108 protein-coding genes and 6 pseudogenes (1 of these 114 running past the window's edge) are annotated in these 110274 nt (G+C 71.2%); 60 read left to right on the plus strand and 54 right to left on the minus strand.

What is annotated here, in order from left to right:
* A pseudogene (locus tag ACIBW9_RS25855) lies at positions 1-319 on the plus strand (hypothetical protein); the annotation flags it as partial.
* A gap of 283 nt (positions 320-602) precedes the next feature.
* Here the strand turns inward: ACIBW9_RS25855 and ACIBW9_RS25860 are convergent.
* Positions 603-1207: pseudogene (locus ACIBW9_RS25860) on the minus strand (cadmium resistance transporter).
* 9 nt (positions 1208-1216) lie between these two features.
* Positions 1217-1807 (minus strand): TetR/AcrR family transcriptional regulator, encoded by a 591-nt coding sequence (locus ACIBW9_RS25865; RefSeq protein WP_398958845.1) that lies wholly within the window; start codon positions 1805-1807, stop codon positions 1217-1219.
* Between the two features lie 164 nt (positions 1808-1971).
* Here ACIBW9_RS25865 and ACIBW9_RS25870 point away from each other — a divergent pair, with 164 nt between their 5' ends.
* The 3 genes from ACIBW9_RS25870 to ACIBW9_RS25880 all read left to right on the plus strand — a co-directional run bounded on the left by ACIBW9_RS25870 (position 1972) and on the right by ACIBW9_RS25880 (position 4702).
* A complete protein-coding gene (locus tag ACIBW9_RS25870; RefSeq protein WP_398958847.1) occupies positions 1972-2991 on the plus strand; it encodes an aldo/keto reductase in 1020 nt (339 codons plus the stop codon).
* 25 nt (positions 2992-3016) lie between these two features.
* Positions 3017-3901, plus strand: coding sequence for an LLM class flavin-dependent oxidoreductase (locus ACIBW9_RS25875; protein ID WP_398958849.1), 885 nt, complete (start codon positions 3017-3019; stop codon positions 3899-3901).
* 144 nt (positions 3902-4045) lie between these two features.
* Positions 4046-4702, plus strand: a complete 657-nt coding sequence (locus ACIBW9_RS25880) for a DUF1326 domain-containing protein (protein ID WP_398958851.1) — start codon at positions 4046-4048, stop codon at positions 4700-4702.
* Between the two features lie 42 nt (positions 4703-4744).
* Here ACIBW9_RS25880 and ACIBW9_RS25885 read toward each other — a convergent pair whose 3' ends face one another.
* Both ACIBW9_RS25885 and ACIBW9_RS25890 read right to left on the minus strand, forming a co-directional pair.
* The gene (locus tag ACIBW9_RS25885) at positions 4745-5413 is read right to left on the minus strand and encodes a hypothetical protein (protein WP_398958853.1); all 669 of its coding nucleotides are present in this window, start codon (positions 5411-5413) and stop codon (positions 4745-4747) included.
* A 21-nt stretch (positions 5414-5434) separates the two neighbouring features.
* Entirely contained in the window at positions 5435-7741 is a 2307-nt protein-coding gene (locus ACIBW9_RS25890; RefSeq protein ID WP_398958855.1) for an FdhF/YdeP family oxidoreductase, read from the minus strand.
* A 155-nt stretch (positions 7742-7896) separates the two neighbouring features.
* Between ACIBW9_RS25890 and ACIBW9_RS25895 the strand changes: the two genes are divergently transcribed.
* The 4 genes from ACIBW9_RS25895 to ACIBW9_RS25910 all read left to right on the plus strand — a co-directional run bounded on the left by ACIBW9_RS25895 (position 7897) and on the right by ACIBW9_RS25910 (position 11634).
* Positions 7897-8811, plus strand: coding sequence for a LysR family transcriptional regulator (locus ACIBW9_RS25895; RefSeq protein WP_398958857.1), 915 nt, complete (start codon positions 7897-7899; stop codon positions 8809-8811).
* A gap of 84 nt (positions 8812-8895) precedes the next feature.
* A complete protein-coding gene (locus tag ACIBW9_RS25900; protein WP_398958859.1) occupies positions 8896-9489 on the plus strand; it encodes a dihydrofolate reductase family protein in 594 nt (197 codons plus the stop codon).
* A gap of 208 nt (positions 9490-9697) precedes the next feature.
* Entirely contained in the window at positions 9698-10804 is a 1107-nt protein-coding gene (locus ACIBW9_RS25905; RefSeq protein WP_398958861.1) for an NAD(P)/FAD-dependent oxidoreductase, read from the plus strand.
* A gap of 50 nt (positions 10805-10854) precedes the next feature.
* On the plus strand, positions 10855-11634 hold the full coding sequence (locus ACIBW9_RS25910) for an SDR family NAD(P)-dependent oxidoreductase (RefSeq protein WP_398958863.1): 780 nt from the start codon (positions 10855-10857) through the stop codon (positions 11632-11634).
* 12 nt (positions 11635-11646) lie between these two features.
* Here ACIBW9_RS25910 and ACIBW9_RS25915 read toward each other — a convergent pair whose 3' ends face one another.
* Entirely contained in the window at positions 11647-12609 is a 963-nt protein-coding gene (locus ACIBW9_RS25915; RefSeq protein ID WP_398958865.1) for an alpha/beta fold hydrolase, read from the minus strand.
* Between the two features lie 120 nt (positions 12610-12729).
* Here ACIBW9_RS25915 and ACIBW9_RS25920 point away from each other — a divergent pair, with 120 nt between their 5' ends.
* Positions 12730-13527, plus strand: coding sequence for an SGNH/GDSL hydrolase family protein (locus ACIBW9_RS25920; RefSeq protein WP_398958867.1), 798 nt, complete (start codon positions 12730-12732; stop codon positions 13525-13527).
* Between the two features lie 92 nt (positions 13528-13619).
* Entirely contained in the window at positions 13620-14210 is a 591-nt protein-coding gene (locus ACIBW9_RS25925) for a PadR family transcriptional regulator (protein ID WP_398958869.1), read from the plus strand.
* Between the two features lie 13 nt (positions 14211-14223).
* On the opposite strand, the gene ACIBW9_RS25930 is transcribed toward ACIBW9_RS25925, so the two are convergent.
* Complete coding sequence (locus ACIBW9_RS25930; protein ID WP_398958871.1) at positions 14224-14664, minus strand: ATP-binding protein; 441 nt, start codon at positions 14662-14664, stop codon at positions 14224-14226.
* A 218-nt stretch (positions 14665-14882) separates the two neighbouring features.
* On the opposite strand from ACIBW9_RS25930, the pseudogene ACIBW9_RS25935 reads away from it, so the two are divergent.
* The 5 genes and pseudogenes from ACIBW9_RS25935 to ACIBW9_RS25955 all read left to right on the plus strand — a co-directional run bounded on the left by ACIBW9_RS25935 (position 14883) and on the right by ACIBW9_RS25955 (position 20383).
* Positions 14883-15523: pseudogene (locus ACIBW9_RS25935) on the plus strand (TetR family transcriptional regulator).
* Between the two features lie 95 nt (positions 15524-15618).
* Positions 15619-16944 (plus strand): acyltransferase, encoded by a 1326-nt coding sequence (locus ACIBW9_RS25940; protein WP_398958873.1) that lies wholly within the window; start codon positions 15619-15621, stop codon positions 16942-16944.
* A gap of 652 nt (positions 16945-17596) precedes the next feature.
* Complete coding sequence (locus tag ACIBW9_RS25945) at positions 17597-18103, plus strand: MarR family winged helix-turn-helix transcriptional regulator (protein ID WP_398958875.1); 507 nt, start codon at positions 17597-17599, stop codon at positions 18101-18103.
* Positions 18104-18166: 63 nt separating this feature from the next.
* Positions 18167-19861: a murein biosynthesis integral membrane protein MurJ gene (gene murJ, locus ACIBW9_RS25950; protein ID WP_398958878.1), complete on the plus strand. Its 1695-nt coding sequence runs from the start codon at positions 18167-18169 to the stop codon at positions 19859-19861.
* Between the two features lie 96 nt (positions 19862-19957).
* On the plus strand, positions 19958-20383 hold the full coding sequence (locus ACIBW9_RS25955; RefSeq protein WP_398958880.1) for a CBS domain-containing protein: 426 nt from the start codon (positions 19958-19960) through the stop codon (positions 20381-20383).
* A 335-nt stretch (positions 20384-20718) separates the two neighbouring features.
* Here ACIBW9_RS25955 and ACIBW9_RS25960 read toward each other — a convergent pair whose 3' ends face one another.
* A complete protein-coding gene (locus ACIBW9_RS25960; protein WP_398958882.1) occupies positions 20719-21027 on the minus strand; it encodes a hypothetical protein in 309 nt (102 codons plus the stop codon).
* Positions 21028-21132: 105 nt separating this feature from the next.
* On the opposite strand from ACIBW9_RS25960, the gene ACIBW9_RS25965 reads away from it, so the two are divergent.
* Together ACIBW9_RS25965 and ACIBW9_RS25970 are read left to right on the plus strand one after the other, a co-directional pair.
* Positions 21133-21804, plus strand: a complete 672-nt coding sequence (locus ACIBW9_RS25965) for a dienelactone hydrolase family protein (RefSeq protein WP_398959669.1) — start codon at positions 21133-21135, stop codon at positions 21802-21804.
* Between the two features lie 260 nt (positions 21805-22064).
* A complete protein-coding gene (locus ACIBW9_RS25970; RefSeq protein WP_398958884.1) occupies positions 22065-22712 on the plus strand; it encodes a phosphoribosyltransferase in 648 nt (215 codons plus the stop codon).
* 99 nt (positions 22713-22811) lie between these two features.
* Here ACIBW9_RS25970 and argG read toward each other — a convergent pair whose 3' ends face one another.
* The gene (gene argG / locus ACIBW9_RS25975) at positions 22812-24266 is read right to left on the minus strand and encodes an argininosuccinate synthase (RefSeq protein WP_398959671.1); all 1455 of its coding nucleotides are present in this window, start codon (positions 24264-24266) and stop codon (positions 22812-22814) included.
* A gap of 104 nt (positions 24267-24370) precedes the next feature.
* Between argG and ACIBW9_RS25980 the strand changes: the two genes are divergently transcribed.
* The 4 genes from ACIBW9_RS25980 to ACIBW9_RS25995 all read left to right on the plus strand — a co-directional run bounded on the left by ACIBW9_RS25980 (position 24371) and on the right by ACIBW9_RS25995 (position 29614).
* Positions 24371-25459 (plus strand): hypothetical protein, encoded by a 1089-nt coding sequence (locus ACIBW9_RS25980; RefSeq protein WP_398958886.1) that lies wholly within the window; start codon positions 24371-24373, stop codon positions 25457-25459.
* Positions 25460-25533: 74 nt separating this feature from the next.
* A complete protein-coding gene (locus ACIBW9_RS25985) occupies positions 25534-26439 on the plus strand; it encodes a fructosamine kinase family protein (RefSeq protein WP_398959673.1) in 906 nt (301 codons plus the stop codon).
* A gap of 343 nt (positions 26440-26782) precedes the next feature.
* Entirely contained in the window at positions 26783-29119 is a 2337-nt protein-coding gene (locus tag ACIBW9_RS25990; RefSeq protein ID WP_398958888.1) for a molybdopterin cofactor-binding domain-containing protein, read from the plus strand.
* 18 nt (positions 29120-29137) lie between these two features.
* Positions 29138-29614, plus strand: a complete 477-nt coding sequence (locus ACIBW9_RS25995) for a (2Fe-2S)-binding protein (protein ID WP_398958890.1) — start codon at positions 29138-29140, stop codon at positions 29612-29614.
* Between the two features lie 408 nt (positions 29615-30022).
* On the opposite strand, the gene ACIBW9_RS26000 is transcribed toward ACIBW9_RS25995, so the two are convergent.
* A complete protein-coding gene (locus ACIBW9_RS26000) occupies positions 30023-30979 on the minus strand; it encodes a LysR family transcriptional regulator (protein ID WP_398958892.1) in 957 nt (318 codons plus the stop codon).
* Positions 30980-31062: 83 nt separating this feature from the next.
* Between ACIBW9_RS26000 and ACIBW9_RS26005 the strand changes: the two genes are divergently transcribed.
* Complete coding sequence (locus ACIBW9_RS26005) at positions 31063-31755, plus strand: type 1 glutamine amidotransferase domain-containing protein (RefSeq protein ID WP_398958894.1); 693 nt, start codon at positions 31063-31065, stop codon at positions 31753-31755.
* 119 nt (positions 31756-31874) lie between these two features.
* The gene (locus ACIBW9_RS26010; protein ID WP_398958896.1) at positions 31875-32276 is read left to right on the plus strand and encodes an SseB family protein; all 402 of its coding nucleotides are present in this window, start codon (positions 31875-31877) and stop codon (positions 32274-32276) included.
* 75 nt (positions 32277-32351) lie between these two features.
* Here the strand turns inward: ACIBW9_RS26010 and ACIBW9_RS26015 are convergent, their stop codons facing one another.
* The 5 genes from ACIBW9_RS26015 to ACIBW9_RS26035 all read right to left on the minus strand — a co-directional run bounded on the left by ACIBW9_RS26015 (position 32352) and on the right by ACIBW9_RS26035 (position 39259).
* Positions 32352-34103: an RICIN domain-containing protein gene (locus ACIBW9_RS26015; RefSeq protein WP_398958898.1), complete on the minus strand. Its 1752-nt coding sequence runs from the start codon at positions 34101-34103 to the stop codon at positions 32352-32354.
* A 144-nt stretch (positions 34104-34247) separates the two neighbouring features.
* On the minus strand, positions 34248-35069 hold the full coding sequence (locus tag ACIBW9_RS26020) for a carbohydrate ABC transporter permease (RefSeq protein ID WP_398958900.1): 822 nt from the start codon (positions 35067-35069) through the stop codon (positions 34248-34250).
* Entirely contained in the window at positions 35066-36037 is a 972-nt protein-coding gene (locus tag ACIBW9_RS26025; RefSeq protein ID WP_398958903.1) for a carbohydrate ABC transporter permease, read from the minus strand. Before ACIBW9_RS26025 ends, ACIBW9_RS26020 begins: the two co-directional genes overlap by 4 nt.
* A 7-nt stretch (positions 36038-36044) precedes the next feature.
* Entirely contained in the window at positions 36045-37292 is a 1248-nt protein-coding gene (locus ACIBW9_RS26030; RefSeq protein ID WP_398958905.1) for an extracellular solute-binding protein, read from the minus strand.
* 38 nt (positions 37293-37330) lie between these two features.
* Positions 37331-39259 carry a glycoside hydrolase family 127 protein gene (locus ACIBW9_RS26035; RefSeq protein WP_398958907.1) on the minus strand — a complete coding sequence of 643 codons (1929 nt, stop codon included), beginning with the start codon at positions 39257-39259 and terminating at the stop codon, positions 37331-37333.
* Positions 39260-39500: 241 nt separating this feature from the next.
* On the opposite strand from ACIBW9_RS26035, the gene ACIBW9_RS26040 reads away from it, so the two are divergent.
* The 3 genes from ACIBW9_RS26040 (at position 39501) to ACIBW9_RS26050 (ending at position 42814) form a co-directional block, all read left to right on the plus strand.
* A complete protein-coding gene (locus ACIBW9_RS26040) occupies positions 39501-40523 on the plus strand; it encodes a LacI family DNA-binding transcriptional regulator (protein ID WP_398958909.1) in 1023 nt (340 codons plus the stop codon).
* 53 nt (positions 40524-40576) lie between these two features.
* Positions 40577-41368 carry a hypothetical protein gene (locus ACIBW9_RS26045; RefSeq protein WP_398958911.1) on the plus strand — a complete coding sequence of 264 codons (792 nt, stop codon included), beginning with the start codon at positions 40577-40579 and terminating at the stop codon, positions 41366-41368.
* A 483-nt stretch (positions 41369-41851) separates the two neighbouring features.
* Positions 41852-42814: a class I SAM-dependent methyltransferase gene (locus ACIBW9_RS26050; RefSeq protein WP_398958913.1), complete on the plus strand. Its 963-nt coding sequence runs from the start codon at positions 41852-41854 to the stop codon at positions 42812-42814.
* A 44-nt stretch (positions 42815-42858) separates the two neighbouring features.
* On the opposite strand, the gene ACIBW9_RS26055 is transcribed toward ACIBW9_RS26050, so the two are convergent.
* Complete coding sequence (locus ACIBW9_RS26055) at positions 42859-43704, minus strand: helix-turn-helix transcriptional regulator (protein ID WP_398958915.1); 846 nt, start codon at positions 43702-43704, stop codon at positions 42859-42861.
* Positions 43705-43805: 101 nt separating this feature from the next.
* Between ACIBW9_RS26055 and ACIBW9_RS26060 the strand changes: the two genes are divergently transcribed.
* Entirely contained in the window at positions 43806-44513 is a 708-nt protein-coding gene (locus tag ACIBW9_RS26060) for an SDR family oxidoreductase (RefSeq protein WP_398958917.1), read from the plus strand.
* A 175-nt stretch (positions 44514-44688) separates the two neighbouring features.
* Here the strand turns inward: ACIBW9_RS26060 and ACIBW9_RS26065 are convergent, their stop codons facing one another.
* Positions 44689-45282 carry a dihydrofolate reductase family protein gene (locus ACIBW9_RS26065; RefSeq protein WP_398958918.1) on the minus strand — a complete coding sequence of 198 codons (594 nt, stop codon included), beginning with the start codon at positions 45280-45282 and terminating at the stop codon, positions 44689-44691.
* Positions 45283-45351: 69 nt separating this feature from the next.
* Here ACIBW9_RS26065 and ACIBW9_RS26070 point away from each other — a divergent pair, with 69 nt between their 5' ends.
* The 3 genes from ACIBW9_RS26070 (at position 45352) to ACIBW9_RS26080 (ending at position 47674) form a co-directional block, all read left to right on the plus strand.
* Positions 45352-45930 (plus strand): TetR/AcrR family transcriptional regulator, encoded by a 579-nt coding sequence (locus tag ACIBW9_RS26070; protein WP_398958920.1) that lies wholly within the window; start codon positions 45352-45354, stop codon positions 45928-45930.
* A 309-nt stretch (positions 45931-46239) separates the two neighbouring features.
* Positions 46240-46890: a hypothetical protein gene (locus tag ACIBW9_RS26075; protein ID WP_398958922.1), complete on the plus strand. Its 651-nt coding sequence runs from the start codon at positions 46240-46242 to the stop codon at positions 46888-46890.
* A gap of 166 nt (positions 46891-47056) precedes the next feature.
* Entirely contained in the window at positions 47057-47674 is a 618-nt protein-coding gene (locus tag ACIBW9_RS26080) for a sigma-70 family RNA polymerase sigma factor (RefSeq protein ID WP_398958924.1), read from the plus strand.
* Between the two features lie 234 nt (positions 47675-47908).
* Here ACIBW9_RS26080 and ACIBW9_RS26085 read toward each other — a convergent pair whose 3' ends face one another.
* The 4 genes from ACIBW9_RS26085 to ACIBW9_RS26100 are packed head-to-tail and all read right to left on the minus strand — an operon-like array spanning position 47909 to position 51234.
* Positions 47909-48655, minus strand: coding sequence for a GntR family transcriptional regulator (locus ACIBW9_RS26085; protein ID WP_398958926.1), 747 nt, complete (start codon positions 48653-48655; stop codon positions 47909-47911).
* Positions 48648-49814, minus strand: coding sequence for an acyl-CoA dehydrogenase family protein (locus tag ACIBW9_RS26090; protein ID WP_398958928.1), 1167 nt, complete (start codon positions 49812-49814; stop codon positions 48648-48650). The genes ACIBW9_RS26085 and ACIBW9_RS26090 overlap by 8 nt, the downstream gene beginning before the upstream one ends.
* Before the next feature lie 26 nt (positions 49815-49840).
* A complete protein-coding gene (locus ACIBW9_RS26095; RefSeq protein WP_398958931.1) occupies positions 49841-51031 on the minus strand; it encodes a CaiB/BaiF CoA transferase family protein in 1191 nt (396 codons plus the stop codon).
* On the minus strand, positions 51028-51234 hold the full coding sequence (locus ACIBW9_RS26100; protein ID WP_398958933.1) for a hypothetical protein: 207 nt from the start codon (positions 51232-51234) through the stop codon (positions 51028-51030). Before ACIBW9_RS26100 ends, ACIBW9_RS26095 begins: the two co-directional genes overlap by 4 nt.
* Before the next feature lie 270 nt (positions 51235-51504).
* Between ACIBW9_RS26100 and ACIBW9_RS26105 the strand changes: the two are divergent.
* A pseudogene (locus ACIBW9_RS26105) lies at positions 51505-52085 on the plus strand (diaminopimelate decarboxylase family protein); the annotation flags it as partial.
* Between the two features lie 63 nt (positions 52086-52148).
* Here the strand turns inward: ACIBW9_RS26105 and ACIBW9_RS26110 are convergent.
* Together ACIBW9_RS26110 and ACIBW9_RS26115 are read right to left on the minus strand one after the other, a co-directional pair.
* A complete protein-coding gene (locus ACIBW9_RS26110; RefSeq protein WP_398958935.1) occupies positions 52149-52412 on the minus strand; it encodes a hypothetical protein in 264 nt (87 codons plus the stop codon).
* A gap of 137 nt (positions 52413-52549) precedes the next feature.
* Positions 52550-53803: an MFS transporter gene (locus ACIBW9_RS26115; protein ID WP_398958937.1), complete on the minus strand. Its 1254-nt coding sequence runs from the start codon at positions 53801-53803 to the stop codon at positions 52550-52552.
* A 169-nt stretch (positions 53804-53972) separates the two neighbouring features.
* Here ACIBW9_RS26115 and ACIBW9_RS26120 point away from each other — a divergent pair, with 169 nt between their 5' ends.
* Positions 53973-54893, plus strand: a complete 921-nt coding sequence (locus ACIBW9_RS26120) for a LysR family transcriptional regulator (protein WP_398959675.1) — start codon at positions 53973-53975, stop codon at positions 54891-54893.
* A 3-nt stretch (positions 54894-54896) separates the two neighbouring features.
* Here the strand turns inward: ACIBW9_RS26120 and ACIBW9_RS26125 are convergent.
* The 3 genes and pseudogenes from ACIBW9_RS26125 to ACIBW9_RS26135 all read right to left on the minus strand — a co-directional run bounded on the left by ACIBW9_RS26125 (position 54897) and on the right by ACIBW9_RS26135 (position 57401).
* Positions 54897-55532: pseudogene (locus ACIBW9_RS26125) on the minus strand (aldo/keto reductase).
* 29 nt (positions 55533-55561) lie between these two features.
* On the minus strand, positions 55562-56773 hold the full coding sequence (locus tag ACIBW9_RS26130) for an MFS transporter (protein ID WP_398958939.1): 1212 nt from the start codon (positions 56771-56773) through the stop codon (positions 55562-55564).
* Positions 56774-56942: 169 nt separating this feature from the next.
* The gene (locus ACIBW9_RS26135) at positions 56943-57401 is read right to left on the minus strand and encodes a MarR family winged helix-turn-helix transcriptional regulator (protein ID WP_398958941.1); all 459 of its coding nucleotides are present in this window, start codon (positions 57399-57401) and stop codon (positions 56943-56945) included.
* Between the two features lie 134 nt (positions 57402-57535).
* Here ACIBW9_RS26135 and ACIBW9_RS26140 point away from each other — a divergent pair, with 134 nt between their 5' ends.
* Both ACIBW9_RS26140 and ACIBW9_RS26145 read left to right on the plus strand, forming a co-directional pair.
* Positions 57536-58069: a 2'-5' RNA ligase family protein gene (locus ACIBW9_RS26140; protein WP_398958943.1), complete on the plus strand. Its 534-nt coding sequence runs from the start codon at positions 57536-57538 to the stop codon at positions 58067-58069.
* Positions 58070-58189: 120 nt separating this feature from the next.
* Complete coding sequence (locus tag ACIBW9_RS26145; protein WP_398958945.1) at positions 58190-58543, plus strand: hypothetical protein; 354 nt, start codon at positions 58190-58192, stop codon at positions 58541-58543.
* Positions 58544-58561: 18 nt separating this feature from the next.
* Here the strand turns inward: ACIBW9_RS26145 and ACIBW9_RS26150 are convergent, their stop codons facing one another.
* The 3 genes from ACIBW9_RS26150 to ACIBW9_RS26160 form a co-directional block, all read right to left on the minus strand.
* Positions 58562-59584, minus strand: coding sequence for a helix-turn-helix domain-containing protein (locus tag ACIBW9_RS26150; RefSeq protein WP_398958947.1), 1023 nt, complete (start codon positions 59582-59584; stop codon positions 58562-58564).
* A gap of 61 nt (positions 59585-59645) precedes the next feature.
* On the minus strand, positions 59646-59903 hold the full coding sequence (locus tag ACIBW9_RS26155; protein WP_398958948.1) for a peptidase inhibitor family I36 protein: 258 nt from the start codon (positions 59901-59903) through the stop codon (positions 59646-59648).
* A gap of 300 nt (positions 59904-60203) precedes the next feature.
* Positions 60204-61178 carry an alpha/beta hydrolase gene (locus tag ACIBW9_RS26160; protein ID WP_398958949.1) on the minus strand — a complete coding sequence of 325 codons (975 nt, stop codon included), beginning with the start codon at positions 61176-61178 and terminating at the stop codon, positions 60204-60206.
* A 215-nt stretch (positions 61179-61393) separates the two neighbouring features.
* Here ACIBW9_RS26160 and ACIBW9_RS26165 point away from each other — a divergent pair, with 215 nt between their 5' ends.
* Both ACIBW9_RS26165 and ACIBW9_RS26170 read left to right on the plus strand, forming a co-directional pair.
* Positions 61394-62401 (plus strand): TerC family protein, encoded by a 1008-nt coding sequence (locus tag ACIBW9_RS26165; protein WP_398958950.1) that lies wholly within the window; start codon positions 61394-61396, stop codon positions 62399-62401.
* A 66-nt stretch (positions 62402-62467) separates the two neighbouring features.
* Positions 62468-63349 carry an LLM class F420-dependent oxidoreductase gene (locus ACIBW9_RS26170; RefSeq protein ID WP_398958952.1) on the plus strand — a complete coding sequence of 294 codons (882 nt, stop codon included), beginning with the start codon at positions 62468-62470 and terminating at the stop codon, positions 63347-63349.
* On the opposite strand, the gene ACIBW9_RS26175 is transcribed toward ACIBW9_RS26170, so the two are convergent.
* Positions 63325-63543, minus strand: a complete 219-nt coding sequence (locus ACIBW9_RS26175; RefSeq protein ID WP_398958954.1) for a hypothetical protein — start codon at positions 63541-63543, stop codon at positions 63325-63327. The two genes, ACIBW9_RS26170 and ACIBW9_RS26175, sit on opposite strands and share 25 nt — an antisense overlap.
* Before the next feature lie 115 nt (positions 63544-63658).
* On the opposite strand from ACIBW9_RS26175, the gene ACIBW9_RS26180 reads away from it, so the two are divergent.
* On the plus strand, positions 63659-64561 hold the full coding sequence (locus ACIBW9_RS26180) for a LysR family transcriptional regulator (protein WP_398958956.1): 903 nt from the start codon (positions 63659-63661) through the stop codon (positions 64559-64561).
* A 73-nt stretch (positions 64562-64634) separates the two neighbouring features.
* Here the strand turns inward: ACIBW9_RS26180 and ACIBW9_RS26185 are convergent, their stop codons facing one another.
* Positions 64635-65198 carry an NAD(P)H-dependent oxidoreductase gene (locus ACIBW9_RS26185; RefSeq protein ID WP_398958958.1) on the minus strand — a complete coding sequence of 188 codons (564 nt, stop codon included), beginning with the start codon at positions 65196-65198 and terminating at the stop codon, positions 64635-64637.
* Between the two features lie 102 nt (positions 65199-65300).
* On the opposite strand from ACIBW9_RS26185, the gene ACIBW9_RS26190 reads away from it, so the two are divergent.
* Genes ACIBW9_RS26190 through ACIBW9_RS26205 form a run of 4 tightly spaced genes read left to right on the plus strand, consistent with a single transcriptional unit; the run spans position 65301 to position 69743 of the window.
* The gene (locus tag ACIBW9_RS26190) at positions 65301-65981 is read left to right on the plus strand and encodes a TetR/AcrR family transcriptional regulator (protein ID WP_398958960.1); all 681 of its coding nucleotides are present in this window, start codon (positions 65301-65303) and stop codon (positions 65979-65981) included.
* A 50-nt stretch (positions 65982-66031) separates the two neighbouring features.
* Entirely contained in the window at positions 66032-67081 is a 1050-nt protein-coding gene (locus ACIBW9_RS26195; RefSeq protein ID WP_398958962.1) for a LacI family DNA-binding transcriptional regulator, read from the plus strand.
* 17 nt (positions 67082-67098) lie between these two features.
* Complete coding sequence (locus ACIBW9_RS26200; RefSeq protein ID WP_398958964.1) at positions 67099-68277, plus strand: 4-hydroxybenzoate 3-monooxygenase; 1179 nt, start codon at positions 67099-67101, stop codon at positions 68275-68277.
* Between the two features lie 29 nt (positions 68278-68306).
* Positions 68307-69743: a benzaldehyde dehydrogenase gene (locus ACIBW9_RS26205; protein ID WP_398958966.1), complete on the plus strand. Its 1437-nt coding sequence runs from the start codon at positions 68307-68309 to the stop codon at positions 69741-69743.
* Between the two features lie 25 nt (positions 69744-69768).
* Here ACIBW9_RS26205 and trxA read toward each other — a convergent pair whose 3' ends face one another.
* Complete coding sequence (gene trxA, locus ACIBW9_RS26210; RefSeq protein WP_099933232.1) at positions 69769-70155, minus strand: thioredoxin; 387 nt, start codon at positions 70153-70155, stop codon at positions 69769-69771.
* Positions 70156-70275: 120 nt separating this feature from the next.
* Here trxA and ACIBW9_RS26215 point away from each other — a divergent pair, with 120 nt between their 5' ends.
* A complete protein-coding gene (locus tag ACIBW9_RS26215; RefSeq protein ID WP_398958969.1) occupies positions 70276-71709 on the plus strand; it encodes a dihydrolipoyl dehydrogenase family protein in 1434 nt (477 codons plus the stop codon).
* 116 nt (positions 71710-71825) lie between these two features.
* Positions 71826-72509 carry a DUF6082 family protein gene (locus ACIBW9_RS26220; RefSeq protein ID WP_398958971.1) on the plus strand — a complete coding sequence of 228 codons (684 nt, stop codon included), beginning with the start codon at positions 71826-71828 and terminating at the stop codon, positions 72507-72509.
* 5 nt (positions 72510-72514) lie between these two features.
* Here the strand turns inward: ACIBW9_RS26220 and ACIBW9_RS26225 are convergent, their stop codons facing one another.
* Both ACIBW9_RS26225 and ACIBW9_RS26230 read right to left on the minus strand, forming a co-directional pair.
* Positions 72515-72742, minus strand: coding sequence for a hypothetical protein (locus ACIBW9_RS26225; RefSeq protein WP_398958973.1), 228 nt, complete (start codon positions 72740-72742; stop codon positions 72515-72517).
* Positions 72743-72792: 50 nt separating this feature from the next.
* Positions 72793-73437: a peptide deformylase gene (locus tag ACIBW9_RS26230; protein ID WP_398958975.1), complete on the minus strand. Its 645-nt coding sequence runs from the start codon at positions 73435-73437 to the stop codon at positions 72793-72795.
* A 146-nt stretch (positions 73438-73583) separates the two neighbouring features.
* Here ACIBW9_RS26230 and ACIBW9_RS26235 point away from each other — a divergent pair, with 146 nt between their 5' ends.
* Positions 73584-74993, plus strand: a complete 1410-nt coding sequence (locus ACIBW9_RS26235; RefSeq protein WP_398958977.1) for a PepSY-associated TM helix domain-containing protein — start codon at positions 73584-73586, stop codon at positions 74991-74993.
* A 372-nt stretch (positions 74994-75365) separates the two neighbouring features.
* Here ACIBW9_RS26235 and ACIBW9_RS26240 read toward each other — a convergent pair whose 3' ends face one another.
* The 3 genes from ACIBW9_RS26240 to ACIBW9_RS26250 form a co-directional block, all read right to left on the minus strand.
* Positions 75366-75713, minus strand: coding sequence for a tetratricopeptide repeat protein (locus ACIBW9_RS26240; protein ID WP_398958979.1), 348 nt, complete (start codon positions 75711-75713; stop codon positions 75366-75368).
* An 80-nt stretch (positions 75714-75793) separates the two neighbouring features.
* A complete protein-coding gene (locus ACIBW9_RS26245; protein WP_398958981.1) occupies positions 75794-76258 on the minus strand; it encodes a MarR family winged helix-turn-helix transcriptional regulator in 465 nt (154 codons plus the stop codon).
* A 2-nt stretch (positions 76259-76260) separates the two neighbouring features.
* A complete protein-coding gene (locus ACIBW9_RS26250; protein WP_398958983.1) occupies positions 76261-76746 on the minus strand; it encodes a MarR family winged helix-turn-helix transcriptional regulator in 486 nt (161 codons plus the stop codon).
* A 128-nt stretch (positions 76747-76874) separates the two neighbouring features.
* Between ACIBW9_RS26250 and ACIBW9_RS26255 the strand changes: the two genes are divergently transcribed.
* The 3 genes and pseudogenes from ACIBW9_RS26255 to ACIBW9_RS26265 all read left to right on the plus strand — a co-directional run bounded on the left by ACIBW9_RS26255 (position 76875) and on the right by ACIBW9_RS26265 (position 78418).
* Positions 76875-77840 carry a pirin family protein gene (locus tag ACIBW9_RS26255; RefSeq protein WP_398958985.1) on the plus strand — a complete coding sequence of 322 codons (966 nt, stop codon included), beginning with the start codon at positions 76875-76877 and terminating at the stop codon, positions 77838-77840.
* A 47-nt stretch (positions 77841-77887) separates the two neighbouring features.
* A pseudogene (locus ACIBW9_RS26260) lies at positions 77888-78056 on the plus strand (GNAT family N-acetyltransferase); the annotation flags it as partial.
* 239 nt (positions 78057-78295) lie between these two features.
* On the plus strand, positions 78296-78418 hold the full coding sequence (locus ACIBW9_RS26265; RefSeq protein ID WP_398959715.1) for a hypothetical protein: 123 nt from the start codon (positions 78296-78298) through the stop codon (positions 78416-78418).
* A 628-nt stretch (positions 78419-79046) separates the two neighbouring features.
* On the opposite strand, the gene ACIBW9_RS26270 is transcribed toward ACIBW9_RS26265, so the two are convergent.
* From ACIBW9_RS26270 to ACIBW9_RS26290, 5 genes are read right to left on the minus strand one after another with little or no spacing between them, the layout of a single operon-like run.
* On the minus strand, positions 79047-79907 hold the full coding sequence (locus ACIBW9_RS26270) for a 3-hydroxybutyryl-CoA dehydrogenase (protein WP_398958987.1): 861 nt from the start codon (positions 79905-79907) through the stop codon (positions 79047-79049).
* A 47-nt stretch (positions 79908-79954) separates the two neighbouring features.
* Positions 79955-80926, minus strand: a complete 972-nt coding sequence (locus ACIBW9_RS26275; protein ID WP_398958989.1) for a PDR/VanB family oxidoreductase — start codon at positions 80924-80926, stop codon at positions 79955-79957.
* A gap of 18 nt (positions 80927-80944) precedes the next feature.
* Complete coding sequence (locus ACIBW9_RS26280; RefSeq protein WP_398958991.1) at positions 80945-82135, minus strand: acetyl-CoA C-acyltransferase; 1191 nt, start codon at positions 82133-82135, stop codon at positions 80945-80947.
* A gap of 30 nt (positions 82136-82165) precedes the next feature.
* Complete coding sequence (locus ACIBW9_RS26285) at positions 82166-82777, minus strand: histidine phosphatase family protein (protein WP_398958993.1); 612 nt, start codon at positions 82775-82777, stop codon at positions 82166-82168.
* Positions 82778-82836: 59 nt separating this feature from the next.
* Positions 82837-84372: an AMP-binding protein gene (locus ACIBW9_RS26290; RefSeq protein WP_398958995.1), complete on the minus strand. Its 1536-nt coding sequence runs from the start codon at positions 84370-84372 to the stop codon at positions 82837-82839.
* Between the two features lie 193 nt (positions 84373-84565).
* Between ACIBW9_RS26290 and ACIBW9_RS26295 the strand changes: the two genes are divergently transcribed.
* The 3 genes from ACIBW9_RS26295 to ACIBW9_RS26305 are packed head-to-tail and all read left to right on the plus strand — an operon-like array spanning position 84566 to position 87412.
* Complete coding sequence (locus ACIBW9_RS26295; RefSeq protein WP_398958998.1) at positions 84566-85804, plus strand: acyl-CoA dehydrogenase family protein; 1239 nt, start codon at positions 84566-84568, stop codon at positions 85802-85804.
* 42 nt (positions 85805-85846) lie between these two features.
* A complete protein-coding gene (locus ACIBW9_RS26300; RefSeq protein WP_398959000.1) occupies positions 85847-86611 on the plus strand; it encodes an SDR family NAD(P)-dependent oxidoreductase in 765 nt (254 codons plus the stop codon).
* Positions 86612-86614: 3 nt separating this feature from the next.
* Complete coding sequence (locus ACIBW9_RS26305) at positions 86615-87412, plus strand: ThuA domain-containing protein (protein ID WP_398959002.1); 798 nt, start codon at positions 86615-86617, stop codon at positions 87410-87412.
* Between the two features lie 35 nt (positions 87413-87447).
* Here the strand turns inward: ACIBW9_RS26305 and ACIBW9_RS26310 are convergent, their stop codons facing one another.
* Positions 87448-88491, minus strand: coding sequence for an NAD(P)-dependent alcohol dehydrogenase (locus ACIBW9_RS26310; protein ID WP_398959004.1), 1044 nt, complete (start codon positions 88489-88491; stop codon positions 87448-87450).
* Between the two features lie 308 nt (positions 88492-88799).
* Between ACIBW9_RS26310 and ACIBW9_RS26315 the strand changes: the two genes are divergently transcribed.
* Genes ACIBW9_RS26315 through ACIBW9_RS26330 form a run of 4 tightly spaced genes read left to right on the plus strand, consistent with a single transcriptional unit; the run spans position 88800 to position 91770 of the window.
* On the plus strand, positions 88800-90206 hold the full coding sequence (locus ACIBW9_RS26315; RefSeq protein ID WP_398959006.1) for an SRPBCC family protein: 1407 nt from the start codon (positions 88800-88802) through the stop codon (positions 90204-90206).
* Positions 90191-90517, plus strand: coding sequence for a 2Fe-2S iron-sulfur cluster-binding protein (locus ACIBW9_RS26320; RefSeq protein WP_398959008.1), 327 nt, complete (start codon positions 90191-90193; stop codon positions 90515-90517). The genes ACIBW9_RS26315 and ACIBW9_RS26320 overlap by 16 nt, the downstream gene beginning before the upstream one ends.
* 7 nt (positions 90518-90524) lie before the next feature.
* Positions 90525-90740, plus strand: a complete 216-nt coding sequence (locus tag ACIBW9_RS26325) for a transposase (RefSeq protein ID WP_398959010.1) — start codon at positions 90525-90527, stop codon at positions 90738-90740.
* 4 nt (positions 90741-90744) lie between these two features.
* Positions 90745-91770 carry an NADP-dependent oxidoreductase gene (locus ACIBW9_RS26330; protein WP_398959012.1) on the plus strand — a complete coding sequence of 342 codons (1026 nt, stop codon included), beginning with the start codon at positions 90745-90747 and terminating at the stop codon, positions 91768-91770.
* Between the two features lie 51 nt (positions 91771-91821).
* Here ACIBW9_RS26330 and ACIBW9_RS26335 read toward each other — a convergent pair whose 3' ends face one another.
* The 4 genes from ACIBW9_RS26335 to ACIBW9_RS26350 all read right to left on the minus strand — a co-directional run bounded on the left by ACIBW9_RS26335 (position 91822) and on the right by ACIBW9_RS26350 (position 96082).
* Positions 91822-92136 (minus strand): putative quinol monooxygenase, encoded by a 315-nt coding sequence (locus ACIBW9_RS26335; protein ID WP_398959014.1) that lies wholly within the window; start codon positions 92134-92136, stop codon positions 91822-91824.
* A 73-nt stretch (positions 92137-92209) separates the two neighbouring features.
* Positions 92210-93946 carry a PEP-utilizing enzyme gene (locus tag ACIBW9_RS26340; RefSeq protein WP_398959016.1) on the minus strand — a complete coding sequence of 579 codons (1737 nt, stop codon included), beginning with the start codon at positions 93944-93946 and terminating at the stop codon, positions 92210-92212.
* 31 nt (positions 93947-93977) lie between these two features.
* The gene (locus ACIBW9_RS26345) at positions 93978-94769 is read right to left on the minus strand and encodes an SDR family NAD(P)-dependent oxidoreductase (protein ID WP_398959018.1); all 792 of its coding nucleotides are present in this window, start codon (positions 94767-94769) and stop codon (positions 93978-93980) included.
* A 29-nt stretch (positions 94770-94798) separates the two neighbouring features.
* Positions 94799-96082, minus strand: a complete 1284-nt coding sequence (locus ACIBW9_RS26350; RefSeq protein ID WP_398959020.1) for an aromatic ring-hydroxylating dioxygenase subunit alpha — start codon at positions 96080-96082, stop codon at positions 94799-94801.
* A gap of 155 nt (positions 96083-96237) precedes the next feature.
* On the opposite strand from ACIBW9_RS26350, the gene ACIBW9_RS26355 reads away from it, so the two are divergent.
* The 4 genes from ACIBW9_RS26355 (at position 96238) to ACIBW9_RS26370 (ending at position 100175) form a co-directional block, all read left to right on the plus strand.
* Positions 96238-96693 (plus strand): VOC family protein, encoded by a 456-nt coding sequence (locus ACIBW9_RS26355; RefSeq protein ID WP_398959022.1) that lies wholly within the window; start codon positions 96238-96240, stop codon positions 96691-96693.
* A gap of 97 nt (positions 96694-96790) precedes the next feature.
* The gene (locus tag ACIBW9_RS26360; RefSeq protein ID WP_398959024.1) at positions 96791-97795 is read left to right on the plus strand and encodes a thiamine pyrophosphate-dependent dehydrogenase E1 component subunit alpha; all 1005 of its coding nucleotides are present in this window, start codon (positions 96791-96793) and stop codon (positions 97793-97795) included.
* A 5-nt stretch (positions 97796-97800) separates the two neighbouring features.
* Positions 97801-98814, plus strand: a complete 1014-nt coding sequence (locus ACIBW9_RS26365; protein ID WP_398959026.1) for an alpha-ketoacid dehydrogenase subunit beta — start codon at positions 97801-97803, stop codon at positions 98812-98814.
* 5 nt (positions 98815-98819) lie between these two features.
* A complete protein-coding gene (locus ACIBW9_RS26370; RefSeq protein WP_398959028.1) occupies positions 98820-100175 on the plus strand; it encodes a dihydrolipoamide acetyltransferase family protein in 1356 nt (451 codons plus the stop codon).
* An 8-nt stretch (positions 100176-100183) separates the two neighbouring features.
* Here the strand turns inward: ACIBW9_RS26370 and ACIBW9_RS26375 are convergent, their stop codons facing one another.
* Positions 100184-100789: a TetR/AcrR family transcriptional regulator gene (locus tag ACIBW9_RS26375; RefSeq protein ID WP_398959030.1), complete on the minus strand. Its 606-nt coding sequence runs from the start codon at positions 100787-100789 to the stop codon at positions 100184-100186.
* 142 nt (positions 100790-100931) lie between these two features.
* Here ACIBW9_RS26375 and ACIBW9_RS26380 point away from each other — a divergent pair, with 142 nt between their 5' ends.
* Positions 100932-101612 (plus strand): TetR/AcrR family transcriptional regulator, encoded by a 681-nt coding sequence (locus ACIBW9_RS26380; RefSeq protein WP_398959032.1) that lies wholly within the window; start codon positions 100932-100934, stop codon positions 101610-101612.
* A gap of 55 nt (positions 101613-101667) precedes the next feature.
* Here the strand turns inward: ACIBW9_RS26380 and ACIBW9_RS26385 are convergent, their stop codons facing one another.
* The 6 genes from ACIBW9_RS26385 to ACIBW9_RS26410 form a co-directional block, all read right to left on the minus strand.
* Entirely contained in the window at positions 101668-102822 is a 1155-nt protein-coding gene (locus ACIBW9_RS26385) for a thiolase family protein (protein ID WP_398959677.1), read from the minus strand.
* 11 nt (positions 102823-102833) lie between these two features.
* Entirely contained in the window at positions 102834-103277 is a 444-nt protein-coding gene (locus ACIBW9_RS26390; RefSeq protein ID WP_398959034.1) for a Zn-ribbon domain-containing OB-fold protein, read from the minus strand.
* A gap of 20 nt (positions 103278-103297) precedes the next feature.
* A complete protein-coding gene (locus ACIBW9_RS26395) occupies positions 103298-104422 on the minus strand; it encodes an acyl-CoA dehydrogenase family protein (RefSeq protein WP_398959036.1) in 1125 nt (374 codons plus the stop codon).
* Positions 104419-107022: a putative PEP-binding protein gene (locus ACIBW9_RS26400; protein ID WP_398959038.1), complete on the minus strand. Its 2604-nt coding sequence runs from the start codon at positions 107020-107022 to the stop codon at positions 104419-104421. The genes ACIBW9_RS26395 and ACIBW9_RS26400 overlap by 4 nt, the downstream gene beginning before the upstream one ends.
* Positions 107019-107651 carry a hypothetical protein gene (locus ACIBW9_RS26405; protein WP_398959040.1) on the minus strand — a complete coding sequence of 211 codons (633 nt, stop codon included), beginning with the start codon at positions 107649-107651 and terminating at the stop codon, positions 107019-107021. The genes ACIBW9_RS26400 and ACIBW9_RS26405 overlap by 4 nt, the downstream gene beginning before the upstream one ends.
* Positions 107652-107722: 71 nt before the next feature.
* A complete protein-coding gene (locus tag ACIBW9_RS26410) occupies positions 107723-108511 on the minus strand; it encodes an enoyl-CoA hydratase/isomerase family protein (protein ID WP_398959042.1) in 789 nt (262 codons plus the stop codon).
* Between the two features lie 120 nt (positions 108512-108631).
* On the opposite strand from ACIBW9_RS26410, the gene ACIBW9_RS26415 reads away from it, so the two are divergent.
* On the plus strand, positions 108632-109867 hold the full coding sequence (locus ACIBW9_RS26415; RefSeq protein WP_398959044.1) for an acyl-CoA dehydrogenase family protein: 1236 nt from the start codon (positions 108632-108634) through the stop codon (positions 109865-109867).
* A gap of 31 nt (positions 109868-109898) precedes the next feature.
* Here the strand turns inward: ACIBW9_RS26415 and ACIBW9_RS26420 are convergent, their stop codons facing one another.
* Positions 109899-110274, minus strand: partial view of a metallophosphoesterase gene (locus ACIBW9_RS26420; protein WP_398959046.1) — the 3' portion only. The gene runs 851 nt beyond the window's last position; the window shows 376 of its 1227 coding nt (coding positions 852-1227); the start codon falls outside the window, past its right edge — the gene reads right to left on this strand; it ends in the stop codon at positions 109899-109901.

The following is a 110274-nucleotide window of genomic DNA, read 5'->3' on the forward strand; positions in this document are numbered from 1 at the left end:
GTACCCGGTGAAGCCTGCGTTCCCGGAGAAGCCTGCGCATCCGGAGCAGCCGGTGAAGCCCGCGTATCCGGAGCATCCGGTGAAGCCTGCGTTCCCGGAGAAGCCTGCGCATCCGGAGCAGCCGGTGAAGCCCGCGTATCCGGAGCATCCGGTGAAGCCTGCGTTCCCGGAGAAGCCTGCGCATCCGGAGCAGCCGGTGAAGCCCGCGTTCCCGGAGAAGCCTGCGCATCCGGAGCAGCCGGTCAAGCCCGCCTTCCCGGAGCACCCGGCGAAGCCCTCGTATCCGGATCAGCCGTCGAAGCCGGAGCACTCGAAGTAGCCGACGGCACGGCATCGTTCGGCCCCACCGGACGCGGAGCGCGGGCGGCTCGCCCCGCTCGCGAACCGCTTTGAACACGACGGGGGGAGGCTGATCCTGGGTGGTGCGGTGGCCAGGCCCGGGGGCTGTGCGGCACGGCCGCCGGTGTGACGGCGGTGGGTGTCCTCGCCCTCGATCCGGCGGCCCGGGAAGGAACGCAGGGGCGGCGGGTGGACACTGGTTGCCCCTCAGGGGCTGTCGTGCCGGGCCCGGACGATCGGGCCCGGCCATCGGCCCGCCGGGGTTACCGGCCGAATGCGCCGCCCTCGATGAGGATCAGCAGCCCGAGGGTGATCAGGACCAGCGGGAGCAGGACGTGCCCCCACCGGCTGAGTGCCTTGGCGATGACCGGCCGGGTGGCGAAGAAGCGGCCCGCGAGGCACCACGCGGCGACCAGGGCGAGGAAGACCACGGCATACACGCTCATCCCGCCCAGCCCGGCGGTGGCGAACACGGGGACGTAGACACCGATGTTGTCGCCGCCGTTGGCGAAGGTGACCGCGGCGACCTCCAGCGTTCTCGGACCGCCGCCCTCGGTCGTCTCCTGTGTGTCGTTCTCGTCCTCGTCGGCGCGGTGCTTCCACGCCTGCCAGGACGACTTCAGGCCGAGTGCGAGGGGGAGCAGTCCGAGATACGGGATGGCCGACTCGGGCAGGTAGGTGGCGCGAACGCCGCAGCGACAGCGACGGCGAGGACGGCGGTGAAACCGGCGTACTGGCCGAGCGTGATCCGGCGGGCGGAGCCGCGGTGGCCCGCGCCCCGCGCGAAGAACAGCGACAGCAGCAGGATGTCGTCGATGTTGGTGACGGCGAACAGCCCTGCCGCCTGCGCGACCATGCCCAGGTTCATGGATGGACGTCAGTTCGGCCGGTGCAGGCCCGCGACGAGGAGCTCGACCAGTCGGCGCGCGTCGTAGCGGGGGTCGTTCTCCGCGCCGATGCAGAGGTTGCCCACGCCGCGCATGAGCTCGTAGGCCTTGAGGTCGGACCGGATTTCGCCGGAGGCGGCTGCCGCGTCGAGCAGTTGGGTGCACACGGGCACGAGGCGGTCCAGGAAGTAGGCGTGCAGTGTGTCGAAGCCTGCGTCGTCGGACTGCAGTACGGCGGCGAGTCCGTGCTTGGTGACCAGGAACTCGACGAAGAGGCCGATCCACTGGCCCAGCGCCGCGTAGGGGGTCGGGCTGCTCGCCAGCAGGGCCGGGCCGGCCTCGGCGCAGGCCTCGACCTGGTGCCGGTAGACGGCGACGATGAGGTCCGCCCGGGTCGGGAAGTGCCGGTAGATCGTGCCCATCCCGACACCGGCCCTCGCCGCGATGTCCCGCACCGGCGCTTCCACGCCCGAGGTGACGAAGACCGCGGCGGCCGCGTCCAGCAGAGTCTGCTCGTTGCGGCGGGCGTCCGTCCGCTTGGGCCGGGCTGTGCGTCCCGTGCCCTTGTCCCCGTCGTTCACCGTGCTGTTCCCTCCGCGATCGGGCTTGCTGAAGCGGAGCGTTGTTCCGTATCGTAATCGGAGCGACGTTCCGCTTTGCTCATGATGCCAGAGCCGGAGCCCCGCGACCAAGCCATGCCTGGTCGCAACGCATCACCACCCATCCGCAATGGAGGAGCACGGTCATGCAGTACCGCACCTTGGGCCGCACCGGAGTGCAGGTCAGCTCGCTCGCGCTCGGCGCGATGAACTTCGGCAGTATCGGGCGCACCACCCAGGACGAGGCCACGGCCATCGTCGACGCCGCGCTCGAAAGCGGGATCAACCTCATCGACACCGCCGACGTGTACGGCGACGGCCAATCGGAGGAGATGGTCGGCAAGGCCATCGCCGGCCGCCGCGACGACATCGTGCTGGCCACGAAGGCGGGTCTGCCCATGGGGGACGAGCGCAACCACCGGGGCAGTTCGCGCCGTTGGCTGGTCACCGCGCTGGACGACAGCCTGCGCCGACTCGGCGTCGACCACGTCGATCTCTACCAGATCCACCGGTGGGACCCGAGCACCGGGGACGAGGAGACGCTGTCGGCCCTGACCGATCTGCAACGCGCGGGAAAAATACGCTACTTCGGGTCCTCCACCTTCCCCGCCCACCGCATCGTGCAGGCGCAGTGGGCCGCGCGTGAGCATCACCTGGGCCGTTATGTCACCGAACAGCCCAGCTACTCGATCCTGCAGCGCGGGATCGAGACGCACGTCCTGCCGGTGACCGAGGAGTACGGACTCGGAGTGCTGGTGTGGAGCCCGCTGGCCTCCGGCTGGCTGTCGGGCGCCGTGCGCGCCGGCCGCTCCATCACCACCAGCCGCTCGACGTTGATGCCGCAGCGCTTCGACACCGGCCTTCCCGAGAACAGGGCCAGGCTCGACGCCGTCGAGCGGCTGGCCGAGCTCGCCGACCAGTCCGGGCTGACGATGATCCAGCTCGCCCTCGGATTCGTGACGGCCCACCCGGCCGTGACCAGCGCGCTCATCGGTCCCCGCACGATCGAGCACCTGCACTCCCAGCTCGCCGCCGCCGACACCGTGCTCCCGGCCGACGTACTCGACGCGATCGACACGATCGTGGCCCCCGGCACCGACCTGGCCCCGCACGAGAAGCACGACACCCCGCCCGCCCTGCTCGACCCGTCACTGCGCCGCCGCTGACCGTCCGAGGAGGAACGGCAACCCCATGACGACGACCGCACCGCGAGTCCGTTTCGGCATCATGACCGCCCCCATGCAGGTCGGCTATCGCGACATCCTGCGGGTGTGGCGCGAGGCCGACACCATCCCGGAGATCGAGCACGCCTGGCTGTTCGACCACCTCATGCCCATCGCAGGCGACCCGGAAGGACCGATCTACGAGGGCTGGACGCTGCTCGCGGCCCTGGCCGCACAGACCCGCCGCCTGCGCCTCGGCCTCCTGGTCACCAGCAACCGCTTCCGGCCGCCCGCCATGCTGGCCAAGATCGCCACAACCGTCGACGTCGTCTCCGACGGCCGGCTCGACCTCGGTCTCGGCGTCGGATCCCGGCCCGACCCGCCCGAGGCGCGGCGCGAGTACCCGGCGCACGGCCTGCCCTTCCAGGACACCGCCCACGCCGTGGAAAGCCTGGCCGAGGCGTGCGCGGTGATCCGGCGCCTGTGGACCGAGGAGCAGCCCTTCGACTTCCACGGCACTCACCACCACCTCACCGGAGCCTTCGGCAATCCCAAACCCGTCCAACGCCCCCATCCGCCGATCCTCATCGGCGGACGCTCATCAACGACGCTGCGTGTGGCCGCCGAGCATGCCGACCTGTGGAACATGCCGGGCGGCTCCATCGACGACGCCGTCCGCCGCAGCGCCCTGCTGGACCGGCACTGCGCCGAGATCGGCCGCGACCCCGCCTCGATCACCCGCTCGATCGTCCTGCACGTCTCCTACGAGCGTCCGGACGCCACGAGGGCCGCGATCGCCGAGGCCGCCGACGCCGGCTTCCGGCACATCGTCCTGGGGCTGCCGTCGCCCTACCCCGACGGTGTCGTCCGCCGGCTGACCGACGAGATCATCGGCGCGTCGGCCCTCGTATGAACCGCTGAGCAGGGCAGGGTTTCCCTCCCGGCCGGTGAGGTGCAAGCTGGAACGGAGGCCGTTTCGCGATCCCGCGAGCGGGCTCGGGAAACCCGGTCTCGCCACTCCGAGTGAGCCCCTCGGGCTCGGCAGGAGGAATGCGGGATGAGTGAGCAGGTCACCACCGGTACGTCCTGGCACCTGACCGGCGACTGGTTCGATGTGTGCAAGTGCGCCATACCGTGCCCCTGCACATTTGCACAGCCCCCCACGTACGGCGACTGCGAAGGCATCATGGCCTGGCACATCCGGGAGGGCAACTACGGCGACGTGCGGCTGGACGACCTCAACGTCGTGATCGTCGCCTCCTTCACCGGCGACGTCTGGTCCGGTGCACACACCGACCCGTACGCCGCGGTCTTCCTCGACGAACGTGCCGATGACAAGCAACGCGGCGCGCTCCAGGCCGTTTTCGGCGGTGAGGCGGGCGGATGGCCGGCGCAGTTCGTGGGGATGTTCCACCCCGAGATGCGCGGCATGGACGTCGTCCCCATCCACGTGGAGATCGACGAGGACCTCGCCGGCTGGCGGGCCGAGATCCCCGACCGGGTGACGGCCACCGCCGAGGCACTCACCGGCCCGACGACGCCGGACGGTGCACGCGTCCAGGTCCACAACGCGCCGGGCGCCGAGGTCGGCCCGGGCCAGGTCGCCACCTGGGGGCGGGCCACGACCGACCGCGCCAACGCATTCGGCTTCTCCTGGGACCGCTCGGGCAAGTCGAGCAAGTACTTCCCGTTCGACTGGAGCGGGCCTGACTGAGCGGGAACGCGCTCCTCGCGCAACGGGGGCGGCGGTTGCCGCTCACCCGTGCCCTGCGTCGACCCCTCCTCGCAGCCCCCACTCATCAAGCCCCGAGTAGATCAACGCGGTGCGGTCTCCGGGGATGCCGAGCGCCTCGGCCTCCCCGGAATGAAGCGCCACCAGAGAGTCGGGGCCTCGCCACCAGGTGTCGGCAAGGCCCATCACCTCGCGCACCGGCTCGTAGCCGTCCAGATCGATGTCATCGACGTCGTCGCCGACGAGCCTGGTGATCTGCTTCGCCCACAGGGAGGCGTGGTGAGCCAGTGCGAGCGACTCCACCCAGCCCTCGGTGCTCGCGTGGAGAGGCGCCCACCTGTCCGCATGGATTCCGAACTCACCCGACGGACTGATCATGAATGAGTAGGGGACAGCGGTCCGTTGCTTCCCGGCTTCGAACCACCACCCCGCGGAGTCCGATTCGGGGGAGTCCGGATCGAAGTACTTGGGGCCTCCGTCGTACTGGGTCGCGGGTGGCAGGAGCAGACCGCCCCAATTCTCCTGGTAGGACGCCATCCGGTCGATCACTGCTGCGGGGACGCCCTGCTCGAGCCACCACTGCCTGTGCCCCTCCACCTGCCGGACGTCCACCTTGACGCCGTGCGCGCGGACGAACGACCGGGCGCGTCGAGTCAGGCCGTCAGGCACATCGTTGAAGAGGTCGAGGTTCACCAGGGCGACGCCACCCGCTGCTTAAGCCGGTGCCCGCTCGGCCGCCCGCTCCAGACGGACGATCACGCTCTTCGACGTCGGGGTGTTGCTGATGTCCGCGACGCTGTCGAGGGGCACCAGGACGTTGGTCTCCGGGTAGTACGCGGCCGCCGAACCCGGGGGAGTGGAGTATCCGACGACGCGGAAGGCCTCCGCGCGGCGCTCCGAGCCGTCCGACCAGATGCTGACCAGGTCGACGAGGCTGCCGTCGGCCAGGCCGAGGTCGGCGAGGTCGGCGGGGTTGACCAGGACGACGCGGCGGCCGCCCTTGATGCCCCGGTAGCGGTCGTCCATCGCGTAGGGGACGGTGTTCCACTGGTCGTGCGAGCGCAGGGTCTGCAGGACCAGGTGGCCCTTGGGCGCCTGGAGCATCGTGAAGTCGTTGACGGTGAAGACGGCCTTGCCGCTGGGGGTGCGGAAGACGCGGGAGTTGACCGGGTTGGGCAGGCGGAAGCCGCCGGGACGCCGTACCCGCTCGTTGAAGTCGTGGAATCCTTCGACGACTTGGGCGATGCGGTCGCGGACGAGGTCGTAGTCGGCCTCGAAGTCCTCCCAGGGGATGGTCGGTTCGCCGCCCAGCACCCGGCGGGCGAGGCGGCTGATGATGGACACCTCGCTCAGCAGGTACGGGGAGGCGGGGGCGAGCCGGCCGCGGGTGGCGTGGACCTCGCTCATGGAGTCCTCGACCGTCATGAACTGCTCGCCGCCCGCCTGGACGTCACGGTCGCTGCGGCCGAGCGTCGGCAGGATGAGCGCGGTGCGTCCGCACACCGCGTGGGAACGGTTGAGCTTGGTCGAAATGTGCGCCGTCAGACGGCAGTTGCGCATGGCACGCTCGGTGGTGTCGCTGTCGGGCGTGGCCCGCACGAAGTTGCCCGCGACACCGAGGAAGAGCTTGGCCCGGCCGTCTCGCATGGCCCGGATGGAATCCACGGAGTCCAAGCCGTGCGCGGTCGGCGCGGTGAAGCCGAACTCCTGCCCCAGCCGGTCCAGGAACGCCTGCGGCATCCGCTCCCAGATCCCCATCGTGCGGTCGCCCTGGACGTTGCTGTGCCCGCGCACCGGACACACCCCCGCGCCCGGACGGCCGATGTTGCCGCGCAGCAGCAGGAAGTTGACGACCTCCCGGATGGTGGGCACGCCGTGCTTGTGCTGGGTCAGGCCCATCGCCCAGCAGACGATGACACTGCGGCTGTTCAGCACGCGCGCGTGGACCCGCTCGATCTCGTCGCGGGTCAGCCCGGTGGCGTCCACGACGGCATCCCAGGACGTGGCGCGGATCCGTTCGGCGAAGGCGTCGTAGCCGGTGGTGTGCTCGTCGATGAACGCGCGGTCCAGGACGGTGCCCGGCTCCTTGTCCTCCGCCTCAAGGAGCAGCAGGTTCAGCGCCTGGAACAGAGCCAGGTCGCCGCCGGGGCGGATCTGCAGGAACTGGTCGGCGATGTCCGTGCCGCGGCCGATGACGCCGCGGGCCTTCTGGGGATGCTTGAAACGCAGCAGCCCCGCCTCGGGCAGCGGGTTGACCGCGACCACGCTGCCGCCGCGCCGCTTGGTCTCCTCCAGCGCGGACAGCATCCGCGGGTGGTTGGTGCCGGGGTTCTGGCCCACGACGAAGACCAGGTCGGCGTTGTGGAGGTCGTCGAGGCTGACGCTGCCCTTGCCAATGCCCAGGGTCTCGTTCAGGGCCGAACCGCTGGACTCGTGGCACATGTTGGAGCAGTCCGGCAGGTTGTTGGTGCCGAAGGCCCGCGCGAACAGCTGCAGCAGAAAGGCAGGCTCGTTGGCCAGCCGCCCCGAGGTGTAGAACAGCGCCTCGTCCGGGTGGTCCAGGGCGCACAGTTCCCTGGCCAGCAGGTCCAGCGCCTCGTCCCAGCCGACCGGTTCGTAGTGGGTCGCGCCCTCGCGCAGCACCATCGGCTCGGTCAGTCGGCCCTGCTGGTTGAGCCAGTAGTCCGACTTCCGGCTCAGCTCGTCCACCGAGTACCGCCGGAAGAAGTCCGCGGTCACCCGCCGGGAGGTGGCCTCGTCGCTGATGTGCTTGGCGCCGTTCTCGCAGTACTCGTTGCGGTGCCGCTCGCCGGGTGCGGGCTCCGGCCAGGCGCAGCCCGGGCAGTCGAAGCCCTTCGCCTGGTTGATGCTGAGCAGCGTCAGCGCGGTGCGCTTCGGTGAGGTCTGGCCCAGCGCGTACTTGAGCGCGTGCGCGACGGCGGGAGCGCCGGTGGCCCAGGTCTTGGGCGCCGAGACCGACAGCCCGCCCTCGTCCGCTCCGTCTTCTTCGAAGTCCCGCATCGCACACCACGCCCTCTCGTCCGCACGACACTCTTCGTCAGCGCCTCGGACCTGGTCAAAGCGGTAGTTCCTATCGCGTGACAGGCGGCACCGATCAGTGCAGCGTGACCGGGGGCCACCGGCGCGGGACGGCCGCCGCGAGGGATCATGGGAGGGTGCTCCTGCGTCAGCTCGAATACCTCGTCGCCCTCGCGCGCGCCCGCCACTTCGCGAAGGCGGCGCAGGCCTGCTACGTCTCCCAGCCGACCCTGTCCGAGGGCATCAGGAAACTGGAGGACGAACTCGGCATCCCCCTGGTCCAGCGGGGCCGCAGGTTCGACGGCCTGACTCCGGAGGGCGAGCGTGTCGTCCTGTGGGCGCAGCGCATCCTCGCCGACCGGGACGCGATGCAGGGCGAGATCCAGGCACTGCGGGCCGGTCTGACCGGACGGCTGCGCATCGGCACCGTCCCGACCGCCGCCACGGCGGTCGCGCTTCTGACCCAGCCGTTCTGCGCCGCCAACCCGCTGGCGACCGTGCAGGTCTTCGCGGACCTGCAGTCCGTGGACATCGTCAGCAGGCTCCAGACGTACGAACTCGATGCCGCCGTGACCTACCACAGCACCGTCGTCGAACACGGCTTCAAGTTCGTCCCGCTGTACCTGGAGCGCTATGTCCTGCTGATCCAGCGCTCCGGTCGCGCCTCGGGCCCGGCCGAGATCTCCTGGGAGGAGGCATCCCAGTACCCGCTGTGCCTGCTGCACCCGGGGATGCAGGGGCGCCAGGTCCTGGAGGCTGCCTTCGAGGCGGCAGGCGTCTCCGTGACCCCGCGCGTGGAGACCGACTCCATCGCCTCGCTGTTCGCGCAGGTCAGAGCCGGGCACTGGGCGAGTGTCGTACCGCATGCCTGGCTGCATGTCTTCGGCGTGCCCGCGGGGATGCAGGCCGTTCCTCTGGTCCGCCCGGTCCGCACGGAGCGCATCGGCCTGGTCCTCCCGGCGCGGGAGCCGGTCTCGGTGATCGGGCAGGCGCTGATCGACGCCGTCGGCCGGGCGGGCGTGGCGGCCGCGCTGGAGCGGCTGCCCGACTAGCGCGGACCGATGAGTTTCCCGGCGACCGAGGGTCTCCCCACCAAGTGCAGGCGGGCTGCAGAGAGACAGAACGGAGAGATCCTCATGGGGAAGGTCACCACCTCGGCGTCGATGTCCCTCGACGGGTTCATCGCCGGACCGGCCGAGACGGGCTTCGAGCATCTCTTCGCCTGGCACCGCAACGGGGACATCGAGGTGCCGTCCGCCGATCCGCGCTGGTCCTTCCGGCTGTCGCCGCCGAGCGCGGAGCACCTGCGGCACCAGATGGCGGCCTTCGGGGCGCTCGTGGTCGGCCGCCGGCTGTTCGACGTCACCCAGGGCTGGGGCGGCAGGCACCCCTTCGGCGTGCCGGTCTACGTCGTCACCCACCGGGCGCCCGCCGACTGGGCCCACCCGGAGGCCCCCTTCACGTTCGTCACCGACGGCCTGCACAGCGCGATCCAGCAGGCGAAGGCCGCCGCCGGCGCGCGCGACGTGGGGGTGGCCGCGGGCGACCTGGCCCGCCAGGCCCTGGACGCCGGGCTGGTGGACGAGATCCACGTGGACCTCGTCCCCGTACTCCTGGGCGCCGGCACCCGCCTCGTCGGAGACCTCACCAACGCTCCGATCACGCTTGGCACCCCGCGAGTCGTCGAGAGTGCCGGGGTCACTCATCTCCATTACGCCGTGAACAAGTAGTCGGGTCACCGGCCAGGCGCTCCTCGCCGCGCGGGACGTGAGCACCAGGCCTGCGGTCCATCCGCGCCGTCGCGTTCGCTTCACAGAATTCCCACAAAGCCCCATGAAAGCTTTAAGTTTCAAGCGGTACGCTCTTTCGCACTTCGAGTGGCCGAGGAAGCCCCACATCGCGGCGCTCGCATCCCCCCACAGGCACAGGAGACGCGTTGTGCGCGACGGCGACGTAGTAGTGATCGGCGGCGGCTACGCGGGCGTACGGCTGGCGAAACGGCTGGACTCGGTGGCGCGGGTCACCCTGGTGGACCGCAAGGAGGTCTTCTTCCACCGTATCGCCTCGCTGCGCGCCGGAGTTCGCCCGGAGTGGTCGGTGACCCCCTTCATCCCGTACGACCGACTGATGGGCAACGGCCGGGTGGTCGTGGGCAAGGCGGTCCGTATCGACACCACCGAGCGCCAGGTCGTCCTGGCGACGGGGGAGAGGCTGCCGTACGACGTGGTGGTGATCGCCACCGGCGCCGACTACCCCGAACCGGCCCGCTTCACCGGCACCACCACCGAGGAGGCGGTCAAGTCCTTCGCCGGGCACCAGCAGAAGATAGCGACGGCCGAGCATGTCCTCGTCGTCGGCGGAGGCCCATCCGGCGTCGAACTCGCCGCCGAGATACGCCTGGCCCGGCCGGACGCCCGGGTCACCCTGGCTCACTCCGGGCCGGCACTGTTGCACTCCACCGGCGTCGAGCGGGTCGGGCGCAGGGCGCGGGCCTGGCTGGAGTCCCACGACGTGGAGGTACGCCTCGACTCGTTCATGTCGCCCGGCAACGACTTCGGCACCTATCGCGACGCGCACGGCACCGTCATCGAGGCCGACCTCTCCTTCTGGGCGACCGGCACCACGCCCAACACGCTCTGGCTGCGCCTGGGCGGACACGGCGACTGGCTGAACCCGGCCGGGCACGTCAGGGTCGACCGCACTTTGCGGGTCGAGGGACGGCTGGACGTGTTCGCCGTCGGCGACGTGAACGACGCCACCGAACTCAAGATCACCCCCGCCGCGCTGGCCCAGGCCGACCTCGCCGCCTGGAACATCCGTACCTATCTGAACAGTTCCGGCAAGCACCGCAAGGAACCGCGCCTGTACCGGGCGATCCACCGCACCCCGCTCGTCGTGCCCTTCGGCCCGGCCGACGGGCTGACCCTGCTGCCCGTGCCGGGCGGCGAGAGCGCGGTCCTCGGCGGCCGCACCTCGGTGCTGGCCAAGGCGAAGACCCTCATGACGCCCTACATGAGGCGCCAACTCGGCTACACCGCTGCCTGAGACACAGGCTCGGCCCTTCCGCGTCCAGGGGGTGTGTCTAGGGTGCGGACATGACCTCGCGGACGTACCTCTCCGAACTGTTCTCGCTCAGCGACCGTGTCGCCGTGGTGACCGGCGGCAGTTCCGGCATCGGCCGGGCTGTCGCCGGCGCCCTCGCGCGGGCCGGGGCGAGCGTGGTGATCGTGGCGCGCAGACAGGCGGAGCTGGCCGCGACGGTCGACGAGCTGACGGCCGAGGGCTGCCGGGCGGCCTGGGTCAGCGCCGACCTGGGCAGTCGCGAAGGCGTGCGCGCGGCCGCCGAGCAGGCGGCCGGGGTGTTCGGGGAGCCCGACATCCTCGTCAACAGTGCCGGGATCAATCTGCGGCCGCCGATGGGGGAGTTGGGCGAGGACGTCTGGGACACCACGATGGCGGTGAACCTGGAGGCGCCCTTCCTGCTGGGGCAGCGCTTCGGCCCCGGCATGGCCGAACGCGGCTTCGGACGGATCATCCACGTCACCTCCCAGCAGGCGCACCGGGCGTTCGTGCAGAGCGGGGCCTACGGGGTGTCCAAGGGGGCGCTGGAGTCCCTGGCCCGTTCCCAGGCCGAGGCGTGGTCGCCGTACGGCGTCACCTGCAACACGCTCGTTCCGGGCTTTGTGATGACCCCGCTCAACGAGCGGCTGTCGTCCGATCCCGAGAAGGTGGCGGCGCTGGCCGCGCGCACCATGGTCGGGCGCAACGGTCTGGCCGACGACTTCGCGGGTGCGGCGGTGTTCCTGGCGAGCCGCGCCTCCGCCTACGTCACCGGGCAGGCCCTCTTCGTCGACGGCGGACTGTCCGTCCACTGATCACGTCGCCGTTCACGCGAGTTCGGCGAGGAAGTCGATGAGCGCCTCGTTCACCTCGCGGGAACGCTCCTGCTGCGTCCAGTGGCCGCAGCCCGCCAACTTGAGGGGTTCGCGGCGCAGGTCGGGCATCAGCTCCGGCAGGGCGGCGATGAGCTCGGGCGTGCCGGGGAAGGCCGGCACCAGATCGCGGTCGCCGTACACGTACAGGGCGGGCGAGCTGACGACGGCGCCGTGCCAGGGGGCGGTCAGTTCCCAGTTGCGATCGAGGTTGCGGTACCAGTTGAGCGCCCCGGTGAAGCCCTGGGAGAAGCTCTCGGTCAGGGCGTCGAGGTCCTCCTCGGTGAACCACTCCGGGAGGGTCTCGGGATCCGTCATGGTCGTCAGCCAGCCCTGGCCGGGTTCGATCAGGGGCTGGGCGCCCGAGCCGGCGCCCGGTGCGTCGCCGGAGGCCATGTAGAAGATCTTGCGCAGGGCCGCGCGGGGGTCCTGCGCCAACTCGGCGTCCGCGACGCCTGGTTGGCTGAAGTAGTTCCAGTAGAAGCGGCCGTCGAACCGCTCGTCCATGACGGCCAGCGGCGGCCGGGAGCTGCGGAACGGCGGCGGAACGCTCAGGCCGGCGACGCCTCGCACGACGTCCGGCCGCAGCAGCGCGGTGTGCCAGGCGACCGGGGCGCCCCAGTCGTGCCCGACGACGAACGCCTGCTCCTCGCCGAGCGCATGGATCAGCCCGACGACGTCGCCGACCAGGTGCAGGATGCTGTAGGCGTCCACCTCCGCGGGGCGGTCGCTGCGCCCGTATCCACGCTGGTCGGGGGCGACCACGCGGAAGCCCGCGTCGGTCAGCGGGCCGAACTGGTGGCGCCAGGAGTGCCAGGACTCGGGGAAGCCGTGCAGCAGCACGACCAGGGGGCCTTCGCCCTGCTCCGCCACGTGCAGCCGAATGCCGTTCACGCCAACCATCCGATGCTCAACCATGGGCACGAGCCTACGTTCTTCGTGATCTTCGGTTGACTGATATAGTCAACAATGCGAGTAAGAAATTAATCACCCATATCGGTCGGCAGTCGTGCGGTGCCAACGGAAGGCGGTGGGTCGGTGGCCGGCAGCGGATATCTGCGGTACGTGGCAGTCGGTGACAGCCAGACCGAAGGCGTCGGCGACGGCGACGACGTCCGGGGGCTGCGCGGCTGGGCGGACCGGCTCGCCGAGCAGATCGCGCGGGAGAGTCCGGGCCTGCTGTACGCCAACCTCGCCGTGCGCGGGCGGCTGGCCGGACAGGTGCGTGCCGAACAGCTGGCACTCGCCCTGGAGTTGCGGCCTGACCTCGCCACGGTCGTCGCCGGCCTCAACGACGTGCTGCGGCCCCGGTTCGACGCGGACGAGGTCGCCGGCCATCTGGAGGCCATGTTCGCCGCGCTCACTGCACAGGGCACCCGCGTCGCGACGGTCACCTTCCCCGATCCCGGCCGGCTCGCCCCCTCGGCCCGGCCGCTCGCACCCCGCGTCCTCGCCCTCAACGCCCGCATCCGGGACGCCGCCCGACGGCACGGCGTCGCCGTGGCCGACTCCTGGCCCCATCCGGCGGTCACCGATCCCCGGATGTGGAGCCCCGACCGGCTGCACGCGAGCCCGCTCGGCCATGCCCTCATCGCGGCCGCCGTCGCCCACGCCCTCGACCTGCCGGGCAGCGACGACAGCTGGACACGGCCGCTGCCTCCCGAGGCGGTGGCCCGCACGGGCCTGCGGGCCATCGGTGCCGAACTGCGCTGGGCGGGCACCTTCTTGGGGCCCTGGATCATACGGCGGGTGCGCGGCCGCTCCTCCGGCGACGGCCGCCGGGCCAAACGGCCGGCACTCCTCCCGGTGACCGGACTCGCCGACGGGTCCTCCTGAGCGGTAGCTGAGCCCGACGTCGCGCCGTCAGGCGGCCGACGTCACGTAGTAGTCGTCCTATTGACTAATCAACAAGGTGTTAAATTGGGGCAATGGCTCTGCGCAACGCGGTGATGGCCGCGCTTCTGGAGGGTGAGGCGTCCGGGTACGACCTCGCGAAGGGCTTCGAGGCCTCCGTCGCCAACTTCTGGATGGCCACCCCGCAGCAGCTCTACCGCGAGCTGGAGCGGATGGAGAGCGAGGGGCTCGTGTCCGCGCGGGTCGTCCAGCAGGAGCGCCGGCCCAACAAGCGGCTCTTCTCGCTCACCGAGGCCGGCCTGGAGGTCCTGCGCGACTACGTCGGCGAGGCCCCAGCAAAGCCCCCGGCCCTGCGGGACGAGTTGATGGTCAAGGTCCAGTGCGTCGACATCGGTGACGCCGGGGACTTCGAAGCCGTACGGGCCGCGGTCGCCGAGCGCTTCGAGCGGGCCACCGCCAAGCTCGCCCGCTACCGGCGCATGCAGGAACGCATGCTCGACGGCCGCACCGAGGACGAGTACCTCGCCACCGCCGAGCGCATCGGCCCCTACCTCACCCTGCAGGGCGGCATCGCCCTCGAGCGGGCCAACCTGCAGTGGAGCGAGACGGCCCTCAAGAGGCTCGCACAGCGCGCCGCGGCACTCGCCGAACCGTCCGGCGGCTGACGCGGCCGGTGCGCTACCTGCACGGCTTCTGCAGGCCGGCGACGCTGTGCGGGCGGGGATGGCGCACCAGGGCCCAGACCGTCTTGCCGTGGCGTCCCCGGGGCCGTACGCCCCAGGTCTGGGCGAGCTGGTCGACGAGGTGCAGGCCGCGCCCCTTCTCGTCGTCACCGGTGGGCACGTCGTGCAGGACCGGCTGCGTCGGGCTCTCGTCGGAGACGGCTATGAAGCACGAGCCGTCCGCCCGCGCCGTCACCGCCAGCTCGAACTCGCGCTCCAGGATGGGCCCGTGACGCACGACGTTCGCCGCCAGCTCGGAGGCCAGCAGGACGACCCTCTCCGTCATCTCGTCGTTGGATGCATGCCCCCAGCTGGCCAGATGCTGCCGCACCCGGTACCGGGCGAAGCCGACCGAAGCCGGATGACGGGGAAGCCGGAACGCCTCACGTCTCAGCACACGCATCCCTCCCGAATGACATCGAAAAGATCTCGACACTCGTATAAGCGCACAGTGACAGATGAATGTCACTGCGCACACGAGGGGCGGCTGAATCTGGCCATATCTGTCCGAGTGTCGTCTACTGCCTGCTGCGTAGCCGGTCTGGTCATACGGGCGCCGTGCCAAAATGGACGCCATCGCGCCTGCTCAGCCCACCCGCCCACGCACCGCCGAGGTTGAACCGTGACCAAGTCCGCCGCCCGTTGCGCCGCAACGCGCGGTCCAACCGGGCGCGCATCCTGGCCACGGCCCGCCGGGAGCTCGGCCGCGACCCCGACATCACCCTCGAGGAACTCGCGCGCGCCGCAGGTGTCGTACGGCGCACGCTCTTCGGTCACTTCCCCGGCTGCTCCGCCCTGCTGGAGGCGCTCGCCGAAGAGGCGTCCGAGACGTTCAAGGAAGTGCTGGTGGACGGGGCGTCCCGAGGAGCCGGCCGACCGGGCCCTCGCGTACTTCGTGCTCCGCATCTGGCCGGTGGGCGACCGCTACCGGAAGCTGCTGGGCCTGGCCCGGCGGGACCTGGGCGCGGAGCGGGTGACCGAGGTTCTGGCCCCGGCCCGCGAGGTGGTCACGGCCATCCTGGAGCGCGGACAGCGCGAGGGTGTATTCCACTCCCATCTGCCGCCCGCCGTGATGAGCGCCGGACTCGAGGCGATGACTGCTCGAGGACGTCAACACCGGGGCGCTGGAGGACGACGGGACCCGTACGGCCGTCGCCACACTGATCGCGGCCGGTGTGCCGGAGAAGCGGGCGAGCGCGGTGGTCGAGGAGGTCGCGGCGATCGTGCCCCGCGCGGAGCCGACCGCGGACGGGTGAGCCGCGGATCCGGGTGATCTCGTACCGGGCACGGATTGGTTGCGGCCCGGACGTCCCGCCGTACAGGTGGTGCGGCTGCGGCAGCATGACGAGGCATGAGCCGAGACCGGTACGTCGACTTCCTGCGGGCATGGGCGATCGTCCTGGTCGTGCTCGGCCACTGGCTGATCACCGCCCTGCTGCACGGGCCCGGCGGTGAGCTCACCGCCCCCGAGCTGCTGGCGAGCGTGCCCTGGACCCAGTGGCTGACCCTGCTCTTCCAGATCATGCCGCTGTTCTTCCTGGCCGGAGGCCATGCGGCGGCAGGCTCCTGGGCGCGGACGCGGTCGGCGGGCGGCACGGCCACCGGCTGGGTGGGGCGGCGGGCGGTGCGGCTGCTGCTGCCGACGGCCCTGTACAGCGGCCTGGTGCTGCTCGCCGTGGGAGTCTGCTCGACGGTCGGCGTCGACCCGGGCACCCTCGCACTCGTCGGGTGGGCCATGGCGATGCAGTTCTGGTTCCTGCCGGTGTATCTGCTGCTCAGCGCCCTGACACCGGTCCTGCATGCGGCGCACCGGCGCTGGGGACTCGCCGTCCCCGTGGCCATGGGCGCGGTCGCCCTGATCGCGGACGCGCTGGTGCTCACGGCACACGCCGCCCACGTCGGTCTGCTCAACTACGTCCTGGTCTGGGGCGTCGCCTACCAACTCGGCTTCTGTCGGCACGACGGCCTGCTGAGCGAGAGCCGGCCGCTGCTGCCCGCGGCGCTGGCCGCGGGTGGCGGACTCGCCTTCGCGGCGCTGGTCGCGCTCGGCCCCTTCCCCATCAGCCTGATCCTGGTCACCGGGCAGACACCCAGCAACACCAACCCGCCGTCCGCGGCGATGCTGGCCTGGGCGGTCGCGCAGGTGGGCGCCTGCCTCCTCGCCGCACCGGCGCTGCGACGCGTCTTGCAACGCGAGCGGGTGTGGCGGGTGGTGCGCCGGGTGGGCGGCGTCAGCATGACGCTGTATCTGTGGCACATGCTGCCGGTGCTGGTGGTGGCCGCCGCGTTCTACCTCACCGGCCTGGCACCCGAGCCGGCCCTCGGATCCGCCGCCTGGTGGGCACTGCGAGTGCCCTGGCTGCTGGTGCTCGGCGTCGTCCTGGTCGCTGTGGTGTCAGCCGTACGGCAGTTGGAGGGCGGCCTGGTGCAGTGGTACGAACGGATCCGCCCGGACGTCGGCCCGTACCGCCCCTGGCTGCTCTGGCCGGGCCTGGCCGCGTGCGCCACCGCCCTCAGCCGCTTCGCCACGCGCGGCTTCACGGCCGACGGCCGCTTCCCCGCGCTGCCCGCCCTGGGCCTGGCCATGGGCGCGGCGCTGGTACTTCTCCACCGTCGGCCGGCGGAACCCAGCACCACAGAGTGCGCCCAGGGCGACGCCTTGGAGGAGGCGGCTTGACGGCCGGTTCGCCGTCGCCGCCGGATCCTCCGGCCTCCGACGCCCTGGTCTCATCGAGCACCCCACAGGCGAGAAGCAAGGTCTGACCGCCAGGTCCCAGATCCTGGCGACCGAAGACGCCGGTGCCGAGACCTCGGGCAACGGGACGACGAGTCCGTCTCCCACGCCGAAAGTCGGGACGGGTCTCCCCGACGGAGGGGAGTGCGCCGCCCGCGACCGTGAACTTCCCGACCGTGATGCGATTGCCGGAGGCCGCCGAGACCGTCGTCGAAACCGTGATGCGACCGTGGGCCGGCGCCGGGGGACACCTCCAGGCCCAGGGTGTTGGAGAGGTCCGGGCAGGACAGGAAGGCGGTCGCCGCGGCCGAGCGGGCCCGCGCCTCGGTGTCGTCGGACTTCGTGAGTCCGTGCAGATCGAGGTCGAGCCGGGGGACAGGCATGGGCGGTCGGACCCGTCAGCGGACAGGTCGCGTCGACCTTCGGCCGCTCGGGTGTGCCCGTGCGCCGCTGGAGAGCCGTCGCGGTGCGCGACTCCGGGTGGACCGCCGTGGACGCGCCCGACCTCGTCCACTACTACGCTCGCCTGGGTGAGAAGCGCCGCAGGAGCAGAATGTAGTTGAAATTTCAAACGGTGGTCCGGTAGGGTGTACCCATGCCCACCACACCGCGCTGGCTCAACGCCGAGGAACGACGAGCCTGGCTGGCCTACGTCGACTTCTCCACGCTGCTCGCCGACTATCTCAACCGCCAGCTGCGGCGCGACGCGGGCATGACGCACGCCGACTACAGCCTGCTCGCCTATCTCTCCTCCACGCCCGACGGCGTCCTCGGCATGTCCGAGCTGGCCCAGCGGCTCAAGATCACCCGCAGCCGGCTCACCCATGCGGTGAACCGCCTGCGGGAGGTCGGCCTCGTCGACCGCCGCGAGGACCCCGCCGACGGCCGCGGCCAACTCGCCTTCCTCACCGACGAGGGCCGCGCCCTGCTGGAACGGGCCGCCCCGGGCCATGTCGACGCCGTACGCCGGGCCGTGTTCGACGCCCTCACCCCGGAACAGGTACGGCAGTTCGCCGAGATCGGCGAGGCGATCAGCGACGCCCTGCACCGCGTGGAGCACACCGAGACCGATCCGGCCGTACTGCCGTGGCGGCGCAGGTAGGACTCAGCGCCGCTGCGAACGCGGCCGGCGAGTGAGGGGATCTTGATGGCATAGGTTGGCCGCATGAAGCAGGGGGAACAGCCCGCGACGCCGACCACGTCATCGGGCGACGGAAACGGAATACGAGGGCGGCATGCCGCCCGGCGGAGGAAAGCGGCGACGGGCGGCCCGGCCCGGTCATCGGTGCTGATGGCTGTGGCCACCGTCGTGTCCCGCGCCACGGGGCTGATACGGCAGGTGCTGCAGGCCGCGGCGCTGGGCCTGAGCCAGTTGGCCAGCACGTACAACACCGCGAACACGGTGCCGACCAGCCTGTACACACTGCTGATCGGCGGCGCCCTGAACGCCGTCCTGGTGCCCCAGCTGGTACGGGCCCGCGCCACCCATCCGGACGGCGGCCGGGCCTACGAGCAGCGCCTGGTGACCCTCGTGGTGTGCGTGCTGGGCGCGGGCACCGCGCTCGCCGTGTGGGCCACACCGCAGATCGTCGGCGTCTACATCCAGGACACCCCGGACCAGCACGAGGCCTTCCAGCTCACCGTGACCTTCGGGCGGTTCCTGCTGCCGCAGATCTTCTTCTACGGCCTGTTCGGCATCTACGGCCAAGTGCTCAACGCCCGCGAGAAGTTCGGCGCGATGATGTGGACCCCGGTCCTCAACAACGTCGTCCTGATCGGCATGTTCGGCGCCTACCTGGGCCTGATGACCGTCCCGGGGCGGGTCGAGGACATCACCGCGACCCAGGTGCGGCTCCTGGGCATCGGGACCACCGCCGGCATCGCCGTACAGGCCCTGGCGCTGATCCCGTTCGCGCGGGCCGCCGGATTCCGCTTCCGCCCGCGGTTCGACTGGCGCGGCACCGGCCTGGGCTCCGGGATCCACGCGGCGAAGTGGACGCTGCTGTTCGTCCTGGCCAACCAGGTCTCCCTGGCGGTGATCACCAACTACGCCAACGCCGCCGACGCGCAGATGCCGAAGGCCGGCATGGGCTACTCGAACTACATGTACGCGCAGAGCATCTGGATGCTGCCCCAGTCCATCGTCACGGTGTCCCTGGTGACCGTGCTGCTGCCGCGGATGAGCAGGGCCGCCGCCGAGGGCCGTGCCGCGGACCTGCGCGCCGACCTGTCGCGGGCCCTGCGCGTCAGCGGCGTCGTCATCGTGCCCGCCGCCTTCCTCTTCCTCGCGCTGGGCCCACAGATCGCCACGCTGATGTTCGCCCACGGCGCGTCCAATGCCGCCACCGCACAGCCGGGCGGCCAGATGCTGCAGGCCTTCGCCCTCGGCCTGATCCCGTTCTCCGCGCAGTACCTGCTGCTGCGCGGTTTCTACGCCTTCGAGGACACCCGCACGCCGTTCTTCATGGCGGTGTGGATCTCCGGGGTGAACATCGCCCTGGCCACCGCCTGCCATGTGCTGCTGCCCGTCCGCTGGGCCGTGACCGGCATGGCCGGCGCCTACGCCCTCTCCTACCTCGTCGGCCTCGCGGTCACGGCACGGCTGCTGCGCCGCAGGACCGGCGGCCGCCTGGACGACGGCGCCCTGCGCCGCACCTACCTCAAACTACTGACCGCCGCGGCCCTCGCCGCCGCCGCCGGCTGGGGCGCGGCACAGGCCTGCGCCGGCTTCCTGGGCAGCGGCACCTGGGCCACCGCGGGTGCCCTCGCCGCCGGAACGCTCGCACTGGTCTTGGCGTTTCTCGCCCTGGCCCGTCTCCTGAAGATCGCAGAGCTGCGCAGCCTGCCCGGACTGCGGTGACCCCCGCCCAGCGAAGGCCGATGGCCGGTTTACCGCCTGCGCTGCGGGCTACGCGGGCGGGAGCACTACTCGCCGATGCAGGACCTGGGAGCTGCCATGACCCGGAAGATACGCGACGTGATGTCACCCGGCGCGGCCGCCGTCGAGCCCATGACCACGGTGGCGCGCGCGGCCCGTCTGATGCGGGAGCAGGACCTCGGCGATGTGCTGGTGGCCTACGACTGCGACCTGTTCGGTGTGCTCACCGACCGGGACATCGTGGTCCGGGCCCTCGCCGCGGGCCGTGACCCCGCCGTCACGACCGTCGGCTCGGTGTGCACGCCACCGCCCGTGGTGACCCTGACGCCGGACGACACGACCGACCGCGCCATGGAGCTGATGCGCAAGTACGCCGTCCGCCGCCTCCCGGTCGTCGAGCGCGGCGGCTGCCCGGTCGGCATCGTCAGCATCGGCGACCTCGCCGTCACCGAGGACCCGCACACCGCCCTGACGGACATCAGCAGGGCGGCCCCGAACCGTTAGTAGCTGTAGGCGGGTGCGAGGTGTGCGCCACCGGCAGGCTCCTTCGCCGGTGACGATCCCGAACTCGTCGCGGAACTCTGGGAGCACCTCGCGGGCTGGTACGCCGCCGAGACCGGCCTCGACAACTCGCTGCTGCTGCAGCCCCTCGACGGCACGACTCCGACTACTGCTTCGTCGGCCATGCCCACTGGAACCTGGGCCTGGCGGCCGTCGCGCTGCGCCAGTTCACCAAGCCGAGCTTCTACCGCTTCCTGCAGCCCACCCTGAAGGAGAACCGCACGACCGTGATGCCGGTGCTGTACCACCTCGTACGGCTGCGGGACCGCTGACGCACCTCAGGTGCGCTGGTCCGGTCCCGTCATGTCGTCGAGGCGGGTCGTCTCACCGGCGTGGCGCGTGCGCACCCTGCGGTGGCGGCGATGGTTCGGCCGGTGCGAGACGCCGCTCACCGCGGTGGCCAGCGCCAGGCAGAAGATGAGCGCAAGGGCGAGGCCGGAGCTGAAGACGGCCAGCGTGTTCATGGTGGCGATGTGGTGGTCGAGCACCGAGACGGTGTAGTCGGGGCCCCCGGACAGGTTGCCGGCGATCGCCAGGGCGGTGAAGGCGCCTGTCGCCCCGAGGAGAAGCAGTCCGATGAGCAGCATCCGAGTCATCTCCTCGAAAGAGGTACTTCACCGGTACGGGTACCCGTGACCCAGCAGGCCATACGAGGCCCGCCAGGGCCGGCCACGAGGAAGAAGATGATGGCGATGATCTCCCAGCTGATCTCCGTTTCCGCAGGCGGCGTGACCCTCCCGGGTGATCTGGTCCTGCCCGACGCGGCCCGCGCGGTCGTGGTGTTCGCGCACGGCAGCGGCAGTTCCCGGCACAGCCCCCGCAACCGCGCGGTCGCCGCCGAACTGCGCACCGCCGGACTGGGCACCGCACTGATGGATCTGCTCACCGAGGAGGAGGACCGCCGGGACGCCTCCACGGCCGAGTACCGCTTCGACATCCCCCTCCTGGGCCGCCGCGTCGTCGCCGTCGTCGACTGGCTGGAGACACAGCCCGACACCGGGAAGCTGCCGGTGGTCCTGTTCGGTGCCAGCACGGGGGCGGCAGCGGCCCTGGTGGCCGCCGCCGAGCGGCCCCGACGGACCCTCACCGTCGTGTCGCGGTGCGGGCGCCCCGACCTGGCCGGCGATGTGCTGCCCGGCGTACGGGCCCCGGTGCTCCTGATCGTCGGCGGCCGGGACCCGGAAGTGCTGCGGCTGAACCAGTCGGCGGCCCGGGAGCTGAGCGGTCCGCACTCGCTGCGCATCGTGCCCGGCGCCACGCATCTCTTCGAGGAGCCGGGAGCGCTGGAGCAGGTCGCGGAGATGGCGCGGAACTGGTGCGAGGACCGTCTCAAGATCGCAGGCGAGGCCGTGGCGGAGCAGTGAGCGGCGGGAGCCGCGCATGTCCTTCGCCGTGGACTCCGCCGCTGTGCGCGGTCGGCCAGTTCTTCCAGCCGCGGCAGCCGCTGTGGCTGCTGCTCGGCGGCTCCGGCACCGCGCCTCCCATAGCTCCAGTCCGCCCCCTGGTCATCCAGGCCGACTCCCCGGGGGACGGAGGGACGCGTGTGCTTCGACAGGCGCGTGCGGGGTACGCGGGGAACCGGACCGAGGGGGTCGTCCGCGCGCGGGAAGGAGTGGCGACCGCGATGCAGTTCCATGACCGCACACAGGCCGGGCGGGAACTGGCCGGGCGGCTGCGGATCCAGCAGGAGAAGGGCGTCCTGCCGCACCCCGTCGTCCTGGCCCTGCCGCGCGGCGGCGTCGCCGTGGCCAGGGAGGTGGCGCGGGCGCTGGATGCCCCGCTCGACGTACTGGTCGTACGGAAGATCGGCGCCCCCTTCCAGGAGGAGCTCGGCGTCGGCGCGATCGTCGGCGACGACGATCCCCTCTTCGACGAGGACGCCCTCGTACAACTGGGTCTGACCCGGGCCGTGCTGGCACCGGTGGTGGAACGTGAACGCAAGGAACTCCACCGCCGTGAACGCCTCTACCGTCAGGGCCGCCCCGCCCCCGAGCTGACGGGCCGCACCGCCATCGTCGTCGACGACGGGCTCGCCACCGGATCGACGGCCCGTGCCGCCCTGCGATACGTACGGCGACAGGCCCCCGAGCGGGTCGTGCTGGCCGTGCCCGTCGGCTCTCCGCACGCGGCGGACCAGATGCGCGCCGAGGCCGACGAGGTGCTCTGTCTGCAGCGTCCGGCGTCCTTCATGGCCGTGGGCCTGTGCTACGAGAGGTTCGAGCAGCTGACGGACGAGGACGTGCTGCGGGCCCTGCACACGGCGGCCGGCTGAACCCGCCTCGTACGGGGGCGTCGACGCAGCGACGGCGAAAGGCCGGCCCGACACCAACGGTGTCAGGCCGGCCTTCTGCGTTCGCGGACGATCTGCCGGTCAGTCCGTGCCGGACTCCATCGCGGCGCGGTCCAGCAGCGCGTCCTCCTCCGAGACCTCGCCGCGCGAGGCGATGGCCTCCGCGCCGCCCTCCGGCAGCTCCGGCATGGTGCCGATCAGGCCGGTCGCGGCCGCCTGGGAGGCGCCGATGGTGGGGCTGCCGGTGCCGATCAGGCCGAGGCCGACGTACTGCTCCAGCTTGGCGCGGGAGTCGGCGATGTCCAGGTTGCGCATGGTCAGCTGGCCGATCCGGTCCACCGGGCCGAACGCCGAGTCCTCGGTGCGCTCCATCGACAGTTTGTCCGGGTGGTAGCTGAACGCCGGGCCCGTGGTGTCGAGGATCGAGTAGTCCTCACCGCGGCGCAGCCGCAGCGTCACCTCGCCGGTGACGGCCGCGCCGACCCAGCGCTGCAGCGACTCGCGGATCATCAGCGCCTGCGGGTCCAGCCAGCGGCCCTCGTACATCAGGCGGCCGAGGCGCCGGCCCTCGTTGTGGTACTGGGCGAGGGTGTCCTCGTTGTGGATGGCGTTGACCAGCCGCTCGTACGCCGCGTGCAGCAGGGCCATGCCAGGCGCCTCGTAGATGCCGCGGCTCTTGGCCTCGATGATCCGGTTCTCGATCTGGTCGGACATGCCCAGGCCGTGCCGGCCGCCGATGGCGTTGGCCTCCATCACCAGGTCGACCGGGCAGGCGAACTCCTTGCCGTTGATCGTCACCGGGCGGCCCTGGTCGAAGCCGATCGTCACGTCCTCGGTGACGATCTCCACCTCGGGGTCCCAGAACCGCACGCCCATGATCGGCTCGACGGTCTCGACGCCCGTGTCCAGGTGCTCCAGCGTCTTGGCCTCGTGGGTGGCGCCCCAGATGTTGGCGTCGGTGGAGTACGCCTTCTCGGTGCTGTCCCGGTAGGGCAGACCGTGGGCGACCAGCCACTCCGACATCTCCTTGCGGCCGCCGAGCTCGGTCACGAAGTCGGCGTCGAGCCAGGGCTTGTAGATCCGCAGGTGCGGGTTGGCGAGCAGGCCGTAGCGGTAGAACCGCTCGATGTCGTTGCCCTTGAAGGTCGAGCCGTCGCCCCAGATCTGGACGTTGTCCTCGAGCATCGCCCGCACCAGAAGGGTGCCGGTGACGGCGCGGCCCAGCGGGGTGGTGTTGAAGTAGGCACGCCCGCCCGAGCGGATGTGGAACGCCCCGCAGGTGAGCGCCGCCAGGCCCTCCTCGACCAGCGCCGCACGGCAGTCGACGAGACGCGCGATCTCGGCGCCGTACGTCTTCGCACGGCCGGGCACCGAGGCGATGTCGGGCTCGTCGTACTGGCCGATGTCGGCGGTGTAGGTGCACGGGACGGCACCCTTGTCGCGCATCCACGCGACCGCGACGGAGGTGTCGAGGCCGCCCGAGAAGGCGATGCCGACGCGCTCGCCGGCGGGCAGGGAGGTGAGGACCTTGGACATAGGAAGAGTATGCATGATCTCGCATGATCATGCAAAGCCTTGGTTGAAGGTCGATTCCTGTGGGTTCCTGTCCTAGGAGCCCGCGGCTCAGGCACCATGATCGTGTGACATACGCGGTGACTGTGGACGTGGACCTCCCCAAGGGCGCCCCGGAGCTCGACGTTCTTCAACGGGAGGGCGTCGGCTTCCTGCTGCGCAAGGGGCTCGATTCGATCGCGGCCATCGAGGGGCCCGACGGAATGGAAGTGGACCTGGTGGACGACGTCATCGCCGTCCATCCCGCCGGGGTCCTGCTGAAACTCTTCGTCGACGCACCGGCGCTGGAGTTCGCCGAGGACGCCGCCCGCGAGGTCGTCGCGGAGCTGCTGGAGCGCAGCGAACCCCTCGCCGACTGGGAGATCACCCGCTGCGGGGTGGAGCTGCACCCCGACCTGCTGCAGGAGAGCCTGGACGCGGCCGACGGCCCGGACGCACCGCCCGCGGATCCCGCCGAACGCGCACGCCGTCACGCCGCGGCCGAACCCTCCACCGGGGCCGGGCGTCTCGACCGCGACGAGGTCGACGCCATGCGCAGCACACTCCGTGCCCTCGCACCCACTCTGCGCGCCTTCCCGCTCGAGGCCTTCGGCCACCACGAGGACGAGCAGGAGCGGACCGTCAGCCGCGAGGCGGCGGAGATCGCGGCCGGTGCCGTCGTGTACGCCATCGATCTGCTGGTCGACGAACTCTTCACGGACCTAGCCGGTCTGGAGGAGGACGGGCCCACCGTCGCGGAGACCGACGCGCCGTTCATGGTCCTGGACGATCTGCCCCCGCAGTTCGCCCTGCAGTACACAGTCCTGTTCGTCCGTCGCCTGACCGTCACCGCGGTGACCATGACCGGCCGCCTCACCCAGCCGCACTTCGGCGGGCCCAGCTGCGTGGCCGAGGAACTGCTGCTGAAGTTCCTGCTCGCCCAGGCCGAGGTGACGGCCGACCTCTACGAGCTGCTGAGCGACGAGGTCGAAACCGCCCTGCAGGTCTTCGCCGACGGCGTGTTCGAGGACCTGGACCACGACTGGCTGTACACCCCGACCGCGGACGGCATAGCCAAGGGCTCCGTGCAGGACTGGTTCATCCCCTTCGGGGACGAGCGCTACGTCCACCCCTACGCCGCCAATGACGACGGCGATGACGAGGAGCACCTGGACTGACCGAGCCCCGGACCGCGCCGCCCTGGACCGAGCCCGACCGGCCCGCGCGCGGTCCTAGGGTGGTGTCCGTGCACATCGGCTTCCCCTCCGACGACGACAGTGATGGCGTCGACAGCGACGGCGTCGGCAGCGACGGACCGGGCGCGGCCGCGGCCAGGATCACCGGGCGTACCGTGCGCGGCGAGCGACGGTTGTCCGCGTCCCTGGCCGAAGTCGGCCTGGACGACGGGCAGTCCGTGATGGTCAAGCGCGGTGACGATCCGGGCGCGGTGCAGGCGGAGGCGGCCGGGCTGCGCTGGCTGGCCGACGCCGGCACGGTCCGCGTTCCGGACGTCCATGGGCACGACCGGCGCTGGCTGGTGACCGACGTGGTCGCACCGGGCCCGCCGACGGCCCGCGCCGCGGTGCGGTTCGGGCGCGGCCTGGCCGCCCTGCACGCCGCGGGCGCCCCCGCGTTCGGCGCGCCCCCGCCCGGCGGTCCGGTGGACGCCTACATCGGGCTGGCTCCGATGCGCAACGTCCCCGGCACCGACTGGCCCCGCTGGTACGCCGAGCACCGTGTGCTGCCGTATCTGCGCACGGCCGTCGACCGGGGCACGATCCGGCCCGGCGAGACGGGCGTGATCGAGCGCGTCTGTGAACGGCTGCCCGAACTGGCGGGGCCCGCCGAGCCGCCCGCCCGGCTGCACGGCGACCTGTGGAACGGCAATGTGCTGTGGGGAGCCGACGGGCACGCCTGGCTGATCGACCCGGCCGCACACGGCGGCCACCGGGAGACCGACCTGGCGATGCTGCACCTGTTCGGCTGCCCCCACCTGGAGCACGTGCTCGACGGCTATCAGCAGACGGCCCCGTTGGCCGACGGGTGGGCAGAGCGGGTGGCGCTGCATCAGCTCTTCCCGCTGCTGGTGCATGCCGTGCTGTTCGGCCGCGGATACGCCGAGCAGGCCCTTGCGTCAGCACGAAGGGCCCTCGCGTGACGAGACGCGAGAGCCCCGCTCTTCACCCCGGAAAATCTGCGCGACCTGATCCCTGACTGACTGTCAGGGCGGGCCGCAGGCGAGGCCATGAACGTTTCCTCGCCGCTCACTTCACGCAACGGCGTCGAACTGCCGTGCAGCAACGTCACCTTGACCGGCCGCAGAGCCGTGCCCGCCCAGGCATTCGGGTTTTCCGCCCGACCTCCACCCGTCAGCTTCACACACCCCACGACTTATGGCTCTTCCGTGTGGAAGCGGCTCGTAGATCTTTCGCGGAACGCGGCTGACGTGCACAGTCGGGATCCGCCATCGAGGCGAATGCCGCGCGCTTGGAGGACCGCTGATGGGAGCCCACGAACACCCGCAGCCGCAGGACGCCGATCCCGCTGCGGACGGCATCGGGCGCAGACGCTTCCTGGGGTACGTCCTGGCCGCCTCGACGCTCACCGTCGCCGCCGAGATCGGCGAGGCCGTCCTCGCGCCCAGCCGGGCTGCGGCGGTCGTCCCCTCGGTGCCCGGACCGGCCGAGATCTACGACCTCAACGACATGCTCACCCATGCCACGCTGCCCACCGCGAACCTGATCACCATCCGGGTCGACACCGACGGCACCGCCTCCTTCGCCCTGCCCCGGGCCGAAGTCGGCCAGGGCATCACGACCTCCAGCGCGATGCTCGTCGCCGAGGAACTGGACCTACCGCTGGACAAGGTCCGCGTCACCCTCGCCGACGCCCGCCCCGAGCTGCTGTTCAACCAGCTCACCGGCGGATCCAACACCACCATCTCCACCTTCACCCCGATCCGGGTGGCGGCCGCCGTCGCCCGCGGCCGGCTTCTCGAAGCCGCAGCCCTTGAACTGGGCGAGGCCGCCGACACCCTCACCGCGAAGCTCGGCGTCATCACCTCCTCCGTGACCGGCAAGAGCCTCACCTACGGTGAACTCTCCGCGAAGGCAGCGGCAGTGACGACCAGTCAGGTGGCGGTCAGGCTGAAGTCATCGTCCGAGTTCAAGGTCATCGGGACCGCGCAGCGACGCGTGGACGCGCTGGAGGCGGTCACCGGCCGCAAGAAGTTCGCGATGGACGTCCACGTGCCGGGCGCGCTGCCGGCCATGGTGTGCCGTCCGCCCACGATCAACGGCACGGTCCGCACGGTCGACAACCTCGACGAGGTGCGGGCCATGCCCGGCATCACCGACGTGGTTCGGATTTCCACCGGCGTCGCCGTCCGCGGCCGCACCTTCGGGCAGTGCATCGACGCTGTGCGCGCCCTGAAGGTCACCTGGGGTCCCGGCACCGTGGACGACGCCTCCGACGACACCATCCGCGAAGAACTGCGCAAGGCCGAACTCCCGCTCCCCGCCCTCGACCTGCTCACCAAGTCGGTCGACGCCCGCTTCACCTTCCACTTCGCCAGCAACAGCGCCCTGGAGACCAACTGCGCCGTCGCCGACGTACGCGAGGACTCGGCCGAGGTCTGGGCCAGTCTGAAGTCCCCGATCACCGCCCAGGAACAGATCGCGCTCACCCTCGGACTGCCGGCGAGCGCGGTCAAGGTGCATGTCACCCAGGGCGGCGGCTCCTTCGGACGCAAGCTCTTCCACGACGGAGCCGCCGAGGCCGCCGAGATCTCCAAGGCGACGGGCAAGCCGGTCCGGCTGATGTGGCACCGCACCGACGACTTCCGCCAGGGCCGCACCCACCCCATGTCCACCTCACGGGTACGCGCCACCTACGCGCTCGGCCAGGTCCTCACCTACGACCAGCGTCACACCTCCGTGGCCACCGAATTCGGCCACGGCGTCGGTGAGATCATCACCTCCGAGGCCGCGCGACTGCCCGTCGGCGACCTCACCTTCTCCGAGACGATCTTCACGCTCACCCAGCAGACCCCGTACAACTTCGGTGTCGTCACCCAGCTCCTCAGCGAGATCGACAAGGGCTTCCACACCGGCTCCATGCGCAACATCTACTCGCCCAACGTGCGCTGCGCGCAGGAGCTGATCGTGGACGAGCTGGCCAAGCGGATGGGCAAGGACCCCTGTCGGTTCCGCCGCACGTTCCTGAAGGACGAGCGGGCGCGGGCCGTCCTCGACAAGGCCGCCGAGGTGGGCAGTTGGGGACGCAGCATGCCGGCCGGCACGGCTCAGGGCATCGCCCTGCACCCCGAGTACCACTCCTTCGTCGCCGTCCTGGCCGAGATCGACTGCCGTCCGCAGACCAGCGGCCGCAAGGTCCCCGACGCGTACACCGGACCACGGGTCACCAAGGTCGTCTGCGCGGTCGACGCCGGGCTGGCCGTCAACCCGCGCGGCCTCGAGGCCCAGATGATGGGCGGCATCATGGACGGCATCGCGATCACCCTCAGTTCCGGACTGCACCTCGCGGACGGGCACTTCCTCGAAGGCAGTTGGGACAACTACTTCTACACCCGCCAGTGGAACACCCCGCCGGAACTGGAGATCGTCGTCATGCCGCCGACCACCGGCAGGCCAGGCGGTGCAGGCGAGCTGGCCGTCGCGGGCGCGATGGCGGCCGTGGCCTGCGCATACGGGCGCGCGACCGGCACCATGCCGACCACGTTCCCGATCAACCACGCGGGCCCACTCGGCTTCGCACCGCTGCCCACCACCCCGCCGATCCCGGCGTCCCCCACCGACGGCCTGAGCCGCGCCTACTAGGAGCCCAGGAGGCCCTTCGTGCCCGAACACACCTTCATCCTCAACGGCACACCGGTGACCGTGGACATCGAGGACGACGTACGGCTGCTGTGGGTGCTGCGGGACGTCCTGGGCGTCACCGGACCGAAGTACGGCTGCGGGCTCGGCGTGTGCCAGGCCTGTACGAGCCACATCAACGGCAAGGCCTTCAACCCCTGCAGCGTCCCGGTCAAGGACCTCGGCCCCACCGACGAGGTGACGACCATCGAAGGCCTGCCCGCCACCGTCGGCAGGGAACTCCACCCGATGCAGGAGGCCTGGCTGGAGTACGACGTCGCCCAGTGCGGCTACTGCCAGCCCGGCCAGATCATGACCGCGGTCGCCAAGGTCCGCCAGGCCCGCGAGGAGGGCCGCGACATCAGCGAGGCCGACCTCGACGAGATCCGCAACGTGTGCCGGTGCGGGACGTACCACCGGATCAGGGAGGCGATAGTGGCGGGTGCGAAGAAGTATTGAACCGTACGGGTGCAGGGCGCTCCGCGGGGATCCGCTCACCGGTCCGGCAGTTGAACCCGCTGAAGGTGTGCGGGCACCGCACCACACCGCCCTCCGGGACCGGAAAATTGGTGATCCAGTCGCGCTGCGGAGCGGTTCAATGTGGGGATGAACGATGCTCTGTGGGAGCGGCTCCCGATTGAGGACCGGCGGGAGATAGACGAGCTGGTTGCTGCGCGACGACACATTCCGGCAATCGCGCTGATGCGTGAGCGCGCCGGTCTGCCGCGGCCGGAGCTCAGGGACTGCGTTGACCTCCTGGAAGAGCGTGCTCGGGTTTTGCGGGGGTAGGCACAGGCCGGTCGGGTCGATCAGGCATCTGGACAGTCCGGGCTGTGGACGCAGCCCCGCGCCCCTTCTGGGCGCTGCTCAGTTGCGCACCGCCTGGAGCAGGTGGTCGCGGACCAGGGCGACGTGTGGGTTGGCGGAGGCGCCGGGGCGTTGGACGAGGAAGGCGGTGTTGATGGGTGGGTCGTCCGGGTCGTGCAGCAACACCAGGGCGCCCGAGGCCAGTTCGTCGGTGCACAGGTAGCGGGGGAGGACCGTGAAGCCCGTGCCGCCGACCACCGCCGCCTTGACCGCGTTGAGGTCGGGCATGGTGACCGCCGGCTGACACACGAGGCGTCTGCCGAAGACATGACGCCAGTAGCGGCGCACGATCGGCAGATCCTCGGCGTAGGCGACCAGCGGCACACCGTTGAGGGCGGCGGGCCCCGCGGTGGCGATCCCGGCCGGCCCGCCGATGCGCTCGGCCCGGACGGGGGCGGCGACCAGCACGAAATCCTCGTCCCCGAGGGGCACGGCGGCCAGGGCCCGGCCGCGTGGCCGGAAGGTCGCGATCACCAGGTCGTGGCGGCCCGCCCGCAGATCGTCCAGGAGCGGCTCGGTCAGGCCGGGTGTGATGCGCAGCCGTACGCCTCGGTCCACCAGCGGCGCCAGGCCGGGCAGCACCGAACGCGTCAGGAACTCGTGCGGTCCCGCCAGGTGCACCGGCTCCGGCGGCTGGTCGTCGGCCGGTCCGCCCCGACCGGTGATCGCGGCGAGGGAATCCAGCGGCTGCACGACACGGGCGGCGAGCTCGTCGGCGTACGGGGCAGGGGAGGCCCCGCGGGCCTGGCGCTGGAACAGCTCCCGGTCCAGTTGCCGCTCCAGCGCGCGCACCTGCGTCGTGACCGTGGGCTGCGACAGCCCGAGCAGACGCGCCGCGGCCGTGAAGGAGCCGGTGCGATAGACAGCGAGAAAGGTGCGCAGCAGATTCAGGTCCAGTGCCGTCGGGCCGCCGACCTGCGCTCTCTCCTCGCGATCATTGGTTTCCCTATTCCTCATATTGATGAGCCTATTGGATTCCAATGGCAGGCGGGACTTACGGTTGGATCACCACCGTGCTGACGACCCCTCGGAGACAGAGCATGTCGAAGATCCTTTTCGTGATGACCGGCGTCGACTACTGGACGCTGGCCGACGGCACCCGTCACCCCACCGGCTTCTGGGCGGAGGAGGCCGTGGCCCCCTACGAGGCGTTCAAGGCCGCCGGTCACGAGATCGTCGTGGCCACTCCGGGCGGTGTCGTACCGACCGTGGACAAGGGCAGTCTCGCCGCCGAGTACAACGGCGGGCAGGAGAACGCCGACCGCGTCGCCGGCGTGCTCGCCGCCGCCACCGAGCTGCAGCACCCCATCAGCCTGCAGGACGTGAACCTCGACGAGTACGCCGCCGTGTACTACCCCGGCGGCCACGGCCCGATGGAGGACCTCGCCGTCGACGCCGACTCCGGCAAGCTGCTCACCCTCGCCCTGGAGTCCGGCAAGCCGCTGGGTGTCGTCTGCCACGGCCCGGCCGCGCTGCTCGCCGCCGAACAGGACGGCGTCAACGCCTTCGCCGGATACCGGGTGGCCGCTTTCACCAACGACGAGGAGACCCAGTCCGGCTTCGCCGACAAGGCCAAGTGGCTGCTGCAGGACCGGCTGACCGAGGCGGGCGTGCAGGTCCAGGTCGGTGAGCCGTGGGCGCCGCACGTCGTCGTCGACCGCAACCTGGTCACCGGCCAGAACCCGGCCTCCTCCGCCCCGCTCGCCGCGCAGCTGCTCAAGACGCTGGGCTGAGCCTCCCGGTCGGCGGTGTCTCGCAACACATGACCCCGGCAAGCACGGGTAGCCGCCCCGGCGGACCACCGGCGGGCACAGTGCCGTGTCCCGCTGTTCGACCGGTGATTGGATCAACCGTGACCGACTACTCTCCCGACGGCTCCACCCCCGCCGTACATCAGGCCCTGCGAGCCGTGGTCGGGGGCGATGCGAACGAGGCCGAGCTGAACATCCTGGCCGGCAGCGAGGTACTGGTGCCAGCCGGTTCCGCTGCCGCCCAGGAACAGGATCCCTCGGCGGTGACCCTGCCCGTCTACGCGCAGGAGGACGGCACCGAGCTGGTGCCTGTGTTCACCACCGAAACCCGCCTGCAGCAGGCGCTTCCGCAGGTCACCCGGCATCGCCGGATAGCGCTCGGTACCCTCGCCCACCGCTGGCCGTCCGAGACGCTGGCGCTCGTCATCGACGCCGGTACACCGGAGGAAGTGGCTCTGACAGCCGAGGGCGTCAGGCAACTGCTCGACCGGGGCGCCGCCTGACGTCACATACCGGCAATTCCTTACGTCATCCTGAGTGTGGGCGTTCCCGCGGCTACGGGAGCGCCCACACTCACCTCACCGCGACGTCAGCTTCCACAAGTGGTCGGCCGTGCCGTTGTCGTCCCACTGCAGGACCTGCGCCCCGGACGCCGTACTCATGTTGGTCACGCCCAGCAGCAGCCCGCTGTTGTAGTTGGCGATCTTGTAGTAGCCGTCACCGGACGGGATGAGCTGCCAGAGGTGGTCGGCGGTCCCGTTGTCACCCCAGATCAGGGCCTTGCCGCCGTCCGACGTGCTCATGGAGTCGATGCCCAGCAGCAGCCCGCTCGCCTTGTTGACGATCTTGTAGAGGCCGGAGCCGGCGGCCGTCAGCGTCCACGACTGGCTGCTGCCCGTGCTCGACGTCGCCTGGACGACCGAGGTGCCCTGCGCGGTCCCCGCCCCCGAGGTGTCGAGGGCGAGCGCGCTGTTCTTGTTGGTGATCTGGTACGTCCCGGCCAGCGAGGTCGAGGTGCCGCTCGGGGTGATCACCAGGTGGTAGCCGTCGCTCGCGTTCGTCGTCACGGGCACGGTGATCTGGCCGTTGCTCACGGTGTAGTCGGCGTCCGAGACGGTGATCGGGCCGGACACCGCCGTCGTGCGGCCCTTGGAGGGCGTGTACTCCAGCTTCGCGTGCACCGTGCCACCGAACGCCGACAGCGAGCCGAGCCCCTTGACCGTGACCGCGCTTGAGCCTGCCCCGCCGCCGAAGATGACGCTCACCTGGTTGCCGGCGCTGTTGAGCGAGGCCGCGCCGTCGATGCCCGTCTGCGCCGGGGGAGTGGTGACCAGCATGTTCCCGGACATGTCGCCGTACCACTTGTAGAGCCAGTACGCGCCGTTCGGCGAGGCCCCGGTGTCGGTCAGGGTGTCGCCGAGGGTGCCGTAGTGGTTCCAGAAGGCCATCTCGGCGTCATGCACACCCGCCCGCTCGAACTTGGCCGCGTAGCTGACCAGCGGTCCGGGCACGCCCACCTCGCTCGTCGTGCCGTACTCCTCGATGGAGATCGGCCGCGGGCTGATGCCGAGGCTGCTCTCCAGGGCCCGGTACGCGGAGACGTGCGCGGCGATGTTCTGCGAGCCCTGCAGTTCGTGCCAGGCGATGATGTCGGGGACGGTGCCGCTGGCCTTGGCGTCGGTGAGGAACGTGCTCATCCAGGACTGGTTCCACACCGAGTAACTCGGCCCCTGGATCGGCGTCTTGGTGTCCTTGGCCCGGACTTCCTTGTACGTGCGCGCCCAACCGGCGTCGAACGCACCGGCGTTGGTGGTGTCCCACGTCCAGTCCGGCTCGTTCCACAGCTCGTACGCGGCGATGTTGGTGGCGCCCGACGACTGCACGGAGGCGACCTGCTTGTCCACCGCGGACAGCCAGTCACTCCAACTCACCCATTTGTAGGGGAAGTTCGGATACCAGTCCGGCATGCGTACGACGACCTCGGCGCCGGCCCGCGCCGCCTTGGACGCCACGACGAGCGCGTCGCCCGCGGGCTTGGGCTCGCCGTTGGGCAGCTGGGAGCCGCCCGGCGCCATCTGGACGAAGGTGTTCGGCTTGAGCGGGGTGACCAGGCTGTCGGCGGGAGTGGTCGCGTCCGCGAGGCCGTAGAGGCTGCCGGTCGCCACATGGGTGACGGGGCGCAGGGTCTGGTCGGCGTTGACGACCAGGGTGGTGGACGCGGTGGGGGCCGCCTGCGCGGGCGTGGCGATGGCGAGGGCGGCGCCTGCGAGGGCGATCGCGCCGACGGCGGCGGTCAGGCGTGCGGGGACGGGGGGTCTGGTGCGGCTCATGACGGTCTTCTCCTCACGGAGGGGGATGGGGGCAGAACAGGCCGAACAAAACAGCTGCCGGTGCGCCGGCGCCCCGGAAGGGGCGCGGGGCTGTTTCGATCCGCGGCGCAGCCGCAGAATCGGCAAAACCAGCGGAGCGCCGTCTCAGTCCTTCACGGCGCCGGCCGTCACACCCGCGGCCACATACCGCTGTGCGAGCACCAGCAGTACGGCCGCGGGAACGGACGCGACGACGGCGGTGGCCATGATCGCGTTCCACTCCTGGTTGTTGTTGCCGATGTACTTGTAGATGCCGAGAGTGATCGGCCTCAGATCCCCGCCGCCGTCGAGGGTGTTGGCGAAGACGAAGTCGGACCAGGCCCACAGGAAGCTGAACAGCGAGACGGTGACCAGGGCGTTGCGGCTCACCGGCAGCACCACGGACCAGAAGGTGCGGAAGGTGCCCGCGCCGTCGATGCGGGAGGCGGCGATCAGCTCGCCCGGGATGCCTGACATGAACGCCGTGAAGATCATGACGCCGAACGGCACGGCGATGGTGGAGTCCGCGATGATCAGGCCCCACCAGGAGTTGAGCAGACCGAGGTCCAGGAAGATGCCGTAGAAACCCATCGCCATGACGATCCCGGGGATCATCTGCGCGATCAGCAGCCCCAGGCCGAGCGCCCCGCCCCCGCGCGGACGGAGCTTCGCCAGCGAGTAGCCGGCCGGCGCGGCGAGCAGCAGGGTGAGCGCGACCGTGCCCAGGCCGATCAGCAGGCTGGTGCCCAGATACGGCATCTGGTCGTCCAGGACGGCCTTGTAACCCTCGAAGGTGGGGTGCAGGGGCAGCAGGTCCGGCGGGTCCTTGCGCATGTCCTGCTGCGGGGTGAGGGACACGTTCAGCATCCAGTACACCGGGAACAGCATCAGCGCGGTCAGGACCAGCCCGATGACCGTGTAACGGCGGGCAGGCGTACGGGACTTCATGCTTCCTGCCTCCTCTGGACGCGGATGTACAGCAGCCCGAAGACGAGCGCGATCAGGATGAGGATGTTGCCGACCGCCGCGCCGGGGCCGAACTTGGGCAGCAGCGTGCCGAAGCCCAGCTGGTAGGACCAGGTCGCCAGGGTGGACGAGGCGTCGCCAGGGCCGCCCTTGGTCATGATCCAGATCAGGTCGAACACCTTGAGCGTGTAGACGAGCCCCAGCAGCAGCGTGATCGCGGAGACCGGGCGCAGCAGCGGGAAGGTGATGCGGCGGAACTGCTGCCAGGCGCTCGCCCCGTCCAGCGCCGCCGCCTCGTACAGCTCGGCGGGGATGTTCTGCAGGCCGCTGTAGAGGATGACCAGGTTGAAGGGGATGCCGATCCAGATGTTCGCGACGATCACCGAGGTCAGCGCCCAGTCCGGCGAGGTGAGCCAGCCGACCGGGCTCACGCCCAGGAAGTGCAGGAAGTAGTTCACCACTCCCGACTCGCTGTTGAACATCCACGACCATGTCGACGCCGACACGATCAGCGGCAGCAGCCACGGGATCAGGAACAGCGCGCGCAGGGTGGGCGCGAGCCGGAAGTGCCGGTTGAAGAAGACCGCCAGGGCGAGCCCGATGACGTACTGGAAGGCGATCGACACGAAGGTGAAGATCATCGTGTGGCGTATCGCCGGGCCGAACGTCGGGTCGTCCAGGACCTTCTGGAAGTTGTCCCAGCCGGAGAACGGCGCGTCCCCCGCCACGAACGACCGGACGGTGTAGTCGCGCAGGCTCAGGTCGAGGTTGCGGTAGAGCGGATAGAGGTAGAAGGCGGCAAGGTAGGCGAGGAGCGGGGTGACGAAGGCGAGCGCGGTCAGCCGGCTCCTGCGCCGGTGCCGGCGGCGCAGGGACTCGGCGTCGGTGCCGCTCGCCCCCGCCGCGGCGGACGAGGCCCGCCGCGGACGGTCGACCCGGGCGATGGTCATGCCGGTCCTAGCCCTTCTGCGCGCTCGACTGGGCGGTGTCCAGGGCGTCCTGCGGGCTCTTGCTGCCCGACAGCGCGGCCTGGACGGCGGTCCACATCGGCTGGGAGATGGTCGGGTACTTGGTGCCCAGACCGCCGCTGGTCCGGCCGCGGGCCGCGGCCACCGCGTCCACCCAGGGCTTCAGCTTCGGGTTCTGCTTCACCTGCTCGGCCTGGACCGCGGCCGTCGGCGCGACGTACTGCAGCGTCGTGTCGGTGGGCAGCAGGTTCGCGTCGCTGGTCAGACACGTGACGATCTTCTTGCTGGCGTCGTAGCGCCCGGTGTCCTTCTGCACGGGCACGGTCACGAACTCGCCGCCGGTCGGTACCGGCGCCGAACCGCCGTTCTGCCCGGGGATGTTGATGATGCCGTAGTCGAAGCCGGCCTTGGCCGCGTTGCCCAGCTGCCAGGTGCCGTTCTCGCCGAACGCGTAGTCGCCGGTGGCGAACTCCTGCCAGCTGGTCGTCTGGGTGTTCTGCAGGACGTCCTTGGGGGCGTACCCCGCGTCCACCCACTGCTTCCACAGCGACAGCGCGGCAACTCCCTTGGCGGAGTTGAGCTTGGTCAGGTCACCGCCCGCGCCCCAGAACCACGGCAGGAACTGGAAGCTGCCCTCCTCCGTGTTGATCGCGGAGAACGTGATGCCCTTCTTCCCGGCCGACTTGACCTTCTTCAGGGCGGCCGTCAGGGAGTTCCAGTCCTTGATGGAGGCCGCGTCGACACCGGCGGCGGCAAGGACCTTCTTGTTGTAGTAGAGCGCGAGCGTGTTCGCGCCGATCGGCACCCCGTACGCCGCGTTGCCGATGGTGCCCGCGCCGATGATGTTCTTCTGGATCGACTTCGTGTCCAGGCCGAGATCGCTGGTCTTGTTGAGGATCCCGGCCTCCACCAGCGTGGAGACGACCGGGTTGTCCACCAGCATCACATCGGGCGCGTTGCCCTGCTGGGCGGCCAGCAGCGCCTTGTTGCCGAGGTCGGTGGTGTCGTACGCGGTGCGCTTGAGCTTCACCCCGGCCTTCGTCCCGCACCCGGTCACCAGCTTGCCCCAGGCCGAGGAGGCGTCGAACTGCGGGTAGGGGTCCCAGAAGGTGTACGTCCCGCCGGTCTTGCCGGAGGAGGAGTCCGAGGAGCCGGAGCCGCCTCCGCAGGCGGTCAGGGAGGCGAGTGTGCCGACGGCGGCGAGCGCGGCGAGGAGAGTGCGGCGGGTGGGTATCACGGGTGACCTCGTTGTCGTAGAGCGAAGTTGAGGGTGCGTCAGGAAGTGGGCAGCCAGACGCGCATGGCGCCGTCCTGCCGGTTGGCCCAGGCGTAGTAGGGGATCGCCGTGAGCTCGACGGACTCGCCGTCCGTGGGGGCCTCATCGGGGTGGGCGGGCCGGTACGGCCACCAGCCCGCGTCGGGGATGTCGCGCCGCCGCCCGGCGGCCACGACCGTGGTGACCCCGCCGAGCAGGTCCGGGCGGTGCTTGACGGCGAGCGGACGGGACGGGTCGAGGACGATGTCGTCGAGGCCGCCGCCCGGGTGGTCGACCTGCTCCAGGCAGTACACGAGCGGGCCGCGTTCGATAGCCGCGCAGCCGCGCACGGCGTCCACACGCGGGTCGCCCGCCGTCAGCCGCGGCTCCAGGCCGAGTTCGAGGACGACCTGGTCGCCCGGCGCCCAGGTGCGCTCGACGCGCAGCCAGCCCTCGGTGACCGGAGCATCGGTCTGGTCGTACGTCACCTCCCCGCACCGCACCCGGAACTCGCGGCACCACTGCGGGATGCGCAGCGACAGCGTCCAGGGCCGGTCGGCCGGGGTGTCCTCGACGGTGAGGGCGATCGTGCCGTGCCAGGGGTAGTCGGTCTCGGCGCGCACGGCGATCGGCCCTGCGCTGTAGCGGCCGGAGACGTACTGGTGGATCTGCAGGCCGTCCTCGTCGCCGGTGGCGAGGTAGTGCTCAAGGCCGGCCAGCAGCCGCATCACGTTCGGCGGGCAGCAGGCGCAGCGGAACCAGCGGGTGCGGCGGGCCGACTGGTCGCCGCCGGGGTCGGTGTGGCCGTCGCGGACCTGCAGCGGGTTGACGTACAGCCAGCGCTCGCCGTCCAGCGAGACGCCGGCGAGGAAGCCGTTGAACAGGGTGCGCTCGACCAGGTCGCAATAGCGGGCCTCGCCGGTGAGCAGGGCCATGCGCCAGCTCCACTGCACGGAGGCGATGGCGGCGCAGGTCTCGCAGTAGGCGCGCTCGTTGGGCAGTTCGTACGGGTCGCCGAAGTCCTCCCAGTCGTGGTGGGCGCCGAGGCCGCCGGTGAGGTGGGTCTTGGTGGTGGTCATGGCGTGCCACAACCGCTCGGCGGCGGCACGCAGTTCGCCGTCCCCGGTCTCGGTGGCGAGGTCGGTGGCGGCGGCCAGCAGGTACAACTGCCGTACGGCGTGGCCCTCGACGTTCGTCGCCTCGCGCAGCGGCACCCGGTCCTGGCAGTAGGCCTCGCCGCCGAGCAGACCGTGGCCGTGCCGGTCCACGAAGTAGCCGGCCAGGTCCAGATAGCGGCGCTCGCCGGTCTCCCGGTACAGCTCCACCAGCGCGGTCTCGACCTCGGGGTGGCCGTCGATGCCGTCGATCTCCTTGCCGCTGCCGGGCGGGCCGAAGACGGAGTCGATGTGGTCGGCGAACCTGCGGGCCACGTCGAGGAGTTCACCGCGTCCGGTGGCCCGGTGGTGGGCGACCGCCGCCTGGATGAGATGACCCGCGCAGTACAGCTCGTGACCCCAGCGCAGGTCCTGGTAGCGCTCGCCGCCCTTGACCAGCTGGAACCAGGTGTTGAGATAGCCGTCCGGCTGCTGGGCGGCGGCGACCAGGGAGACGATCCGGTCGACGTCAGCCTCCAGCTCGGCGGACGGGCCTTGGGCCAGCTGCCAGGCCGCCGCCTCCAGCCACTTGTAGACATCCGTGTCGACGAACGGGTACGCGCCCTGGAACTCGCCCTCGGTCGCGCCCGCCGCCAGCCGCAGATTGTGCAGGTTGCCCGCGGACTCGAGCAGGTCCGGGCCCTGTGGGATGGAGGTGTGCGCGTTGACCTGGCGGCGGGCGTGCCAGAAGCCGTCGGCCACCTCTGCGGCGGCGGGGCGCAGGACGGCACGGGCATCGGGGCCGAGGCGGACCGGGCCGGCGGGGGAGGGCTGGGTGGAGCGGGCGCGGGGCATGGCTCTCCGGGAGGTGAGGGCGGGGCGGCGGGGCAACGGCTGAGCAAAACGATGAGCAACCGTTTTCCTCGCCGAGCAGTAGAGTGGAGCGAAGGAATCACGGTCAAGGGCTCTGCACGAGTTTTCTCTTGTTGCTCAAGGACTGGTACTCCGTTCCGCCGCCTGACACCATGGGGCGCGCCGTGCTTGACGATGAACGACACTGACCGACGAAGGTCCAGCACTGAGAAAAGGATTGCCCGTGACCGAAGCCGCTCCGCGATCCATCTCCGCCGGCCGCGCGAAGCTCGCCGACGTCGCCGCCCTCGCCGGGGTGAGCGTCGGCACGGCATCCAAGGCGCTGAGCGGCAGCGGCCGGATGCGCCCGGAGACCCGGCAGCGGGTGCTGGACGCCGTGGAGACGCTCGGCTTCCGCCCCAACCAGCATGCGCAGAGCCTGCACACGGGGCGCAGTTGGACGGTCGGGCTGATGACGACGGACGGCATCGGCCGCTTCAGCACGCCCGTGCTGCTGGGCGCCGAGGACGCGCTCGGTGCGGGGAAGATCTCGGTCCTGCTGTGCGACACCCGGGGCGACACCATCCGCGAGCAGCACCACCTGCGCAACCTCATGGACCGCCGGGTCGACGGCATCATCGTCACCGGCCGGCGCACGGACCCGCGCCCGCCCCTGAAGGGCCTCCACGGCATCCCGGTCGTCTACGCACTCTCCCCGTCCACCGACCGCTCCGACACCTCCGTGGTCTCGGACGACCGGGGCGGCGCCCACCTGGCCGTCGAACATCTGCTAGCCACCGGCCGCACGAAAATCGCCCATGTCACCGGCCCCGAACACCACGCGGCCGCCCGTGAACGCGCCCGCCACGCCGTCGACCTGCTGGAGCGCTCCTCCCTCCAACTCTCCACCGGCCGCGTCCACTTCGGGGAATGGAGCGAGGCCTGGGGCCGCCGGGCCGCCGACGCCGTCCTGCGCACGGCCCCCGACACGGACGCCGTCTTCTGCGGCAACGACCTGATCGCACGAGGCGTCGCCGACGCACTGCGCGAGCGCGGCGTGGCCGTACCCGGCCGGATCGCCGTCGTCGGCTACGACAACTGGGACACCATGGCCCTGGCCTGCCGCCCGCCGCTGACCACGATCGACATGGACCTCACCGAGATCGGCCGGATCGCCGCCCTGAAACTGCTGGAGGCCATCGACTCCGAGGCGGTGCCCGGAGTGCACACGGTGCCGTGCCGGCTGGTGGTGCGCGAGTCCACCTGACCGCCCTTGCCGCGGCGTTGACGGATACCGCCGGGCTGCCGACGATGATCGGCATGCGTTTCCTACGGCGACTGCGCGGCGACCTCTCCGCCGGAGAGAACCTGGAGCTGTACGTCACGGCTCTCCTCTCCCTGACCCTCGCCGTACTGGGCGTGTTCGACGTGGCCGGTGGCAAGGTCCTCGCCGCCGCCACCCTGGCGACGCTCGCCCTGCTGGCCGGGAGCCTGCTGGGCAGCCGGCGTCAGATCGCCGACCTGGCCGCGGAGGTCCGGGCCGGCCGCTCCGGGGACGTCTCCGCGGCGGACTTCTTCAGCAGGGACAAGCCCGAGGCCGTCGAACAGGTCCGCGCCGCACGGGACATCCGGATCGTCGGCATCACCCTCGCCCGCACCCTGCGCAACCTCGTCGACGAACTGGAACACCGCGCCGCGGCCGGCGCAGTCATCAAAATTGCACTCATCGACCCCACGTCCACGGCACCCGCCGAGGCCGCCCGGCGCAGCACCATCGCCGACCGGCCCGAGGTCTACGAGAACCGGTTGCGCCCCTCGATCGACCTGCTCAAGGAACTCGTGGAGAGGCCGGGAGCGGACGGCAGGGTCGAGGTCAGGTTCCTGCCCTTCGTGCCGGCCCACGGGCTGATGCTCCTGGACCCCGGACGGTCGAACGGCGTCGTCCACGTCGACCTGTACTCCCACAGCTCCGCCAGCGGCGACGCCGTCTTCACGGTGAGGCCGGGGCGCGACGGCCACTGGTACGAGCACTTCCAGGCCGAGTTCGAGCGCGTGTGGGAGTCCGGCCGCCCGGCCGGCCCCGGGGACGGTTTTCCCGGCGCCCGGTTGTGACGGGACGGGCCGGCTGAGCGGTTCGGTCTGGACCAGGCGCCTCCGGTACGGGGCTGGGGCCCGCAAAAGGGGCCCCGGCAGACCGGCCAGACGACCAGGCCATCGAACGGTCCCCGGCGGAGGGATCTACCGCGCAGCCGACGCCCGCCGTCGGCCCCTGGTGCGGGTTCCCGGACCGGCTCCAGCTACGTGCTGCACCCGGACGACGCCGACCGACTGAGCGGCCTGCACCGGGGCCCCGCCTCACCCTCGAACGACCTCGACAGCGCCGGACGGCGTGTGCGGTACCGACCATGGGCGCCTGGGTCACCGACAGCCGCAACTCCCCACCGGGCGCAGCACGCCCCTCGACTTCCGCCGGCGTGGACTCTCGTCCGTCCGTTGCGCGCCCCCACTGCATGAGCGCGATCATGCGACGAGCTGTTCACTGGACGTTCAAGTGGGCGACCATTTGTTCGGGCCCCAGTGAGTAGGTTCCCTTTCATGGCGACTGCACAAGCAACTGACAACAATCCCGGCGAGCTGAAAGACGTCCCGGGCTGGTTTCCGCCGTTGGACCAGGTCCTGTTCACCTGGTTCCTCGAGCGTCAGGAGACGCGTGGGTTCCGGGGCGACCTGCTGGAACTCGGCGCCTACATGGGCAAGAGCGCGATCCTGCTCGGCCAACACCGCCAGGACGGCGAGGAGTTCACCGTCTGCGACCTCTTCGGCGGCGACGCCCCCGACGGAGCCAACCAGGCCGAGACGGCGAAGTCGTACTCCTCGCTCACCCGACAGGCCTTCGAGCGCAACTACCTCTCCTTCCACGACGCCCTGCCCAGGGTGATCGAGGCCCCCACCTCCGTGATCTCGAAGGAAGTGGCCCCCGGCAGCTGCCGCTTCGTCCACATCGACGCCTCGCACCTGTACGAGCACGTCCACGACGACATCGGCGCGGCCCGCGATCTGCTCGTGCCCGACGGCATTGTCGTCCTCGACGACTTCCGCTCCGAGCACACCCCCGGCGTCTCGGTCGCCACCTGGGAGGCCGTGCTCAACCGCGGACTGCGCCCCATCTGTCTCAGCACCCAGAAGCTGTACGGCACCTGGGGTGACCCGCAGCCCGTGCAGGAGGAACTGCTGGCGATGCTCAGGGACCGTACGGACGTCGGCCTGAGCGTCCAGGAGGCCGCGGGGCACTGCCTGGTCCGCACTCGCGCCCAGAAGGGGATGCAGCCGCCGCCCTTCCCGCGCTCCCGGTACTACACGGCGCCCGAGCTGCCCACATCCCCGGCGTCGGCCCCTGCCACCGCTTCCGCCGCCCCTGCGGCCTCCGCGCGCCGTCGTCCCCGCTCCCGGGTCCGCCGTATCGGCGTGGACCTGCTGCCGCCGATCGTCACCCGGGCGATACGTCGAGCTCTCGCGCCCGGCGCTCAGGGGGTCACGCGGCGTCCGTTCGCGCAGTAGCCCCGCTCGACCTCCGTCGGAGCCCTGGCCGAGGAGACGCTCCGCTAGACCTTCCCGGCCAGGTTCTGCGTGCCGATCACGGAGATGAGATCCAGCTTCTCGGCGGCCTCGGTGCCCGGTTCCGCCGAGTAGACGAGGATGTGCAGGTCGTTCTCCTCCACCCGCAGCAGGTCGCAGTCCAGCGTGAGCACACCCACCTGCGGGTGCTCGACGGTCTTGCGCGAGGCCGCCAGCCGGCCGACGACGCCCGCGTCCCAGAGCTCAGCGAACTGCTCGCTCTTCGAACGCAACTCCGTTATGAGGCGCCGTAGTTGATGGTCGCCGGGATAGCGGGCGGCGGTCGTCCGCAGCTCCGCGACCATGCCGACCTGGAAGGCTCTCCACTCCTCCGGGGTGTGCCGCACCCGGCTAGGAAACCCGAGGAAGTTGCGCCACACGCCGTTGCGTTCGAACCCGCGCAGGCCGGACGGGTCGCCCATCAGCGCCGCATACATCGGGTTGGCCAGCAGCAGCGTCATGGCCGCGTCGGAAACCGCGACGGGCGTGTCCACCAACCGGTCAAGGAGCCGCTGGACGCTCGGGGTGATGAACCCGGGCACCACGTCAGGACCCGGCGGCACCAACTCAGCAAGACGGAACAGATACGTGCGCTCGTCCCCGGACAGTCGCAGCGCCCGGGCCAGCGCCTCGACGACCTGCCCCGAGGGGTTGGCCGCCCGCCCCTGCTCGAGACGCGTGATGTAGTCGACCGAGATCCCGGCAAGCAGGGCCAGCTCCTCGCGCCGCAGACCGGCCGCCCGCCGATGGCCGCCGGAGGGCAGCCCCGCCGCCTCCGGAGCGACCCGGTCGCGCCAGCGCCGCAGCGTCCGTCCGAGTTCCGTCGCAGTCATGCCCCCAGTGAACACCGCGGCCCGCGCATGTGCCTGGTACCACGAGTCCCAGGAAGAAGGGTCTCCTGGCTGATCGGGATGACCCGCCGCAGTCTGGACGCATGACGACAACACTGATCACCGGAGCCAACAAGGGCATCGGCCACGAGACCGCCCGTCAGCTCATCGCCGCAGGCCACACCGTGTACGTGGGGGCCCGCGACGCCGAGCGCGGACGACGGGCCGCCGAAGAGCTGGGCGCACGCTTCGTCCTGCTCGACGTCACCGACGACGCCACGGTCGAGGCCGCGGCCAAGACCATCGAGGCCGACGGCGGACTCGACGTACTGATCAACAACGCCGGGATCGAGACCCGCGGCGAGGGAAACAGCGTGCCCACCGCCGAGACCCTGACCGCCGACCAGATGCGCAACACCTTCGAGACGAATGTCTTCGGCGTCGTCCGCGTGACCCACGCCTTCCTGCCCCTGCTGCAGCGCTCGGCCGCGCCGGTCGTGGTCAACGTCAGCAGTGGCCTCGCCTCGCTGACCCACCTCTCCGACCCGGACCACCCCGCGCACTTCTACCCGGGCGTCGCCTACCCGGCGTCCAAGACCGCGGTCAACATGCTCACCGTGCAGTTCGCGAAGGCGTTCCCGAACATGCGGATCAACGCCGTCGAGCCCGGCTTCACCAAGACGGACCTCAACGGCAACACGGGCACCCAGACCGTCGAGCAGGCCGCCCGCATCATCGTGCGCCTGGCACAGACCGGCCCCGACGGCCCGACCGGCGACTTCTTCGACATCAACGGCCGACTGCCGTGGTGACGCGGCGCGCGCCGGTCGTTTGACCGGAGCCGGCTTCCGGCCGTTCCCTCCGTGGTCAGTTCCCGCGGCCCGGAAAGAAGTTCGAGGAATTCGAGGTGGAGGGGCGGACACGGTGCGAAACCGCCCCGAATCCCCGAGGCTTCGTTCTCTGGTCCGCCTGCTGGACCGGAACCGCCTAGCGGCGGGTGAGGCGGGTGAGAGTGACCCCGTTGGTGAATGCGGTGCGTTCGGCGACGTCGAAGACGGTGGGGTCGAAGGCACCGTCGACCACTGAGATTCCGGTGCCGGCAATGACCGGGTAGGTCTTGATCAGCAGTTCGTCGATCTCAGGCAGCAGGGTGCCCGCGAGCCGGCCGCCTCCGCAGAGCCAGATGTCCAGGCCGGCGCCTGCCTCGCCCTTGAGCTCGCGGACGAGGGCAAGCGGGTCGTTCGGCACGACGGTGACGGCTGGGTCGGTGTCCGGCTTCAGGGTGCTGGACACCACGTACTGGCGCAGGTGCGCGTACGGGCTGGTGATCCCGTTGTCGAGGGCGGGGCGGTAGGTGCCGAGCCCCATGACGACGGTGTCGAAACGCCGGCTGGGCGCGTCGGCGACGCCAACGGCCGCCCGGTAAGCGGTCGGGATGGTCTCCGGGTACAGCGCGTTCATCCAGGTCGAGTAGTCGGCGGCCTGCTGCTCCTCGCCCTGCGGAAAGAAGTCGAACTCGCCGCAAGGGCCGGCGATGCGGCCGTCGAGCGTGACGCCGACGTAGTACACGAGCTTTCGCACAGCGGTCCCCCACACGTAGTACTCTGACTGAAGTGGTTTGAATGTAGTACTACAGTTGGAGTGGTGTCAATGGTGAGACGGAACGACCAGCGGCGCGCTGCCCTCGTTGACGCGGCGATCGAGGTGCTGGCCCGGGAAGGCGCACGAGGCCTGACTTTCCGGGCCGTGGATGCCGAGGCGATCGTTCCCGCCGGCACGGCGTCCAACTACTTCGCCAGCCGCGACGATCTGTTCACACAAGCGGGCGCCCGGGTTTACGAGCGACTCCAGCCGGACGAGGCCACGATCGCCCGCCAGCGGGCGGCCGGCCGCGACCAGGAAACCTACGCTGAACTGATGCGCGAACTCGTCGGCCGCGTCGCCTCCTTCCGTACCGGCTACCTCGCGCTGCTGGAACTCCGCCTTGAGGCCACCCGCCGCCCTGAACTGCGCAAGGTGCTCACGGAGCGAGTCCGAGCAGACGTCGACGCCAACATCGCCTATCACGAGGCTTCCGGCCTCCCGGGCGACGCCACGGCCGTCAAGCTGCTCATGCTGACGCTGAACTGGCTGATCGTTGAGCAGCTCACCTTGCCGGACGTCTTCACGGAGGAGGAGCGTGAACAACTGGTGACGGCCGCCGTGGAGCGCATCGTGGCGGCGGAGTAGAGGGCTCGGCCCCAGAAAACCTCGGCATGTGCCCGCCCTTGCTTCCGTCCGCTGACCCGAAAGGAACGGCCTGGTTCGCCCCGTCGAAGCGAACGGGGCCAACGGCCTGACGCGAGCGCCCGCCAGGATCAGGAGCTGAGATGCTCATGCAGCATCTCACGGTCACGCCACCGACCCGGGCACCGGCGCTCCACTGGTAGGCCCGTCGATTTCCGTGGCGTGGATCACATGTGTGAATTGAGTGGGGGCACCTGTCGGTTTCCGTACCCCTGCATGACGAGTGACGCCCGGATGCAAGCATGAGGCGCCATGACAGCAGGGTGGTGTTCTCGCACGATACGGGCCGCGGTGTTCGCGGCCGTCTGCGTGCTGCTCGCCGCCCTGGGCCACATCCTGATGTCCGGCAGCGATGTGCCCGCCGGGGCGCTCGCCGCCGGAACGGGCGCCACCGGGGCCGTCGGCTGGTGCCTGGCGGGGCGGGAGCGTGGGCTGCCGTTGATCGTGGCGGTCGTGGTCGCCGTCCAGACGGTGCTGCACGAGGCGTTCTCGCTCGCCCAGTCGGTGACCGAGGCGTCCGGCTCGTCGGCCACCACGGACATGAGCGGCATGGGCTCGATGCACATGGACTCCATGGACATGGCCCACATGGATCACATGGGGCGCATGGGTCATGCAGCGGCCGGCGCTTCGTCGGCGGTGGGCATGCTCCTCGCCCACCTCTTGGCCGCGCTGCTGTGCGGGCTGTGGTTGGCGTACGGCGAGAAGGCCGCCTTCCGTATCGTCCGGGCCGTCGCCGGATGGCTGGCCGCCCCGCTGCGGCTGCTGCTCGCCCTGCCGGACACCCCGGAGCGCCCGCGCCCAGACCTGAGGCGCCGCCGCTCGCACCGCGAGCCCCGACTCCTCCTACTCGTTGACGCCATCACCTCTCGGGGACCTCCCGTGGGGACGGCTGTCGCCTGACGACAGCCGGCTTCCCGAGGCTGCCCGTGCGCGCCTCGGGCCACGGCCGTACGGCCGCACCGGCGCCGTAGCGCCCTCGTGCCGTAGGCCGTACCCCCACTCACCGGACCGCTCTCGCCCTCGCGCGCCCCGGTCCGGATCACGGTCGACCTGAGAAGGACACCAGGTGATTACCTCTGCCTTGCCGACCTCGAGCGCCACACAGGACAGAGCGGCGGCGCTCGACGCGTCGATCACGGCCTGGGCGCTCGCCGCCCGGAGCGGCGATACGGATGCCGTCGAGCGGTTCGTGCGCGCCCTGCAGCGCGATGTCCAGCGCTACGTCGCCCATTTGTGCGCCGACCCGCAGGCGGTGGACGACCTCGCGCAGGACACCTTCCTGCGCGCACTGGGCAGCCTGCACCGCTTCGAGGGCCGTTCCTCGGCGCGTGCGTGGCTGCTGTCCATCGCCCGCCGGGCCGTCATCGACAGCTACCGCCACGCCGCCGCCCGCCCCCGCCTCTCCGACGCAGCGGACTGGCAACTGGCCGTCGAACTGTCCCAGCCGTGCGACCTGCCCGGCTTCGACGACGGCATCGCCCTGCTGGACCTGCTGGCCGCGCTGCCCGACGAGCGCCGGGAGGCGTTCATCCTCACCCAGTTGGTCGGTCTCCCGTACGCAGAGGCCGCCGAGGTCAGCGACTGCCCGATCGGCACGGTCCGCTCCCGCGTGGCCCGCGCCCGGGCCGGCCTCATGGACCTGCTGGAAGCCGCGGAGGAGCCTGCTGTGCCGGCGGCGGTCTGAACCCTCGTACGAGGGTGCCGGGGCGGTCGCCTCGGCACCCTCTGCAGCACCTCATGCGTGATACCGGGCCGTGCCGCGGCCATCAAGAAGCCGCCCACCGAGGAACGGCTTCTCCACCCGCGAGCAGCTGAAGCGTGTGGGTGCGAGCCAACAGTTACGTCACCGACGTCGACGCCTGCTCAAGGAGCTCCGCCTGTGGTCGGCCGCCAAGAACAACACGTACGGACGTCTCCGTCATTGACCGCCGCGGCGCAGCCGCACGCGGTACGAGTAGTGCTCGGGCAGGAAGTGGCTGATGGCCAGTTCGACGAGCTGCCCGGCGACCGTCTGGTAGACGCGGTCGATGCGCAGCAGGGCCCGGCCCGGTTCACAGCCCAGGTGTTCGGCGATCTCCGGCGAGGCTTCGGCGACGGTGATGCTCTGCTCGGCCTCGGCGATCGGTTCGGGCAGCCGCTGGTCGAGCAGGCCGATGACGGTGAAGGTGTTCGGTGTGCCGGGTAGCGTCAACTCCTCGACGCACTGCAGCAGTTGGCCGACGGCGGGCGGCAGCCAGACCGACGTGTGGCAGAACGCGACGTCGTCGTGCAGCCGTAGAAATGCCAGCTTGTGCACCCGGTCCGTGTTCAGGCCCAGTCGTCCGGCCGCGTCGACGTCGACCCGTCGGTGCAGGGGCGTGACCACGTCCATACGGGTGTCGATGGACAGCCCCATCAGGTCGTCCACCGAGCCGAACTGCCGCAGGTACTGCTCCTCGCGGGACGTGGCGAACGTGCCGCGCCCGGGCACCCGGTAGACCAGTCCCTCGGCCACGAGGTCCTGGAACGCCCGGCGCACGGTCTGCCGGCTCACACCGTAGGTCTCGGCCAGCTCCGTCTCGGTGGGCAGCCGGACACCGTCCGGGTAGTCGTTCCGCAGGACCGCCGCCCGCAACGCTCTTCCGAGCCGCGCGTAGGTGCTCTCCCGCTGCGGCTGCTCAGCCATCGAGACCGCCCCTTGCCACCAACTGTGCGGCGATCACGTTCCGTTGGATCTCGTTCGTGCCCTCGCCGACGATCATCAGGGGTGCGTCGCGGAAGTACCGTTCCACGTCGAACTCCGTCGAGTAGCCGTAACCACCGTGAATCCGTACCGCGTTGAGCGCGATCTCCATCGCCGTCTCCGACGCGAACAGCTTCGCCATGCCCGCCTCCATGTCGACCCGGCGCCCTGCGTCGGCCTCCCGGGCCGCGTACAGCGTCAGTTGGCGGGCGGCCGTGAGCTTGGTCGCCATGTCGGCGAGGTAGTTGCCGATGGACTGGTGGCGCCAGATCGGTTTGCCGAACGACTCCCGTTCCTGGGCGTAGCGCAGCGAGTCCTCCAGGGCCGCCCGCCCCACGCCGAGTGCCCGGGCGGCGACCTGGAGCCGCCCGGTCTCCAGCCCCTTCATCATCTGGGCGAAGCCGTGGCCCTCCTCGCCGCCCAGCAGGGCGTCGGCCGGTACGCGGTAGTCCTCGAAGGACAACTCGCAACTCTCGACGCCCTTGTAGCCGAGCTTGGGCAGATCGCGGGAGACGACGAGGCCCGGGCCGTGCTCGGAGAGCAGGACCGAGATGCCCGTATGGCGGGGGCTGGCGGCCGGGTCGGTCTTGCACAGCAGCGCGATCAGGCCGGCGCGGCGGGAGTTGGTGATCCAGGTCTTCGCCCCGTTGACGACGTACTCCTCGCCCTCGCGGCGCGCGATCGTCGTCATCGCCTGGAGGTCCGAGCCGCCGCCCGGCTCGGTGAGCGCCATCGTGGCGCGCACCGCCCCGGTCGCCAGCCTCGGCAGATACCGCTGCTTCTGCTCCTGGGTGCCGTACAGCACCAGGAGTCGGGAGACGACGGTGTGCCCGCCCATCGCTCCGGCCAGGCTCATCCAGCCGCGCGCGAGTTCCTCGGTGACGAGTACGAAGCAGGGTGTGGAGACAGGGTTGCCGCCGTACTCCTCCGGGACGGCCAGACCGTAGATGCCGAGTTCCTTCATCCGCTCGACGAGGTTCTCGGGATAGGTGTCGGTGTGCTCCAGCTGCTGGACGACGGGCTTGACCTCCTTGTCGACGAACTCCCGCACGGTCCGGACGACGAGGCGTTCGTCGTCGGAGAGGAGGTCCAGGACGCTCATGGGGCGCAACTCCACATCGTCGAGGGTCAGATGACGGCGTCGGCGCGCAGCGCCCGCAGCTCGTCGGGGGAGAGGCCTAGGCCGGTGAGGATCGCGTCCGTGTGCTCGCCCACCGCCGGGACGGGATCCATGCGCGCGGGGATGCCCGCGAGGTCGGCCGGGGGGAGCAGCGCCTGCACCGTCGCCCCGGGCACGGCCACCTCGCGCCAGCGCTCGCGGGCCGCCAGCACCGGATGGTCCAGGAACGCGGCGACGTCGTTGACGCCGGCGCACGCGATGCCGATGTCCTCGAGGTCCTTGAGGATCTCCTCGGCGTCGGAGCGGGCGCAGCGCTCGGCGACGATCGCGTTGATCTCGTCGCGGTGTGCCACGCGGTCGGAGCCCGTCGCGAAGCGCGGATCATCCGTCAACGCCGGTCGGCCGAGGAAGTCCGCACACAGGACGGCCCACTCGCGCTCGTTCTGGATGGAGAACAGCACCTGCTTGCCGTCGGCCGTCGTGAAGGCGCCGTACGGTGCGATGGTGGCGTGGTGGGTGCCGAGCCGGGCGGGCTGACTGCCGCCGTAGCGCGTGTAGTTCGCAGGCTGGCCCATCCACTCCGCCAGCGCCTCGAACAGGGACACCTCCACCGGGTGCGTCCGGCCGGTGGTGGCTCGCGTGTAGAGGGCGGTGAGGACGCCCGTGTAGGCGTACATCCCGGCGGCGATGTCGGCGACCGAGATCCCGACACGCGCCGTCTCGTCCGCGGTTCCGGTCAGCGAGACCAGGCCGGTCTGGCACTGCACCAGCAGGTCGTACGACTTGCGGTCGGCCCACGGCCCGCTGGTGCCGTAGCCGGAGATCGTGCACGGGATCAGCCGCGGGTAGCGGTCGGCGAGTGCGTCGACGCCGAGGCCCAGCCGGTCGGTGGCGCCGGGCGCGAGATTCTGCACGAACACGTCGGCGCCGTCGAGGAGTCGGTGCAGGATCTCCATGCCCCGCGGGTCCTTCAGGTCCAGGGTGAGGGACTCCTTGGAGCGGTTGAGCCAGACGAAATAGCTGGAGTGGCCGTGCACCGTCGTGTCGTAACGGCGTGCGAAGTCGCCCTCGCCCGGCCGCTCCACCTTGATGACCCGGGCGCCGAGATCGGCGAGCTGCCGGGTGGCGTAGGGAGCGGCCACGGCCTGCTCCAGGCTGACCACCGTGATGCCCGTCAGGGGAAGCTGGTGCACCGTCATGTCTCCTGGCCCTCGTAGGGGATGTACGGGACGAGTGTCTGCGCCGCCGGACGCCGCACCGCGTCGTCCGTGAAGCTGTCGAAGCCCGGATAGTCGTCGAACAGCGCCGCGGCCGCCACGTGCGGCCGGGAAAACATGCCTTCCAGGCCGGTCGCCGGGCGGTACTCACGGACCCACTGGGGGAGGGCACGGGCGACGGTCAACGGGCCCCCAAGGGTTAGGTACCTGCCTCCGCCCAGATTTGTACGGCCGAATCCGTGGCCCTGTCAACGCTGTCGTCAGTGCCCTGACCTGTGTCTTGGCGCACCATCGCGATGTGTCGGAGCAGACATCGGGACCCTGGCGAGACTTTGTACACAACAATGCGGCGGGCTGAGGGCCAGGCGGCCGTCGCCGCCCCGACGTCAGCGCCACGTCAGGGTTTGCCCGAGGCGCGTCAGCGTTGCGTCATGAGACGGCGAGTCATCGGGGCGGGCTGGCATGGCGTCATCGATGCGTCCCGTTCCGCCTCCCCGCGTTCGGGGCGCCCCACTCGCGCGGCCCGGACCACCCGCAAGGTCCGTGCCGAGCTCACCGAGGCGTGCACGGCGGCCAGCTGCCCGTGCCCCGCCTGATCATCGAACCGGGGCGGGCCATCGCCGGACCCGCGGGCATCGCTCTCTGTCGCGTGCTCGTCGTCAAGCGCACCGGCGGTCGCGCGCACGTCGCCGTCGACGGCGGCATGAGCGACAACCCGGGCCCGGCCCTGTACGGAGTGCACCACGCGCCCCGGCTCATCGGCCGCCCCATCACCGCCGACCGGGCGCCGGTCACCGTCGTCGGCCGGCACTGCGAGGCCGGCGACGTGCTCGCCGCCGACGTCGAACTCCCCGCGGACGTACGCCCCGGAGACCTGCTCGCCGTCCCCGTCGCCGGCGCCTACCACCTCTCCATGGCCTCCGGCTACAACCTCGTCGGCCGCCCACCCGTCACCGCGGTGCGCGCCGGTCGTGCCCGGCTCCTCGTACGCAGGGAGTCCCTGGACGACATCCGCAGCCGCGACGTGGGCCTGTGAGCGGGTTGCAGAAGGCCGTGAGCGCGAAGCTGCGGTTCCTTGGAAGTCTCAGCTCGCTCGGACTCAGATGTCCCGCCCGGGATCGCACAGCACCATCACCGCGCGGGCCACCAGTTCGCCCGCGCCGCCGAGTTCCCTCCGGTAGCGGCCCGTTATGCCTCGTACCGTCTCCGCGAAGGCCGGATCGGCGGCGCGGGCGCGGGCCGGGGGCGGGAGTTCCCGGGCCATCGCCCGGCGGCGTGCGAGGAGCGCGATGATCTCGTCGTCGAGGCGCTCGATCTGATCGAGTGACAGGTCCGTCGTCAGCCCGGCCGCGTGGTTCGTCATCAGAAGGGATCTCCGTTTCGCCGGCGGGGGCCGGATCGCGGCTCCCGTCCGTCCTCATCGCAGTTGGTCCTTCCTCACCTTGCCCGCCGCGATGAGCGGCAACTCCTCACGGAACCCGACGGATCGGAGCCGGCCGCTCAGGCCGCTTCGTCGACGCTCGGCTGCGCCATCTTCGCGGGGTCCGCGATACGGCGGGGCAGCAGCAGCGGCGTGGCCAGGACGAGGACACCGGCGAGAGCGATCGCCGCGCGGGGGCCGGTCAGGCCGGCCAGCAGGCCCCACAGGGCGGTCATCGCGGCGGTCGTCGCCTTGGTGGTGACCGACCATGCGGAGAGCGCACGCGCCACCCGGCCCGGGTCCGTCTGCCGCAGCCGAATGGTGGAGTACACCGGGTTGAAGACGGCACACGACATGATCACGCCCAGCTCCACGACCATGACGAGCACCAGCCCCGCCGTGCCGCGCCCGACGAAGGCGAGGCCGATCGGCCAGCACGCGCGCAGCGTCCCCGCGACGAGCAGCACCCGGCGCTCACCGAACCGCGGCACGAGCCGACGGGCCAGCCGTGAGCCGATCAGGCCGCCGATGCTGGGTAGGGAGAAGGCCAGGCCGTACTGCCAGGCCGCGAAGCCTAGATCGCCGACCATCAGCACGGCGAGCAGCGGAAGCGACACCATGATCAGGGCGTTGTACAGCACCGTGTTGAAGAACAGGGGCCGCAGCGTCGGATGGGACAGGATGTACCGCCATCCTTCGAGCAGGCTGCCGACCGGTGCCTGTCCGGGTGCCGAGGCCGGCCGTACGGGATGCGTCTCGGTCCCGCCGATCGCGCGGATCCCGATGGCCGACAGCAGGAAGCTCACCGCATTGGCCACCACGGTCATCACCGGCCCGAACAGGCCCATCGCGGCCCCGCCCAGGGGCGGCCCCAGGATGGTCGCGGTCCACTGGGTGGCCTCGAACCGTGCGTTCGCGGCGAGCAGGTCCTCCGGCGGCAGCAGCGATTTGACGAAGGATCCGCTCGCCGCGGTGAAGCTGATGTCGGCCGCTCCGACGACGATCGACACAACCAGAAGTTGTACGAAGGTGAGCGCACCGAGCGCGAAGGCGACCGGAATGGTCAGCAGCACCCCACAGCGGACCAGATCCATGAACATCATCACGGGCCGCTTGCGACGGAACTCCATCCACGGTCCGAGCGGCGTCGCCACCACCGCCCCCACCGCGAGCCCGGCCGCCGACAGCACCGCCACCTCGGTCGCCCCGGCATGCAGCACGATCACCGCTATCAGCGAGAACGCGTCGAAGGCGAGCCATGTCCCGATCGCGCTGACCGTGTAAGCCCCCCACAGCCATCCGAACTGCCGCCCCAGCGCCCGCCCGCCCCGCATGCCGGTCTCCCCGTCCGCCCGAATCCTGACCGGCGACATCAAAGCCGGTCACGCGGCACGGGGGCAAACAACCGACGCGCCGGTCGTCCGACAACCGGTAGTTGTAGGACCACCGGCAACAGGGCGTTGTAGAAAAGGGCGCGTGGACATCGACGCAGTGCGCACTCGCGTGGACATCGACGCAGTGCGCACTTTCGTGGCCGTCGCGGACGCCGGACAGTTCCGGGAGGCCGCCCTCGGCCTGGACGTCACCCAGCAGGCCGTCTCCAAGCGGGTCGCCGCGCTGGAGAAGGACCTCGGCGCGCGGCTGTTCACCCGCACGGCGCGGGGCGCCCAGCTCACCGTCGACGGCCAGGTCTTCCTGCCCCATGCCCGCGAACTGCTGCAGGCCGAGGAACGCGCCGCGGCCTCCGTACGGCCCGGCCGCCGTGCCCTGCGCGTCGACGTGATCGGCCGTCGGCTCGCCCCGGCCGACCTGATCCGGGACTTCCACCGCGCCCACCCGGACACGGCCCTCGACGTCGTGACGCTCTTCGACGCCGACGCGGCGATCTCCGCGGTGCGCTCCGGCACCATCGACGCGTCCTTCCGCGCGCTCACGATTCCCGCCCGGCAGCTGCCCGAGGGCATCGAGGCGGCCCGCGTCCACGACGAGCCCCTCGAACTCCTCACCGGACCCCGGCACGCGCTCGCCTCGGCCCGCGCCGTCACCCCGGCCCAGCTGTCCGGGCACCGGATCTGGATGCCCGGCAACGTCGCGGGCACCGAATGGGCCGCCTACTACGACGACCTGGCCGCGGCCTTCGGCTTCACCATCGAGGTCACCGGCCCCGACTTCGGCACCGAACCGCTCCTCGACACCATCGCCGACTCCTCGCTGCTCGCCACCTTCGTCGGGGTACAGACCCGCATGGTCTGGCCGGCCGACCACGACCTGCGCCGCATTCCCCTGCGCGACCCGACGCCCGTCTACCCGCACTCGATGATCTGGCGCGCCGACAACCCGCACCCGGCCCTGGCCTCGCTCCGCGCCCACCTCGGCACCGCCCGGCGGGACGCCGACACCTGGACCCCGAAATGGGCCCAGTGACGGTCAGGTGAGCGGGTCCGGGTCGCGGCCGGTGCGCGGCCCCCGGTCCAGGGCGGCGATCGCGGCCGGGCTCCTCCGCGCCGAGGGCGAAGTCCAAGACGTCGATGTTCTCGCGGATGCGGGCGGGTGTGACGGCCTTCGGGATCATCACGTTGCGGAGCTGGAGGTGCCGGCGCAGCACCACCTGCATCGGCGACTTGCCGTACCGCTCGGCGATGTCCGTCAGCGCCGGCTCGGCGCGCAGTTCACGCTGCCGGCGGCCGGGGTGCAGTTCGATCTGGTTGACGGCCGGCACCAGCGCGCTGCCTCCCGCGGCTGGGCGGGCTGGAAGTCGGAGCCACCGGCCGCGCGGAGCCGCCCGTCGGCCCGCAGGCTTCTCGATGGCCTGGCAGGACTCCCGGTACAGGTCGTGGTCCGGCGTGAGTCCGTGGGTGAGGTGCACCTGGCCGGAGGAGGCGGGCGCGGCGCCGACGCCGGCTTCGTTGCCGTGGACGGAGGCCCTGTCGGTGCTGCGGTATCCGGCTTCCAGTGCGGTGTTCACCGCTGCGGTGGTCTCGGGATCGGGACCGGGAAGACGCCGCGGCCGAGCTGGGGGATCTCGACGTCGTTGTCGAGGGTGACGGGGGCGGCGAGGGTCAGGTGCGTTGTGCTCCAAGCGAGTTGGCGGATCAGTGCCGTGTGGCGGCCGGGGTGTGCTCGGCGGGTGCGGACGTGGCCACGACCCGGCCCGTCGGACGGGTGCGGCGGTCGAGGGAGGCCGCCAGGAAGGACAGGAGCAGCGCGCTGCCGGCCAGCAGGGCGCCGACCCAGTTCGGTGCCGTGTAGCCGAGGCCGGCCGAGATGACGAGGCCGCCGAGCCAGGCGGACAGCGCGTTGCCGAGGTTGAAGGCGCCGATGTTGGCGGCGGAGGCCAGCGTCGGGGCGGCCGAGGCCTGGTCGAGCACCCACTTCTGCAGCGGGGGCACGGAGGCGAAGCCCAGCGCACCGATCAGCGTCAGGGTGATGGCGGCGAGGACCTTGTTGTGGGCGGTCGCCGTGAACAGCAGCAGCGCCAGGGACAGGGCACCGAGCGCGGTGAACAGCATGGGCATGAGGGCACGGTCGGCGAACCGGCCGCCCACCAGGTTGCCCAGGAACATCCCGGCCCCGAACAGCACCAGCAGCCAGGTCACCGCACCGGCCGAGTAACCGGCGACCTCGGTCATCATCGGCGTGATGTAGGTGATCGCGGCGAACACCCCGCCGAAGCCGAGGACCGTCATCGCCATCGCGATCCACACCTGCACGTTGCGGAAGGCGGCGAACTCGGTACGGATGGTGCCGGACTCCGGACGGCCCGGCTCGGGCACCAGCTTCGCCACCCCGACGAGGCCCGCGATGCCGAGCGAGGCGATCGCGGTGAAGGTGACCCGCCATCCGGCAGCCTGGCCGATGTACGTCCCCAGCGGGACGCCCACGACGTTGGCGACGGTCAGGCCCGTGAACATCAGGGAGATCGCGGACGCCTTCTTCTCCGGCGCTACCACACCGGCCGCGACCACGGAGCCGATGCCGAAGAACGCACCGTGCGCGAGGGAGGCGATCACCCGGCCGACGAGCATGACGCCGAAGGTGGGGGCGAACGCGGACAGGGTGTTGCCCACCACGAACAGGCCCATGAGGAACATGAGCATCTTCTTGCGGGAGACCTTGGTGCCCAGGACCGTCAGCACAGGCGCACCGAATACGACGCCCAGGGCATAGCCGGACACGAGCCAGCCGGCGGTGGGGATGGAGACGCCGAAGTCACCCGCGACCTCGGGCAGCACGCCCATGATCACGAATTCCGTGGTGCCGATCCCGAAGGCCCCGATGGCCAGGGCCAGGAGCGCGAGAGGCATGGGAAGTACCTTCCAGGCGATTGCATGTAACGCTTACAGGCGTCGACAATAGTTGCAGACGCGCTATAAATACAACCGCATCGAATCGCCTGAGCGGGTAGCAGGTGTCTGCAAGTATTTGGCCAAACGAAAACCCCCGCAGCGCGGCCCGGCGGCGGGGGTCTTGGTCTCAGGCGGGAACTCGGAGCGTCTCGACGGCTTGGACCAGCGGGGCGAGCTCCGGGCTCCGGGCGGCCTCGTCCAGGGCCTCGCGCAGGGCCGCCTCGTTGGTCGGGCGGGCCTCCTCCAGGAGTCGGAGGCCGGCCTCGGTGACGTTGGTGTAGATGCCGCGCCGGTCGGTGGGGCACAGGTAGCGGGTCAGCAGCCCGCGGTCCTCCAGGCGCGTGACCAGCCGGGTCGTGGCGCTCTGGCTGAGGACCACCGCGTCGGCGACCTGCTTCATCTGCAGGTGCCCGCCCTCCCCGTCGTGCTGCCGGCTCAACACGTCCAGCAGGGAGTACTCGCGCACGCTCAGATCGTGCCCGGCCTGCAGGGCGCGCTCGATGTGGGCCTCGATCCTGCCGTGCAGCAGCGACAGGGCGGACCAGCTCGACGCGAGCGCGGTGAGCGCCGGATCCGTCGCGGTCATGGGCTGGGTCCTCCGTCCCGAAGTGCCTGCGGTTCAGGATAGGACATGGGTGAAATTTTCGGCGAGGGCTGGTAGAGCGCGTATGCAAGGGTGCCGGGTCGCGGCCGCGGGCGTCCGCCTGATACACCCATGGCATGGCAGACGAGGAATCGGGCCGTTTCGCAGCGGGGCAGACCGCGCTCGTCGTACCCGTACCCGAGGCGGAAGCGGTGGTCCGGCCTTGGCGGGACCGTTTCGACCCGGCGGCCCGATCCGGTGTCCCGGCCCACGTCACCGTGGTCTTCCCCTTCCTGCCCGCCTCCCTCGTGGACGCCGGGACCTGCGCCGCCCTCGACGAGATCTTCGGGCACCACCGCTCGTTCGAGGTGCGGTTCGAAGAGTCCGGGCGGTTTCCCGGCGTGCTCTACCTCGCGCCCACCCCCGACGCTCCGTTCCGCGGACTCACCGAGGCAGTCGTCGAACGCTGGCCGGAAGCCCCGCCGTACGGCGGAAAGTACGAGCCCCACCCGCATCTCACGGTCGCCCAGGGCCAGGACGAGGCCGTGCTGGACGAGATCGAGGCCGGCCTGCGCCCCGACCTCCCCTTCGCGGCCCGCGTGCCCACCGTCGACCTCGTGGCCTACGACGGCACCGACTGGCTGCACCGGGCGTCGTTCGGCCTGCGGTAGCGGCCCGGGACCCACGCCGTCGCCGCCCGAAACACTTTGGCCACCGCACCGGCTTCGCCGATATCGTCCGGACTCCCGGCCGGCCGCACCGGCGGCCGACCCCTCCGGAAAGCGAACGCCATGACCAGCCCCCGACCGACGACAACCCTGTGGCGCCCCACCGGCCCCAAGGAGCTGGACCTGGTCCGTGAGCTGGAGTGGCGCGCCTGGCCGCCGCGGCTGCCCGAGCAGCCGATCTTCTACCCGGTGCTCAACGAGGACTACGCCATCAGGATCGCGCGGGACTGGAACGTCAAGCACAGCGGCGCCGGCTTCGTCACCCGCTTCGAGGTCGACACGGAGTTCCTGAGCCGGTATCCCGTGCGGCAGGCCGGCGGCGCAACCATCCTCGAGCTGTGGGTGCCGGCCGAGGAGCTGGACGAGTTCAACGCCCACATCGACGGCGAGATCCAGGTGGTCCACGAGTTCCGGTGAACGCCGTCCGTCGAGGGGCTACGGCCGCGCCAAGTGCCGCATCGTCAGGGCCAGTTGCAGCCTGAGCCGGCCCTGCGGGGTGCGCAGCGGCCAGCCGAGCAGGTGCTCGGCCTGGGTCAGGCGGTCCTGGAGCGTGGAGTGGTGCACGTTGATCTCGGCGGCCGCGGCGCGCTGGCTCGCCGTGGCGGCCACGGCGTGCAGCGTGGCCAGCAGTCCGGGCAGCGCGCCCGCCGCCGCCTCCAGGGCCCGCACGTCGGGAGGCGGCTCGGCGCCCGGTACGACGAGATCCGCGAGCAGCGCGATGCCGCCCAGCTCGTCGGCGTACACCACCCGCGGGCCGGGATCCTGTGGTGTGCCGTCGGCAGTGAACCGCAGGGCCGTGCGGGCCGCCGTCCACGAGCCCGGCAGGTCGAGCACGGGTACGGCGGGCCCCACGCCGAGGCGACCGCCGGGCAACTCGGCGTCGCTCGGCCGGACACCCGCACGGGCCGCCAGGATGCGGGGCGGGCCGTCTGAGGGGGCAAGGGCGCGGATCCGTACGGCAGGGACGGTGGGGTCGATGCCGAGGCGGCGGGCCGCGTGCAGCCGGGCCGGCTCGGGCACCGTGGCGTCGAGCAGTGTCTCGATCAGAGCCGGGTCGTCGGCGGGGGAGGCCGGGGCGCGGCCCCGGGTGCGGTCCAGGACCAGCCGTATCGCACCCGCGGCGCGCTCCAGGATCACCGCGTCGACGACGCTCGGTCCGGTACCCGCCCGCTCCAGCCAGAGGGCGGGGGCGCCGCCGGGCTCCAGTGCCGCGCTCGGCCAGTCCGGCTCCGGCGGCGCCTCGGTGTCCTTGCGGGTGCCGTCGGGCTCGACCCGCACCCGCACGCGCCGGCCGGCATCGACGAGCCGCGCGGGACATCCGGCCAGCACGGCCGCCCCGCGCACCAGCGCCTCCAGACCGGCCCTGGTCTCGGCCAGCCGGTCGAAGTAGGCGATGACCCGCACGGCGGCACCGGCATCGGGATCCAGCGCGGTCAGGCGCCCGGCCAGCTCTTTCATACGGGCCATGATGCGCCATGGCGCGTTCGGTGAGGAGCGCCTGCGGCGGACTGCGCTGCTGTCAGTGGACGGCGGGCGTCGGCAGTTCCGCACCGCCCGGACGGGCGAGAAGTCGTGCGGTCCCCGTGAAGTTCGCGCCCGTGTACAGACACAGGTTCCCCGAGGCGCAGTCCGCGCCGCCGTTGTCCGCCCACCCACAGGAGTCGTTGCCGCCACACGCAGCCGTGCCGGACGACCAGGCGGAGGCGGTGCCGACGAGACCGGCGACGGCGCACAGTGCGGCGAGCGCCACCGCGGTCGACGTGCTGCGGAAAGCCATGGCGTTCCCGTTCGACGACAGCCTGCCGGCGGTACTGGTCCACCCGGTCGACAAGACCGCCGTCGCGGACGCGCCCGTGGCCCCGGCCGGCTCGCCCGGCTCCTCGGACCCGCCCGCGGCCCTGCTGTACGAGACCGCACTCGCCCCAGAAGCTCGGGGTGTTGCGCGAGGCCGGCCTCGTCAGCAGCCGCCGGGACGGCGAGTACGTCCTGCACAGCATCGCCCCGCCGGGGCTGCGACTGTTCGGAAACCGTGCCGGAGCGGCGGCCGAGGGACACTCCTGGCCGCCGCCCGCGCCCGTTACCGCGCCAGCAACCGCCGCAGCCAGTCCAGATGGGCCGCCCGGGCCGCCTGGGACAACGTTGCCTGAGGGGCGAAGCCGTCGAAGCCGTGGAAGCCGCCCGGCCAGACGTGCAGCTCGGCCACTCCGCCGGCCTGCCAGATCCGGGAGGCGTAGGCCACGGTCTCGTCGCGGAAGGTCTCCGCCGAACCGACGTCCAGGAAGGCCGGCGGCAGACCGGACAGGTCCTCGGCGCGGGCGGGCGCGGCGTACGGCGGCACGTCCGGACCGCCGCGCTCCTCGCCCAGCAGCGCCGTCCAGCCGGTCTCGTTGGCGGTGCGGTCCCAGACGCCGAGGCCCGCCATCTGGTACGTGGACGGGCTGTCGTTGCGGTCGTCCAGCATCGGGCACATCAGTACCTGGCCGAGCGGCCGCGGCCCCTTGCGGTCCCGGGTCAGCAGGGCCAGCGCCGCACTGAGCCCGCCGCCCGCGCTGGCGCCCGCGATCACGATCCGCTCCGGGTCGGCGCCGAGTTCCTCGGCGTGCTCCGCCGTCCACAGCAGACCGGCGTACACGTCCTCGATCTGTGCCGGGTAGCGGTGCTCCGGAGCCAGCCGGTACTCCACCGACACCACGACCGCGTCCAGTTGCTGCGCCCACGCCAGGGGTACGTCCACACCGACCCGGTTGTTGCCGATGACCAGGCCGCCGCCGTGGACGTGGTAGACGACGGGCCGCGGACCGGCGGCCGGCGGGGCTGCGGGACGGCAGATCAGCAGGGAGATGTCGGGCGCGTTCTCGGGGCCGGGCACGGTACGGTCCTCGACCTCGAAGAACCCGCCCGCGGTCAGGTCGAGCTGGGCGAGCATCTCGATGCCCGGCCCCTGGCGCACCAGGTCGATCTCGTCGAGGGTGAGACCGGGTTGGACCACGTCCTTGATCAGCTCGAGTGCTGCGGCAAGTTCGGGATCGAACGGGGGCGGGACCAGGGTCATGGCTGTCTCCTCACGCACGGCGCGGCGGCTCCGGCCGACATGATTCACGCTCCGCTCGCGGTACGGACCGCCGCCGTCCGGCGGAACCTGCCCGCCGAACGGCGGGTGGCCGCCCGACACCTGCTCATCACCTTTTGTTCACGTAGGAGGGGTGGCAAGGGCCCCGAGCGCCGACAACGCTGTCATATCCCCCACCTGCATCAGGAGCACCGCCCGTGATTGTGTCCCTCACCGTCTGGCTGCTGACCGTCGCCGCCCTGTGCGCGCTCGTCGCCGTCGACTTCCTCGTCGGGCGAAAGCCGCACGACGTGTCCCTCAGGGAAGCCGGGACCTGGACGATCGTCTGGGTGGTGCTGGCCTGCCTCTTCGGTCTCGGCGTGTACGTCCACGGAGGCGGCGGGCCCACCGGCGAGTTCTTCGCCGGATACATCACCGAGAAGTCGCTGAGCGTCGACAACCTCTTCGTCTTCGTCCTGATCATGGGTAAGTTCGCGGTGCCCTCGCAGTACGAGCAGCGGGTGCTGATGGTCGGCGTGCTGGTGGCCCTGGTGCTGCGTGCGGGGTTCATCGCCGCCGGAGCGGCGATCATCTCCGCCTTCTCCTGGGTGTTCTACCTCTTCGGCGCGTTCCTGATCTGGACCGCCTGGAAGCTGATCCAGGACGCCCGCAAGGAGGAGCACGAGGAGGAGTACCAGGAGAACAAGCTGCTCAAGCTGGTGGAGAAGCGTTTCGGCGTGGCCGACCGCTACCACGGCACCAAGCTGTGGATCGAGCAGAACGGCAAGCGCGTGATGACGCCGATGCTGGTCGTGATGCTGGCGATCGGCTCCACCGACGTCCTGTTCGCGCTGGACTCCATCCCCGCCATCTACGGTCTGACCCAGGACCCGTACATCGTCTTCACCGCCAATGCCTTCGCGCTGATGGGCCTCAGGCAGCTGTACTTCCTGATCGGCGGACTGCTGAAGAAGCTGGTCCACCTCAGCTACGGCCTGTCGATCATCCTCGGCTTCATCGGCGTCAAGCTGGTGCTGCACGCACTGCACGAGTCCGGCGTCCACGTCCCGGAGATCTCCATCCCGGTCTCCCTCGGCGTGATCTGCTCGGTCCTCGTCGTCACCACCATCACCAGTCTGCGGGCGTCGAAGAAGCAGGAGACGCAGGCGGCGCAGGAGCACCTGGACGCGGCGGAAGCAGGCGGCGCCGGCCAGACGCGCGCTTGACTTCGAGAGCGCTCGAAGTTCTAGCGTCACCGAAGACGGCACGGGTCCAGGCGGACGGAGACGGTCATGCGGGTGGGCGTACACATCAACCGGTTCAACCACAGTGGCGGAGGGCCCGCCCTCGGCACGGAACTCGCCGCGACGGGCGCCGCGGCCGAGGCGGCAGGGATCAGCCGGCTGTCGGTCATGGACCACTACTTCCAGATGGAGTTCAACGGCGGCGCCGAGGACCCGATGCTGGAGGCCTACACGACCCTCGGCTATCTCGCGGGTCACACCTCCACCGTTCAGCTGGGTGCGCTGGTGACCGGCGTGACCTACCGGCACCCCGGACTGCTCGCCAAGATCGCCACCACGCTCGACGTCCTCTCCGGTGGCCGCGCCACCCTCGGCATCGGCGCGGCCTGGTACGACCGCGAGCACGAGGGCCTCGGCGTCCCGTTCCCGCCGCTCGCCGAGCGCTTCGAAAGGCTTGAGGAGACCCTGCGGATCTGTCTGCAGATGTGGGACCCCCAGGCCAACGGCCCCTTCAAGGGCAAGCACTACGAACTGGCCGAGACCCTGTGCGTACCGGCGCCGGTCAGCAGCCCCCACCCGGAGATCATGATCGGCGGCGGGGGCGAGAAGAAGACCCTGCGCCTGGTCGCCCGCTACGGCGACGCCTGCAACCTGTTCGCGACCTCGCCGGAGGAGGTCCGCCACAAGCTCGACGTGCTGCGCGGGCACTGCGAGGCCGAAGGGCGCGACTACGACCGGATCCGCAAGACGGTCGCCTACACGGGCGAGTCGGCCACAGCAGGAGACCTCGACGCCTTCACGCGGGACATCTCCGGCTACACCAAGCTGGGCCTGGACACCGTGATCCTGGTGCCGCGGCTCGGGGAAACCGCGGCGTGGATCGAGAGCTTCGCGGCCCCCGCCGTTCAGCGGCTGGCCGGGCTGGACTGAGGCTCCGCGGGACCACTGCGCGAGACGACGCGCATCCCCCAGCCGTCGACCACCCGGACCTGCAGCGAGCCGCAGCCGCAACGCGTCCACACCGTGCGGCCCGCCGCGGTGCTGTGCCTCGACACCACCTGGAAGGGCTCGGCGCCGTCCGGCCAACCGCAGTGCGGGCAGTTGGTGCCGGTCGTGCTGATCATGGCAACTCCTCGGTACGTCCTGACTGGTGAACCGTCGCGACACAGCCAGAGTGCAGCGCAGCATCCGTACACGTCCAGGTTGACTTTCTCGACGCGACCTTGAAGCCTGGGCTTCATGATTGACCTGCGCCGACTGCACGTCCTGCGGGCGGTGGCCCACTACGGCACGGTCACCGCGGCCGCCCGCGCCCTGCACTTCACCACGTCCGCGGCCTCCCAGCAGATCCGCCAGCTCGCCCGTGACCTCGGGGTCGACCTGCTCGAACCGCAGGGCCGCGGGGTGCGGCTCACGCCGGCCGCCGAGAGCCTGCTCGCGCACGCGGACGCGATCCAGGCCCGCTGGGAACAGGCCGAGCTGGACCTGCGCGCCGAACACGCCCCCGCCGGGCCGCTGCGCGTCAGCGGGTTCCCGGTGGCCGTCTCGGTGCTGCTGGCCCCGATGGCGGTCCGGCTGCACGAGCGCCATCCGCGGCTGTCCGTGCGCATCCAGGAGGCCGGTGTCCCCGGCAGCTTCGACCTGCTCTTCGAGGGGGAGAGCGACCTGGCCGTCGTCGAGGCCACCCCGCACAACCCACCCCTCGGCGACGCCCGCTTCGACCAGCAGCCGCTCCTGGACGACCCGTTCGACCTCGTTGTCCCCGAGGATCACCCACTGGCGGGGCGCGAGCGCGTCGACCTGGCCGAAGCGGCGCACGAGCACTGGATCGCCCCGGTGGCGGACAGCCCCTGCCGCCCGCATGTGCTGTCCGCCTGCGGGGAGGCCGGGTTCAGCCCGGACATCGTCCACCACGCGCTGGACTGGAACGTCACGGCCCATCTGGTCGCGAGCCGCCTCGGCGTCGCACTGGTCCCGCGGCTGGCCCAGCTGACCCCGCATCTGCCGATCACCCGCGTGCGCTGCACCGGCGACCCGCACCGCAAGCTGCTCACCTGCACCCGCCGGGGCGCCCGGGAACGGCCCGCGGTCGCGGCCGCGCTGCAGGAACTGCGCGAACTGGCGCCGACGGCGGTGGCCTGACACCCGGACCCGACGCGCTGAGGGGCCGGAGCTGATGCTCCGGCCCCTCAGGTTCTGCTGCGGTCGCGCCCGCTCAGGCGGCAGCGGCCTCGTTCGCGTGACCGTGGATGCGGGCGATGACCTCGGTCAGCTGCGCGGCGACCTCGGCGTCGTCGGCCGGGTGCGTCTCGGCGAAGCGGACCACGGAGCCGGGGATGGAGAGCTTGACGTCCTCCAACACCTTGCCGCCGGCGATGCCCACGGCCTTGCGGGTCTCGTCCTGCGCCCACACGCCGCCGAACTGGCCGAAGGCGGTGCCGACCACGGCGACCGGCTTGCCGCCGAAGGCGCCGGCGCCGTAGGGGCGGGACAGCCAGTCGATGGCGTTCTTCAGGACGGCCGGGATGGTGCCGTTGTACTCGGGGGAGAAGAACAGGAACGCGTCGGCGGCCTGCGCGGCCTCGCGCAGCTTGGCGGCGGCGGCCGGGACGCTGCCCTCGACGTCGATGTCCTCGTTGTAGAAGGGGATCTCGGCCAGGCCCTCGAACAGCACGACGTCCGCGCCCTCGGGGGCGAGCTTGACGGCCGCCTCGGCGAGCTGGCGGTTGTGCGAACCGGCGCGGAGGCTGCCGACGAGCGCAAGGATGCGAACAGACATGGGGTACTCCAGAGGATGCTGAAACATTGCCGTTACGATCCGGACCGAGGTCCGTTTATTGTTCTAGCACCCTAACCGGACCGCGGTCCAGTTTTCTTCCCGATGCTTTACGCTGTCTTCATGTCCGCCACGCTGCCGCCCTTCCCGAGGCCGCAAGAGCCCGCCGGCGAGCCCGAGTTGCTGCAGCTCAGCTCCGTCGGGGACGAGCCGTGCCTGCGCGCCGACGCCGCCCGCAACCGGGCCCGGCTGCTGGAGGCGGCCACCCGGCTGATCGCGGAGCACGGGGCGGCCGGGGTCACCATGGAGGCGGTCGCCGCGGCGGCCAACGTGGGCAAGGGGACCGTCTTCCGCCGCTTCGGCGACCGCACCGGGCTGCTGACGGCGCTGCTCGACCATTCGTCGAGGAAGCTGCAGGCCGACTTCCTCAGCGGACCGCCGCCACTGGGCCCCGGTGCGCCGCCCCTGGAGCGGCTGCGGGCGTTCGGGGTGGCGCTGCTCTACCGCTCGGCGGAGCAGCTCGACCTGCAGCTGGCGGCCCAGCCGGAGCCGACCCGCCGGTTCACGCACCCGTCGACCCGGGCCCTGACCATGCACGTCACGGTCCTGCTGCGGCAGATCGTGCCGCACGCCGACTGTGATCTGCTGGCCCGGACGCTGATGGGGTATCTCGACCCCGCCCTGATACACCACCTCACCGAGCAGTGCGGCATGCCCCTGGAACGCCTGGAGAAGGGCTGGGTCGACCTCGTCGACCGGGTGACGGGCACCGAGCCGCCCTGCTGACCCCCGACGGCGACGCCCCGCCTGTGGCTCCGGCCACAGGTTCTGCAAAGATGCCGTACGTCATGGTGCAGATACCGAAAACGCCCGCGTCCTCGTCGCCCGCACCGCGCTCCGTGCCCACGAGCGCCGATGTGGCCCGCCTGGCCGGCGTCTCTCGCGCGACCGTCTCCTACGTCCTGAACAACGCCAGCGCCGTACGGATCAGCGAGCCCACGCGCCGCCGTGTCCACGAGGCCGCCAAGGAGCTCGGGTACGTCCCGCACGCGGCCGCCCGCAGCCTGCGCGCCGGACACAGCCGCATGGTCCTGATGCCCGCGCCGAGCTTCCCGGTCGGCCCCCTCTACAGCCAGTTCATCAGCGAGCTGCAGTGGGCACTGGGCCGTCTCGACTACACGGTCGTGCAGTACGGCTCCGTCGGCGTGCACGGCGACGAGGCCGCCCGCGCCTGGGCCGAGCTGCGCCCGGTCGCGGTCCTGGTGCCCGGCCCCGGCTCCCTCACCCCGCAGGGCGTGACCGTGCTCAAGCGCTCCGGCGCCCGGGCCGTCGTCACCCTCGGCCCCGACTCCGTCGACGGCGCCCACGCCCTGCTGATGGACCACGAGGCCGTCGGCCACTGCGCCGGCAGTCATCTCTTCGACCGCGGCCACCGCCGCATCGGCGTCGTCGTACCCGAGGAGGACGGACTGGAGTCCTTCTCCCTGCCCCGCCTCGACGGAGTGCGCCGCGCCCTGCACGGCACGGACGCCACCGTCACCGAACTGCCCCTCGGCTACGAGGAGGAATCCGCCGCGCGCCTCGCCGCCCGCTGGCGGGAACTCGACCTGGACGCCGTGTTCGCGTACAACGACGAGTACGCGATGCTGCTGATGCGCGCCCTGCAGGACGCGGGAGTGCGCATCCCGGAGGACACGGCCGTGATCGGCGCCGACGACCTCATGCTCGGCCGGCTGCTCAGGCCCCGGCTGAGCACGGTCCACATCGAGCTGCCGTCCGGCCGCGACCTCGCCGAACTGGTCGACCGCGCGGTCCGCAACCCGGGCGCCGCGCCCGAGACGCACAAGGTGCTGGGAGCCACGGTGGTCCACCGCGACTCCAGCTGACGCCAGGGGAGGCGCCCATGCGCACGACGGTCGGCATCATCGGCGGTGGCCCCGCCGGACTGCTCCTGGCCCGGCTGCTGCACCGCACGGGCATCGACTGCGTCGTCCTGGAGGCCCGGAACCGCGAGTACGTCGAGCACCGCCAGCGCGCCGGAATGCTGGAACAGGGCACCGTCGACGCCCTGCGCGAGGCCGGCGCCGCCGAGCGCCTGAACGCCGAGGGCCTGGTCCACCAGGGCATCGAGCTGCGCTTCGACCGCGAACGCCACCACATCGACTTCCCGGCCCTCACCGGCGGCCGCACCGTCACCATCTACGCCCAGACGGAGATCGTGAAGGACCTCGTCGCCCTCCAACTTGCCGACGGGCCACCCCTGTTGTTCGAGGCGGAGGCCCTCGCGATCGAGAAGCCGGAGAGCGCCTCGCCCGTCGTACGCTTTCTGCACGAGGGCCGCGAGCAGACGCTGACCTGCGACTGGGTGATCGGCTGCGACGGGTTCCACGGCATCTCCCGCGACACCTTCCCCGCCGCGAGCAGCCGCGCGTACGCGCACGACTACCCGTACTCCTGGCTCGGGATCCTCGCCGACGTGGCACCCTCCTGCGAGGAGCTGATCTACGCGCGCGGCGAGAGCGGCTTCGCCCTGCACAGCATGCGCTCCCCGCACCTGTCGCGCCTCTACCTCCAGGTCCCGAACCACACCGACCCGGAGGACTGGCCCGACGACCGCATCTGGGACGAGCTCGCCGCCCGCTTCGCCGTCGACGCCGACTGGACCCTGCACCGCGGCCCGATCACGGCCAAGTCCGTGACCTCGATGCGCAGCTACGTCCACGAACCGATGCGTCACGGCCGGCTGCTGCTGGCCGGCGACGCCGCCCACATCGTGCCGCCCACCGGGGCCAAGGGCCTCAACCTCGCCGTCTCCGACGTCCGCGTCCTCGCCCGCGCCTTCGCCGAGCTGCACCGCAGCGGATCCGAGCAACTCCTCGACAGTTATTCGGAGATATGCCTCGCACGGGTGTGGCAGGCCACGCGCTTCTCCTACGACATGACTAAGATGTTGCATGCTCAACCAGATGGGGATGCGTTCGAGAACCGCCTGCAGTTGACACGTCTGCGCCGGATCGTCGCATCCCGCCACGCTGCTGCCGAACTGGCCGCCAACTACACGGGACTTCCGCTGATGCCCTGAGTCCCGTCGGTGACGAACGGAGAGCCGTCATGCCGTTGCTCGACCCGAAGACCTGGCAGTCCCGACCCCTGTCGGGACCGGAGTACGCCGTGACGGAGCCCGCCACCGGGGACACCCTCGCGACCGTCACCCTCGCCTCGGCGGAGGACGTCGGTACGGCCGCCGAGGCCGCCCGCGCCGCCCAGGCCGAGTGGGCCCGCGTCCCGCACTTCGTCCGCGCCGGCGTCCTGCGCAAGGCCGGTGACCTGTTCGCCGCGCACGCCGACGAGCTGCGCGAATGGCTCGTCCGCGAGTCCGGCTCCATCCCGGGCAAGGCCGAGTTCGAGCTGCACGTCGCCGCCCAGGAGTGCTACGAGGCCGCCGCCCTCGCCTCCCGCCCGGCCGGACAGATCCTGCCCAGCGAGGCGCCCCGGCTGTCGTACACGCGCCGCATCCCGGTCGGCGTGGTCGGCGTGATCTCCCCCTTCAACGCCCCGCTGATCCTCTCGATCCGCTCGGTGGCCCCGGCCCTCGCGCTCGGCAACGCGGTCGTCCTCAAGCCGGACCCGCGCACCGCGGTCTGCGGCGGGCTCTCCCTCGCCGCGGTCTTCGCCGAGGCCGGCCTGCCCGAGAACCTGCTGCACGTCCTGCCGGGCGGCCCGGACGTCGGTCAGGCCCTGGTCGCCGACCCGAGGGTGCCCGTCATCTCCTTCACCGGCTCCACGGCAGCGGGCCGCGCGGTCGGCGAGGCGGGCGGCCGCCACCTCAAGCGCGTCCACCTGGAACTGGGCGGCAACTCCGCCATGGTCGTCCTCGAGGACGCCGACCTGGACGCGGTGATCTCCACGGCGGCCTGGGGCTCGTTCTTCCACCAGGGCCAGATCTGCATGACGACCGGCCGCCACCTGGTGCACCAGTCGCTCTACGAGGAGTACGTCGAGCGCCTCGCCGCCAAGGCCGACTCCCTCGCCGTCGGCGACCCGCACCGCGAACAGGTTCACCTCGGCCCGATCATCGACGACGCCCAGCTCGCCAAGGTGCACGGCCTGGTCGAGGCCAGCACGTCAGGCGGCGCCAAGCTGGCCGCGGGCGGCACCCACGACCGCCTCTTCTACCGTCCGACCGTCCTCGCGGGCGTCGACGATCACAGCCCCGCCTACGCCGAGGAGGTCTTCGGTCCGGTCGCGCCGGTACGGTCCTTCGCCACCGTCGACGAGGCAGCGGCCCTGGCCTCGGCGGGGGAGTACGGCCTGTCCCTGGGCATCGTCACCCGCGACGCCGCCCGCGGCCTCGACCTCGCCGAACGCATCCCGACCGGTATCGTCCACATCAACGACCAGACGGTCAACGACGAGGCCGTGGCGCCCTTCGGCGGCATCGCCGCGTCCGGCACCGGCGCCCGCTTCGGCGGTGAGGCCAACCTGGAGGCCTTCACCGACGTGCGCTGGACGACGGTGCGCGGCGACGTGGCGCCGTATCCCTTCTAGAGAGGGCCACTGGTCCGGGAGAGGGCTACTGGCCGTTCTGCTCGGCCTGCGCCTGCTGCTCCGCGACCGCCTTGCGGACCTCGTCCATGTCCAGCTTGCGGGCCTGGCCGATGACGTCCGTCAAGGCGGCCTCGGGCAGCGCGCCCGGCTGCGCGAACACCGCGACCTGGTCGCGGACGATCATCAGCGTCGGGATCGACTGGATACCGAAGGCCGCTGCCAGCTCCGGCTGCGCCTCGGTGTCGATCTTGCCGAACACCAGGTCCGGGTTGTCCTCGGCCGCCTTCTCGTAGACCGGCGCGAACTGACGGCACGGCCCGCACCACGACGCCCAGAAGTCGATCAGGACGAAGTCGTTGTCCGTGACCGTCTGGTCGAAGTTCTCCTTGGTGAGCTCCACGGTGCTGCTCATGACCTGAAATCCCTCTTCCTGCTGTCGGGCGAAGCCGTCGGCACAACACGGCCGGCCGGTCACGTATTCCGCGCCCCTACCCGTGTGGCCTGAGCGCACACCACCCACCAGACTGACCCCATGACGGAAACGGAAACCATCGCGTACGACGTCGTGGTGCTCGGGGCCGGGCCCGTGGGGGAGAACGTCGCCGACCGCACCCGCGCGGCCGGCCTGTCCACCGCGGTCGTGGAGAGCGAGCTGGTCGGCGGCGAGTGCTCGTACTGGGCCTGCATCCCCAGCAAGGCCCTGCTGCGCCCGGTCATCGCCCGCGCCGACGCCCGGCGCGTGCCGGGCCTGCGCCAGTCGGTGCAGGGCCCCCTCGACGCCGCCGCGGTCCTCGCCCACCGCAACTACTACACCTCCGACTGGCACGACGACGGCGCCGCCGGCTGGCTGGACGGCATCGGCGCCGACCTGCACCGCGGTCACGGCCGCCTCACCGGCCCGCGTACGGTGACCGTCACCGGCTCCGACGGCGGGCAGAAGGTGCTCACCGCCCGGCACGCCGTCGCCGTCTGCACCGGCACCGACGCCGTGCTGCCCGACCTGCCGGGCCTGGCCGAGGTCAAGCCGTGGACCAGCAGGAACGCCACCAGCGCACAGGAGGTACCGGGCCGTCTCGTCGTGGTGGGCGGGGGAGTGGTCGCCACCGAGATGGCCACCGCCTGGCAGGCACTCGGCTCCCAGGTCACCGTCCTGGTCCGTGGCAAGGGCCTGCTCAACCGCATGGAACCCTTCGCCGGGGAACTGGTCGCCGAGGCCCTCACCGAGGCCGGCGCCGACGTCCGCACCGGCACCTCGGTCGAGTCGGTCACCCGCGAGAACGGCACGGTCGTGGTCGTCACCGACCAGGGCGACCGCATCGAGGCCGACGAGATCCTCTTCGCCACCGGTCGCCGCCCGAAGACCGGCGACATCGGCCTGGACACCGTCGGCCTCGAGCCGGGCAGCTGGCTCCCGGTCGACGACAGCCTGCGCGTGACCGGCACCGACTGGCTCTACGCGGTCGGCGACGTCAACCACCGCGCCCTCCTCACTCACCAGGGCAAGTACCAGGCCCGCATCGCGGGCGCCGCCATCGCCGCCCGCGCCTCCGGCGCCCCGATCCTGGAGTCGGACCCCTGGGGCGCCCACGCCGCCACCGCCGACCACCACGCCGTACCCCAGGTCGTCTTCACCGACCCCGAGGCGGCCGCCGTCGGCCTCTCCCTCGCCGAGGCGGAGCAGGCCGGCCACCGGGTACGGGCCGTGGACGTCGAGATGACCTCCGCATCCGGCGCGGGTCTGTACGCAGACGGCTACCGCGGCCGCGCCCGCATGGTCGTCGACCTGAACGAGGAGATCCTGCGCGGGGTCACCTTCGTCGGCCCCGGCGTCGGCGAACTCATCCACTCGGCCACCATCGCCGTTGCCGGCCAGGTCCCGATCAGCAGGCTCTGGCACGCGGTGCCGTCGTTCCCGACGATCAGCGAGGTGTGGCTGCGTCTGCTGGAGGCGTACCGGGACAACTGACGTCCAACGGCTGCGCCTGGGATTTCTTGACGGCATGTGCCTCTTTGCGCCGTCCGTGCGCCAGTTGGCGGTGACGCCACGAGGGCATTTCACGGGCGTCAGGGGGGAGCTGGGCGATGTCTGGGCTCAAGTTGGTGAAGGAACTGGCCGCCGCGACCGCTCTGGTCGTGGCGGCCTGCGTCGCCTCGATTCTGGTCACCGTGTTTCTGGTGCGCGTACCGGGGCTGCAGTCTCCGCAGAGCGGCAACGCGGGCCAGGCGTTCGGGGCGGCAGCAGGTGTGACGTCGATGATCGTGCTCGTCTTCATGGTTCGGACGTTCCATCAGCAACGTCAAGAGACGCAGATGCAGCGGGAGTTGCTCGACGCGCAGCTCAACGAGGTGATGTCGCAGAGCGAGTACGCGCGCATAAACAACGAGTGTGCTCAGCGAATGGCCGAGGCAGCCGTGCGGGAGCAGCACCAAGCCCTGTTGAGTGCGGCCATCGAGGATCCCCTGCTTGCCGACGTGTGGCCGGGCTGGGGGACCGATGTCTCTGAGGAGAAGAGGAAGCAGTTCCTGTATGCCAACCTGATCATTTCATTCCACTACATGGCGTACACGGTGAACTACACATCGGCCGACGAGGTGGAGGCGAGCATGTTCCGACTGTTTCAGAGTGAGGTGATCAGCGAGTTCTGGGAGCAGTCGCGCCCGATACGCACGGGAGGTACGGCGCCCGGCGGTTCCATGTGGAAGTTCTACGAGATGGCCGAACTCGCCTACCAGCGTTGTCAGGCAGACCGGCCAGGAGCCGAGTGAGGACCTCAGACTGAAGGAGGCTGCCATCCTGCTGCGACGGCGACGCTGCGGGGAACCACCACGAGGCGCTCGCCCGGCCCGACAGCGGCTCCCTGGGGGAGCTGGTCGTGCAACTCGCCGGGAGCTTCTGAGCCGATGAGGGCCAGATCGCCGTTCGGCAGTTCGAAGACGGCAGGGCAAGTGCCTTCGCTGAGGCACGAGGCGGCGGTTGCCAGCAACTTGATCTGAGTCACGGCGGTCACAGTAGCAGCGCCCGCACCTGCAGAAACGTTCTTCACGGCGGTCACGGGAGATCGAAACCCAGAGCTTGCGCCGCCCCCTCCGGCGTCGGCTGAGTCCACCGCTGCGCCATCGCCTGGTTCGAGGACAGTGAGCGCAGCTCCGCCCGGTCGAGGTACAGAACGCCGTCCAGATGATCGGTCTCATGCTGCACGATCCGCGCGGGCCACCCGCTGAACACCTCGTCCACCGTGCCTCCGTGCTCGTCCTGGCCCGTCAGCCGCACCTGCGCGTGCCGTGCCACGACCGCCTGCCAGCCCGGCACGCTCAGACAGCCCTCGAAGAAGGCCGCCCGTGCCGTCCCGACGGGCTCGTACGCCGGATTGACCAGCACCCGGAACGGCTGCGGCACCCGGCCGCGGGCCAGCCGCACCTCCTCCGGCACCGGAGCCGGATCCTCGATCACCGCGATCCGCAGCGGCACACCCACCTGCGGTGCGGCGAGGCCCACGCCCGGCGCCTCGTGCATGGTGAAGCGCAGGGCCTCGATGAAGCGGGCCAGCAGGGCGGGGTCGAGCTGGCCGTCGAAGCGCTCGGTGCCGCGCCGCAGGACCGGGTCGCCCGCCGCCACGATGGGCAACGGTCCGCCGGCGGCGAGAAGTTCCTCGACCTGCTCGGCAAGGGGCACGTGATTACGGGGAGTTGCCATCGGGCCAGGATGCCATGGGCTTCGGCACCTTCCGTCCCGGTGTGTGACGCGGACCACTTCTGCCACCGGGAACTCGGCGGGCCCCGCCCCCGACTACTGGACCGCTACGCCACTTCACGTCCCCGTCCCCCCGGAGAAGCCCGCCGATGTCCACCGCTCCCTCAACCACCACGGACGAGGCCCCGCAACCGGCCGCCGCCGCCCCGGCGCCGTCCCCCAGCCGCCTGGTGCCGCTGCGCCCGCTGGTGCTGCGACTGCACTTCTACGCCGGCGTGGTCGTCGCGCCGTTCCTGCTCGTCGCCGCCGTCACCGGCTTCCTGTACGCCGGTGCGTTCCAGGCCGAGAGGCTCGTGTACGCCCACGAGTTGACCGTCGCCAAGGTCGGCGACACCAAGCTGCCGATATCCCAGCAGGTCACCGCCGCGCGCAAGGCGCACCCCGAGGGCACGGTCTCGGCGATACGACCTTCCCCGGAGGCCGAGGCCACCACCCGCGTGATGCTCTCCGGCGTCAAGGGCGTCGACCCCGACCACACTCTCGCCGTCTTCGTCGACCCGTACACCGGCAAGGTGCGCGGCGCCCTCGAACAGTACGGCTCGACGGGCGCGTTGCCCCTGCGGACATGGATCGACGAACTCCACCGCGACCTGCAGCTCGGCGACACCGGCCGGCTCTACAGCGAGTTCGCCGCGAGCTGGCTGTGGGTGATCGCCGGCGGTGGCCTGGTGCTGTGGTTCTCGCGCCGCCGGGCGCTGCGCAAGGTGCGCGGCACCAGCGGGCGGCGCCGCACGCTAGGTCTGCACGGCACCGTCGGCGTCTGGGCAGCCGCCGGGTTCATCTTCCTGTCGGCGACCGGTCTGACCTGGTCGACCTACGCCGGGGCGAACATCGACACGCTGCGTACCTCGCTCGGCCAGGCGACCCCGTCGGTCTCGGCCACGGCGGGCGGCGAGCACGCGGGGCACGGCGTCTCCGCCACCACCGGGTCCGGCCAACACGGCGTCGGCCTCGACAAGGTGCTGGCGGCGGCGCGCGCCAAGGGCCTGACCGACCCGGTGGAGATCGTGCCGCCTGCCGATGCGAACTCCGCATACGTCGTCAAGCAGGTGCAGCGCAGCTGGCCCGAGAAGCAGGACGCGGTCGCGGTCGACCCCGCCAGCGGCAAAGTCACCGACGAACTGCGCTTCGCCGACTACCCGCTGCTCGCCAAACTGACCCGCTGGGGCATCGACCTGCACACCGGCATCCTGTTCGGCCTGGTCAACCAGATCGCCCTGATGGCGCTCGCGCTCTGCCTCATCCTGCTGATCGTCTGGGGTTACCGCATGTGGTGGCAGCGCGGCCGCGGCTCCGGCTTCGGACGGCCGATCCCACGCGGCGCCTGGCAGCAGGTGCCCCCGCAGATCCTCGTCCCGGCGGTCGCCGTCATCGCGGTCCTCGGCTACTTCGTCCCGCTGCTCGGCATCCCGTTGGCCGCCTTCATCGTCGTCGACGTCCTCCTCGGCGAGATCGCCCACCGGAAGGGGCGGTCCACACCGGCCCCGGCCGTGAAGTAGGCGTCCCGGTGCAGGTTGGAGGCGTGGCCGGGGTCCGGTTCCTTCGTGGGGTGGGCTCCGGTCGCGGAGCCGTGGAGTCAGGGCGTCGCTCAGCCCTGCTGCTCGGCATTCCGCCGGCCCGCGCCGGGCGCGGGCGTGAAGGAGCGTCCCGGTGCAGGTTGGAGGCGTGGCCGGGGTCCGGTTCCTTCGTGGGGTGGGTCCCGGTCGCGGAGCCGTGGAGTCAGGGCGTCGCTCAGCCCTGCTGGTCGGCATTCCGCCGGCCCGCGCCGGGCGCGGGCGTGAAGCAGCGGGTCGGGCAGGGCGGAGACGTGTCCGGGGCCGGTTCCTTCGTGGAACCGGCCCCGGCCGCAGACCAGTAGAGCCCGGCGTTGCTCAGACCTCTTCGAAGTCACCCGCGAGCGCCGAGGCGATCCGCAGGTGCGACTCGGCCTCCTCGTGCCGCCCCTGCCGCTGGAGCGTGCGGCCCAGCATCAGCCGGGCGTAGTGCTCCACCGGGTCGCGCTCGACGATGAGACGCAACTCGGTCTCCGCGCGCCACAGTTGGGCCGAGTGGTAGTAGGCACGCGCCAGCAGCAGCCGCGGTCCGGTCTGCTCCGGCACCTCCTCGACCAGCCCGCCCAGCACGCGCGCGGCGGCGGCGTAGTCCTTGGCGTCGAAGAACATCTGCGCCCGCTCCCAGCGCTCCGCCGGCGTTCCGTGGTCGTAGTACGTCATCTCCACTCGCGACCTCCTTCGCGCACTCCAACCGAACGAGGTCGTTGAACATTCCACCACGCGTGCGAGGGCGTCGGGGAGGGTGCTCAGGGAGTCAGTGCGGCCAGCTCTGCGTTGGCCCGCTCGGCCACCAGGGCCAGCACGCGCCCGGCCGCCGCCAGATCCTCGGCCGGTATGCCGGCATAGATCCGGGCGGAGATCACCGCGGTCTCGCTGCTGACCTCGGCGTGGAATTCCCGCCCGGCATCGGTGGCGTGGACGTCGCTCGCCCCGGCGGCCACCAGCCCCTTGGCGATCAGCTCCGCTATGACGCCCTGCACCTCGGCCGCGTCGACCTTGAGCGCACCGGCGACCTGTCCGACCAGCGCTTCGCGCTCGAGGGGCCCTTCGGTGACGAGCGGCCGCAGGGTGATCTGCTGCTGGAAGGTGCCGCCGTGCCGGGCCAGTACGTGCTCCAGGACGGCACGGCCCGCGTAGTGGGCCAAGGCGATGACGCGAGGGTCGACGGGCGGTGCGCTGTTGTATGTGATGGTAGGTGCCGTGGTGGTCATGACTACTCCTTCTCACTCTCGGTGTTCTCGCCGAACGGATCAAGAGGTGCGTCGAGCAGGGTCGCCAGCTCCCGGGTGAACTCCCGTGTCCGGGGGCTGTCGAGGCCGCCGAGCGGCTGCAGCAACTGCTCCAGAAGCCCCTGTACGACCTTGATCGCACGCCCCGTGACCTCGCGGCCCTGCTCGGTGAGGGCCAGCTGCACCGCGCGCGGGTCCCTGGGGTCCCGGGTGCGTTCGATCAGGCCGGCCGCTTCCAGGGCGCGGGCCAGTTTGGACACGTACAGCGGCTCGAGGCCCGTCACGTCGGCGAGGCGGCGCTGGCTGGGACGCTCCCCGCCGCGCTGCATGCCGTACAGCGAGGCCACCAGGGAGTACTGCGCGTGGGTGAGCCCGAGCGGGGCCACCGCCCGGTCGACGGCCACCCGCCACTTCATCGACAGCCGCCACACCAGGAAGCCGGGCGTGGCCTTCTCGGAACCTGTGCTCATGACAGATACAGTACATGGCTACCATGTCCATGGCTACTATTTTTCCGAGGGCAGGAGAGTTCGAAGGCAGGCGAGAACGCCCGGGTGACGGACTGACGGGATGCCCTCGACAGGGCTAGGTTGGCGCCATGAGCAATCTTGATCGCGAGCCGGTTCCCGCCGTCTGCGGCGGCCGTGGATTCGTCGTGGCGGAGCCCGTGCGTGAACTCCTCAGCCCTCGCCGCGTCAAGCTCGGCGAGTCGACCGAAGTGCGCCGCCTGCTGCCCAACCTGGGCCGCCGCATGGTCGGCGCCTGGTGCTTCGTCGATCACTACGGCCCCGACGACATCGCCGACGAACCCGGCATGCAGGTGCCGCCGCACCCGCACATGGGCCTGCAGACGGTGAGCTGGCTGCACGAGGGCGAGGTGCTGCACCGCGACTCCACCGGCAGCCTGCAGACGATCCGCCCCCGCGAACTGGGCCTCATGACCTCCGGCCGGGCCATCAGCCACTCCGAGGAGAGCCCCCGGCAGCACGCCCGTTTCCTGCACGGAGCACAGCTGTGGGTCGCCCTCCCCGACGGCCACCGCCACACTGACCCCCACTTCGAGCACCACGCCGAACTGCCGCGCGTCACGGCTCCCGGCCTCAAGGCCACGCTGATCCTCGGCACCCTCGACGGCGCGACCTCGCCCGGAACGACGTACACCCCGATCGTCGGCGCCGACCTCACCCTCGCCCGCGGCGCGGACGTACGCCTCCCGCTGGAGCCGGACTTCGAGTACGCCGTCCTGTCCATGTCCGGCGAGGCCCACGTCGACGGCGTGCCGGTCCTGCCGGGCTCGATGCTCTACCTCGGCTGCGGCCGCACCGAACTCCCGCTGCGCGCCGAGTCGGACGCAGGCCTGATGCTCCTGGGCGGCGAGCCCTTCGAGGAGGAGCTGATCATGTTCTGGAACTGGATCGGACGGTCCCAGGAAGAGATCGAACAGGCGCGCCGGGACTGGATGGAAGGGGCGAGATTCGGGGTGGTGAAGGGGTACGAGGGGGACCCGCTACCGGCCCCCGAGCTGCCGTCAACGCCGCTGAAGCCGCGAGGAAGGGTCCGCTGACCTGCAGGGACGGGTGGTTGCTCGGTGACAGATGGGCGATTTGGCGCAGTGCTGTCCTCGCTCCACCAGAGCTCGACCTGCTGTTCGTCGCTGACGAAGCAAGGACGGGGCATTGGAGGGCTGCTCGTCGCGCACACGCAGTCCGAGGCCCGTGCCGCCGGGCTCGACCGTGTCAAGGTCGTGTCGCATCTTCCCGCCGAGGGCTTCTACCACCGCGGGAACCCTCATGACGACCGACGAAACCGGGAGCGTCCACGGAAACGCTACGGACGCCTACCTCGACCTGCTGAAACGCTGCCTGTGCCTTCCTGGACACCGCCATTGACTCCGCACTCGCGCTGCCCGCCGAGGACGTCCCATGGGCCGGGCCCGGCGCCTCTGTGGCTGGTGCGGCTGCTCGGCGCCATCGCCGCTGGTGGAGGCATCGGCGACCTCGTGACCCTCCGGACCGACCGATGGACGATGGCAGGTCCGGGTCGGCCTGGCACGCCCTGGAGCGCACTGCGGACGGGCTCGGCATGGACGGTCGGGCCTGGCGGAGGCTGCTCGGTCCGCTCGCAGAGCACTGGCTGGACTGACCGCCACCCGGCTGGGCCCGTTGGACCAGTGACACGCGTGTGCAGCGCTCGGCGGTCCGCAGCCTGCCACCCCGGCATGCAGCTCGGTCAACGGCGGCCCCGGGGGGAGTCATCGGTCCAGGAGACCGGGGGCGCGCCAGACTACGGGGTTCGGGAGGATCAGCCATGACATCCCCGACCCCCGGGAAGCGGTCCAGCGAGCTGAGGTCGAGGGACATCCGGCTCCGCAGCGCTTGGCCCGTAAGACCATGCACCGCGACTGCGCACGCCTCGCACCGTGTAGATTTCCGTCAAACGTGCAATCGCACCTGGTCCTGGGGCGCGAACCCGGACTCCTTCACCTGCTTCCCCGCCGCCGACCGGTAGCGGATCTTGTAAGGGTGAGGGCACTTCGACCACCGCGACCGCGGATGCTCACACTCCTTGAAAAACGACCCCATCCCACGAACCAGGGCAGTGGAACTCACGGTTGCTGACTCCTCCGAGACCGATGCTGACAGTTGGCTAACCGTCGGCGATCCGGAACACCGCTGACCTGCGCTAAGGCGCACAGGAGGGGGCGCCGCTGCCCGCATCGGAACTGCCGCCGGTGCCGTTGAAGCCGCGTGGAAGGGTGCGTTGACCTCGTTCAGGTGTCGTAGATGTGGAAGCCGCGGCCGCTCTTGCGGCCGAGGCGGCCCGCGGCGACCATGCGGCGAAGAAGGGCGGGCGGTGCGTACAACGGCTCCTTGAACTCCTCGTACATCGACTCGGCCACGGCCTGGGCGGTGTCGAGGCCGATGAGGTCGAGCAGGCGCAACGGCCCCATGGGATGGGCGCATCCGAGTTCCATGCCCCGGTCGATGTCCTCCGGCCGTGCTGAACCGGACTCCACCATCCGTATCGCGCCGAGGAGATAGGGCACGAGGAGGGCGTTGACGACGAAGCCGGAGCGGTCGGGCGCCTGGATGGCCTGTTTGCCCAACTGCTCCGCGAGGCCGCGGGTGCGGCGCACGGTGTCGTCGTCCGTGGTGAGGGCGGGAATGAGCTCGACCAGCCGTTGCACGGGCACGGGGTTGAAGAAGTGCATGCCGATGACCCGCGTCGGCCGTTCGGTGACGACGGCGAGATCGACGACGGGGATCGAGGAGGTGTTGGTGGCCAGGACCGCCGCCGGGTCTTCGACCGCCTTGTCCAGGGTGCGCAGGACATCGGTCTTGATGTCGCGGTTCTCGGCGACCGCCTCGATGACGAACTGACGGTCCGTCATGTCGGTGAGGTCATGGGTGAAGGACACCCTGGCAAGGGCCTGGTCCCGCTGTTCCTCGCTGAGTTTGTGACTTCTCAGGGCTCGGTCGAGGGAAGCGGTGAGCCGGCGGCGGCCTGCCTCGATCGCGTCGGGCGTGGCCTCGGCGACGAGGACGTCGATGCCGCTGCGGGCGGCGACTTCGGCGATGCCGGAGCCCATGAGGCCGCAGCCGACGACGCCAAGACGGGTGACGGGGTCCATCCGAGGTCCTCTCTGATGAGTCGTTGTCCGATCGGGGGTGACCGCTGTCATAGATCGAGGACGAGGCGGGGGCCGCACGAGCGGGAGACGCAGATGAGCATCGTGTCGCCGGCGGCTCGTTCGTCCTCGGACAGCAGCGAGTCGCGGTGGTCGGGAGTGCCGTCGAGCACGTCGGTCTCGCAGGTGCCGCAGGTGCCTTCCCGGCAGGAGAAGTCGACCGCGACGCCGGCCTCCTCCACGGTTTCGAGCACCGAACGGTCCGGTGCCACGGTGAGGGTGAGCCCGGAACGGGCGAGTTCCAGCTCGAAGGCACCGGCAGGGCCGGTTTCGGTCGTTCCTACCGGGGCGAAGCGTTCCACGCCCAGCGTGCCGGGCGGCCAGGTCGCGCACTGCTCCTGAACTGCCCGCAGCAGGGGTTCGGGACCGCAGGCGTGGACCAAGGTGCCTTCCTGGGGCACGCCGAGGAACGTGGCGAGGTCCAGTAGGCCGTACTCGTCCTGCGGACGGACGAGTACCCGGTCCCCGTGCGGGGCGAGGCGGTCGAGGAAGGCCATGGAGGTCCGGGTGCGGCCGCCGTACAGCAGACGCCAGTCGGCTCCCGCTGCCTCGGCCGCCTCGACCATGGGCAGGACGGGCGTGATACCGACACCGCCCGCGATGAAGAGATGGCGTGCGGCGGGCCGCAGCGGGAAGTTGTTCCGCGGTCCGCGGACCCGTACCTTGGCGCCTTCGTGCAGGTGATCGTGGACGTATGCGGAACCCCCTCGCCCTTCCGGCTCACGCAGCACGGCGATCTGCCAGGCCTCGCGGTCGGCGGGGTCCCCGCACAGGGAGTACTGACGGATCAGGTCGTCGCCGTCGTCGCCGTTCAGCAGTACGTCGATGTGGGCGCCCGGCGTCCAGGGGGGCAGCGCGCCCCCGTCGGGGCGGCGCAGGGTGAGGGAGACGACGTCGTCGGCGGCCCGGGTGCGGGTCTCGACGGTGAGCGTCGCGTCGACCGAAGGCAGTTGGTCGTTCATGGTGGTTCAGCTCCGGGTTCAGGCAGGTGTCGGCACGTGCAGCAGGAGTGCGTCGCCCTGGCCGCCGCCCCCGCACAGGGCGGCCGCTCCGCTGCCGCCTCCGCGCCGTCGCAGTTCGGCCGCGAGGGTCAGGACCAGCCGGGCCCCGGTCATGCCGACCGGGTGCCCGAGCGCGATCGCTCCGCCGTTGACGTTCACCCTGTCCAGGGGGATGTCCAGCTCCCGTACGGAGGCCAGGGCCACCGAGGCGAACGCCTCATTGACCTCGAACAGATCCAGGTCGGCGACCTTCAGCCGGCCGTCCCGGGAGAGCGCGTCGCGCACGGCGCCGGCCGGCTGGACGAGCAGTGAGGGGTCGGGGCCCGCGACCGTACCGTAGGCACCGATCTCGGCGAGCGGCGTCAGGCCCTCCCGCCGGGCGCGCTCGGCGCTCATCACGACGACGGCCGCGGCCCCGTCGGAGAGCTGTGAGGCGTTGCCCGGGGTGATGGTGCCCGCGTCGGAGAAGGCCGGCTTCAGGCGCCCCAGGCTCTCGCCGGTGGTGCCAGGCCGTACGCCCTCGTCGTCGGCGACCACCGTGTCGCCCAGGCGCCCGGTCACGGTGACGGGGGAGATCTCCTCGGACAGCGCACCCGACTCCTGGGCGTGGGCGGCCCTTTGATGGGAGAGCGCGCTGTAGTCGTCCTGTTCCTCGCGGGTCAGGTCGAAGGGCCCTTGGTAGCGCTCGGTCGCCGCGCCCATGGAGACGCCGTCGAAGGCGCAGACGAGGGCATCGCGGTCGAGGGCGTCCTCCGCGGCTGCCGAACCGTACTTCCAGCCGGTGCGGGCGCCGCGGAGCAGGTGCGGGGCGTTCGACATGGACTCCATGCCGCCCGCCACGACCACCTCGTGACGGCCCGATGTGATCATCAGGTCGGCCAGGGCGATCGCGTGCAGTCCGGACGGGCAGAGCTTGTTGACGGTGCTCGCGGGCACGGAGAAGGGGATGCCGGCCTGGACCGCGGCCTGCCGTGCCGGGTTGGGGCCGGCTCCGGCCTGGACGACATGGCCCATGACGACGGCCTCCACGGCTGCCGGCTCCAGGTGTACGGCGGCAAGGGCCGCGCGGACGGCGTGGGCACCGAGGTCGACCGCGGACAGCGGGCTGAGGGCGCCCAGCACTTTGCCGATGGGCGTCCGGGCACCGGCGACGATGACGGATCCGGGCATGGCCGGGACCTCCTGGGATGTGGGACGGAGTCAGGCGGCCGTGCCGGCGTCCACGGCACGGTCGGCGATCAGATGGGCCGTCTCGTTGACCGAGTGCAGGACGGTGCGGCCGCCGGGCATGCGCCGCACCCGGCTGACGGACGTGTAGTCGGGGTGGAACCAGAACATGGTGGACAGGCCCAGCACCGTCGCCAGGTAGGTGTTGGTGATGCCGCCGTGGCACACGGCCGCGACCCGGCCGCCGGGATGGGCGTCGAAAATGCTGTCCATGGCCCGTACGGCACGGGCTCGAAAGGCGTCCCGGTCCAGGTCGGGCACGAAGTCGTCGAAGCGTCCCTCGGCGAGTGCCGCCGCCCGGGGGTCGTCGGCGCCGATCTGCTCGGGCGGTGTGTAGGGCTGGGACACGTCCGTGTCCCACTCGCGCAGGTCGTCGAGGACGGTGGCGGTCATGCCGGTGATCCGTTCCAGGGGCGCGGCGGTCTCGCGGGCCCGCCGGTACGGGCTGACGTAGAGGGCGTCGAGGTCCTCGTGCCGGAGCCAGGCGGCGAGATGTTCGGCCTGGGCGGTGCCCTGCGGGGACAGCCCGGGGTCGAACACGCCGGCCAGCGGGAGGCCGTGCCGGACGAGGAGGAGTTCGGTCATGGTGATCCTTCACAGGGATGAGCGGGCACACGGGTGAGCGGGCACGGAGGCAAGCGGGCTCAGCCGGCGATGGTCCGTTCCGAGGCCCAGTACGGGCGGCGCATCGCGCGCTTGTCGAGCTTGCCCATCGCGTTGCGCAGGAGTTCGGGCACGAACTCGTACGACTTCGGGCACTTGTAGGCGGCGAGGCGCTCACGGCAGAACCGGTCCAGTTCGTCGGCCGGCGGTTCGTCCGCCGCCACGACCAGGGCCCGCAGGGACTCGCCGAAGTCCGGGTCGGGCACGCCGATGACGGCGACCTCGGCGACCGCCGGGTGCTGTCGCAGCACGGCCTCGCTCTCGGCCGGGTAGAGGTTGACCCCGCCGGAGACCACGACGTCCGCGGCCCGGTCGGTGATGAAGATGTAGCCGTCCGCGTCGACGTAGCCGATGTCGCCGAGCGTGAAGACGCCGGGGGAGACATAGGCGGCCCTGGTCTTGTCCGGGTCCGCGTGATAGCGGACGCCCTGGTTCTCCGGGGCTCGGAAGGCCAGCAGTCCTGGTTCGCCGGGCGGCAGTTGCCGGCCGTCGTCATCGGTGACCAGGACCTCGAAGGGGGGCCGGACGCGCCCGACCGAGCCCGGGTGCGCCAGCCACTCGGCGCTGCTGATGCGTGCCACGGTGCCCGCCTCGCTGGCGCCGTACGATTCGGTCAGTACCGGACCGAACCAGTCGATCATGGCGCGCTTCACGTCGGGCGGACACGCGGAGCCGGTGTGGGAGACCTGCCGCAGGCTGGAGACGTCGTACCGGGCGCGGACCTCGTCCGGGAGGGCGAGCAGCCGCTGGAAGTGGGTGGGCACCATCACCGTCGAGGCGACCCGCCACTGCTGCACCCGGCTCAGGAACGTCTCCGCGTCGTATCTGCCGAGGACGATCACCGGCTGGCCGGCCGCCAGGTGCCGCAGTGAGGTCAGCGGGGCGTTGTGCTGCAGGGGACCGCACACCAGATGCGGTCCCGGCGGGAATCCGGGCCGGGCGGACATCGCGGCGAGGTACGCGGAGCTGTCGGCGACCTGGCCGCTGACCCAGCGCACCTCGGTGCCGCGGGCCCGTCCGGTGGTTCCCGAGGTGTAGACGAGCGGGGGCCGGGCGGGTCGGCCCACGGGGAAGGTGTGCCCGGCGGGCGCTGCGGCCAGCCACCGGTCCCAGTCGAAGGCGTGCCCGACCGCCGGGGTTCCGTGGACCACCACCGGCAGGCCCAGTTCCCGGGCCGCGTCGAGCGCGGCACCCGCGCCGACGGGTCCGGCGACGATCCCGGTCACGCCCGCGTCGATGATCTGCTCGACGAGCTCGCCCGAGGTGAGGCTGCGGGACGTGGCGACGGTTCCCACTCCGGCGCGCAGTCCGGCCAGATGGGCCACCAGCGTCGGGATCGCGTTGTCACCGAGGACGGCGATCCGGTCCTCGGGGCCGGGCGCGAACTCCAGCAGTCGGGCCGCTGCCCGCGCCACCTGGTCGGCGAGGCGGGACCAGGACAGCACGTCCAGGTCGTCCGCCAGGGCGGGCTCCTCGGGTGACTCCTGGGCGCGACGGTCGAGTGGCAGCAGCGACATGGCTCCTCCGGCGGCTCCTGGGCCTCTCCCGCTTTCGGAGGGAGAGGAGATGCTGAGACTGTAGCGTTTATCAAGAAAGTGCGGAACACTCTGATCCTGTGCGGAGTCATTCCCACCTGTTTCGTCGGGTGGGGGCGCACTGCCCGCATCCCGTTACTCAAGCCATCATCTGGTAAGTGACCGAGGAGGAGCCATGTCCGAGCCGGATCCGGACGCATGGCGCAGGCAGGTCCGGCAGTGGCTGGCCACCGTGCTGGAACCGGCACGGGCGCCGGACTGCGCCACCCAGTCCGCCGACCTCGCCGTGTTCCACAACCTTCCGGAGAACGAGGAACGCCTGCTGCTGGAGCGCTGCCGCGCCTACCAGCGAGCCCGGTTCGACGCCGGCTACCAGGCACTGACCCTCCCCGCGGACAAGGGGGGCGCCGGCCTGACCGCCGCCCATGTGGCGGCCTTCGCCGAGGAGGAAGCGGCTTTCGAGGTCCCGCCGTCCACCGAGCTGATCAGTGTCACCGTGCGTCTGGTCGCGATGGCCGTCTCCCTGTTCGGGACCGCCGAGCAGCGCCGCGACCACGCACGCGCCTTCCTGCGCACCGATCTGCTGGCCTGCCAGCTCTTCAGCGAGCCCGGCGCCGGATCGGACCTCGCGGCCCTGCGCACCCGCGCCCGGCAGGAGGGCGACGACTGGGTGATCGACGGTCAGAAGGTGTGGACCTCGGGCGCCCAGTTCGCCGACTACGGTCTGCTGCTCGCCCGCACCGACCCGGATGTCGTCAAACAGGCGGGCATCACTGCCTTCCTCGTACCGATGGACGCCCCCGGAGTGGAGGTGCGCCCCATCCGGCAGATGAGCGGCGGCGCCTCCTTCAACGAGGTCTTCCTCAGCGGCGTACGCGTCCCCGACCGGCTCCGGATCGGGCGACTAGGCCAGGGCTGGGAGGTCGCCACCACCACCCTCGCCTTCGAGCGCACCGCCTCCGGCAGCGGCAACCGCCGCAAGGGCGGCACCTTCACCGACGTCCTCACCCTCGCCCGCTCCCTGGGCCGCACCGAGGACCCGCTGGTCCGCCAACGCCTCGCCGACCTGTACATCCGAGCCGCCCTGCGCACGGCCACCGTCGAACGCGTCGCCAGGACCAGCGCGGCCGGCGGCCGGCCGGGCCCCGAGGCGTCGTTGACCAAACTCATGGCCTCCGAACTGCTCACCCGCACCGGGCAGCTCGCCGCCGAGCTGATGGGGGCGCGCATCAGCGCCGACACCGGCGAGCCCGGCACCTTCGCCTGGACCGAACATCTCCTCGGCGCCCCCGGCTATCGGCTGGCCGGAGGCACGGACCAGATCCAGCGCAACCTGATCGGCGAACGGGTGCTCAAGCTGCCGCCCGAGCCGCGGGTGGACCGGGTGCCGTTCTCGCAACTTCCCGGCAACTGAGGCACCACGCCTCGCTTCGGCAATCACGAAGGAGTGACATCGATGGATCTGGGACTGACGGGCGCCAAGGCGCTGGTGACCGGTGCGAGCCGGGGCATAGGCCGTGCGATCGCCGCGCAACTGGCCGCGGAGGGCTGCGCGCTGGCCCTGTGCGCCCGGGGCGAGGAAGGGCTGGCCAAGGCCGCTGCCGAACTGCGGGCCGAGGGCGCCACGGTGTTCGAGGAAGCGGTCGACGTCACCGACCCGGCCGCCCTCGCCGGCTTCGTGGGGCGGGCGGCCGGCGCACTCGGCGGCCTGGACCTGCTGGTGTCCAACGTGTCGGCGGGCAATGTGAAAGGCCCCGAGTCCTGGGAAGCCAGCCTGCGCGGCGACCTGATCCCCTTCGCGGGACTCGTCGAGGCGGCCCTGCCCCATCTGGAGGCCTCCGACCGGGCCGCGGTCGTGGCCATCGGCACCACCAACGCCTCCGACACCGCGCGCCCGGCCGGAGCGAACTCCTACTCCGCGCTCAAGGCGGCCGTCGTCCAGCACGCCTCCGCCCTCGCACACGCCCTTGCACCGAAGGGCATCCGCGTCAACACCGTCTCGCCCGGTCCGATCGACTTCCCCGGCGGCGCCTGGGAGACCATCCGCACCAGCCGTCCGGAGGTCTACGAGGAGGTGCTCGCCAAGCTTCCGATCGGCCGCTACGGCACCGCGGAGGACGTGGCCGCGGCGGTGGCGTTCCTGCTCGGGCGCACCGGCTCCTTCTGTGTGGGAGTCAACCTCGTCGTGGACGGCGGGCTGCTCACCCGCGTCCAGTACTGAGCCGTGGCGGGCCCGGCAGGCCGCCTGGACGCCGTACTGGTCTGCGGCGGCCGCTGGCACGACTTCGACCACGCGCGGCTCCGGCTGCTGGAACTGCTCGGTGAGCATCCGAGGGTGCGCACCACCGTCCACCAGGACTACGACTGCGTGGAAGCCCTCGACCGGGCCGACCTGTTGGTCACCTACACCTGCGACGTCCGGCCCCGCCCGGCGCAACGGGCCGCGCTCGCCCGGCTGGTCGAGCGGGGTGGTCGCTGGCTCGCCCTGCACGGCACCAACGCGGTGATCGAGCCGTCGACGCGAGGCGGCGCCCGCGAGTTCACGACTCCACGGCTCCTGGGAGAACTGGCCCAGGTACTCGGCAGCCAGTTCCTGGCCCACCCGCCGATCGAGCCGTACGAGGTGCGCGTGACCGATCCCGGCCATCCGCTGGTCGCCGGGATCGGCCCGTTCACGGTCACCGACGAGCTGTACGTGTGCGAGCTGCACGGAGACTTGGACGTGTTGCTGCACGCCGAGTACACCGGGCCCTGCCGTGGCTTCGCCGAAGGCGACACGGCGGCCCTCGACAGGGCGCCCCGACCGGTGCTGTACCTCAAGCGGCACGGTCTCGGCGAGGTCTGCTACTTCACCCTCGGTCACTGCCGGGGCCGTTACGACATGCAGGACCTGGGCGTGGACGACACCGGGCGCGTGGACCGCGGCCCCTGGGAGACGCCGGAGTTCCTGACGGTGCTCCGGCGTTGCGTGGAGCGGACGGTGGCCGGCCGGAGCCCGGCACACGAGCGGGCCGGCGCCTGAGTCGGGCTCGGGCGCCGGCTCTGCGCGGGGACGGCTCACGCGTGCGGGAGCACCACCGCGCGGCCCTTGATGTCACCGGCGTGCAGACGCTCGTAGGCCTCGGGCGCCTCGTCGAGGGTGAACGTCTCGACGTGCGAGGAGACCAGACCCTGTCGCGCCAGCTCGACCACCTCCATGAGTTCCCGGCGACTGCCCCAGTAGGGGAAGGAGGCGGAGACCTCGAACGGCAGCCCGCCGCCGAAGCCGACCGCCAGGGTGCCTCCGCCGAGGCCGACGATCGTCACATCGCCCTCCACGGCCACCGCCGCCGCGGCCACGGCGAGCGTCGCCTCGGCGCCCACGAAGTCCAGCACCACCTCCGCTCCGATCCCGCCGGTGAGCTCCCGCACCCGTGCGGCCGCCGCATCGTCGGAGAGCAGCGTCTCGTGGGCGCCCACCGCGTGGGCCAGCTCCAGCTTGTCCTTGCTCACGTCGAGGGCGACCACCGTGGCCGGTGTCAGAGCGCGGAGCAACTGCACGGCCAGGTGACCCAGGCCGCCGACTCCGATCACCACCGCCGTGCTGCCCGGGACCAGCTTGGGCAGCGATCTCCTGATGGCGTGATAGGGCGTCAGCCCCGCGTCGGTGAGCGGGGCGGCCTGCACCGGGTCCAGTCCGTTCAGGGGCACCAGATGGCGGGGCGAGTCCACCAGCATGTACTCGGCGAGGGCACCGGGGGAGCCGAGTCCCGGCGGCAGGATCCCGAGCCCTGCGGCATGCGGGCAGCAGTTCTCCTTGCCCACCGCGCACTTGGGGCACTGCCCGCAGCCCCAGGGGCCGTACACCGCCACCTCGTCGCCCTCCGCCACCGCGGTGACACCGCTGCCCACGGCTGCGACGGTGCCCACGCCCTCATGGCCGAGCGTCATCGGCAGCGGATAGGGGAACTGGTCCTCGGGCCACCCCATGACCGCCAGGTCGGAGTGGCACAGCCCCGCCGCGGTCACCTTCAACAGCACCTGGCCCGGCCCCGGTTGGGGCGCGGGAACCTCGACGACCTCGGGGGCGTGTCCGACCCTCCGGTACTGCACAGCTCTCATGCTCCGGTCTCCTTGTCGACTTCCCCTCCGGCGGCGCACAACGGCGGGTTGGGTAAGCCGGCCGGCACCAGACCGGCCAGTTACCGTACCGGATCGGAGAAACTTATGAGGAACTACAGCCTCAAGTGGGTCGGAGTGTGACATGCCGCAGCAGCGTTGGGGAGGGGAAGTGTCGAGAAATTTATGCGCTCCGCGGCACAATCCGTGCTGACCTCGGGAGATGTGTCCTTTATTGGCAGTCGAGAGTGTTGCTCCATCCCGCAAACAGTAACTACACTCGATCTAAAGTTTCTGCCGGAGGAGAGATGATGGACGAAACGTCGGAGCTGGGCGCCGCGCGGTGCCCCGGGCCCAGCGTCCAGGACTACCTCGACCAGGACAGCCGCCCGGTCCCGCCCGCCCTGAGGTTCGAGCGGAACGACCCCCTCGGCAGCGAGGACATCGACACCGCCCGCTTCACCTCCCGTGAGTGGGCCGAACGCGAAATGCGGCAGGTATGGCGGCGCGTGTGGCAGTTCGCCTGTCTGGAGAGCGAGATCCCCGAGGTCGGCGACCACGAGATCTACGAGATCGGCGACGACTCGCTCATCGTCGTGCGTACGGCCCCCGACGAGATCCGGGCCTTCGTCAACGTGTGCCTGCACCGCGGACGCAAACTGCGCACCGGCGGCGGCAATGTGAGCGAGTTCCGCTGCTCGTTCCACGGCTTCGCCTGGAACCTCGACGGCACGATGCAGACCCCGCCCTGCGCCTGGGACTTCCCGCACGTCACCCCGGAGAAGTTCGCCCTTCCCGAGGCCCGGGTCGCCACCTGGCGCGGCTTCGTCTTCATCAACATGGACCCGTACGCGGAGTCCTTCGACAGCTACCGCGGCACTTTCGACGACTACTACATCTGGCCGCTGGAGAACCGCTACAAGTCGCTGCACATCGCCAAGGTGCTGCCCTGCAACTGGAAGGTCGCCCAGGACGCGTTCATCGAGTCCTTCCATGTGATCGCCACGCACCCGCAGATGCTGCCGTGGCTCGCCGACGCCAACTCGCAGTACGACGTGATGGCCGACCAGCCGAACTGGAACCGGATGATCAACATCCAGGGCGCGCCCAGCCCGCACGTGGCGGACTCCGTCACGGAGGAGGACGTCCTGGAGACCTTCTACGACTCGCGCGCCTTCTACGCCGCCGCCCAGGGCCGTGACCTGGTACGGCAGGAGGGCGACGAACTGCCGGCGATCCCGCCCGGCGGCACGGCCCGCCAGGTCCTCGCGGAGCGGATGCGCGCGCAGCTGGCGGCCACCTCGGCGCAGGACTTCTCGCAGACCCCGGACACCGAACTGCTGGACGCCATCAACTACTTGCTCTTCCCCAACTTCAACCCCTGGGGTGGCGCCAAGTCCAACATCATCTATCGGTTCCGCCCCAACGGCCTGGATCCCGACTCCTGCACCGCAGAGATCATCTTCATGTCCTCCCCGAAGCGGCCCGGCGAGATGCCACCCCCGGCGAAGATCCGCTGGGTACCGGAGGACATGCTCTTCGCCGACATCCCCGAACTCGGCGTGCTGGGACCCGTCTTCGACCAGGACTGCGAGAACCTGCCCTACGTCCAGCAGGGCCTGAAGGCGATGCGCAAGCCGGGCATCACGCTCGCCAACTACCAGGAGAGCCGCATCCGCCACTTCAACCGGACGCTCGACGAGTGGATGGACAGGTGACCCACCGGGTGTCGGTCGCGCCCGTGGGCGCCGAGCTGGAAGTGCTCGACGGCGAGGACCTGTTCACCGCCGCTCAGCGGCTCGGCTACCGCTGGCCCACCGTCTGCGGCGGCAAGGGCACCTGCCGTACCTGCTTCGTCGAGGTGGTGGAGGGCGTCGAGAACTGTTCCCCGGTGGGCCCGCTGGAACGCGAGGGCATCGAGGCCCTGCGCAGGCCGGTGGACGGCCTGACCCGGCTCGCCTGCCGGCTCCGGGTCGAGGGCCCGGTGACCGTGACCAAGCGCGGCGTGCGCCGCCGAGTGCAGGAGTGAGGCCCCCATGTCCAAGCAAGTGATCCACCCGCTGACCGGGCATGTGTACCGGCTCACCGCGGACGGACTGGTCGAGGTGACCGACCCGAAGACCGGGGCGCGGGGCGTCTTCGACTTCCAGGCCCGGTGGCAGTCGGGCGAACTGCGCCATGCCGACCTCCAGATGGCCGGCTGGGTCGGCCGGCTCGCCCGGCGGCGCACGGCGCCTGAGCAGGAGGGGTGACGCCGTGTCCCCGCGCACCACCCGGGTGGTCTGCCTCAGACGCCGGCCTGTGAAGGAACCGGCCCCAGGTGACTTCGCCGTCGAGGAACGCCCTCTGCCTTCTCTCGGCGAGGGACAGGTCCTCGTCCGCAACCTCTACATGAGCGTCGATCCGTCCATGCGCGGACGGCTGGAGACCACCGAGAAGCACTACACGCACAACTTCACCCCCGGATCACCCCTGGACGGGCGGGCCCTCGGTGTCGTCGAGGAGAGCCGCTGTCCCGCTGTTCCGCCGGGCGCCTTCGTACGCCACCAACTGGGCTGGCGGGAGCGGGCCGTACTGGACGGGACGGACACCGACGGGGCGGCGCGCATCGATCCGCGGCTCGCCCCGCTGCCCACCTGGCTCGGGCTGCTCGGCCAGACCGGCTTCACCGCGTACGTGGGCCTGACCCGGATCGCGGAGCTGCGCCCGGGCGACACCGTCTTCGTCTCGGCAGCGGCGGGCGCCGTCGGCACCGCCGCCGGCCAGTTCGCGCGGCTGCTGGGCGCGGACCGCGTCATCGGGACCGCCGGCGGACCCGGCAAGTGCGCCCTGCTGGTCGAGGAGTTCGGCTACGACGCCGCCGCGGACTACCGTGCCGAGCCGGTGCGCGACGCGCTGGCCCGGATGGCACCCGAGGGTATCGACGTGTACTTCGACAACGTCGGCGGTGAGCAGCTTGCGGCGGCCCTGCACGCGCTGCGGACCGGTGGCAGGGTCGCCCTGTGCGGCATGATGTCGCAGTTCGGCGGCGAGCGACGGACCGTGGACATCAACCATCTGGTCCAGGCGGTCCTCAAGCGGCTGACGCTGTCAGGTTTCATCGTCCGTGACCACGACGACCTGCGGCCGGAGTTCGAGCAGCGGGTCGCGGGCTGGCTCGCCGAGGGCCGGATCACCGCGCGCGAGACGGTCGTGGACGGCCTGGAGAACGCGGCGGGAGCGCTGTTGTCCCTGCTCGGCGGCGGCAACGTCGGCAAGATGCTGGTGCGGCTGGCCGACTGACGCATGGAAGACCTGAAAACGGCGCCCCCGGCCAGGGGGGGGGCGCCGTTTTCAGCGCATGGGGCGTGACGCGGCGACCGTGTGGGCCGTCAGGGAGACCCCGACCCGGGTCAAACCCGCCACGGCTTCGCGGAACTCCTTCATGTGCGCGGTGGCGAAGTGCTCGTCGAGGGCCTGTTGGGAGGCCCAGTGCTCGAACACCCGGATGCGCCGCTCGACGCCGGGGTCGGGGGTCATGGCGTAGTCCAGGCAGCCGGGTTCCGCCGCGCGGGTCTGCCGGCCCAGTTCGGTCAGGGCCTCCAGCATCGCGGCGCGGTCGCCGGGTCCGTAGTCCATCCAGCCGGCGACGATGATTTCCTCAGTCACGGTTTTCCCTTCACGGTCATGGCCGCGGGCCCGTCGCCTCCCCTGCGAGGGAGGCGACGGGCCCGCGGGGTTCTCAGCCGCCGAGCGGCCCGGGGACGTCGTCCACGGTGACGGTGCCCCGGTCGCCGTCCACCGTGACCACCATGCCGTCCCGCAGTCGCCGCGTCCCGTTCTCGACGGAGATCACGGCCGGGATGCCCAGCTCACGGCAGACCACCACGGCGTGGCTGTTGAGCGCGCCCACATCCACGACGGCGGCTCCGGCGACCAGGAACAGCGGGGTCCAGGCCGCGTCCGTGATCGGCGCGACCAGCACCTCACCGGGCTCCAGCGCCTCGCACGAGGACGGGTCGGTGACCACCCGCACCCTGCCGGTGTACGTGCCGTGGCTGCCGCCCGCGCCACCGAGGACATCGCCCTCGACGGCCGCGGGGGTCCGTTCCTCGGCGCGCCGCGGCCAGGTGTCGACTTCGGTCTGGGCGTCGTCGGCGACGAAGAACGGCGGCTCCAGGTCGTACAGGCCCGCGTACTCCTCGAGCCGCTGGGCGATCACCGCGCCGAAGGACTCCGGGGCGGCGACATAGTCGTCGAGTTCGGTGTCCAGCAGCATCATCACGTCCTCGGGCCGGGCGAACAGCCCCGCGTCGACGCCGCGGCCTCCGAGCTCCCGTACGGCCATGCGGATCTCGTTGATGACGGTGACGCAGTTCGCCTTGGTGCGCTCGCGGGCAGGTATCCACACCTGGGATGCGTGCATGCCGGCGTCGAACATGGGCTGCGTCTCCTCGGGCAGCGCGGCCCGGATCTCCCGGGCCGTGCGCTCGCGCCCTTCCGTCAGTCGCTTCTGGCGGGCGGCGGGGGAGGCGTCGTCGGGACTGTGCCGGATCCGGTCGACCAGGGCCAGCGCCTGCACGGGCGCCGCCTCCCAGGACAGCGCGTGGATGTCCCACTCGTTGGGACCGCGGTCGCCGGACTCCGCCAGGAACTCCTCGAAGGAGTCACGGAACGCCTTCACATCCCCGGTCGCGGTGCCGAGCGCCTGCTCCACGGCGGCCGGACCCCCGTCGAACAGCGCGCTCAGCTCGGCCGAGGCCGCCACCTGGCGGGACAGCGTCCACAGCCCGGTCGAGGGGGAGGCGGAGTCGACGTCACCGAGACCGCCGATCAGGTCGAGCAGGGCGCCGGGGCGGTCCACGCTCGCGCACAGCGGGCCGAGGATCGCCGGCCCGACCGACGCGGGCAGCGACGACTCGACGTGCCGCTGGAAGGTCGTCTCCACCTCGTCCAGCAACGACCGCGCGTGGGCGACCAGTTCGGCCTCGGACAGCCGCGTCAGGTCGGGGCGTGAGCGGCGCAGGGCGCGCAGCCGCTCCCGGTCGGCGTCGGCCTCCGGGAAGCCGGTCTGGCCGAGCATCCGCTGCAGTGTGGCGCCCGCCTTGGCGGTCAGCTCCTCGTCCTGGTCGTCGGGGTGCGCCACGTACACCGGCGTGTCGGAGCGCTGGCCGACGAAGGCCGCGTCGATCTGGTCCGCCGTCTGGCCCATCCGGATGCCGAACAGCCGCATGTGGGAGAGGTTGAGATAGAAGTGGCCGCCGAACATGCCGACGAACGGCGGACGCGGGCCGGCCACCTCCTCCTCGCGGTAGACGCCGAACCCGACGAAACCGCGCCGCCAGCCCTGCAGACCGCGCCCCCAGACCAGGGTCCAGCCCAGCGGGCTGGCGGGATCCGGCAGGGTCTCGCCCGCGTTGGCCCGGGTGTAGTGCGGCAGCCGCTCACTGCGCTGCCAGTCCGTGATCCAGCTCTTCATGACCCAGGTCTCCCGCCCTTTGTCCCCGCCCCTACCACTGCGCCGTGCCGCCGTCGACGCTGATCAGCGCCCCCGTGATGCCCGCACCGGCGTCGCTCGCCAGCAGCGAGGCGACAGCCGAGATCTGCTCCACCGTCGTGATCTTCTTGGTGGCGGCGTGCTCGGCGAAGCGGCTGAGCCATTCCTCGTAACTGATGCCCTCGGCCTCGGCGGCGGCCGGTCCGGCGGCCCGCATCAGGTCGGTGTCGACGGCGCCGGGACAGATGGCGTTGCAGGTGATGCCCTGGGTGCCGTACTCGAAGGCGGTCGCCTTCGTCAGTCCGTGGATGGCGTGCTTGTTGGTGATGTAGTGGCTGATCGCCGGCTTGTTGGCCTGCTTGCCCTCCACCGAGGAGATGTTGATGATCCGGCCCCAGCCACCCACGAGCATCTTCGGCAGTGCCCTGCGGGTGCCGTAGAAGTAGGCGTTGAGGTTGAAGGCGAGGGCGTGGTTCCAGGCCTCGTCGCTGAGCTCGTGTACGGGGGCGAAGCCCTGGGTGCCGCCCGCGTTGTTGACCCAGATGTCGAGCCGGCCGAACCTCTCGGCGGCGAAGTCGGCGAGGGACTCGATGTCCTCCTGCTTGCTCGCGTCACAGGGGTGGAAGACGGCCCGGTCCCCGGCGTCCAGCTCCTCCAGGGCCTGCTTGCCCTTGATCTCGCTGCGGCCGCTGATGACGACCCTGGCGCCGTCGGCCAGGAAGGCCTCGGCGATGGCGCGGCCGATGCTGCGTGTGCTGCCCGTGATCACCGCGACACGACCGTCGAGGCTGCCCGTAGCCACCATGGTGTTCTCCTGCGCTTGTTGTGGGTCGGTCACCTGGCGGCTTCGTCCAGGTGCTGGTGAACGGTGCGGTGGAAGTGCTGGAGGCCGGGCTCGTTGCGCCCGAAGACGAAGTCGGTTCCCGCTGCGGCCAGGGCCTTGAGCCCCTGCTGGACGCCGTAAGTCGTCGCGTAGTCCTCGTCGCGGACCACCTCGTGGAACCAGGCGCCGAACCGGTCGGCGGCCTGGCGTTCCTCCTCGGTGACCGCCGGTTCCCGCAGCAGGATGATCTGCTGGGTCACCGACTCGGTCGCCGTCCGGGGGAGCACCAGGGACACGGCGATCTTCTGGCGCCAGCCGCCGGCGATCGCGAGTCCCGGGAAGAGCCAGTAGATGGGCCCGACACAGTCCCCGGGGTCACGCTGGTCCGGGGGCAGTTCGGCCGCCTGCGCGATGGGGCGCAGGGCCGGTGCGATGCGCTGGTGGGGGCCCCAGGTGTCGTGGGCCATCATGTTGGAGAGGTTCGTCTCGAACACCGTCTTCGGGTGCAGCGAGGCGAAGTGGTACGTCTCCAGGTACCCGTCGAGGGTGACCTTCCAGTTGGGGCTGGTCAGCTCGCTGGTGGAGTAGTGGTGGCACTCCGCCAGCCGCAGGCCCTCCAGCAGCGGCTGCAGATCACCCAGCCAGCCGTCCAGGTCGGGCTCGGCCGCCGGGTCCAGCGAGACGAAGACGATCCCCGCGCGCTCCCCGGCCGGAAGCCGCACCAGGCCGCGTCCCTCGCGCGGTACCTCGCCGAAGGTCTTCTCCGCGTACACGCCGCGCAGCTCTCCGGCCAGGTCGTACGACCAGGAGTGGTACGGACAGGTGAGCCGCTTGGACACTCCGCACCCGGCTTCGAGGAGCCGGGCGCCCCGGTGCCGGCAGGCGTTGATCATCGCGTGCACGGCACCCTGCCGGTCGCGCGTGATGAGCACCGGAACGCCGAGCACGTCGATCGCCTTGTAGGTGTTCGGCCCGGGCAGCTCGCACGACATCGCCAGCGGCAGCGGGACACTCCGGTGGACGGCGTCCGTCTCGCGCTGCCAGCGGTCGGCGTCCAGGTAGTTGGCGACGGGTTCCGTCCACTGGCCGTCCGCCTCGTGCGTGGTGTTGTCGCGGTAATGCGCCACCACCCGCTCGACGAGTTCGGCCGCCTCCCGCCGCATCGCCACGGACGCGGCGTCGGTTGACCGGTCCTGGCTGATCCACGACGCGTACTCGGGGGTGGACGAGGCGGAGGCCGGTGACCTGCGCTCGGTCGCTGTTTCCCGAATCTCCGGTGAACTGGTCTGGACCACGATGTCCTCACAATCCTCCCAGCCGCGAGCCGGTGACCGGCTTCGGAACGCGACAGCTGGGCTGTGTCCGAAACTGCAACAGGACTTAGTGTGGTCTGTCAATAGAAAGTGTCGAAGTTGCCGCTCGGTGTGCCGCGGGGGTGGGTGTGATGGTCATGACACGGCCGTTCGAGGTGGGTGTGGTGGTGCGGGACCTCGGGCTGATGGAGCGCTTCTACTGCGATGTGGTCGGCTGTCGCGCCGAGCGCCGCTCGCGGGTGCCGGAGTCCGTCGGAGGTCCGGCGGGGCTGGGCGGCGAGCTGACGGTCGCCTGGCTCCGGGTGCCCTCCGGGGGGCGCGTCAAGTTGATCCTGCCCCGGTCGGCGCCGGTGTCGGCGGGTGCGGAGCCCTGGGTCGCCGGGCGGCCGGGACTGTCGTATCTCACCTTCCATGTCGACGACATGGACCCGGTCGTGGCCGCGCTGCCGGGTGCGGGTGCCCGGCCCCTGTCGGCCCCGGTCGTCGTCCGCGCGGGTGGCCGCCGGATCAGCTTCTGGGCGGACCCGGAGGGCAATGTCGTGGAGTTGGTGGACGAGCGGGGCGACGAGCCGGGTCCGAGGCGTAGTAATTAGAGACGCTGTTCAGTAAGGTGCCTTCATGCCGGTTACTGTAGACCGACACAAGTAACTCCGATTGCTTGGCAACCTCCCTCGGGCGAAGGGGCGGACGATGGCTCAACGAGCGTCTACGGCGTCGAAGAAATCCCCGCAGGTCAGTACCGCGGTCATCAGGGATCTGCACGAACGCATGGTGCGCATCCGGCTGTTCGAGACCGAGGCGGGAAAGCTCATGGAGGCCGGCAAGCTGCCCGGCTTCCTGCATCTGTATGTCGGTCAGGAAGCCGTCGCCGCCGGCGTGATGACGGCCCTGCGCGACGACGACCAGATCACCTCCACCCACCGCGGCCACGGACACGCCGTGGCCAAGGGCGTCGGCTTCCGCGCGATGTACGCCGAACTGTACGGCCGGGTCACCGGCGCCTGCCTTGGCCGCGGCGGCAGCATGCACATCAACGACCTCAGCCGCGGCATGCTCGGCGCCAACGGCATCGTCGGGGCCGGTGTCCCGATCGCCGTGGGCGCCGCGTTCGCCGCCCGTTACAAGGGCGAGGACAGCGTCGCCGTGACCTTCTTCGGCGACGGCTCCACCAACATCGGCGCCTTCCACGAGGGCGCCAACATGGCCGCCATCCTCGGGCTGCCCGTGGTCTTCGTCTGCGAGAACAACGGCTACGCCGAGTTCACCCCGCAGTCGGCGCACATGCTGCTCACCGACGTCGCCGACCGGGCCGCCGCCTACGGCATGCCCAGCGTGATCGTCGACGGTATGGACGCGGTCGCCGTGCACCGCGCCGCGACCGAAGCCGTCGCACGGGCCCGGTCCGGCGCCGGTCCGATGATGATCGAGGCCAAGACCTACCGCTACTTCGACCACCAGGGCGTCAAGGGTCTGCGCCATCCCTACCGCTCGGACGAGGAGGTCGCCGAGTGGAAGGCCCGCGACCCCATCGACCTGATCGAGACCCGCGCGATCGCCGACGGCACCGCCACCCGCGCGGAACTGGACGAGGTATGGCAGCGCACGCGCGACGAGATCGCCGAAGCCATCGCGTACGCCGAGGCGAGCCCGCTGCCCGACCCCGCCGACCTGCTGCTGAACGTCTACTCGGGATGACCGCCATGACCACCACCACCGAGGCGCCGGCCGTCGCCACGCGCAAACTCACCTACGTCAAGGCCTTCAACGAGGGGCTCGCGCAGGCCATGCGCGAGGACGAGAACGTCTTCGTCGCCGGGGAGGACGTGGCCGGATACGGCGGCGTGTTCCGCATGTTCGACAACCTCCTCGACGAGTTCGGGCCCCGTCGCATGATCGACACCCCGATCTCCGAAGCCGCCCTGGTCGGCCTCGGCGTGGGAGCCGCCGCCCGGGGTCTGCGCCCCGTCGTCGACCTGATGTTCATGGACTTCATCGGCGTCTGCCTCGACCAGATCGTCAACCAGGCGGCGAAGATGAAGTACATGTTCGGCGGCGCGCTGTCCGTGCCGCTCACCATCACCACCGCCTCGGGAGCAGGCCTCGGTGCCGCGGCCCAGCACAGCCAGAGCCTGGAGGCGTGGCTGGCGCATGTGCCCGGCCTCAAGGTGGTGATGCCCTGCGACGCGTACACCGCCAAGGGCCTGACCGTCTCGGCCATCCGGGACGACAACCCCACCGTCGTCATGCTCAACAAGGTGCTGCTCGGCAGCACCGGCGAAGTACCCGGGGAGATCTACGGCATCCCCCTGGGCCAGGCGCACACCGCTCGGCAGGGCTCCGACGTCACCGTGATCGCCCTCGGCCGCATGGTGGGGGAGGCCCTCGCGGCGGCCGACGAACTCGCCGCCGAAGGCGTGGAGATCGAGGTGATCGACCCGCGCACCGTGCAGCCGCTGGACACCGAGACGATGTTCGCCTCTGTGCGGCGCACCAACCGGGTGCTCGTGGTGCACGAGGCCGTCACGTTCGGCGGGCTCGGCGCGGAGATCGCCGCCCAGATCCAGGACGAGGTCTTCGACTACCTCGACGCGCCGGTCCTGCGCATCGGCGCCCCCTTCTCCCCGGTGCCCTTCTCGCCGGTCCTGGAGAAGGCGTACGTGCCCGATCGCGCCCGCATCGCCCAGGGGTGCCGGCGCCTCCTCGAAAGGTCGTGACCGACGTGGCGGTCGAGGTTCTGCTGCCGAAGATCGGCCTGACCATGCAGGAAGGCACGATCGACGAATGGCTGGTGCCCGTCGGCGCGGCCGTCGCCGAGGGCGACGCACTGCTGCGGCTGGCCACCGACAAGGTCGACGTGGACGTCGAGGCGGAGGCCGGGGGCCTGTTCCATCCGGTGGTCCAGGCCGGGGCCACCGTGCCGGCCGGGACCCTCATCGGCTGGCTGCTGGCCGAGGGCGAACAGCCACCGGAGGCGACGGGAGCCCCCACGCCCGCCGGGCCCGGGCCCACCCGGGGCACGGACACCATGGCAGCCCCGGGTGCCGCGCCTGCCCCCGCCGGTACCGGGGGCAGGCTTCTGTCCTCACCGAACGCCCGGCGGGTCGCCGCGGCCGTAGGCGTCGACCTCACCGCCGTACGCGCCACCGGGCCGGGCGGCCGGATCGTCTCCGAGGACGTGGAGGAGTTCTTCGCGACCCTCCCCGAGGTCCCCGCCCCGCCGGTCCCGCAGGAGGCCGCCTGCTCCTCCCCGCTGGTGCGCAAGCTGGCGAAGGAACGCGGCATCGACCTGTCCGAGGTGAACGGCACGGGTCCGGGCGGCCGGGTCCGCCGGTCCGATCTCGACGCGGCCACCGCTGCCCCCGCTCGCCGCAACGCGGCTCCTCAGCCCGGCGACGTCCTCCCGCTGACCGGGATGCGCGGCACCATCGCCCGCAGGATGCACGCCAGCCTCCAGGAGATGGCACAGCTGACGCACGGCTACGAGGTGCGGATGGACGCCGTCGTGTCCCTGCGGGAGCGGCTCAAGCAGGAGTGGGCCGACGGCGAACTGCCCGTGCCGAGCCTCGGCGACTTCCTGCTGAAGGCCGCCGCCCTGGCCCTGCGCGAGCACCCGCTGCTCAACGCGACGGTCCGGGACGACGGCATCCATCTGCTCGAGGGCATCCACCTGGGCTTCGCGGTGGCGGTACCGGGCGGCCTCATGGTCCCGGTCATCGAGGACGCGGCGGCGCTGCCGCTGCATGAGATCGCCCGCCGGTCGAAGGAGCTGGCGCAGGCCGCGCGCGAGGGGCGGATCTCCCTCACGCAGCTGGAGGGGGCGACCTTCACCGTCACCTCGCTCGGCGGATACGGCGTCGACTTCTTCACCCCGGTGATCAATCCCGGCAACGTCGGGATCCTTGGCGTGGGCAGGCTCAGGGACGGCGTCGAGTGGGTGGACGACCGACCGCTGCGGACCCGGGTGCTCACGCTGAGCCTCACCTTCGACCACCGCGCCGTCGACGGCGCACCCGCCGCCGAATTCCTGCGCACGGTGGGCGAGCTGCTGAGCAAGCCGCTGCGTCTGCTGGTGTGACCCGAGGTCTACCGGGCCGGGTCGGCGATCCGCTCCGCGAGATCGCCGACCTCGCGGACGAACGAGCGGTGCCCCAGCGACCGGTAGACGTCGTCGCCCCGCACCTGCGAGGTGGCCGCGGTCTCCAGCAGCGCCAGCAGGCCCAGGCCGTTCACCGCCGCCTCGGCGTCCGAGACGGACGCGCGGGCCTTGCGGACCAGCCGCACCAGCTCCTCCAGCAACTCCGTACGGCTCTCCTGGCGCAGCGCCTCCGCCTCCTGGCTCATTCCGGCCGACGACACGAAGAACACGGTGGCCGCGGACCGGTTCTCGGCCATCCACGCCAGCAGGGCGGTGATCGCCGCTCCGGTGGGCGAGCCGGGCTCGTGCGCCTCCGTGATCGCCTGCAACTGCTCGCGCAGCGCCGCGGCGAACGCCCGCATGGCCTCGGCCAGGACCTGGTCCTTGGAGGAGAAGTGGTAGTACACCGCGGCCGAGGTCATCTCCGCGCGCGAGGCGATGTCGGCCACCGTCACCTCGTCCGGCGGCTGGGTGGCGAACAACTCGGTGGCCGCCTCGATCACCCACTGCCTGCGCGAGGGACGGTGAGCGGCGCGGGTTCCGGATGTCGTCATGGTGTCAAGTATGCCGGGACCTGAGTGCGTCGAAGGCCAGTGTGCAGCAGGAATTGTGCGATCGGGGGGCAGGAGTTACTGGATACAATGGTCAGTACCAGAGATCACGGGTGCGGACCGACGGCAGCGGGCAGGGAGCAGGATGGCCACGACGAAGAACGGCAAGCAGCCCGCCCACCGGCCCTCGCGGCGGCAGCACATCATCGGCGCCGCCGTGCGGGTCTTCGGCCGCAACGGATTCGCGGAGACGAGCATCCAGGACATCGCGGACGAGGCCGAGGTGGTTCCCACGGCCGTCTACTACCACTTCGACGGCAAGGAGGAACTGCTCGAACTCGCCATGCGCCGGGTCTTCGACCAGCTGAACGCGGTCGTGGAGGCGGCCCGGCCGGAATCCGAGCCGGGTGACGCCGAGGGCCTGGTCCGCGTCATCGACGCCGTATGGGAATGGGTGGAGAAGAACCCTGACGAGGCCCGGCTCTACCAGGTCCAGGTCGCGTCCGCCAACGGCAGCGTGAAGGTCCTGCGGGACGAGTTCGAGCAGCGCCACATCCAGCGTGGCTACGACTACCTGCCCGAGGGCAGCACGCGCAGCCCCCGCGCGGCGAAGGCCCGGCACGCGGGACAGGCGCTCGCGGTCCGCACGCTGATCAGTACGACGATGCTGGTCACCGCGTTGCGGGCGGAGGGAGGACCGCTGTCCCGGCTGCCCTCCCGGGCCGTGCTGCAGGCGGTCAGGGAGCTGGCGCTGCGCATCGTGGCCGCCGAGGAGACGCCGGCGGGGCAGCAGAGGCCGGACAAGAAGGCCACGTCACGGACCTGAGAGGGCTCGCCCGGACGTCCATCCCGCCGGTCGGCTCCCGGTCGCCCGCCGCCTCTCACACCGTCAGGACCGAGCAGGCGCTGATCCCGGGCGCCCCGTAGACATGCGTGAAGCCCACCCGGGGAGCGCCCGGCACCTGCGCGCCGGGTGCCCGGCCCTGCAACTGCCGTACGACCTCGTGGAACTGACGCAGCCCGGAGGCGCCCACGGGCTCCCCGCCGGCCAGACAACCGCCGTCGGTGTTGACCGGTATCCGGCCCGTGGGATCGGTGACCCCGGCGGCCAGCAGCTCCTCCTGCTCGCCGTGGCCGCACAGTCCGGTCTCCGCGAGGTGGACCAGCTCCGAGCCGCTGTCCGTGTCCTGCAGCTGCGCGACCTGCACGTCCGCGGGCCGTACGCCCGCGGTGCGGAAGGCCGCCTCCGCGGCGTCGACACTCGGGCTGCGGTGGGGGCCCGGCGGCAGCCACGGAGAGAACACCTCGAACGAACCGAACCGCCGCGTCCGGAAGGCCAACGAGGCAAGTCTGACTGGCCGTTCGCACAGGTCGAAGGCCCGGTCGCCGAGCGCCAGGACCAGGGCCGCCGCGCCCTGTCCGGGCGAACAGAACATGTACTGGGTGAGCGGCGGACTGACCTCGGCGGCGTCCAGGATCTCCCGCTCCGTGAGCGGCTTGCGCCGCCATGCCAGGGGGTGCCGGGCGCCGTTGCGGAAGGCTCGCTCGGCCACCATCGCCAGCGCCCGCTCGGACATTCCGTGCTCGTACAGGTAGCGCTGGGTCTTCAGCGCGAAGAACTGGGTGGTCAGCATCATGCCGGTCTCGGCGTACCAGTCGCCGAGGCCGTAGCGGGCCGCGGAGACATGGAACGCGCCCCGCTCGTGCTTGTCGAAGCCCACCGCCAGACCGAGGGAGGCCTCGCCGGCGCGCAGCGCGTTGGCCACCGCGAGCACCGTGGAGGCACCGGTCGCGCAGCCGTTCTGCACGTTGACGAAGGGCACTCCGGTCAGACCCAGACGGCCCACCAGGGTGTCCGGCTTGCCGGACACGTCGGAGCCGCCGGCCGCGTAGCCGATGTCCTCCCAGGCGACACCGGCGTCGGCGAGCGCCGCGCGCACCGCCCGCTCGGCCATGTCCATGCCGGTGACGCTCTCGTCGCGGCCGAAGGGATGCATCCCGCATCCGATCACGTACACCTCGTCGACCCGGCTCATCGCTCCCCGGCTCATCGCTCCTCGTCCCGCTCCGGGCGGAACGCGAAGGTCACGACCTCGGTTCCGTCCTCGCTCTCGTAAGCCGGCACCAGGGTGAGCCGGACCGGCAGACCGATCCGGATCTCCTCGCGGGGCACCGCCAGCCGCGCTTCGACCAGCACCTCGCCGAGGTCCACGTAGCCCACGTGGTACGGGCGGTAGCCGTCGGCCGGCGGCCGGTACGGCGGTTTCGGCGGGAACGCCTGAAGCGTCCACGACCACACCAGCCCCCTGACCGGCAGCACCTGCTCGGACATCGTCCGCCCCGCGCACCTGGGGCACGAGTCCTGCCGGGGGAAGACGACGGTGTGGCACGCGGAGCAGCGGGCGCCCACAAGACGCGGCGCGTCCCCGTCGTCGTGCTCACGGTCGCCCGGGTTCTCGAACAGGGATTCGTCGATGAGCCTGGTGGTCATGTTCCCGCCCTCCTTCCACGTCACCAGCCCAGGAGGGCGGCCAGCCGTTCCCGGTGGTGTGCGGAGCCGCCCAGCAGCACCGCGTCGGACTGCGCGCGCCGGAAGTACAGATGCGCGTCGTGTTCCCAGGTGAAGCCCATCCCGCCGTGGAGCTGCACACACTCGGCGGCGACGGAGACGAACGCCTCACCGCACCACGCCTGTGCTACCGCCGCCGCCTCGGCCAGCTCCCGAGGTGAGCCGTCCGCCCGGACCGCGCGGACCACGGCCGACCGTGCGGCCTCGACCTGGAGCAGCATGTCGGCGCAGGCGTGCTTGACCGCCTGGAAGCCACCGATCGCCCTGCCGAACTGGGTGCGGTCGCGCACATGGGCCACCGTCATGTCCAAGGCGGCCTGTGCTCCGCCCAGTTGCTCGGCGGCCAGGGCCACCATAGCCACGTCCAGTGCGCGGGAGACGACCTCCGCTCCCTCGCCGCCGGCGGTCAGTGCCCGGACCCGGGCGCCGTCGAAAGTGACGATCGCCTGCCCGCGGCTGAGATCAAGGGTGGGCACCCGGCGCACCGTGACCCCCGGCTCTCGCGGATCGGCCAGGAAGAGGTCCACACCGTCGGTGCCGTTCGCGGCCACCACGAGTGTCTCGGCGTCGGCGCCGTCGAGGACGAACGGCGCGGTGCCGTCCAGGAGCGGGACGCTGCCCTGCCAGGAGACGGCCACGGGCACGGCGCCGGCCCGCCATGTCCCGTCGGGGGAGACCACGGCCAGGGCGTGCACGACGCCCTCCGCCAGCCTGCCCAGCGCCTTGTCGGCCGCGCCGCAGCCGGCCAGTACCTGTCCGGCCAGCACGGTGGAGGACAGCAGCGGTACCGGTGCCAGGGTCCGGCCCAACTCCTCGCAGACGGCGGCGATCCCGGCGAGTCCGCCGACGCCTCCCGCCGACCCGGGCAGGCCGAGCGCCGCGAGGCCGACCTGCCGGCCGAGGGTGTCCCACAACCCGGAGTCGATGCCGGGGGCCTCCTCGGACAGCCGGCGTACCGCTGCGGTGCCGCCGGCATCCGCGCACACCGCGCGGACGGTCTCGCGGAGATCCTCCAGCTCGGTGTCCGACAGGGCTGTGCCCTCGGTCTCGGTCACGGTGCTCGTCATCGTGTGCTCCCGCCGGTGTCGTCGCCTGCGCGCAGCGCGCTGTGCGCCGCCGCCATCCGGGCCACCGGCACGCGGTGCGCGGAACACGAGACGTAGTCGAGGCCGAGGCCGTCGCAGAACGCGATCGACTCCGGGTCGCCGCCGTGCTCGCCGCACACGCCCAGCTTGATGCCGGGCCGCACGCTCCGGGCCCGCTCGGCCGCCAGGCCGACCAGGGCACCCACCCCGTGCGGGTCGAGCCGGGCGAACGGGCTCGCGGTCAGGAACCCGCGTTCCTGGTACGAGGTGAGCACCTGGCGCTCGACGTCGTCCCGCGAGAAACCGTAGGTGAGTTGGGTGAGGTCGTTGGTGCCGAAGGAGAAGAACTCGGCGTGCTCGGCGAGTTCCCCGGCCAGCAGCGCGGCGCGCGGCGTCTCGATCATCGTGCCGAGCCGGTACGGGACCTCCACCCCGGTGCGGGCGGCGACCGCGTCGGCGGCGTCGCGTACGTACGCGGCGACCGCGGCCAGTTCCTCCGGCAGGCTGACCAGCGGGATCATCACCTCCAGCTCCGGCCGGACCCCGGTGGCGGCGACATCGGCCCACGCGGTGAAGAGCGCCTCGGCCTGCGCCGGGTAGAGCCGCTCGTGCAGCAGCGCCAGCCGCACCCCGCGCAGTCCGAGCATCGGGTTCGCCTCGCGCAGTGCGGCCGCCCGCTGTTCCTCGCCCGCGTCCAGTGCCTCCCCGGGGGCGGGCAGGAACTCGTGCAGCGGGGCGTCCAGCAGGCGCACGGTCACCGGGCGGTCGCCCACGGCGGCCAGCAGCGCGGTGAAGTCCTCGTGCTGGGCGCCCTCCAGCGCCACCAGGGCCTCGTCCCGGGCGGTCGGGTCGGCCGCCAGGAGCACCCGGCGGATCAGCGGCAGCCGCTCGCCGAGGAACTGGTGCTCCGTACGGCACAGTCCGACACCCTCCGCGCCCAGCGCCAGGGCCGTCTCCACCTCGGCGGCGGTATCGGCGTTGACCCGCACACCCAGTCGGCGTATGTCGTCCGCCCATGTGAGCAGGGTGGACAGCTCGGGCGGCGGTCCGGCCACGCTGACGCTCAGCGTGCCCGCGTAGACGGCGCCGGTGCGGCCGTCCAGCGAGACCGGGTCGCCCTCGCGCACGACGCGCTCCCCGAAGCGGACCGTCCCGGCCGCCCGGTCCACGCGCAGCCCCTCGGCGCCGCACACAGCGGGCTTGCCGGCGCCCCGCGCGACCACGGCGGCGTGCGAGGCGATCCCGCCGCTGCCGGTGAGCACGGCGACGGAGGCCAGCATGCCGGGCACGTCCGCCGGGGTCGTCTCGGCGGCCACCAGGACGACCCGGGTGCCGTCCGCGGCCAGTTCGAGGGCCCTCTCACTGGAGAGCACCACCGTCCCGGTCGCCGCTCCCGGCGACGCGGGCAGGCCCCGACCGAGGAGTTCCTCCCCACCGCTGAGCCGCAGTTGGGGGTGGAGCAGTTCCTGTACCTGCGCGGGGGTGACCCGCCGGACGGCTTCCTCGTGGCCGAGCGCTCCGTCCCGGGCGAGGTCCGCGGCCAGACACACCGAGGCCCGCAGGGGCGGGCGGAGCTGGGCGGAGGCGGTGAGCAGGGAGATCTCGTCGTCGCGTACCTCGAAGTCGACCGACACCGGCGCGCGCAGGTGCCGCTCCAGGGTGAGCAGGGAGTGCTCCAGCAGCACGGTGCCGCCCGCGAGCCGGTCCAGCGGTTCACCGGAGTGCGGCGGCGGGGCGCTGCGCCGCACCCCGCGGAAGAAGGAGCCCTGCGGGGACAGACGCCCGGTCTCCGGATCGCGGCTGACCGCCGTGCCGTAGCCGGAGTGGTCCGCCGGGCCGATGCGCAGAGCCTGCACATGCAGGGCGAGGGCGAGGTCGGCAGGGAGCCGCTGGGCCCGGCGGGACCTGCGCGCACGCGGCGAGTCCCACCGGGCGAGCAGGGCACGTGCGGCAAGCGCCAGCTGCTGCGCCGGGTCGTCGGGGAAGGCGCGGGAGCCGTGCTCCGCCACCAGGGACAGCAGCACCTCCACCCGCGCCCGTGGCTCCGGCGTGTCCAGGAGGGCGTCGTCGAGCAGCGCACCGGGAACGTCCAGGGCGTGTTCGGCGATCACGCGTACGGTGGCGGCCCACACCTCGTGCAAGGCGTCCGCCTGCCCGATGACGGCGCACAGCGCGTCCGCAGTGCCCCCGGCCACGCCGAGGCAGGCCAGGTCGGGCGGCAGGCCGGCGATCTCGGTCGGGGCGCTCGCGGACAGGCGCAGCAGCAGCGGCCGGGCCGTGTCCCCGAGCCGCCGTCCCGAGAGCTGTTCGACGAGGTCCACGGCGGCTTCGGCGGTGGCGGCTTCGCACAGCGACGCGGCAGCTGTGGCGGGCACGGTGAGCCCCGGCACGACCGGCAGACCGAGGGCCACCAGCCCGTCCATCGCCGCGCCGTGGGCGCCCAGCTCCTCGGCGTCCAGACCCCGGATGCGTCCCTGCCCGTACGGAACCAGGAGCCGGCCGGGAGGCCCGGGACTACCGGACGGAGTGAGGGGCGCCTCGGACGGTGCGGGCAGGCCCGCCTCGCGGTCGGTGACGCTCACCCGCGCCCCCCGGTGACGAGTTCCTCTTCACGGGCCTCGTCCTCGGCGCGGCTGATGCCCAGCACGAACAGCAGCTCCTGGTGCAGCCGCATCCATACGGTGTGGTACGAGTCGCACAGCGGCGAGGCCAGCCACTGGGGGGCGCCGTCGTCGAAGCGGTCGAGGGCGTCCTCCAGGTCCGTCAGGTACCGCCCACTGCCCGCGAGGACCTGGTCCAGCCTGCGCAGCACGGGCTGGATGGCCTCGTGCACGTCCTCCAGCGACTCGCGCACCCCGGCGTCGTAGACGTCGTCGGAATGGTCGTTGACGGTGCCGTCGGGGCGGCACTGCCATGCCGTGCACACGTCCCGGATCTTCCGGTTGACCGGCAGGAACGCCTCGTACGCCGCGGTGATCCGCTCCTCCTGCTCGGAGCCGGCGGGAACCCGCAGGAACTGCGCGACGGCGGCCTTGGCCCGCTCGGTCGGCAGCACCACCGGCCCCTTCACCGTCGCCAGGCCGGCGTCGACCAGCGGCCGGTACTCGGAGTCCGGACGGCCGCGCCACATGCCACGCAGAACGAGATCGACGACGGCTTCGGTGAGGGGCTCGTCGGACGCGTCCGGAAGGTCCACGGCAGCAGATTGCATCGCCACACCTCTTGCTCGGTCCTGTGTTGCCCGGAGGTTACGCCTCGGCAGGCTGGTTAGTGAAGAGGGACTCAAGAAACACTTTTCGCCGAGAGGAACGACGTGATGCGGTCCTGTGCGTCCCGGCCGTCCGCGAGAGCGGCGATGGACCGTGCTTCTTCGGCGAGGTGGCGGCGCAGATCGTCACCGCTGTCGAGGCGCAGCAGCGCCTTTGCGGCGCGGAGTGCCTCACCGGCACCGGCGGCCAGGTCGGCGGCGGTCCGGTGGGCCGTGTCGTCCAGTTCCGCGTCGGGCACGGAACGGGACGCCAGGCCCCACCGTTCGGCGTCGTCGCCGGTCAGGACCCGGTTGGTGAGGATAAGTTCCGCCGCCCTGCGGGGGCCCAGCAGGCGTGGCAGGAACCAGGACGCCCCGCAGTCCGGGGTGAGTCCGATCGCCGTGTACGCGAGCCGGAACCGCGCGGACCGGGCCGCCAGGACGATGTCGCCCACGAGGGCGAGGCCGATCCCGCCGCCCGCGGCCGCCCCGCGCACAGCGGTCACCAACGGCACCGGCAGCTCGTACAGAACCTGTATCGCGGCATGTGCGGCGCTCGCCACGGCGCGCACATAGGCGCCGGTCTCCGGGCCGCGGCCGGCGAACGCGCGCAGGTCACCGCCCACGCAGAAACTGCCGCCCGTCGTCCGCAGCAGGACCGCGCTCCCCGGGTCCGCGGCCACCTCCAGGGCCGTGTCCCGAAGCGCCTCGGCCGTTCTGAGATCCAGGGCGTTCCCGCGGCCGGGATCGTCCAGCCTCAGCTCGACGACTCCGTCGGGACGGCGGACCGTGCGGACCGGGCCGGTGCTCGCGGTCGGGCTCATGGGTGTCTCTCCCGTCGTCTTCCCGTCGCCGGGGGCTTCCGGGCAAGATACTAAACACGCTATACAGTTTCTAGGAGGCGACGGCTGAGGATGCCCGTGCGCCCGTCGGCGGGAGGTCCCGTGCCCATCCAGTTCGATGTCGATCCGACTGTCGCCCAACTGGCCGAAGCCACCACGGAGTTCGTACGCGAGGTGGTCGTCCCGGCCGAGCGCGAATGCGGCGGGTCCGTGCACGACGCCCCCGAGGCACTGCGGGAGAGGCTGCAGAAAGCCGCCCGGGACGCGGGTGTGTTTGCCCCGCACGTACCGAAGCGCTGGGGCGGCCACGGGCTCGACCTGCGCGGCCAGGCCGTGGTGTTCGAGGCGGCGGGTCACTCGCTGCTCGGACCGCTGGCGCTGAACTGCGCGGCCCCGGACGAGGGCAACATGCACCTGCTGGAGAACGTGGCCACCGAAGAGCAGAAGCAGACGTATCTGCGTCCGCTCGCCGCCGGCGAGACACGGTCCTGCTTCGCCATGACGGAACCGGCTCCGGGCGCGGGCTCCGATCCCCGCCTGCTGCGGACCACCGCCACCCGGGTGCCCGGCGGCTGGCGTATAGACGGGCGCAAGTGGTTCATCACCGGCGCCCAGGGCTCCGGATTCGCCATCGTCATGGCCCGCACGTCCGGCGACCCCGGCGACCCGGGCGGCGCCACCATGTTCCTGGTGGACGCCGACACCCCCGGCATGCGCCTCGTCCGGACGATCGAGACCCTCGACGAGTCGCTCTTCGCCGGGCACAGCGAGATCGTCTTCGACGGGTGCGTGGTGGGGGAGGGGCAGGTGCTGGGAACGCTGGACCGCGGCTTCGAGGGCGCCCAGGTACGGCTCGGCCCCGCCCGGCTGACCCACTGCATGCGCTGGCTGGGAGCGGCCCGTCGCGCCCAGGACATCGCGCTGGAGCGGGCCGGAAGCCGGATGGCCTTCGGTTCGGCGCTCGGAGACCTCGGCATGGTCCAGCAGATGCTGGCCGACTCCGAGATCGACATCGAGGCGAGCCGCGCCCTGATCCTGCGTACGGCCTGGGAGTTGGACACCGGCTCGGCCGCGGCCTCACAGCTCTCCTCGGTCTCCAAGACCTTCGTGGCGGAGGCGGTGAACCGGGTCGTCGACCGGGCGGTCCAGATCTGCGGAGCCCTCGGCATCTCGGCCGCCGACGCCCCCCTCGCCCGCCTGTTCCGGGAGGTACGGCCCTTCCGTATCTACGACGGCCCGTCGGAGACGCACCGTTTCGCCATAGCCCGGCGCGCGGTGAGGCCGTACCGGCAGCAGTTCACGGGCGGTGCCCCCTCTTCGAGGCTTGGCGGCCGGTAGCCGAAGCCGTTGGTGAGCCCGGCGTCCGACATCAGCGTGGAGATGTCTGGTCCGTCGATCCCGTCCGGAGCACGAGCAGGGTGATCTCGCTGGGGGCGAAGACGCGGAACGGCGGACCCCAGAAGCCGGTGCCGCGGCTGGTGTAAAGGAGGGTGCGGGCGCCGTGCCGGCTGAGGCCGGCGAGGGCGGGCTGGTCGAGGCGGACCAGATGGTGGAAGGGCCAGATCTGGCCGCCGTGGGTGTGCCCGGAGAGCTGGAGGTCGATACCGGCGGCCGCCGCCCGGTCGATGAACTTGGGCTGGTGGGCCAGGAGCAGGACGGGCAGCTCGGGGTCGGCGCCGTCCAGGGCTCCGGCGAGGTGGGCGCGGTGGCCTGCCAGCCCGGAGGACTCGGCCGTGACGTCGTCC

The sequence above is a fragment of the Streptomyces sp. NPDC049541 genome (genome assembly GCF_044465725.1).
Lineage (GTDB): Bacteria > Actinomycetota > Actinomycetes > Streptomycetales > Streptomycetaceae > Streptomyces.

What these genes read in the sequence shown, in the direction of transcription:
- ACIBW9_RS25970 (WP_398958884.1), top strand. Translation starts at nt 22,065, where the DNA reads ATGCAGTTCCATGACCGCACACAGGCCGGGCGGGAACTGGCCGGGCGG.
- ACIBW9_RS26000 (WP_398958892.1), bottom strand. Translation starts at nt 30,979, where the DNA reads ATGAGGAATAGGGAAACCAATGATCGCGAGGAGAGAGCGCAGGTCGGC.
- ACIBW9_RS26360 (WP_398959024.1), top strand. Translation starts at nt 96,791, where the DNA reads ATGGCTCAACGAGCGTCTACGGCGTCGAAGAAATCCCCGCAGGTCAGT.
- ACIBW9_RS26390 (WP_398959034.1), bottom strand. Translation starts at nt 103,277, where the DNA reads ATGACCACCAGGCTCATCGACGAATCCCTGTTCGAGAACCCGGGCGAC.
- ACIBW9_RS26275 (WP_398958989.1), bottom strand. Translation starts at nt 80,926, where the DNA reads ATGAACGACCAACTGCCTTCGGTCGACGCGACGCTCACCGTCGAGACC.
- ACIBW9_RS26215 (WP_398958969.1), top strand. Translation starts at nt 70,276, where the DNA reads ATGACGGAAACGGAAACCATCGCGTACGACGTCGTGGTGCTCGGGGCC.
- ACIBW9_RS26385 (WP_398959677.1), bottom strand. Translation starts at nt 102,822, where the DNA reads ATGAGCCGGGTCGACGAGGTGTACGTGATCGGATGCGGGATGCATCCC.
- ACIBW9_RS26185 (WP_398958958.1), bottom strand. Translation starts at nt 65,198, where the DNA reads ATGTCTGTTCGCATCCTTGCGCTCGTCGGCAGCCTCCGCGCCGGTTCG.
- ACIBW9_RS26255 (WP_398958985.1), top strand. Translation starts at nt 76,875, where the DNA reads ATGAGCAATCTTGATCGCGAGCCGGTTCCCGCCGTCTGCGGCGGCCGT.
- ACIBW9_RS26280 (WP_398958991.1), bottom strand. Translation starts at nt 82,135, where the DNA reads ATGCCCGGATCCGTCATCGTCGCCGGTGCCCGGACGCCCATCGGCAAA.
- ACIBW9_RS26070 (WP_398958920.1), top strand. Translation starts at nt 45,352, where the DNA reads ATGGTGAGACGGAACGACCAGCGGCGCGCTGCCCTCGTTGACGCGGCG.
- ACIBW9_RS26130 (WP_398958939.1), bottom strand. Translation starts at nt 56,773, where the DNA reads ATGCCTCTCGCGCTCCTGGCCCTGGCCATCGGGGCCTTCGGGATCGGC.
- trxA (WP_099933232.1), bottom strand. Translation starts at nt 70,155, where the DNA reads ATGAGCAGCACCGTGGAGCTCACCAAGGAGAACTTCGACCAGACGGTC.
- ACIBW9_RS26075 (WP_398958922.1), top strand. Translation starts at nt 46,240, where the DNA reads ATGACAGCAGGGTGGTGTTCTCGCACGATACGGGCCGCGGTGTTCGCG.
- ACIBW9_RS26270 (WP_398958987.1), bottom strand. Translation starts at nt 79,907, where the DNA reads ATGGACCCCGTCACCCGTCTTGGCGTCGTCGGCTGCGGCCTCATGGGC.
- ACIBW9_RS26085 (WP_398958926.1), bottom strand. Translation starts at nt 48,655, where the DNA reads ATGGCTGAGCAGCCGCAGCGGGAGAGCACCTACGCGCGGCTCGGAAGA.
- ACIBW9_RS25965 (WP_398959669.1), top strand. Translation starts at nt 21,133, where the DNA reads ATGATCTCCCAGCTGATCTCCGTTTCCGCAGGCGGCGTGACCCTCCCG.
- ACIBW9_RS26205 (WP_398958966.1), top strand. Translation starts at nt 68,307, where the DNA reads ATGCCGTTGCTCGACCCGAAGACCTGGCAGTCCCGACCCCTGTCGGGA.
- ACIBW9_RS26265 (WP_398959715.1), top strand. Translation starts at nt 78,296, where the DNA reads ATGGACGATGGCAGGTCCGGGTCGGCCTGGCACGCCCTGGAGCGCACT.
- ACIBW9_RS26135 (WP_398958941.1), bottom strand. Translation starts at nt 57,401, where the DNA reads ATGACCGCGACGGATCCGGCGCTCACCGCGCTCGCGTCGAGCTGGTCC.
- ACIBW9_RS26405 (WP_398959040.1), bottom strand. Translation starts at nt 107,651, where the DNA reads ATGCAATCTGCTGCCGTGGACCTTCCGGACGCGTCCGACGAGCCCCTC.
- ACIBW9_RS25890 (WP_398958855.1), bottom strand. Translation starts at nt 7,741, where the DNA reads ATGCGGGACTTCGAAGAAGACGGAGCGGACGAGGGCGGGCTGTCGGTC.
- ACIBW9_RS26180 (WP_398958956.1), top strand. Translation starts at nt 63,659, where the DNA reads ATGATTGACCTGCGCCGACTGCACGTCCTGCGGGCGGTGGCCCACTAC.
- ACIBW9_RS25925 (WP_398958869.1), top strand. Translation starts at nt 13,620, where the DNA reads ATGGCTCTGCGCAACGCGGTGATGGCCGCGCTTCTGGAGGGTGAGGCG.
- ACIBW9_RS26035 (WP_398958907.1), bottom strand. Translation starts at nt 39,259, where the DNA reads ATGCCCCGCGCCCGCTCCACCCAGCCCTCCCCCGCCGGCCCGGTCCGC.
- ACIBW9_RS26140 (WP_398958943.1), top strand. Translation starts at nt 57,536, where the DNA reads ATGGCAGACGAGGAATCGGGCCGTTTCGCAGCGGGGCAGACCGCGCTC.
- ACIBW9_RS26095 (WP_398958931.1), bottom strand. Translation starts at nt 51,031, where the DNA reads ATGACGGTGCACCAGCTTCCCCTGACGGGCATCACGGTGGTCAGCCTG.
- ACIBW9_RS26055 (WP_398958915.1), bottom strand. Translation starts at nt 43,704, where the DNA reads ATGACTGCGACGGAACTCGGACGGACGCTGCGGCGCTGGCGCGACCGG.
- ACIBW9_RS26395 (WP_398959036.1), bottom strand. Translation starts at nt 104,422, where the DNA reads ATGACGAGCACCGTGACCGAGACCGAGGGCACAGCCCTGTCGGACACC.
- ACIBW9_RS25990 (WP_398958888.1), top strand. Translation starts at nt 26,783, where the DNA reads ATGGGAGCCCACGAACACCCGCAGCCGCAGGACGCCGATCCCGCTGCG.
- ACIBW9_RS26250 (WP_398958983.1), bottom strand. Translation starts at nt 76,746, where the DNA reads ATGAGCACAGGTTCCGAGAAGGCCACGCCCGGCTTCCTGGTGTGGCGG.
- ACIBW9_RS26020 (WP_398958900.1), bottom strand. Translation starts at nt 35,069, where the DNA reads ATGAAGTCCCGTACGCCTGCCCGCCGTTACACGGTCATCGGGCTGGTC.
- ACIBW9_RS26170 (WP_398958952.1), top strand. Translation starts at nt 62,468, where the DNA reads ATGCGGGTGGGCGTACACATCAACCGGTTCAACCACAGTGGCGGAGGG.
- ACIBW9_RS26285 (WP_398958993.1), bottom strand. Translation starts at nt 82,777, where the DNA reads ATGACCGAACTCCTCCTCGTCCGGCACGGCCTCCCGCTGGCCGGCGTG.
- ACIBW9_RS26315 (WP_398959006.1), top strand. Translation starts at nt 88,800, where the DNA reads ATGGACGAAACGTCGGAGCTGGGCGCCGCGCGGTGCCCCGGGCCCAGC.
- ACIBW9_RS26015 (WP_398958898.1), bottom strand. Translation starts at nt 34,103, where the DNA reads ATGAGCCGCACCAGACCCCCCGTCCCCGCACGCCTGACCGCCGCCGTC.
- ACIBW9_RS26230 (WP_398958975.1), bottom strand. Translation starts at nt 73,437, where the DNA reads ATGGCAACTCCCCGTAATCACGTGCCCCTTGCCGAGCAGGTCGAGGAA.
- ACIBW9_RS26060 (WP_398958917.1), top strand. Translation starts at nt 43,806, where the DNA reads ATGACGACAACACTGATCACCGGAGCCAACAAGGGCATCGGCCACGAG.
- murJ (WP_398958878.1), top strand. Translation starts at nt 18,167, where the DNA reads ATGAAGCAGGGGGAACAGCCCGCGACGCCGACCACGTCATCGGGCGAC.
- ACIBW9_RS26300 (WP_398959000.1), top strand. Translation starts at nt 85,847, where the DNA reads ATGGATCTGGGACTGACGGGCGCCAAGGCGCTGGTGACCGGTGCGAGC.
- ACIBW9_RS26245 (WP_398958981.1), bottom strand. Translation starts at nt 76,258, where the DNA reads ATGACCACCACGGCACCTACCATCACATACAACAGCGCACCGCCCGTC.
- ACIBW9_RS25875 (WP_398958849.1), top strand. Translation starts at nt 3,017, where the DNA reads ATGACGACGACCGCACCGCGAGTCCGTTTCGGCATCATGACCGCCCCC.
- ACIBW9_RS26090 (WP_398958928.1), bottom strand. Translation starts at nt 49,814, where the DNA reads ATGAGCGTCCTGGACCTCCTCTCCGACGACGAACGCCTCGTCGTCCGG.
- ACIBW9_RS26365 (WP_398959026.1), top strand. Translation starts at nt 97,801, where the DNA reads ATGACCACCACCACCGAGGCGCCGGCCGTCGCCACGCGCAAACTCACC.
- ACIBW9_RS26045 (WP_398958911.1), top strand. Translation starts at nt 40,577, where the DNA reads ATGCGTTTCCTACGGCGACTGCGCGGCGACCTCTCCGCCGGAGAGAAC.
- ACIBW9_RS26355 (WP_398959022.1), top strand. Translation starts at nt 96,238, where the DNA reads ATGACACGGCCGTTCGAGGTGGGTGTGGTGGTGCGGGACCTCGGGCTG.
- ACIBW9_RS25940 (WP_398958873.1), top strand. Translation starts at nt 15,619, where the DNA reads ATGAGCCGAGACCGGTACGTCGACTTCCTGCGGGCATGGGCGATCGTC.
- ACIBW9_RS25915 (WP_398958865.1), bottom strand. Translation starts at nt 12,609, where the DNA reads ATGGTTGAGCATCGGATGGTTGGCGTGAACGGCATTCGGCTGCACGTG.
- ACIBW9_RS26295 (WP_398958998.1), top strand. Translation starts at nt 84,566, where the DNA reads ATGTCCGAGCCGGATCCGGACGCATGGCGCAGGCAGGTCCGGCAGTGG.
- ACIBW9_RS25960 (WP_398958882.1), bottom strand. Translation starts at nt 21,027, where the DNA reads ATGCTGCTCATCGGACTGCTTCTCCTCGGGGCGACAGGCGCCTTCACC.
- ACIBW9_RS25955 (WP_398958880.1), top strand. Translation starts at nt 19,958, where the DNA reads ATGACCCGGAAGATACGCGACGTGATGTCACCCGGCGCGGCCGCCGTC.
- ACIBW9_RS26025 (WP_398958903.1), bottom strand. Translation starts at nt 36,037, where the DNA reads ATGACCATCGCCCGGGTCGACCGTCCGCGGCGGGCCTCGTCCGCCGCG.
- ACIBW9_RS26110 (WP_398958935.1), bottom strand. Translation starts at nt 52,412, where the DNA reads ATGACGAACCACGCGGCCGGGCTGACGACGGACCTGTCACTCGATCAG.
- ACIBW9_RS25945 (WP_398958875.1), top strand. Translation starts at nt 17,597, where the DNA reads ATGCCCACCACACCGCGCTGGCTCAACGCCGAGGAACGACGAGCCTGG.
- ACIBW9_RS26235 (WP_398958977.1), top strand. Translation starts at nt 73,584, where the DNA reads ATGTCCACCGCTCCCTCAACCACCACGGACGAGGCCCCGCAACCGGCC.
- ACIBW9_RS26220 (WP_398958971.1), top strand. Translation starts at nt 71,826, where the DNA reads ATGTCTGGGCTCAAGTTGGTGAAGGAACTGGCCGCCGCGACCGCTCTG.
- ACIBW9_RS25880 (WP_398958851.1), top strand. Translation starts at nt 4,046, where the DNA reads ATGAGTGAGCAGGTCACCACCGGTACGTCCTGGCACCTGACCGGCGAC.
- ACIBW9_RS26375 (WP_398959030.1), bottom strand. Translation starts at nt 100,789, where the DNA reads ATGACGACATCCGGAACCCGCGCCGCTCACCGTCCCTCGCGCAGGCAG.
- ACIBW9_RS26005 (WP_398958894.1), top strand. Translation starts at nt 31,063, where the DNA reads ATGTCGAAGATCCTTTTCGTGATGACCGGCGTCGACTACTGGACGCTG.
- ACIBW9_RS26115 (WP_398958937.1), bottom strand. Translation starts at nt 53,803, where the DNA reads ATGCGGGGCGGGCGGGCGCTGGGGCGGCAGTTCGGATGGCTGTGGGGG.
- ACIBW9_RS26340 (WP_398959016.1), bottom strand. Translation starts at nt 93,946, where the DNA reads ATGAAGAGCTGGATCACGGACTGGCAGCGCAGTGAGCGGCTGCCGCAC.
- ACIBW9_RS26345 (WP_398959018.1), bottom strand. Translation starts at nt 94,769, where the DNA reads ATGGTGGCTACGGGCAGCCTCGACGGTCGTGTCGCGGTGATCACGGGC.
- ACIBW9_RS26145 (WP_398958945.1), top strand. Translation starts at nt 58,190, where the DNA reads ATGACCAGCCCCCGACCGACGACAACCCTGTGGCGCCCCACCGGCCCC.
- ACIBW9_RS26150 (WP_398958947.1), bottom strand. Translation starts at nt 59,584, where the DNA reads ATGAAAGAGCTGGCCGGGCGCCTGACCGCGCTGGATCCCGATGCCGGT.
- ACIBW9_RS26200 (WP_398958964.1), top strand. Translation starts at nt 67,099, where the DNA reads ATGCGCACGACGGTCGGCATCATCGGCGGTGGCCCCGCCGGACTGCTC.
- ACIBW9_RS26190 (WP_398958960.1), top strand. Translation starts at nt 65,301, where the DNA reads ATGCTTTACGCTGTCTTCATGTCCGCCACGCTGCCGCCCTTCCCGAGG.
- ACIBW9_RS25900 (WP_398958859.1), top strand. Translation starts at nt 8,896, where the DNA reads ATGGGGAAGGTCACCACCTCGGCGTCGATGTCCCTCGACGGGTTCATC.
- ACIBW9_RS26195 (WP_398958962.1), top strand. Translation starts at nt 66,032, where the DNA reads ATGCCGTACGTCATGGTGCAGATACCGAAAACGCCCGCGTCCTCGTCG.
- ACIBW9_RS26160 (WP_398958949.1), bottom strand. Translation starts at nt 61,178, where the DNA reads ATGACCCTGGTCCCGCCCCCGTTCGATCCCGAACTTGCCGCAGCACTC.
- argG (WP_398959671.1), bottom strand. Translation starts at nt 24,266, where the DNA reads ATGTCCAAGGTCCTCACCTCCCTGCCCGCCGGCGAGCGCGTCGGCATC.
- ACIBW9_RS26310 (WP_398959004.1), bottom strand. Translation starts at nt 88,491, where the DNA reads ATGAGAGCTGTGCAGTACCGGAGGGTCGGACACGCCCCCGAGGTCGTC.
- ACIBW9_RS26175 (WP_398958954.1), bottom strand. Translation starts at nt 63,543, where the DNA reads ATGATCAGCACGACCGGCACCAACTGCCCGCACTGCGGTTGGCCGGAC.
- ACIBW9_RS26410 (WP_398959042.1), bottom strand. Translation starts at nt 108,511, where the DNA reads ATGAGCCCGACCGCGAGCACCGGCCCGGTCCGCACGGTCCGCCGTCCC.
- ACIBW9_RS26325 (WP_398959010.1), top strand. Translation starts at nt 90,525, where the DNA reads ATGTCCAAGCAAGTGATCCACCCGCTGACCGGGCATGTGTACCGGCTC.
- ACIBW9_RS26155 (WP_398958948.1), bottom strand. Translation starts at nt 59,903, where the DNA reads ATGGCTTTCCGCAGCACGTCGACCGCGGTGGCGCTCGCCGCACTGTGC.
- ACIBW9_RS26380 (WP_398959032.1), top strand. Translation starts at nt 100,932, where the DNA reads ATGGCCACGACGAAGAACGGCAAGCAGCCCGCCCACCGGCCCTCGCGG.
- ACIBW9_RS26290 (WP_398958995.1), bottom strand. Translation starts at nt 84,372, where the DNA reads ATGTCGCTGCTGCCACTCGACCGTCGCGCCCAGGAGTCACCCGAGGAG.
- ACIBW9_RS25870 (WP_398958847.1), top strand. Translation starts at nt 1,972, where the DNA reads ATGCAGTACCGCACCTTGGGCCGCACCGGAGTGCAGGTCAGCTCGCTC.
- ACIBW9_RS25910 (WP_398958863.1), top strand. Translation starts at nt 10,855, where the DNA reads ATGACCTCGCGGACGTACCTCTCCGAACTGTTCTCGCTCAGCGACCGT.
- ACIBW9_RS26050 (WP_398958913.1), top strand. Translation starts at nt 41,852, where the DNA reads ATGGCGACTGCACAAGCAACTGACAACAATCCCGGCGAGCTGAAAGAC.